Origin of the sequence: Micromonospora sp. WMMD708, assembly GCF_049315245.1 — a bacterium.
Classification (GTDB): Bacteria; Actinomycetota; Actinomycetes; order Mycobacteriales; family Micromonosporaceae; genus Micromonospora; species Micromonospora wenchangensis.
Map to the genome: position 1 here is coordinate 4,330,025 of NZ_CP186060.1, position 115,343 is coordinate 4,445,367.

General features: G+C 73.0%; 102 protein-coding genes, 2 pseudogenes and 1 riboswitch (2 of these 105 running past the window's edge). Of the genes and pseudogenes, 52 read left to right on the forward strand and 52 right to left on the reverse strand.

What is annotated here, in order from left to right:
• Nucleotides 1-410, forward strand: partial view of a phospholipase D family protein gene (locus tag ACN260_RS19240; protein ID WP_422752419.1) — the end only. Its footprint begins 1,180 nt before the window's first position; the window shows 410 of its 1,590 coding nt (coding positions 1,181-1,590); its start codon lies beyond the left edge, outside the window; it ends in the stop codon at nt 408-410.
• Here the strand turns inward: ACN260_RS19240 and ACN260_RS19245 are convergent.
• On the reverse strand, nt 339-1,103 hold the full coding sequence (locus tag ACN260_RS19245) for a hypothetical protein (protein WP_422752420.1): 765 nt from the start codon (nt 1,101-1,103) through the stop codon (nt 339-341). The two genes, ACN260_RS19240 and ACN260_RS19245, sit on opposite strands and share 72 nt — an antisense overlap.
• 317 nt (nt 1,104-1,420) lie before the next feature.
• On the opposite strand from ACN260_RS19245, the gene ACN260_RS19250 reads away from it, so the two are divergent.
• Nucleotides 1,421-2,242, forward strand: coding sequence for a SigB/SigF/SigG family RNA polymerase sigma factor (locus tag ACN260_RS19250; protein WP_088644086.1), 822 nt, complete (start codon nt 1,421-1,423; stop codon nt 2,240-2,242).
• 177 nt (nt 2,243-2,419) lie between these two features.
• Here ACN260_RS19250 and ACN260_RS19255 read toward each other — a convergent pair whose 3' ends face one another.
• From ACN260_RS19255 to ACN260_RS19265, 3 genes are read right to left on the reverse strand one after another with little or no spacing between them, the layout of a single operon-like run.
• Complete coding sequence (locus ACN260_RS19255) at nt 2,420-3,013, reverse strand: GNAT family N-acetyltransferase (RefSeq protein WP_422752421.1); 594 nt, start codon at nt 3,011-3,013, stop codon at nt 2,420-2,422.
• Nucleotides 3,010-4,530: an APC family permease gene (locus tag ACN260_RS19260; RefSeq protein ID WP_422752422.1), complete on the reverse strand. Its 1,521-nt coding sequence runs from the start codon at nt 4,528-4,530 to the stop codon at nt 3,010-3,012. The genes ACN260_RS19255 and ACN260_RS19260 overlap by 4 nt, the downstream gene beginning before the upstream one ends.
• A gap of 53 nt (nt 4,531-4,583) precedes the next feature.
• Nucleotides 4,584-5,210, reverse strand: a complete 627-nt coding sequence (locus ACN260_RS19265; RefSeq protein WP_422752423.1) for a GOLPH3/VPS74 family protein — start codon at nt 5,208-5,210, stop codon at nt 4,584-4,586.
• A gap of 142 nt (nt 5,211-5,352) precedes the next feature.
• Between ACN260_RS19265 and ACN260_RS19270 the strand changes: the two genes are divergently transcribed.
• Genes ACN260_RS19270 through hrpB form a run of 3 tightly spaced genes read left to right on the forward strand, consistent with a single transcriptional unit; the run spans nt 5,353 to nt 9,047 of the window.
• Complete coding sequence (locus tag ACN260_RS19270) at nt 5,353-6,198, forward strand: helix-turn-helix domain-containing protein (RefSeq protein WP_422752424.1); 846 nt, start codon at nt 5,353-5,355, stop codon at nt 6,196-6,198.
• A gap of 40 nt (nt 6,199-6,238) precedes the next feature.
• Complete coding sequence (locus ACN260_RS19275) at nt 6,239-6,439, forward strand: DUF397 domain-containing protein (protein ID WP_422752425.1); 201 nt, start codon at nt 6,239-6,241, stop codon at nt 6,437-6,439.
• Nucleotides 6,440-6,464: 25 nt separating this feature from the next.
• Nucleotides 6,465-9,047 carry an ATP-dependent helicase HrpB gene (gene hrpB, locus ACN260_RS19280; RefSeq protein WP_422752426.1) on the forward strand — a complete coding sequence of 861 codons (2,583 nt, stop codon included), beginning with the start codon at nt 6,465-6,467 and terminating at the stop codon, nt 9,045-9,047.
• A gap of 22 nt (nt 9,048-9,069) precedes the next feature.
• On the opposite strand, the gene ACN260_RS19285 is transcribed toward hrpB, so the two are convergent.
• Entirely contained in the window at nt 9,070-9,795 is a 726-nt protein-coding gene (locus ACN260_RS19285) for a PP2C family protein-serine/threonine phosphatase (protein WP_422752427.1), read from the reverse strand.
• A 251-nt stretch (nt 9,796-10,046) separates the two neighbouring features.
• Here ACN260_RS19285 and ACN260_RS19290 point away from each other — a divergent pair, with 251 nt between their 5' ends.
• Both ACN260_RS19290 and ACN260_RS19295 read left to right on the forward strand, forming a co-directional pair.
• Nucleotides 10,047-12,656: a glycoside hydrolase family 9 protein gene (locus ACN260_RS19290; RefSeq protein ID WP_422756759.1), complete on the forward strand. Its 2,610-nt coding sequence runs from the start codon at nt 10,047-10,049 to the stop codon at nt 12,654-12,656.
• A gap of 129 nt (nt 12,657-12,785) precedes the next feature.
• Nucleotides 12,786-13,196, forward strand: coding sequence for a hypothetical protein (locus ACN260_RS19295; protein WP_422752428.1), 411 nt, complete (start codon nt 12,786-12,788; stop codon nt 13,194-13,196).
• 36 nt (nt 13,197-13,232) lie between these two features.
• Here the strand turns inward: ACN260_RS19295 and ACN260_RS19300 are convergent, their stop codons facing one another.
• The 8 genes and pseudogenes from ACN260_RS19300 to ACN260_RS19335 all read right to left on the reverse strand — a co-directional run bounded on the left by ACN260_RS19300 (nt 13,233) and on the right by ACN260_RS19335 (nt 19,652).
• The gene (locus ACN260_RS19300) at nt 13,233-13,433 is read right to left on the reverse strand and encodes a DUF397 domain-containing protein (RefSeq protein ID WP_422752429.1); all 201 of its coding nucleotides are present in this window, start codon (nt 13,431-13,433) and stop codon (nt 13,233-13,235) included.
• Nucleotides 13,424-14,191 (reverse strand): Scr1 family TA system antitoxin-like transcriptional regulator, encoded by a 768-nt coding sequence (locus ACN260_RS19305; protein ID WP_422752430.1) that lies wholly within the window; start codon nt 14,189-14,191, stop codon nt 13,424-13,426. Before ACN260_RS19305 ends, ACN260_RS19300 begins: the two co-directional genes overlap by 10 nt.
• A gap of 199 nt (nt 14,192-14,390) precedes the next feature.
• A pseudogene (locus ACN260_RS19310) lies at nt 14,391-14,963 on the reverse strand (snapalysin family zinc-dependent metalloprotease); the annotation flags it as partial.
• 96 nt (nt 14,964-15,059) lie between these two features.
• On the reverse strand, nt 15,060-15,317 hold the full coding sequence (locus ACN260_RS19315; protein ID WP_422752431.1) for a UBP-type zinc finger domain-containing protein: 258 nt from the start codon (nt 15,315-15,317) through the stop codon (nt 15,060-15,062).
• Nucleotides 15,317-16,894, reverse strand: a complete 1,578-nt coding sequence (locus ACN260_RS19320) for a Na+/H+ antiporter (protein ID WP_422752432.1) — start codon at nt 16,892-16,894, stop codon at nt 15,317-15,319. The genes ACN260_RS19315 and ACN260_RS19320 overlap by 1 nt, the downstream gene beginning before the upstream one ends.
• A 37-nt stretch (nt 16,895-16,931) precedes the next feature.
• A complete protein-coding gene (locus tag ACN260_RS19325) occupies nt 16,932-17,897 on the reverse strand; it encodes a TIGR03885 family FMN-dependent LLM class oxidoreductase (RefSeq protein ID WP_088646237.1) in 966 nt (321 codons plus the stop codon).
• A 66-nt stretch (nt 17,898-17,963) separates the two neighbouring features.
• Nucleotides 17,964-19,376 carry an NADP-dependent succinic semialdehyde dehydrogenase gene (locus ACN260_RS19330; protein ID WP_422752433.1) on the reverse strand — a complete coding sequence of 471 codons (1,413 nt, stop codon included), beginning with the start codon at nt 19,374-19,376 and terminating at the stop codon, nt 17,964-17,966.
• Nucleotides 19,377-19,388: 12 nt separating this feature from the next.
• Entirely contained in the window at nt 19,389-19,652 is a 264-nt protein-coding gene (locus ACN260_RS19335; RefSeq protein WP_422752434.1) for a DUF6343 family protein, read from the reverse strand.
• Between the two features lie 253 nt (nt 19,653-19,905).
• On the opposite strand from ACN260_RS19335, the gene ACN260_RS19340 reads away from it, so the two are divergent.
• Nucleotides 19,906-20,760 carry a GDSL-type esterase/lipase family protein gene (locus ACN260_RS19340; protein ID WP_422752435.1) on the forward strand — a complete coding sequence of 285 codons (855 nt, stop codon included), beginning with the start codon at nt 19,906-19,908 and terminating at the stop codon, nt 20,758-20,760.
• A gap of 135 nt (nt 20,761-20,895) precedes the next feature.
• On the opposite strand, the gene ACN260_RS19345 is transcribed toward ACN260_RS19340, so the two are convergent.
• The 3 genes from ACN260_RS19345 to ACN260_RS19355 form a co-directional block, all read right to left on the reverse strand.
• Nucleotides 20,896-21,618: an EcsC family protein gene (locus tag ACN260_RS19345; protein ID WP_422756760.1), complete on the reverse strand. Its 723-nt coding sequence runs from the start codon at nt 21,616-21,618 to the stop codon at nt 20,896-20,898.
• A gap of 163 nt (nt 21,619-21,781) precedes the next feature.
• Entirely contained in the window at nt 21,782-21,931 is a 150-nt protein-coding gene (locus ACN260_RS19350; protein WP_168222413.1) for a hypothetical protein, read from the reverse strand.
• A 136-nt stretch (nt 21,932-22,067) separates the two neighbouring features.
• Nucleotides 22,068-22,946, reverse strand: coding sequence for a peptidase M23 (locus ACN260_RS19355; protein WP_422752436.1), 879 nt, complete (start codon nt 22,944-22,946; stop codon nt 22,068-22,070).
• A 418-nt stretch (nt 22,947-23,364) separates the two neighbouring features.
• Here ACN260_RS19355 and ACN260_RS19360 point away from each other — a divergent pair, with 418 nt between their 5' ends.
• Nucleotides 23,365-24,285 (forward strand): proteasome assembly chaperone family protein, encoded by a 921-nt coding sequence (locus tag ACN260_RS19360; RefSeq protein WP_088646244.1) that lies wholly within the window; start codon nt 23,365-23,367, stop codon nt 24,283-24,285.
• A 112-nt stretch (nt 24,286-24,397) separates the two neighbouring features.
• Nucleotides 24,398-25,210, forward strand: coding sequence for an exodeoxyribonuclease III (locus ACN260_RS19365; RefSeq protein ID WP_422752437.1), 813 nt, complete (start codon nt 24,398-24,400; stop codon nt 25,208-25,210).
• A gap of 19 nt (nt 25,211-25,229) precedes the next feature.
• Here ACN260_RS19365 and ACN260_RS19370 read toward each other — a convergent pair whose 3' ends face one another.
• Nucleotides 25,230-25,820, reverse strand: coding sequence for an XRE family transcriptional regulator (locus ACN260_RS19370; protein ID WP_422752438.1), 591 nt, complete (start codon nt 25,818-25,820; stop codon nt 25,230-25,232).
• Between the two features lie 463 nt (nt 25,821-26,283).
• Here ACN260_RS19370 and ACN260_RS19375 point away from each other — a divergent pair, with 463 nt between their 5' ends.
• From ACN260_RS19375 to ACN260_RS19385, 3 genes are all read left to right on the forward strand, one after another.
• On the forward strand, nt 26,284-26,571 hold the full coding sequence (locus tag ACN260_RS19375; protein WP_422752439.1) for a hypothetical protein: 288 nt from the start codon (nt 26,284-26,286) through the stop codon (nt 26,569-26,571).
• Nucleotides 26,568-26,822: a flavin reductase gene (locus ACN260_RS19380; RefSeq protein WP_422752440.1), complete on the forward strand. Its 255-nt coding sequence runs from the start codon at nt 26,568-26,570 to the stop codon at nt 26,820-26,822. The genes ACN260_RS19375 and ACN260_RS19380 overlap by 4 nt, the downstream gene beginning before the upstream one ends.
• Before the next feature lie 137 nt (nt 26,823-26,959).
• Complete coding sequence (locus tag ACN260_RS19385; RefSeq protein WP_088646246.1) at nt 26,960-27,280, forward strand: antibiotic biosynthesis monooxygenase family protein; 321 nt, start codon at nt 26,960-26,962, stop codon at nt 27,278-27,280.
• Between the two features lie 18 nt (nt 27,281-27,298).
• Here ACN260_RS19385 and ACN260_RS19390 read toward each other — a convergent pair whose 3' ends face one another.
• From ACN260_RS19390 to ACN260_RS19400, 3 genes are all read right to left on the reverse strand, one after another.
• Entirely contained in the window at nt 27,299-28,579 is a 1,281-nt protein-coding gene (locus ACN260_RS19390; RefSeq protein ID WP_422752441.1) for a lanthionine synthetase LanC family protein, read from the reverse strand.
• A gap of 124 nt (nt 28,580-28,703) precedes the next feature.
• Nucleotides 28,704-29,417, reverse strand: a complete 714-nt coding sequence (locus ACN260_RS19395) for a class F sortase (protein ID WP_422752442.1) — start codon at nt 29,415-29,417, stop codon at nt 28,704-28,706.
• A 254-nt stretch (nt 29,418-29,671) separates the two neighbouring features.
• Complete coding sequence (locus tag ACN260_RS19400) at nt 29,672-30,271, reverse strand: hypothetical protein (protein WP_422752443.1); 600 nt, start codon at nt 30,269-30,271, stop codon at nt 29,672-29,674.
• 223 nt (nt 30,272-30,494) lie between these two features.
• Between ACN260_RS19400 and trmB the strand changes: the two genes are divergently transcribed.
• From trmB to ACN260_RS19435, 7 genes are all read left to right on the forward strand, one after another.
• The gene (trmB, locus tag ACN260_RS19405; RefSeq protein WP_422756761.1) at nt 30,495-31,124 is read left to right on the forward strand and encodes a tRNA (guanosine(46)-N7)-methyltransferase TrmB; all 630 of its coding nucleotides are present in this window, start codon (nt 30,495-30,497) and stop codon (nt 31,122-31,124) included.
• 55 nt (nt 31,125-31,179) lie between these two features.
• Complete coding sequence (locus ACN260_RS19410; RefSeq protein WP_422752444.1) at nt 31,180-33,693, forward strand: DEAD/DEAH box helicase; 2,514 nt, start codon at nt 31,180-31,182, stop codon at nt 33,691-33,693.
• A gap of 120 nt (nt 33,694-33,813) precedes the next feature.
• Nucleotides 33,814-34,458 (forward strand): hypothetical protein, encoded by a 645-nt coding sequence (locus ACN260_RS19415; RefSeq protein ID WP_422752445.1) that lies wholly within the window; start codon nt 33,814-33,816, stop codon nt 34,456-34,458.
• Between the two features lie 227 nt (nt 34,459-34,685).
• Complete coding sequence (locus ACN260_RS19420; RefSeq protein ID WP_422752446.1) at nt 34,686-35,429, forward strand: GNAT family N-acetyltransferase; 744 nt, start codon at nt 34,686-34,688, stop codon at nt 35,427-35,429.
• Complete coding sequence (locus ACN260_RS19425) at nt 35,426-36,376, forward strand: hypothetical protein (protein WP_422752447.1); 951 nt, start codon at nt 35,426-35,428, stop codon at nt 36,374-36,376. The genes ACN260_RS19420 and ACN260_RS19425 overlap by 4 nt, the downstream gene beginning before the upstream one ends.
• A gap of 17 nt (nt 36,377-36,393) precedes the next feature.
• Nucleotides 36,394-37,128: an iron-containing redox enzyme family protein gene (locus ACN260_RS19430; protein ID WP_088646256.1), complete on the forward strand. Its 735-nt coding sequence runs from the start codon at nt 36,394-36,396 to the stop codon at nt 37,126-37,128.
• Nucleotides 37,129-37,273: 145 nt separating this feature from the next.
• Nucleotides 37,274-38,770: a peptide ligase PGM1-related protein gene (locus ACN260_RS19435; protein ID WP_422752448.1), complete on the forward strand. Its 1,497-nt coding sequence runs from the start codon at nt 37,274-37,276 to the stop codon at nt 38,768-38,770.
• A 44-nt stretch (nt 38,771-38,814) separates the two neighbouring features.
• On the opposite strand, the gene ACN260_RS19440 is transcribed toward ACN260_RS19435, so the two are convergent.
• Nucleotides 38,815-39,294: a cytidine deaminase family protein gene (locus tag ACN260_RS19440; protein ID WP_364311827.1), complete on the reverse strand. Its 480-nt coding sequence runs from the start codon at nt 39,292-39,294 to the stop codon at nt 38,815-38,817.
• Nucleotides 39,295-39,530: 236 nt separating this feature from the next.
• Here ACN260_RS19440 and hrpA point away from each other — a divergent pair, with 236 nt between their 5' ends.
• Nucleotides 39,531-43,586 (forward strand): ATP-dependent RNA helicase HrpA, encoded by a 4,056-nt coding sequence (gene hrpA / locus ACN260_RS19445; protein WP_422752449.1) that lies wholly within the window; start codon nt 39,531-39,533, stop codon nt 43,584-43,586.
• Here hrpA and ACN260_RS19450 read toward each other — a convergent pair whose 3' ends face one another.
• A complete protein-coding gene (locus ACN260_RS19450; RefSeq protein ID WP_422752450.1) occupies nt 43,587-44,525 on the reverse strand; it encodes a LysR family transcriptional regulator in 939 nt (312 codons plus the stop codon).
• Between the two features lie 29 nt (nt 44,526-44,554).
• Between ACN260_RS19450 and ACN260_RS19455 the strand changes: the two genes are divergently transcribed.
• From ACN260_RS19455 to ACN260_RS19485, 7 genes are all read left to right on the forward strand, one after another.
• Nucleotides 44,555-45,286: a succinate dehydrogenase cytochrome b subunit gene (locus tag ACN260_RS19455; RefSeq protein ID WP_204927929.1), complete on the forward strand. Its 732-nt coding sequence runs from the start codon at nt 44,555-44,557 to the stop codon at nt 45,284-45,286.
• 1 nt (nt 45,287) lies between these two features.
• Entirely contained in the window at nt 45,288-47,225 is a 1,938-nt protein-coding gene (locus ACN260_RS19460) for a fumarate reductase/succinate dehydrogenase flavoprotein subunit (protein ID WP_422752451.1), read from the forward strand.
• Complete coding sequence (locus ACN260_RS19465; protein WP_088646263.1) at nt 47,222-47,983, forward strand: succinate dehydrogenase/fumarate reductase iron-sulfur subunit; 762 nt, start codon at nt 47,222-47,224, stop codon at nt 47,981-47,983. Before ACN260_RS19460 ends, ACN260_RS19465 begins: the two co-directional genes overlap by 4 nt.
• A gap of 161 nt (nt 47,984-48,144) precedes the next feature.
• Nucleotides 48,145-49,329: a zinc-dependent alcohol dehydrogenase gene (locus ACN260_RS19470; protein WP_422752452.1), complete on the forward strand. Its 1,185-nt coding sequence runs from the start codon at nt 48,145-48,147 to the stop codon at nt 49,327-49,329.
• Entirely contained in the window at nt 49,326-50,345 is a 1,020-nt protein-coding gene (locus ACN260_RS19475) for an SDR family NAD(P)-dependent oxidoreductase (protein ID WP_422752453.1), read from the forward strand. Before ACN260_RS19470 ends, ACN260_RS19475 begins: the two co-directional genes overlap by 4 nt.
• Nucleotides 50,346-50,424: 79 nt before the next feature.
• Complete coding sequence (locus ACN260_RS19480; RefSeq protein ID WP_422752454.1) at nt 50,425-51,444, forward strand: serine hydrolase; 1,020 nt, start codon at nt 50,425-50,427, stop codon at nt 51,442-51,444.
• A 177-nt stretch (nt 51,445-51,621) separates the two neighbouring features.
• Nucleotides 51,622-52,767 carry an MBL fold metallo-hydrolase gene (locus ACN260_RS19485; protein ID WP_422752455.1) on the forward strand — a complete coding sequence of 382 codons (1,146 nt, stop codon included), beginning with the start codon at nt 51,622-51,624 and terminating at the stop codon, nt 52,765-52,767.
• Between the two features lie 45 nt (nt 52,768-52,812).
• Here ACN260_RS19485 and ACN260_RS19490 read toward each other — a convergent pair whose 3' ends face one another.
• Nucleotides 52,813-54,324, reverse strand: a complete 1,512-nt coding sequence (locus ACN260_RS19490) for a deoxyguanosinetriphosphate triphosphohydrolase family protein (RefSeq protein WP_422752456.1) — start codon at nt 54,322-54,324, stop codon at nt 52,813-52,815.
• 246 nt (nt 54,325-54,570) lie between these two features.
• On the opposite strand from ACN260_RS19490, the gene ACN260_RS19495 reads away from it, so the two are divergent.
• Together ACN260_RS19495 and ACN260_RS19500 are read left to right on the forward strand one after the other, a co-directional pair.
• Nucleotides 54,571-57,069 carry a Tex family protein gene (locus ACN260_RS19495; RefSeq protein ID WP_422752457.1) on the forward strand — a complete coding sequence of 833 codons (2,499 nt, stop codon included), beginning with the start codon at nt 54,571-54,573 and terminating at the stop codon, nt 57,067-57,069.
• Nucleotides 57,070-57,131: 62 nt separating this feature from the next.
• Nucleotides 57,132-57,566 (forward strand): hypothetical protein, encoded by a 435-nt coding sequence (locus ACN260_RS19500; RefSeq protein WP_422752458.1) that lies wholly within the window; start codon nt 57,132-57,134, stop codon nt 57,564-57,566.
• Here the strand turns inward: ACN260_RS19500 and ACN260_RS19505 are convergent.
• Genes ACN260_RS19505 through ACN260_RS19515 form a run of 3 tightly spaced genes read right to left on the reverse strand, consistent with a single transcriptional unit; the run spans nt 57,541 to nt 60,541 of the window.
• Complete coding sequence (locus ACN260_RS19505) at nt 57,541-58,800, reverse strand: glycosyltransferase family 4 protein (protein ID WP_422752459.1); 1,260 nt, start codon at nt 58,798-58,800, stop codon at nt 57,541-57,543. The two genes, ACN260_RS19500 and ACN260_RS19505, sit on opposite strands and share 26 nt — an antisense overlap.
• A gap of 5 nt (nt 58,801-58,805) precedes the next feature.
• Nucleotides 58,806-59,735 (reverse strand): NAD-dependent epimerase/dehydratase family protein, encoded by a 930-nt coding sequence (locus ACN260_RS19510; RefSeq protein WP_422752460.1) that lies wholly within the window; start codon nt 59,733-59,735, stop codon nt 58,806-58,808.
• Nucleotides 59,732-60,541, reverse strand: a complete 810-nt coding sequence (locus ACN260_RS19515) for a sugar transferase (RefSeq protein WP_422752461.1) — start codon at nt 60,539-60,541, stop codon at nt 59,732-59,734. The genes ACN260_RS19510 and ACN260_RS19515 overlap by 4 nt, the downstream gene beginning before the upstream one ends.
• Before the next feature lie 210 nt (nt 60,542-60,751).
• Here ACN260_RS19515 and ACN260_RS19520 point away from each other — a divergent pair, with 210 nt between their 5' ends.
• Genes ACN260_RS19520 through ACN260_RS19530 form a run of 3 tightly spaced genes read left to right on the forward strand, consistent with a single transcriptional unit; the run spans nt 60,752 to nt 64,315 of the window.
• A complete protein-coding gene (locus tag ACN260_RS19520) occupies nt 60,752-61,795 on the forward strand; it encodes a polysaccharide biosynthesis protein (RefSeq protein WP_422752462.1) in 1,044 nt (347 codons plus the stop codon).
• Entirely contained in the window at nt 61,792-62,790 is a 999-nt protein-coding gene (locus tag ACN260_RS19525; protein ID WP_422752463.1) for a dTDP-4-dehydrorhamnose reductase family protein, read from the forward strand. Before ACN260_RS19520 ends, ACN260_RS19525 begins: the two co-directional genes overlap by 4 nt.
• 55 nt (nt 62,791-62,845) lie before the next feature.
• Nucleotides 62,846-64,315, forward strand: coding sequence for an O-antigen ligase family protein (locus ACN260_RS19530; RefSeq protein ID WP_422752464.1), 1,470 nt, complete (start codon nt 62,846-62,848; stop codon nt 64,313-64,315).
• 57 nt (nt 64,316-64,372) lie between these two features.
• Here ACN260_RS19530 and ACN260_RS19535 read toward each other — a convergent pair whose 3' ends face one another.
• The 4 genes from ACN260_RS19535 to ACN260_RS19550 are packed head-to-tail and all read right to left on the reverse strand — an operon-like array spanning nt 64,373 to nt 69,256.
• Nucleotides 64,373-65,626 (reverse strand): glycosyltransferase, encoded by a 1,254-nt coding sequence (locus ACN260_RS19535; protein ID WP_422752465.1) that lies wholly within the window; start codon nt 65,624-65,626, stop codon nt 64,373-64,375.
• Between the two features lie 5 nt (nt 65,627-65,631).
• A complete protein-coding gene (locus tag ACN260_RS19540) occupies nt 65,632-66,834 on the reverse strand; it encodes a glycosyltransferase (protein WP_422752466.1) in 1,203 nt (400 codons plus the stop codon).
• Nucleotides 66,819-68,291, reverse strand: a complete 1,473-nt coding sequence (locus tag ACN260_RS19545; protein ID WP_422752467.1) for a lipopolysaccharide biosynthesis protein — start codon at nt 68,289-68,291, stop codon at nt 66,819-66,821. The genes ACN260_RS19540 and ACN260_RS19545 overlap by 16 nt, the downstream gene beginning before the upstream one ends.
• A gap of 8 nt (nt 68,292-68,299) precedes the next feature.
• The gene (locus ACN260_RS19550) at nt 68,300-69,256 is read right to left on the reverse strand and encodes an NAD-dependent epimerase/dehydratase family protein (RefSeq protein ID WP_422752468.1); all 957 of its coding nucleotides are present in this window, start codon (nt 69,254-69,256) and stop codon (nt 68,300-68,302) included.
• A gap of 235 nt (nt 69,257-69,491) precedes the next feature.
• On the opposite strand from ACN260_RS19550, the gene ACN260_RS19555 reads away from it, so the two are divergent.
• Nucleotides 69,492-71,522: a hypothetical protein gene (locus ACN260_RS19555; protein ID WP_422752469.1), complete on the forward strand. Its 2,031-nt coding sequence runs from the start codon at nt 69,492-69,494 to the stop codon at nt 71,520-71,522.
• 38 nt (nt 71,523-71,560) lie between these two features.
• Here ACN260_RS19555 and ACN260_RS19560 read toward each other — a convergent pair whose 3' ends face one another.
• Both ACN260_RS19560 and ACN260_RS19565 read right to left on the reverse strand, forming a co-directional pair.
• Nucleotides 71,561-72,079 carry an acyltransferase gene (locus ACN260_RS19560; RefSeq protein WP_204961222.1) on the reverse strand — a complete coding sequence of 173 codons (519 nt, stop codon included), beginning with the start codon at nt 72,077-72,079 and terminating at the stop codon, nt 71,561-71,563.
• A 133-nt stretch (nt 72,080-72,212) separates the two neighbouring features.
• Nucleotides 72,213-73,421 (reverse strand): glycosyltransferase family 4 protein, encoded by a 1,209-nt coding sequence (locus tag ACN260_RS19565; RefSeq protein WP_422752470.1) that lies wholly within the window; start codon nt 73,419-73,421, stop codon nt 72,213-72,215.
• Between the two features lie 235 nt (nt 73,422-73,656).
• Between ACN260_RS19565 and ACN260_RS19570 the strand changes: the two genes are divergently transcribed.
• Nucleotides 73,657-74,388 (forward strand): NeuD/PglB/VioB family sugar acetyltransferase, encoded by a 732-nt coding sequence (locus ACN260_RS19570; protein WP_422752471.1) that lies wholly within the window; start codon nt 73,657-73,659, stop codon nt 74,386-74,388.
• Here ACN260_RS19570 and wecB read toward each other — a convergent pair.
• A complete protein-coding gene (wecB, locus tag ACN260_RS19575) occupies nt 74,317-75,441 on the reverse strand; it encodes a non-hydrolyzing UDP-N-acetylglucosamine 2-epimerase (protein WP_422752472.1) in 1,125 nt (374 codons plus the stop codon). The two genes, ACN260_RS19570 and wecB, sit on opposite strands and share 72 nt — an antisense overlap.
• A gap of 64 nt (nt 75,442-75,505) precedes the next feature.
• Nucleotides 75,506-76,747 (reverse strand): glycosyltransferase family 4 protein, encoded by a 1,242-nt coding sequence (locus ACN260_RS19580; protein ID WP_422752473.1) that lies wholly within the window; start codon nt 76,745-76,747, stop codon nt 75,506-75,508.
• Between the two features lie 181 nt (nt 76,748-76,928).
• Between ACN260_RS19580 and gmd the strand changes: the two genes are divergently transcribed.
• Genes gmd through ACN260_RS19595 form a run of 3 tightly spaced genes read left to right on the forward strand, consistent with a single transcriptional unit; the run spans nt 76,929 to nt 80,262 of the window.
• Complete coding sequence (gene gmd, locus ACN260_RS19585; protein ID WP_422752474.1) at nt 76,929-77,942, forward strand: GDP-mannose 4,6-dehydratase; 1,014 nt, start codon at nt 76,929-76,931, stop codon at nt 77,940-77,942.
• Nucleotides 77,939-79,141 (forward strand): glycosyltransferase, encoded by a 1,203-nt coding sequence (locus tag ACN260_RS19590; protein ID WP_422752475.1) that lies wholly within the window; start codon nt 77,939-77,941, stop codon nt 79,139-79,141. Before gmd ends, ACN260_RS19590 begins: the two co-directional genes overlap by 4 nt.
• The gene (locus ACN260_RS19595; RefSeq protein WP_422752476.1) at nt 79,138-80,262 is read left to right on the forward strand and encodes a DegT/DnrJ/EryC1/StrS family aminotransferase; all 1,125 of its coding nucleotides are present in this window, start codon (nt 79,138-79,140) and stop codon (nt 80,260-80,262) included. Before ACN260_RS19590 ends, ACN260_RS19595 begins: the two co-directional genes overlap by 4 nt.
• A gap of 30 nt (nt 80,263-80,292) precedes the next feature.
• Here the strand turns inward: ACN260_RS19595 and ACN260_RS19600 are convergent, their stop codons facing one another.
• The 5 genes from ACN260_RS19600 to glgC form a co-directional block, all read right to left on the reverse strand.
• Nucleotides 80,293-81,597, reverse strand: coding sequence for a hypothetical protein (locus ACN260_RS19600; RefSeq protein ID WP_422752477.1), 1,305 nt, complete (start codon nt 81,595-81,597; stop codon nt 80,293-80,295).
• A complete protein-coding gene (locus tag ACN260_RS19605; protein ID WP_422752478.1) occupies nt 81,594-82,913 on the reverse strand; it encodes a hypothetical protein in 1,320 nt (439 codons plus the stop codon). Before ACN260_RS19605 ends, ACN260_RS19600 begins: the two co-directional genes overlap by 4 nt.
• Nucleotides 82,910-84,313 carry a hypothetical protein gene (locus ACN260_RS19610; RefSeq protein WP_422752479.1) on the reverse strand — a complete coding sequence of 468 codons (1,404 nt, stop codon included), beginning with the start codon at nt 84,311-84,313 and terminating at the stop codon, nt 82,910-82,912. The genes ACN260_RS19605 and ACN260_RS19610 overlap by 4 nt, the downstream gene beginning before the upstream one ends.
• 159 nt (nt 84,314-84,472) lie before the next feature.
• A complete protein-coding gene (gene pgm, locus ACN260_RS19615; protein WP_422752480.1) occupies nt 84,473-86,110 on the reverse strand; it encodes a phosphoglucomutase (alpha-D-glucose-1,6-bisphosphate-dependent) in 1,638 nt (545 codons plus the stop codon).
• A 73-nt stretch (nt 86,111-86,183) separates the two neighbouring features.
• Nucleotides 86,184-87,416: a glucose-1-phosphate adenylyltransferase gene (glgC, locus tag ACN260_RS19620; RefSeq protein ID WP_088645396.1), complete on the reverse strand. Its 1,233-nt coding sequence runs from the start codon at nt 87,414-87,416 to the stop codon at nt 86,184-86,186.
• Between the two features lie 95 nt (nt 87,417-87,511).
• Here glgC and glgA point away from each other — a divergent pair, with 95 nt between their 5' ends.
• The 3 genes from glgA to ACN260_RS19635 are packed head-to-tail and all read left to right on the forward strand — an operon-like array spanning nt 87,512 to nt 89,287.
• Nucleotides 87,512-88,714, forward strand: a complete 1,203-nt coding sequence (glgA, locus tag ACN260_RS19625) for a glycogen synthase (protein WP_422752481.1) — start codon at nt 87,512-87,514, stop codon at nt 88,712-88,714.
• A 43-nt stretch (nt 88,715-88,757) separates the two neighbouring features.
• The gene (locus ACN260_RS19630) at nt 88,758-89,033 is read left to right on the forward strand and encodes a type II toxin-antitoxin system Phd/YefM family antitoxin (RefSeq protein ID WP_067303547.1); all 276 of its coding nucleotides are present in this window, start codon (nt 88,758-88,760) and stop codon (nt 89,031-89,033) included.
• Nucleotides 89,030-89,287 (forward strand): Txe/YoeB family addiction module toxin, encoded by a 258-nt coding sequence (locus ACN260_RS19635; RefSeq protein WP_145918750.1) that lies wholly within the window; start codon nt 89,030-89,032, stop codon nt 89,285-89,287. Before ACN260_RS19630 ends, ACN260_RS19635 begins: the two co-directional genes overlap by 4 nt.
• A 49-nt stretch (nt 89,288-89,336) precedes the next feature.
• Here ACN260_RS19635 and ACN260_RS19640 read toward each other — a convergent pair whose 3' ends face one another.
• From ACN260_RS19640 to ACN260_RS19655, 4 genes and pseudogenes are all read right to left on the reverse strand, one after another.
• Nucleotides 89,337-89,756 (reverse strand): type II toxin-antitoxin system VapC family toxin, encoded by a 420-nt coding sequence (locus ACN260_RS19640; RefSeq protein WP_422752482.1) that lies wholly within the window; start codon nt 89,754-89,756, stop codon nt 89,337-89,339.
• Nucleotides 89,757-89,781: 25 nt separating this feature from the next.
• Nucleotides 89,782-90,021: an AbrB/MazE/SpoVT family DNA-binding domain-containing protein gene (locus ACN260_RS19645; RefSeq protein ID WP_422752483.1), complete on the reverse strand. Its 240-nt coding sequence runs from the start codon at nt 90,019-90,021 to the stop codon at nt 89,782-89,784.
• Nucleotides 90,022-90,080: 59 nt separating this feature from the next.
• Nucleotides 90,081-90,572, reverse strand: a complete 492-nt coding sequence (locus tag ACN260_RS19650; protein ID WP_422756886.1) for a hypothetical protein — start codon at nt 90,570-90,572, stop codon at nt 90,081-90,083.
• 527 nt (nt 90,573-91,099) lie between these two features.
• Nucleotides 91,100-91,531, reverse strand: a pseudogene (locus tag ACN260_RS19655) (helix-turn-helix domain-containing protein); the annotation flags it as partial.
• A 178-nt stretch (nt 91,532-91,709) separates the two neighbouring features.
• On the opposite strand from ACN260_RS19655, the gene ACN260_RS19660 reads away from it, so the two are divergent.
• Both ACN260_RS19660 and ACN260_RS19665 read left to right on the forward strand, forming a co-directional pair.
• Nucleotides 91,710-91,937 (forward strand): winged helix-turn-helix domain-containing protein, encoded by a 228-nt coding sequence (locus ACN260_RS19660; RefSeq protein ID WP_204927966.1) that lies wholly within the window; start codon nt 91,710-91,712, stop codon nt 91,935-91,937.
• 171 nt (nt 91,938-92,108) lie between these two features.
• Nucleotides 92,109-92,465, forward strand: coding sequence for a GntR family transcriptional regulator (locus ACN260_RS19665; RefSeq protein ID WP_422752484.1), 357 nt, complete (start codon nt 92,109-92,111; stop codon nt 92,463-92,465).
• 86 nt (nt 92,466-92,551) lie between these two features.
• On the opposite strand, the gene ACN260_RS19670 is transcribed toward ACN260_RS19665, so the two are convergent.
• The gene (locus ACN260_RS19670) at nt 92,552-92,863 is read right to left on the reverse strand and encodes a hypothetical protein (protein WP_422752485.1); all 312 of its coding nucleotides are present in this window, start codon (nt 92,861-92,863) and stop codon (nt 92,552-92,554) included.
• A 68-nt stretch (nt 92,864-92,931) separates the two neighbouring features.
• Entirely contained in the window at nt 92,932-93,240 is a 309-nt protein-coding gene (locus tag ACN260_RS19675; RefSeq protein ID WP_422752486.1) for a hypothetical protein, read from the reverse strand.
• Nucleotides 93,241-93,408: 168 nt separating this feature from the next.
• Here ACN260_RS19675 and ACN260_RS19680 point away from each other — a divergent pair, with 168 nt between their 5' ends.
• A complete protein-coding gene (locus tag ACN260_RS19680) occupies nt 93,409-95,628 on the forward strand; it encodes a maltotransferase domain-containing protein (protein ID WP_422752487.1) in 2,220 nt (739 codons plus the stop codon).
• Nucleotides 95,616-97,718, forward strand: coding sequence for a 1,4-alpha-glucan branching protein GlgB (glgB, locus tag ACN260_RS19685; RefSeq protein ID WP_422752488.1), 2,103 nt, complete (start codon nt 95,616-95,618; stop codon nt 97,716-97,718). Before ACN260_RS19680 ends, glgB begins: the two co-directional genes overlap by 13 nt.
• A 31-nt stretch (nt 97,719-97,749) precedes the next feature.
• Here the strand turns inward: glgB and ACN260_RS19690 are convergent, their stop codons facing one another.
• The gene (locus tag ACN260_RS19690) at nt 97,750-98,790 is read right to left on the reverse strand and encodes an App1 family protein (protein ID WP_422752489.1); all 1,041 of its coding nucleotides are present in this window, start codon (nt 98,788-98,790) and stop codon (nt 97,750-97,752) included.
• A gap of 150 nt (nt 98,791-98,940) precedes the next feature.
• Here ACN260_RS19690 and yaaA point away from each other — a divergent pair, with 150 nt between their 5' ends.
• The 3 genes from yaaA (at nt 98,941) to ACN260_RS19705 (ending at nt 101,569) form a co-directional block, all read left to right on the forward strand.
• Nucleotides 98,941-99,741, forward strand: a complete 801-nt coding sequence (gene yaaA, locus ACN260_RS19695; protein WP_422752490.1) for a peroxide stress protein YaaA — start codon at nt 98,941-98,943, stop codon at nt 99,739-99,741.
• A gap of 97 nt (nt 99,742-99,838) precedes the next feature.
• Nucleotides 99,839-100,504: a hypothetical protein gene (locus ACN260_RS19700; RefSeq protein ID WP_422752491.1), complete on the forward strand. Its 666-nt coding sequence runs from the start codon at nt 99,839-99,841 to the stop codon at nt 100,502-100,504.
• Nucleotides 100,505-100,606: 102 nt separating this feature from the next.
• Nucleotides 100,607-101,569, forward strand: coding sequence for a TAXI family TRAP transporter solute-binding subunit (locus ACN260_RS19705; RefSeq protein WP_422752492.1), 963 nt, complete (start codon nt 100,607-100,609; stop codon nt 101,567-101,569).
• Between the two features lie 4 nt (nt 101,570-101,573).
• Here ACN260_RS19705 and ACN260_RS19710 read toward each other — a convergent pair whose 3' ends face one another.
• The 5 genes from ACN260_RS19710 to ACN260_RS19730 all read right to left on the reverse strand — a co-directional run bounded on the left by ACN260_RS19710 (nt 101,574) and on the right by ACN260_RS19730 (nt 108,716).
• Nucleotides 101,574-102,995, reverse strand: a complete 1,422-nt coding sequence (locus tag ACN260_RS19710; RefSeq protein WP_422752493.1) for an ATP-binding protein — start codon at nt 102,993-102,995, stop codon at nt 101,574-101,576.
• Nucleotides 102,996-103,005: 10 nt separating this feature from the next.
• Complete coding sequence (locus ACN260_RS19715) at nt 103,006-103,662, reverse strand: response regulator transcription factor (RefSeq protein WP_363656582.1); 657 nt, start codon at nt 103,660-103,662, stop codon at nt 103,006-103,008.
• 169 nt (nt 103,663-103,831) lie between these two features.
• Nucleotides 103,832-105,586, reverse strand: a complete 1,755-nt coding sequence (locus ACN260_RS19720; protein ID WP_422752494.1) for a CDP-glycerol glycerophosphotransferase family protein — start codon at nt 105,584-105,586, stop codon at nt 103,832-103,834.
• 246 nt (nt 105,587-105,832) lie between these two features.
• Complete coding sequence (locus ACN260_RS19725) at nt 105,833-107,839, reverse strand: DUF6077 domain-containing protein (RefSeq protein WP_422752495.1); 2,007 nt, start codon at nt 107,837-107,839, stop codon at nt 105,833-105,835.
• Between the two features lie 241 nt (nt 107,840-108,080).
• Nucleotides 108,081-108,716, reverse strand: coding sequence for a TetR/AcrR family transcriptional regulator (locus ACN260_RS19730; RefSeq protein WP_357932920.1), 636 nt, complete (start codon nt 108,714-108,716; stop codon nt 108,081-108,083).
• Nucleotides 108,717-108,894: 178 nt separating this feature from the next.
• Here ACN260_RS19730 and ACN260_RS19735 point away from each other — a divergent pair, with 178 nt between their 5' ends.
• From ACN260_RS19735 to ACN260_RS19750, 4 genes are all read left to right on the forward strand, one after another.
• Entirely contained in the window at nt 108,895-109,788 is an 894-nt protein-coding gene (locus ACN260_RS19735) for an ABC transporter permease (RefSeq protein ID WP_422752496.1), read from the forward strand.
• A complete protein-coding gene (locus tag ACN260_RS19740) occupies nt 109,781-110,599 on the forward strand; it encodes an ABC transporter ATP-binding protein (protein ID WP_422752497.1) in 819 nt (272 codons plus the stop codon). The genes ACN260_RS19735 and ACN260_RS19740 overlap by 8 nt, the downstream gene beginning before the upstream one ends.
• Before the next feature lie 170 nt (nt 110,600-110,769).
• The gene (locus ACN260_RS19745) at nt 110,770-112,278 is read left to right on the forward strand and encodes a D-ribitol-5-phosphate cytidylyltransferase (RefSeq protein ID WP_422752498.1); all 1,509 of its coding nucleotides are present in this window, start codon (nt 110,770-110,772) and stop codon (nt 112,276-112,278) included.
• A 22-nt stretch (nt 112,279-112,300) separates the two neighbouring features.
• Complete coding sequence (locus ACN260_RS19750; RefSeq protein ID WP_422752499.1) at nt 112,301-113,992, forward strand: CDP-glycerol glycerophosphotransferase family protein; 1,692 nt, start codon at nt 112,301-112,303, stop codon at nt 113,990-113,992.
• A 119-nt stretch (nt 113,993-114,111) separates the two neighbouring features.
• Here the strand turns inward: ACN260_RS19750 and ACN260_RS19755 are convergent, their stop codons facing one another.
• On the reverse strand, nt 114,112-114,960 hold the full coding sequence (locus tag ACN260_RS19755; RefSeq protein WP_422756762.1) for a C39 family peptidase: 849 nt from the start codon (nt 114,958-114,960) through the stop codon (nt 114,112-114,114).
• A 273-nt stretch (nt 114,961-115,233) separates the two neighbouring features.
• A riboswitch (cyclic di-AMP (ydaO/yuaA leader) is annotated at nt 115,234-115,343 on the reverse strand (it continues 35 nt past the right edge of the window).

Here is a 115,343-nt window from a genome sequence, read left to right on the forward strand (position 1 = left end):
ACAGGCGGTCCTGGACGCACGACAGCGAGCTGTCCTGCGCGGTGCTCGACGAGACCCGCGACGAACGGTCCCCGGTCGATCCGGCGGGGCAGGGTGACGGGGCCCGGGTGTTCGCCCGGGACCTGCGGCTGCGCTTGTGGCGCGAGCACCTGGACCGCGACCCGGACGGTGCCGATGACGCCGACCTGCTGGACCCGGCCGACGCCGTCGCGGCGATCACCGCCACGGCGGACGCCCTGCAGCGGTGGCACGACTCGGGCCGGTCGGGCCCCCGGCCGCCCGGTCGGCTGCGCCCGCACCGGCCGGAGCGGCTGCCCTGGTACACCCGGCTGTGGGCGCTACCGGCGTACCGGCTGGTCTACGACCCCGACGGCAGGCCGCTGCGCGCCCGCCGCCAGGGCACCTGGTAGATCCCGCCGGTCCGGGGCCGGCGCGGGGTGGCGGGTCAGCCCGCCCGGGTGGGCGAACGAGGTACGCGGGGCGTAGCAGCCGCTGACGATGAGCAGGGGGTTCTCCGGGCGCAGCGCGTAGCTCGGGTGCCGGGGGTCGAGGAACTCCACCGACTCGATCTCGAACGGGCTGACCGGTTCGCAGACGTAGGGGTAGACCCCGCTGAACAGCTCGCCGTCGCGCCGGGTGAAGTACCGGTGGTGGCCGGTGCGCAGCAGGTGGCCGGTGTGCCCGATCCGGGCCCGGGTCCGGATCAGCGGGACGCCGCCGACCTCGGTCTCGGCGACCAGCACGTCGCCCCGTACCCGCAGGGTGGTGTGTCCCAGCACGGCCGGGGCGCCCCGGGCGGCGGCGTAGTCCCGGACCCGGGGGCTGGAGGTGACGTAGTGGGTCCACCAGCCGCCGGGGGTCGCCCCGTCGGGCGCGTCGACCCCGGCGAGGGCCACCCCGACGTAGGTCAGCGAGTACGCGCCGAGGCCGGAGGTCTGACCGGCGTCGTCGACGACGTACTGGTTCATGAAGACCTGCCGGTCGGGGCGCGGACACAGGCCGGGCGGGACCAGCGCGACGACCGCGTCCGGGTCGGCCGGCAACCAGCTGAAGTGCAGCGTACGGCTGTCGACGACGAGCTGCGGGTCCGCGGGGTCGAGCACGTGGTCCTCCGTACGGCGGTGGTCTCCCGCGACGCTACGGGCGGTCCTGTCGGCGGGACAAGGACGGATAGCCGACACCACCGTCGTGGTGTCGGGTTGCGGGTGGCCCGGCGGTTCAACCGGTGCCCGTGATCACAATCGCCGCGAATCATGTCCGATAGTGCCGCTTTGTGACACAGAATCACTTAAGTACATCAGCCTTTCGGCTAGATTTCCGTTCACCGATCAGGCTATGGTGGCTTCCGAACGGCCCATCTGAAGCTAAACCAATGCGTCACGTCTTTTTGACCGCGGACGAGGTGCAGGGAGGACCACCAATGACCGCGCCCACCATGAGCAAGCCGGCGGCGACACCGTCCACCACCGAGAAGCTGGACCCGCGCGCCCTCACCGACAGCGCCGCCGACCTGCTGAACGCGATGGCCGCGCTGCCCGCCGGCCACCCGTCCCGGGCCGCGCTGCGCGACCGGGCGATCGAGGCCTGGCTCCCGCTGGCCAACCACCTGGCCCACCGCTACAGCGGCCGGGGCGAGCCCACCGACGACCTGGCCCAGACCGCCGCCGTCGGCCTGATCAAGGCGATCGACAAGTTCGACCCGTCGCGCGGTGTCGACTTCGCCGGCTACGCCATCCCGACCATCATCGGCGAGCTCAAGCGGCACTTCCGCGACCGCACCTGGGACATCCGCGTCCCCCGGCGGCTCCAGGAGCTGCGGCTGGCCATCTCCGACGCCAACAGCTCGCTGTTGCAGACCCTCGGCCGCTCGCCGACGGTCGCCGACATCGCCGCCCACCTCAAGCTCACCGAGGAAGAGGTCCTGGAGGGCCTGGAGGGCGCCCGCGCGTACAACGCGGTGTCGCTGTCCACCCCGACCGGCGACGGCGACCGCGCCACCGAGCTGGGCGACATGCTCGGCGGCGAGGACAACGAGTTCGAGCTGGCCGAGCTGCGGGTCGCCCTCGGCCCGGCGCTGGCCACCCTCGACGAGCGCGAGCAGAAGATCCTCACCCTGCGCTTCTACGGCAACCTGACCCAGTCGCAGATCGCCGACCAGATCGGCGTCTCGCAGATGCACGTGTCCCGGCTGCTCGCCCGGGCCCTGACCAAGCTGCGCGGTCAGCTCGACGGCACCTACTGAGGGGGTGGAGGCGGTCGCCGGTCCCGGTGACGGCCACGACCACGGGGCCCGGCCGGCGGTTCGCCGGCCGGGCCTTCCCGACCTCGAACGACGCACCGGCCCCGACGCACCCGCGTCGGGGCCGGTGCCGCGTCGGGCGACGTTCGCACCGGGATGCGACGTCGCCCGGGGCGCCGGTCAGCCGGCCGCCGGCTCCCGCCACATCGGATAGAACGGCGTGCCGTCGGGCAGCCGGAAGACCTCGCGCAGCCGGTAGCCGTGCCGGGCGTAGAGGTCCCGTCCGGCCTCGCTGCTGGCCTCCAGGTAACCAGGCACGCCGTGGGCGTCCAGCCAGGCGTGGTGGTGCCGCAGCAGTGCGGTGCCCAACCCCTGCCCCTGCCGATCCGGCCGGACGGCGAGCAGCGCCAGGTGATGGTGGTCGGGGTGCGGATGGTTGGCGGCGAACAGCTCGTCGAGGTGCTGGAACCGGGGCGTCCACTCCCCGCAGGCGGCGGCCAGCCGGTCGTCGTAGTCCACCGGGGCCGGCGACCCGCCACCGACCTGGGGGAGCCAGACCGCCACCGCGTCCCGGTCGGCGGTGCCGAAGACCAGCCCGTGCCGCATCGCGTGGTCGACCAGGATCTCGAAGTTGTCGGCGAGGACGGCCTCCCGCTTGGCCTCGTCGGGCACCAGCCACCGGGTCGCCGGGAGCACCAGGAACGCCTCGGCGATCCGTTCGGCGACCCACCGGGTGTCGGCGGCGGCGAGCCGTCCGATGGTCGGCGCGGTCACCGCCGGGACTCCACCGGCACCGGCTGCTCCACCGTGGGACCGAACAGCGAGGTCGTCGTGCTCTCCGCGCCCCGCCCGATCCGGGCGTAGACGTCGGGACGGTTGGCGCGCAGCACCAGACCCCACAGCAGGCCGATCAGCGCGGCCACCGGGTAGACCCCGGGGATGATCCAGCGCAGCGGCGAATCCGGCGCGACACCGAGCAGGGTCGCGAAGTTCGCCACCGCCACCGCCACCACGGCGGCCAACGCGACGGTGGCCAGGGCCGGGGCGATCGCCCGCTTCCACAGCGACTCCGCGGTGTCGGAGCGGGCGAAGTAGACGATCACGGCGACGCTGGTGGTGGCGATCAGCAGCAGCACGCCGAAGCCGCCGCCGGTGCCGGCGTAGTAGAACAGCTGGACCACCGGGTCCCAGCCGTTGACCGCGTACAGCACGATCACCAGCAGGCCGAGCAGGCTCTGCGCCAGCGAGGCCATCCGGGGTGCGCCGGTGCGCGGCGAGGTCTGCCCGAAGGCGGCCGGCAGCACCCGCTCCCGGCCCAGCGCGAAGGCGTACCGGGCGGTGGTGTTGTGGAACGAGATCATCGCGGCCAGCACCGAGGTCATGAAGAGCGCCTGGCCGATGGTGACCGCGGTGTCGCCGAGGTGCGCGGCGGCCAGATTGAAGATCAGTTCGATGCTCTGCTCACCGGCGGCGGCGGAGATGTTCTCCGGGCCGACGGCCACGGTCATCGACCAGGAGGAGAGCGCGTAGAGCCCGGCGATGATCGCCACCGAGAGGTAGGTGGCCAGCGGGACCGTCCGCCGGGGGTCCTTGCTCTCCTCGCTGAACACCACCGAGGACTCGAACCCGACGAACCCGGTCATGGCGAGCACCAGCAGCGCGCCCGCCCCCGGCACCAGGAGGTTGGCCGGGGCGAGGGCGGCGAAGCTGGTCGAGCCGCCCGCCGGATGGCTGAGCTGGCCCAGGTCGAACACGACGATCACCACGATCTCGGCGATCAGCAGCACCGCCAGGACCAGGCCGTTGACGTCCACCCGCAGCAGGCCGAGGAACGCGACGAGCGCCCAGGCGACCAGCGCCACCACGGACCAGTGCGGCTCGACGCCGAACAGGGTGCCGAGCACCGGGGCGGCGGCGGCGCCGATCGCGCCGTACAGGCCGACCTGGAGCGCGTTGTAGGCGATGAGCGCGACCCAGGCCGCGCCGACGCCGGCCGGACGGCCGATGCCCCGGGAGACGTAGGCGTAAAACGCGCCGGCGTTCTCGACCCGGCGGGCCATCGCCACGTAGCCGACGGAGAAGAGCGCCAGGACGGCGCCCACGGCGAGGAAGGCCAGCGGCATGCCGGTGATGCCGGTGACCGCGTAGCCGGTGGTGACCACGCCGGCCACCACGGTCAGCGGTGCGGCGGCGGAGAGGACGAAGAAGATGACCGACGGCACGCCGAGGCGGCCACGGGCCAGGGCGTCGCTGACGTTGCTGGGGCGTTCGACTGTCGGATGCGGGGGCATGGGGCTGCTCCGGAAAGGGGGGAGATGAGGGGGAAGGGGGTGGCGCGGCGAGATCAGGGGATGCCGCGCAGCACCGCCGCGCCGACCGCGGCCTCGGTGTGCACGACGAGTTCCTTCAGGGGGGGCGGCAGCGAACCGACGAGGGTGGACAGCCGGTGGTGGGCGCGGGGGCCGGCGCTCCACAGCACCTCGCGGGTCAACCCGGCGGCGGCCACCAGGCCGAGCAGCGTCGTGTCCGACACCAGCGGCTGTTCGGGCCGCTCCACCAGGGCCCGCAGCCGGGTCGCCGGCCAGGCGGCGGCGTTGAGGTCGATCGGCAGGTAGCTGACGGTGGTCCGCAGCAGGCGGCGGGTTTCCTGCCGACGCAGCACCCCGGCCCGGGCCAGCCGCTCCCCCACCGAGGTGGTGGACGACTGGGCCAGGAAGGCGAGCCAGGTGCGCACCGCCTGGTGCTGCGACTCGCCGATCAGTTGGTCGAGCACGGTGTGGGCCAACGCGTCGGCCGGGGGACGCCGGTCGATCACGGTGACCAGTCCACCGGAGACGGTGATCTGTCCGAACAGGATCAGCTCGGCCAGCAACCCGGCGGCCAGGCCGAGCCCGGTGGCGCTCGGGTGCAGTTTGGCCTTGCCGCGACTGTCGTTGTGCGCGATCAGAAAGAACTCGTCGGCGACCAGCAAACGAGCCTCCCACGCATTGTCCACAGGTGATCCACGCCGGGTGACAGGATGCCCGCAGAGCTCCAGCTTTGCAACTCCCGGATTCGATGGTTGCACTCCGTGCTCGTGCGACCTGCGGATCTTGTCGTGACAGACTCGGAGGGTGACCGTCAGCCCCACTGTTCGCCGCCGCCGCATCGCCCGTGAACTCCGCCAACTGCGGGAACGCGCGGGCATGACACTGGACGTCGCCGCCCGCCAACTCGACATGTCCAAGAGCAACCTGTCCCGGATCGAGAACGCCCAGATCGGCATCAAACCCCGGGACGTGCGCGCCGCGTTGGCCCTCTACGAGGTGACCGGGGCCGACGCCGAGGCGCTCATCGAGATCGCCCGGGGTGCCCAGCAGCGCGGCTGGTGGCAGAACTACAGCGACGTGCTGCCCGAGTGGTTCGAGTTCTACGTCGGGCTGGAGGCCGAGGCGGAGAGCCTGCGCACGTACGAGGCGGAGTCCGTCCCCGGGCTGCTGCAGACCGAGGCGTACGCCCGGGAGATGTTCCGTCGTACGGCCGGCGAGGAGGGGCTGGAACGCAAGGTTGCCGCCCGGCTGCGCCGGCAGGAGGTGCTGCACCGGGAGTCTCCCCCGGTCGAGCTGTCGGTGGTGCTCAACGAGGCGGTGCTGCTGCGCCCGGTGGGCGGGCCGGCCGTCATGGCGGAGCAGTTGACCCACATGGCCACTGTCGCCCGATCACCGAACGTGACATGTCACGTACTTCCGTTCGCGTCCGGTGGGCACCCCGCGATGAGCACTCCGTACGTGATCATCACGTTTGCCGACGCGGCCGACAATTCCGTGGTTTACCTGGACAATCTCACGCTGGGTCTGGCGCTGGAGGAAGCGGGACACGTGCGCGGGTATACCCTTGTGCACGAGGAGCTGTGCCGGATGGCACTGGATCCGGCGGCGTCTCTTGCCCGCCTGGAGGAGGCTGCTCGTCACTTTGCGTGATCGCATTGCGGCACGCCCGGGGGGAACGGAAGGTACGGGAATGCAGGCGCTGCCTCTGTCCATGATGGACTGGCGGACCAGCAGTCGCAGCAGCGGCAACGGCAACTGCGTGGAGGTCGCCACCACCGACGACCGGATCGCGGTGCGCGACAGCAAGGACCGGTGCGGGCCCGCGCTGGTCTTCTCCGCCCACGCCTGGACAGCCTTCGTCACCGGCATGGAGGCGGTACGCCGGGGCTGACCCCGGGCGTGCCACAGTGGCAGCCGTGCTCTCCGACGTACCCCTCGACCTGCCGGTCCGGCCGGCGCTGGCACCCCTGCTGCGAGCGTTGACCGACGTCGGCGGCGCGGTCCTCGTCGCCCCGCCCGGCACCGGCAAGACCACGCTGGCCCCGCTCGCCGTGGCCGACGGGGTGGCCGGGCGGGTGCTGGTCGCACAGCCCCGCCGGGTGGCCGCCCGGGCGGCGGCCCGGCGGATGGCCGACCTGCTCGGCGAGCGGGTCGGCCACCGGGTCGGCTACGCCGTACGCGGCGACCGCCGGGTCGGACCGCACACCCGGGTCGAGGTGGTCACCACCGGCCTGCTGGTCCGCCGGCTGCTGCGCGACCCGGACCTGCCCGGCGTCGACGCGGTGCTGCTCGACGAGGTGCACGAGCGGCAGCTCGACGCCGATCTCGCGCTGGCCTTCACCGTGGAGGCCCGGGCGGCGCTGCGGCCCGAGCTGTGGCTGGTGGCGATGTCGGCGACCCCGGAGGCGGACCGGTTCGCCGCCCTGCTCGGCGGCGACACGCCGGCCCCGGTGGTCCGTGCCGAGGCGGCCCTGCACCCGGTCGCCCGGGTCTGGGCGCCACCGCCACGCCCGGTCGCGCCGCCGGGCGCGGGACGGGTCGATCCGCTGCTGCTCGACCATGTCGCCGCGACCGTCCGGCGGGCCCTGCACGAGCAGGACGGCGACCTGCTGGTCTTCCTGCCCGGGGCGGGCGAGATCGGGGCGGTGACCCGCCGGCTGGCCGACCTGACCGACCGGGTGGCCGTCCTGCCGCTGCACGGGCGGCTGCCCGCCGCCGCGCAGGACGCCGCGCTGCGCCCCGCCGACCGGCGTCGGGTGGTGCTCGCCACCTCGGTCGCGGAGAGCAGCCTGACCGTGCCCGGCGTCCGGGTGGTGGTCGACGCCGGCCTGGCCCGGGTGGCCCGCACCGACCTGGCCCGGGGGCTGGGCGCGCTGGTCACCGTGCCGGTGTCCCGGGCCGCCGCGACGCAGCGGGCCGGCCGGGCCGGCCGGCAGGGCCCCGGGGTGGTCTACCGCTGCTGGTCGGAGGCGACCCACGGCCGGCTCGCCGCGCAACCCGGGCCGGAGATCGTCACCGCCGACCTGACCGGCTTCGCGCTGGACCTGGCCGCCTGGGGCAGCCCGGACGGCGGCGGCCTGGCGCTGCCCGATCCCCCGCCGCCCGCCGCGCTGACCGTGGCCCGGGAGACGTTGACCGCCCTCGGCGCGGTCGACGCCGACGGTCGGGTGACCGCCCGGGGACGGGCCATCGCCGCCACCGGCACCCACCCCCGGCTGGGCCGGGCCCTGCTCGACGGTGCCGTCCGGATCGGTCGGGACCGGGCCGCCGAGCTGGTCGCCCTGCTCGCCGAGGACGGCCTGGCCGGGCGGCACGACGACCTCACCGCCGCGTGGCGGCGGCTGCGCGACGACACCGACCCCGGTGCCACCGCCCGCTGGCGCGCCGAGGTACGGCGGCTGCGCGCCGCGCTGCCCGCCGGTGACCCCGACCGCGCCGGCACCCCGGGCGGCCCCACCCGCACCGGTCCCGCCGACCGGGCCAGGACCGGCCACGGGCGGGCCGACGGGCCGTGGCTGCCCGACGATCTGGCGGCGGGGCTGCTGGTGGGGCTGGCCCACCCGGAGCGGCTGGCCCGGCTGCGCCGGGCCGGTGGGACGTCGTACCTGATGGCGGGTGGGACGGGGGCGGAGCTGGCGGCCGGGTCGGCGCTGACCGGGACGGGCTGGCTGGCCGTCGCGGTGGCCGACCGTTCGCCGGGCGCACCGACCGCCCGGGTCCGGCTGGCCGCCCCGCTCGACGAGGCGACCGCCCGGGAGGTCGGCGGCGCGTTGGTGACCGAGGTCAGCGAGGTCGGTTGGGTCGACGGCGACGTGCTGGCCCGCCAGGTGACCCGGCTCGGCGTGATCGAGCTGGTCAGCCGCCCGCTGGCCCGGCCGGCTCCGGAACTGCTGGCCGCCGCCCTGGCCGACGGGCTCCGCCAGGCGGGCCTGGACCTGTTGACCTGGACCCCGGCGGCCCGGTCGCTGCGCCAGCGACTGGCGTTCTGCCGGCAGGCGCTGGGCGGGGAGTGGCCCGAGGTGTCCGACGAGGCGCTGCTCGCCGCCGCCGACCGGTGGCTCGGGCCGGAGCTGGCCGCCGCCCGCCGCCGGGCCGACCTGGCCCGGATCGACGTGGTCGGGGCGCTGCGCCGGCTGCTGCCCTGGCCGCAGGCGGGCCGGCTGGACGAGCTGGCCCCGGAACGCGTCGAGGTGCCCAGCGGCTCCCGGGTCCGGGTCGACTACGCCGACCCGGGCGCGCCGGTGCTGGCGGTGAAGCTCCAGGAGACGTTCGGCTGGCAGCGGACGCCCCGGCTGGCCGACGGCCGGGTGCCGCTGCTGCTGCACCTGCTCTCCCCCGCCGGCCGACCCGTCGCGGTCACCGCCGACCTGGCGTCGTTCTGGCGTACCGGCTACCGGCAGGTGCGCGGGGAACTGCGTGGGCGTTACCCACGCCACCCCTGGCCGGAGGACCCGGTCACGGCCGCGCCGACCCGGCACACCACGCACCGCCGCCGCTGAGCCGGCGTGCCGCCGGTGGCGGTCACTCGTCGACGACGTCGGCGATCAGCACGGTGATGTTGTCCGGGCCGCCGGCCCGCAGGGCGAGGTCGATCAGGCGGCGGGCGCAGTCCTGGCGGTCCGGGGTCTCCCGCAACACCTCGGCGAGGGTGTCCGGGCGGACGACGTTGGAGAGGCCGTCGCTGCACAGCAGCCAGCGGTCGCCGGCCCGGGGCACCATCGTGGCGTACGACGGGGAGACCTGCTCGCCCTGCAACGCCTGGGTGACCACGGCCCGCCGGGGGTGGCTGGACGCCTCCTCGGGGCTGATCACCCCCTGGTCGACGAGCATCTGGACGAAGGTGTCGTCCCGGGTGACCTGTTTGAGGGTGCCCTCGCGGAACAGGTAGGCCCGGGAGTCGCCGACGTGGGCCAGCGCCAGGCAGCTGCCGGTACGGGAGAACAGCAGGGCGGTCAGTGTGGTGCCCATGCCCTGCCGCTCGGGGTCCTCCCGGACGGCCTGGTGGATCCGCGCGGTGGCCAGCTCGATGCCGGTCTGCAACGCCGCCACCAGCGCGTCCTCGGGGGTCTCCACGTCCAGTGGGGCGACCGCGTCGATGGCGATCCGGCTGGCCAGGTCGCCGGCCGCCATCCCGCCCATGCCGTCGGCGACGGCGACGAGCCAGGCGCCGCAGTGCAGGGCGTCCTGGTTTCCGCTGCGGATCAGCCCACGGTCGCTCGTCCCGATGGAACGAAGCTTCAGGGTCATGGGTGGCAGCCTGCCAGGCGGAGGGCGTTGTTGTCTCTAGGAGATCAGGACGACTGCGCGTGGCGCGGCGAATCTCACTGTCGGGGACGTCGCTCCGGGTGGCTGCGACCAGCCGAAGGTCATCCAGTCGAATCGATTGACAGGGGCGAGACGCGCTGGAAACATCTGGCTGATAGCTGGGAGCGCTCCCAGCGACAGGCATCGACGGCACACCCCACCACACCTTCCGCCCGGAAAGGAATCCCGTGATCCTGACCCGACGACGTCGGCGGCATCTCGCGGTACTGGCAGCGACGACCCTGATCCTCACCGGCGCCGGCACCGGCGTGGCCCACGCCGAGGTCCCGCCGGACGCTCCCGAGCAGATCAGCAACGGCGACTTCAGCGAGGGCGTCTCGCCCTGGTTCTCCTACGGCACCGGCCCGCTCGACGTCGTCGACGGCCGGCTCTGCGTCACCGTCCCCGCCGGGCTGGCCAACCCGTGGGACGCCGGCATCGGCCACGACGGGGTCCGGCTCAACGCCGGCGCGGAGTACAAGCTCAGCTTCGACATCTCGGCCACCCCCGGGCTGAGCGTCAACGCCGTGCTCCAGCTCGGCAGCGCCCCCTACACCTCGTACGCCAGCGTGCCGGCGGTGGCCGCCCCGACGAGCAAGCGGGTCGAGCAGACGTTCACCGTCCCGGACGACAACCCCAACGCCCAGCTCATCTTCCAGGTCGGTGGGGCCGCCGCCGAGCAGCGGATCTGCCTGGACAACGTCTCGTTGCGCGGTGGCGAGGCCGCCCCGCCGTACGTGCCGGACACCGGCCCCCGTGTGCGGGTCAACCAGGTCGGCTACCTGCCCGGCGGCCCGAAGAACGCCACCGTGGTGACCGAGTCGACCGAGGCGCTGCCCTGGCAGCTCAAGTCGGCCGCCGGCACGGTCGTCGCCAGCGGCCGGAGCACCCCGCGCGGGGTCGACGCCGCCTCCGGGCAGAACGTGCAGACCGTCGACTTCTCGTCGTTCCGCACCCCCGGCACCGGCTACACGCTGGTCGCCGACGGCGAGACCAGCCACCCGTTCGACATCTCCGGCGACCTCTACGACCGGCTGCGGGCCGACGCGATGCAGTTCTTCTACGCCCAGCGCAGCGGCATCGAGATCGACGGTGACCTGATCGGCGAGGAGTACGCCCGCCCGGCCGGCCACCTCGGCGTGGCCCCCAACCAGGGCGACACCGAGGTGCCCTGCCAGCCCGGCGTCTGCGACTACACGCTGGACGTGCGCGGTGGCTGGTACGACGCGGGCGACCACGGCAAGTACGTGGTCAACGGCGGGATCGCCGCCTACCAGCTGCTGAGCGCCTTCGAGCGGACCAAGACGGCGGAGACCGCCGCCGGTGGCGCCGCGCTGGGTGACTCGACGCTGCGGCTGCCCGAGCGCGGCAACGCGGTGCCGGACATCCTCGACGAGGCCCGCTGGGAGATCGAGTTCCTGCTCCGGATGCAGGTGCCGGCCGGCAAGCCGCTGGCCGGGATGGCCCACCACAAGATCCACGACAAGGCGTGGACCGGCCTGCCGCTCGCGCCGCAGGACGACGCCCAGCCGCGTGAGCTGCACCCGCCGACGACCGCCGCCACCCTGAACCTGGCCGCCGTCGCCGCGCAGTGCCAGCGCCTGTTCGCCCCGTACGACGCGGCGTTCGCCGCCCGCTGCGGCACCGCCGCGACGACCGCGTACGCCGCGGCCAAGGCGCACCCGGCGGTCTACGCCGACCCGAACGACGGCATCGGCGGCGGCGCGTACGACGACACCAACGTCACCGACGAGTTCTACTGGGCGGCCGTGGAGCTGTACCTGACCACCGGCAAGAAGGCGTACCTGGACGACCTGACCGCCTCGCCCCAGCACACCGGCGACGTGTTCGCCGCGGGCGGCGCGTTCAGCTGGCAGAGCGTGGGCGCGGTCGGCCGGCTCGAACTGGCCACCGTGCCGAACGGCCTGCCGGCCGCCGACCGGGCCCGGGTCCGCGCCTCGGTGACCGCCGCCGCCGACAACTACCTGACCACCCTGCACGCCCAGGCGTACGGCCTGCCGGTGCCGGGCGAGGCGGCAAGCTACGTCTGGGGCAGCAACAGCAACATCATCAACAACATGGTCGTGCTGGCCACCGCGTTCGACCTGACCCGGGACGCGAAGTACCGGGACGGTGCCGTGCAGGCGACCGACTACCTGCTCGGCCGCAACGCGCTGAACATGTCGTACGTGACCGGCTGGGGCGAGCAGAACGCGCGCAACCAGCACAGCCGGATCTTCGGCAACCAGCTCAACCCGGCCATGCCGAACCCGCCGGTCGGCTCGCTCGCCGGTGGCCCGAACGCCGCCCTGCAGGACCCGTTCGTCGCCCAGTTGCTCAAGGGCTGCGCGCCGATGTTCTGCTACGTCGACGACATCAACTCGTACTCGACCAACGAGGTGGCGATCAACTGGAACTCGGCGCTGGCCTGGCTCGCGTCGTTCCTCGCCGACCAGGGGGAGGCCGGGGCCGTGGCCCCGCGCACCTGCGCGGTCAGCTACCAGGTGCACGGCACCTGGCCGGACGGCTCCAACACCCAGGTCGTCCTGCGCAACACCGGGGACACCGCGATCGACGGCTGGACCCTGCGCTACGCCTACAACGGCGACCAGAAGGTCTCCCAGGCGTGGTCGGCGAAGGTGACCCAGTCCGGTGCCTTCGTGACGGCGAAGAACGAGTCGTACAACGCGAAGATCGCGCCGGGCGGCAGCATCACCTTCGGTCTGCTCGCCAGGACCGGCACGCTGGCCAACCCGGAACCGGATCTGATCACCGTCAACGGCGGCGCCTGCACGGTGTCCTGACCGGCACTCCCACCCTCGGACCCCGGGCTGCCACCCGGGGTCCGAGCGCGCCGGGCGGTCGTCCCCCGACCGCCCGGCGCCCCCGCCCGACCGCCCGGCACGCCCGGCCCAGCAGTGGAGACGAGTCCGATGCCCGAGCCGACCACGATCTCCGACGCCGAGCGTCGGCGCATCGTCCACGAGTTCGTCGACGGGACCGTCGGCGACGCCCACCCCGAGGTGGTGGCGATGGTCCGTGACCTCACCCACCGGGTCCGCGACACCGTCGAACTGGCCCGCGCCGCCGGCATCGCGCCCGAGTCGCCCCGCGCCGGCCACGTGGTGGCCGCGCTGGTCTGCGCGTACGGCGAGGTCTTCGACCGGGTCGACGACGCCGGTTACCGCAGCGCGCTGCTGGCCCGGCTGGAGGTCGCCAACGACCCGCGCACCGAGCGGTACTTCCAGCTCCTCGCGACGGTCAACGGCTGGACCGCGCCGCCCACCCTGACCCCGGTGCTGGACTGGTTCATCGCCGCGCTGCGCCACCACCCGACGCCCTGACGCGCACGGGTCGACGCGGTGACGGCGGCGCGGCGGTCAGCCGGCCCGTCGCGTCGACCGGGCCAGGCGCAGGAAGCCGCGCCAGGCACCCGGGGTGAAGGCCAGGGTGCCGCCCGCGCGGTCCTTTGTGTCCCGGACGAGGACGACGCCGGGCAGGTTGTCCGCCACCTCGACGCAGTTGCCACCGTTGTTGCCGCTCCTGGTGCTCGTGTGCCACCGGGCGTCGCTCAGCTCCATGATGCCGCCGCTTTCCTGACGAGTTCCAGGGATCGTGCCCGGGGTAGGGCCTCCCCCACTATGCGCGCCCACCGGCGTTCCAGGACAGCGATGTCCTGGCGCTGGTCGATGATCTGTGCGCGTACCTGCCCGTCGACGTGCGCCACCCGCGTGCCGTCGTCCAACTCGGCGACGACGAACGGCCCGCCGAGGCCGGCGTACATGCCCGTCTCGGCCGGGACCACGTGCACCTGCACGGTCGGCAGTTCGGCGCAGGCGGCGAGGTGGACGCACTGCTCGCGCATCAGTTCGGACCGGCCCGGCACCGGGCGGTGCAGCACCGACTCGTCGATGACGGCGACCAGCAGCGGCGGGCGGTCGCGGTGCAGGATCGCCTGGCGGGTGAGGCGGGCCGTGATGAGCTGGTCGACCTCCTCCTCGGTCAGGGTCTCCCCGGCCAGGGTCGCCCGCGCGTACGCCTCGGTCTGGAGCAGGCCGGGCACCCAGGCCAGCTCGAAGCCGCGCAGCACGACGGCCTCGCGTTCGATGTCGGCCCACGGCCGGAACCACGCGGGCTCGTGTCGCTTGTGCAGGTCCGGCCAGAGGTCGAGGACGTCCCGCTTGAGCAGCGCGGCGACCTCGGCACGATGCCGGGTCTGGGGGATTCGCCCCTGGCTGGCCCAGCGCGCGGCGGTCTTCGGGTCGACCCCGATGCGGGCGGCGAGGCTCTCAGCCGTCTCACCCGCCTCGGCCATCGCCTCCTTGACTGCCAGATTCATCCTGACCCTCCCCGGACATCCTGGATATCCGGAGTCATCTTGCTACGCGGCGTGATCATGTCGCAACCCTTCGGTACGACGAGACCCCGGCGGCGTCACCGACGGGCCGGACTCCCGTCGGTGGCACCCACGGGGCCGCCCTCCCCACCCGGGGCGGGAGGCGGCCCCTCCACCGTGGACCGACGGGGGCTCAGGAACCGGCGGGGACGCCGGCGGCGACCGGCGCGGGAGCACCGTCGCCACGCCAGACGTAGCTGACCCCGGCCGGCGCGGCGAACGAGCCGGCGAACAACGCGTTGACCCGGGACACCTCGGCGCTGCTCGGCCTGGCGTTACGGCACGACACCGGGGCGCTGCTGCCCGACATCAGGTCGGTGCACAGGCCGGTCCGGTTGTCCGGCAGGCCGAGGATGTGACCGATCTCGTGGGTGGCGATCCGGGTCCGGTCGTACCCCTGGTCGACGGCCTGGGTGCCCATCCAGACCCGGCCGTTGCCCAGGCTGGTGGTCTGCGCCCGGGGCCAGCCGGTGTCGACGTAGATGGTGATGTTGCCGGGCGTGCGGGCGACCAGCCGGACGTTGGTCACCGAGCTGTTCCAGATCGTCGCGGCCTGGTCGAAGTTGGTGCGGAACTCCCCGGCCCGACTCGCGTCGTAGTAGACCGTCCGTGCGGCGGCGGACGCCGCGCCGCCACCCGCGGCGACCACGCCGGTCGCCGTGAGCACCAGCGCCAGCAGGGCCCCGGCGGTACGCGAGAACTGTCGTCGGCGCATCGTCCGACCTCCCATCGATAGAAGTTCACCGATGTTAAGCGGTCGGTCGGAACCCGGTCGAATAGCGGTTACGTCATACCGCCGCCACCGGACGGCTCAGCCGATCTCCTCGTCGACGAAGCACCAGCGCCAGGACTCCCCCGGCTGGATGGACCGCATCACCGGGTGCCCGCTGGACTCGAAGTGCTTCGTCGCGTGCTGGTACGGCGACGAGTCGCAGCACCCCACCTGCCCACACTCCACACACGACCGCAGGTGCACCCAGTCGTCGTTGCCGACGGCCACGCACTCCGGGCAGGCGTCGGTCACGCTCGGCTCGGCGTTCCCCGCCCCGGTCAGGTGCGCACAGCTCATCAGTCACTCTCCCGTCGCAACAACGACTCCTCCAGGTCCAGGTCGCGGTACGCCCGCACCAGCACCTCCTCGGGAATCCGTCCCTCGTCACGGGCGGCCCGGAAGACCTCCCGCTCGGCGTCGATCATCTCCTGCCGCAGCCGACCGTACGCCTGCGACGGCGTCTCCCGGTCGCTGCCACCGAGCCGCTCCCACGCCAGGTTGGTGCGGCTCTGCACCAGCCCGCGCAACCGCTCCACCACCGCCGGCGGCGCACCCTCGGCCAACTCGTCCAGTTTCTCCCGGGCCGCCCGCCCGGCCTGCTGCTGCACCGTCGCGGCGGAGAGCGCGTCGGCCACCGGGTCGTCCGGGGGCAGCTTCAACCGGCGGGCCAGCCACGGCAGGGTCGCCCCCTGCCCGACCAGCGTCGCCACGATCACCGCGAAGGCCAGCCAGATGAACAGCGCCCGCTGGTAGGGCTGCTCCCCGGACAGGGTCAACGGCAGGCCCAGCGCGGCAGCCAGCGTCACCACCCCACGCATCCCGGCCCAGCCGATGACGATCGGGAACTGCACCGGCGGCCCCGGGTCCCGCTGCCGAACCCGGGGCACCAGCCGGGCCAGGTAGGTGGCCGGGAAGACCCAGACGAAACGGGCCAGGAAGACCGCCGCCAGCACCGCCGCCGTGATCCCCACCAGCCGGCCGGTCGGCTCGTCGAGATCCTGCAGCACCTCGGGCAGTTGCAGGCCGACCAGCAGGAAGACCAGCCCCTCCAGCAGGAACCGGACCAGCCGCCAGAACGCGCCGGTCTGCAACCGGGAGGCCGCCGACAGCAGCAGCGGCATCTTGTGGCCGATGCCCAGCCCGGTGACCACCACCGCCACCACCCCGGAGGCGTGGATCTCCTCGGCGGCGAAGACCACCGCGAACGGCACGATCAACGACAGCGCGTTGTCCAGCAGCGGGTCGGTGGTCCGCTTGTGCAGGTACCCGAAGACCACCACGCCCAGCAGCCCGACCAGCACCCCGCCGCCGGTGGCGACCACCACCTCCTGCGCCACGTACCCGAAGCTCACCGAGCCGGCGCTGGCGGTGGCCGCGACGATCGCCACCCGCAGCAGCACCAGCGCGGTGGCGTCGTTGACCAGGCTCTCCCCCTCCAGGATGGTCACCACCCGCCGGGGCAGGCCCACCCGCCGGGCCACCGCGGTGGCGGCGATCGCGTCCGGCGGGGCCACCACCGCGCCCAGCGCCACACAGATCGCGTACGGCAGCCCGGGCAGGAACAGGTGCACCACCGTGCCCACCACGAACGCGGTGAAGATCACCAGCCCGACCGCGAGCAGCAGGATCGGCCGCAGGTTGAGCCGGAACGCCGGCACCGAGGTCTCCAACGCCGCCACGTAGAGCAGCGGCGGCAGGATGCCCACCAGCACCAGGTCGGGGTCGAGCCGCACGTGCGGGAAGCCCGGCAGGAAGGACAGCCCGAGGCCGAGCACCACCAGCAGGATCGGCGCGAGAAGACCCAGCTTGCGGGCCAGCGCGGCACCGAAGGTCGCGATCGCCAGGAAGACCACGACCTCGAACAGAGCTTCCATGGAGTAGCAGCCTAGGCGTACGGACGCCCCGGGGTGATCACCCGGCGGCGCGCAGCTTCGGCAGCACCTCCGCGCCGAACGTGTCGATGAAGGCGCGCTGCTCCTGCCCGACGTGGTGCAGGGCGATCTGGTCGAAGCCCAGCGACAGGTACTCCTCCAGCCAGCCCACGTGCCGGCCGAGGTCCGCCGACACGTTCACCACCTCGGCGACCTGCTCCATCGGCACCCGCTCGCTGACCGCGTCGAAGTGCTCGGCGGTGTCCAGGTCCCAGCAGACCGGCGGCGCGAAGACGTTGCTGCGCCACTGCTCGTACGCGATCGCCTCCGCCTCGGCCTGCTCCGGCGCCCAGCTCACGTGCACCTGGAGGTGCAGCGGCCCCCGTCCGCCCGCGTCCCGGTAGGCGTCGATCATCTCGCGCAGGTGCGCCGTCGGCGCGTTCACCGTGATCAGGCCGTCCGCCCACTCGGCGCACCAGCGGGCGGTGGCCACGCTGACCGCCGCCCCGATCAGCGCCGGCGGTTCCTCCGGTCGGGTCCACAGCCTCGCCCGGTCCACCCGGACCAGCCCGTCGTGGCTGACCTCCTCGCCGGCCAGCAGCGCCCGGATCACCTCCACGCACTCCCGCAGCCGGGCGGTCCGCACGTCCTTGCGCGGCCAGCCGTCGCCGGTGATGTGCTCGTTGCTCGCCTCGCCGGTGCCCAGCGCCGCCCAGAACCGGCCCGGGTACATCGCGCCCAGGGTGCCGATCGCCTGCGCGATGATCGCCGGGTGGTAGCGCTGGCCGGGGGCGTTGACCACCCCGAACGGCAGCCCGGTGGCCTGGAGCGCGGCCCCCAGCCAGGACCAGGCGAAGCCGGACTGGCCCTGCCGGGTGCTCCACGGCGAGAAGTGGTCCGACGACATCGCGGCGTCGAAGCCGGCGCGTTCGGCGTGCACCACCGCCTCCAGCAGGCGGCTCGGATGGATCTGCTCGTGGGAGGCGTGGAAGCCGAACACCGTCATGGCGTCCTTCCGTACCCATGACGGTGTCCGGTTAAAGCTCGCCCGCGCCGGTCACCCGGCGCGGGGTCACTCGGCGTGCGCGCCGGCCCCGGCGGTGGCCGCGCCCTCCCCCACCCAGACGGTCTTGGTGTTGCAGAACTCCCGCATCCCCAGCGCCGACAGCTCCCGGCCGTAGCCGGAGTTCTTCACCCCACCGAACGGCAGTTCCGGGTACGAGGTGGTCATGCCGTTGATGAACACGTTGCCGGCGTCCAGGTCGGTGGCGAACCGCTCCTGCTCGGCCGGGTCGGTGGTCCAGGCGTTCGCGCCCAACCCGAACGGCGTGCCGTTGGCCACCGCGACCGCCTCGTCGTACGACGACACCCGGTACAGCCCGGCGACCGGCCCGAAGACCTCCTCGGCCCACATCCGCATCTGCGGGTTCAGGTCGGTGACCACCGTCGGCGGGTAGAACCAACCGTCGCCGGTCGGCTTCTCGCCCCCGCAGAGCACCGTCGCGCCGTGCGCCACCGCGTCCTGCACCTGGGCGTGGATCTCGTCCCGGCCGCTCTCGCTGGCCAGCGGGCCGACGTCGGTGTCGGCGTCCATCGGGTCGCCGACCCGCAGCGCGGCCATGTTCGCGGCGAACTTCCCGGCGAACGCGTCGAAGACGTCGGTGTGCACGATGAACCGCTTGGCGGCGATGCAGGACTGGCCGTTGTTCTGGCAGCGGGCGGTGGTGGCCACCTCGGCGGCCCGGTCGAGGTCGGCCGAGGGCATCACCACGAACGGGTCGCTGCCGCCCAGCTCCAGCACCGTCTTCTTCAGCTCCCGGCCGGCGATCTGGGCGATCGAGCGGCCCGCGCCCTCGCTGCCGGTCAGCGTCGCCGCCCGGACCCGGGGGTCGCCGAGGATCCGGTCGACGGCGTCCGAGCCGACCAGCAGGGTGGTGAACGCGCCCTCGGGGAAGCCGGCCCGGCGGAACACGTCCTCCAGGTAGAGCGCGGTCTGCGGCACGTTGGAGGCGTGCTTGAGCAGGCCGGTGTTCCCGGCCATCAGGGCCGGCGCGGCGAACCGCATCACCTGCCAGAGCGGGAAGTTCCACGGCATCACCGCGAGCACCGCCCCGATCGGCTGGTAGCGGACGAAGGCCCGCTTCGCCTTCACCGCGGCGGCGTCGGCGGGCTCGTCGGCGAGCATCCGCTCCGCGTTCGCGGCGTAGAACCGGCAGGCGGTGGCGCACTTGGTGACCTCGGCTCGCGCCGCGGCGTAGGTCTTGCCCATCTCGGTGGTCATCAGCCGGGCGGTGTCGTCACGTTCGGCGTCGAGCAGGTCCGCGGCGGCGTTCATCCACTGCGCCCGTTGGGCGAGCGTGGTGCGGCGCAGGTCCCGGAACGCCAGGTCGGCCCGTTCGATGGCGGCGTCGATCTGCTCGGTCGACATCGGCTCGTACGACTTGAGCACCTGACCGGTGGCGGGGTTGGTGGTGGCGATGGGCATCTCGTACTCCTGTCACTCGAAGAGTGAATGCCGCGCGCCCGGCTGCTCACGGCGACGGGCGGCACGGCGGCGCTGGATGACGACCAGGTCGACCGCCGCCACGACGGCGAACAGCGCGCACGGCACGCCCAGCCAGGCCAGCCCGGCCCCGAACGCCACGACCGCGAGGACGGTCATGGTGACCAGGCCGAACAGGGCCAACGCCAGGCGCAGGTTCAACGCACTGTACGCGTGGCCGACCGTGCCACGGGCACGCCGGGGCTGCGATCTCGTCATGATCTCGGCCTACCCGTGCACGGACGCCGCTAACCGGTCCCGACGCCCGGATCACCCCACGTCGGCGCTGCTCACTGCGCCGGTGCCGGGCGGGCGACCTGCCCGGAGAGCCCTGCTCCGACCCGTTCTTACCAGATTCATGTTTCGAGCTGTTGAAACTGCCCGGAAGTCGACACGAACGGGTCGCCGCACCCGGTCCGGCCCGTAGAGTGACCGGGCTGTCGCTCTGCGCCGTCTGACCGGGGGAAGACGCATGCCTCGACGCTGGGTCGCCGCCGTGGCCTGCCTGCTGGCGCTCACCGCGCTCGCCTGCGAGGAGGGCGGCGGGGCCTCCCCGCGCCCGACGAAGAGCGGATCGACACCGACCGGCCTGCCCGCCACGATGGCCGCCCTCGGCGACTCGATCACCACCGGGTTCGGTTCCTGCCTGGTGCTCACCTCGTGCCAGCGCAACTCCTGGTCCACCGGGGACGGCATCCGGGTGGAGAGCCACTACCGGCGGCTGCTGGACGCCGACGCGCCGATCCGCAACCGGGCGCGCAACCACGCGGTGCCGGGGGCCCGCGCCGAGGCCCTCGCCGGTCAGGCCGGTGCCGCCGTCAAGGACAAGGCCGACTACGTCACCGTGCTGATCGGCGCGAACGACGCCTGCCGCAACGACATCGACGCGATGACCCCGCCCGCCACCTTCCGCAGCCAGGTCGACAAGGCGCTGCGGGTGCTGCGCGAGGGCCGCCCGAAGGCCCGGGTCCTGGTGGCCAGCATCCCCGATCTGAACCGGCTCTGGGAGGTCGGGCACACCGAGTCCCGCGCGGTGCGGATCTGGAAGACCGGGATCTGTCCGGCGCTGCTGGCGAACCCCACCTCGGACGCCAAGGCCGACCGGGACCGCCGGGCCCGCTTCGCCGAGCGGATCGACGCGTACAACAGCCAACTCAAGGCGGCCTGCCGGGCGTACGGCTCGCGGTGCCGCTACGACGGCGGCGCGGTGCACCGGGTGCGGTTCAGCCTCGACGAGGTCAACGCGCTGGACTGGTTCCACCCCAACGTCGCCGGGCAGAACCGGCTCGCCGACGCGACGTTCCCGGCGGCCGGCTGGCGGCTCTGATCCACCCCGACGCCCGCCCGCCCGCTCGCGGCCGGGCGTCGCCCCGTGGTCGTTCCCTACGCGGGCGTCACCCGGTGGTCGGCCCTGCCCGGACGGTGCCCGGTGGTGGGCCGGACGCGGCGCGACCGGCTCTGCTCAGGGGCGGCGCGGGTGGGGCACCCCGCCCCGGTGCTCCCGGTAGAGCGCCTGGGCACGCTCGGCGAGATCCTTGGTCGCCGACGAGTTGGCCCAGGTGCCGAGGATGATCGCGGCACCGGGGACGACCTTGGCGAAGACCCGCTTGGCCGCCCGCACCCCGGCCATCCGGGCCAGCCGGACACCGAGTTGCAGCATCACCCGCCCGAGCGGGTTCTGGGCGGCGTGACCGAACAGCGCGCCGGCCCGCTCCCGACCCGCCGCGACGCCCAGCGCCAACCGGGCCGTCTCGGCCGCCTTGTGCACCTTCTGCAGGACGAGCAGGTCGGTGGCCCGGTCCGGGTGCACCGGGTCCGCGCCGTACGCGGCGGCGACGTGCAGCACCAGCCGGGCCTGGGTCCAGGCCAGCACGCCGACGTCGATCACCGCGCCGGGTAGCCCCGCCGCACCCGAGACCGCTCCGGAGAGGCGGGCCCGGTTGACGAAGCGCCGGATGGCCTGCTCGGCCAACTGGTCGGCGGTGGCGTCGGGCCGTTCCGCCCGGGCCCGGGCGACCCACTGCGCCGCCTCCGGGCCGAGCCGGCGGACCGCCTCCAGGGCCAGGTGTTCGGGGGCGTACTGCGGGTCTTCGCGCATCCGGTCCCAGAGCCGGGCCGGCGGCGCCTCCGGCGCATCACCCGGATCACCGGCCGGCACCGCCGGGACCGGAGCCGACGCCCCCACCGTCGCCGGGACCGTGGCGGTCGGCGACCCGCCGGCCGGTGTCGCGGGGACGGCCGGGACGGCGGTGTCCGCCGGTACCGGCGGCGTGGGGACGGTCGGTTCGTCGTCGGCGGGGACGGCGTCGGTCACGGATGCTCCCGGGGTGGAATCGGTTCGCGGACGGTCAGCGGCGGCGGCCCGACAGCTTGCCGGCCGCCTGCTTGAGCCGTGCCTGGTTCTCCGGCTTGGCCAGCTCGCGCCGGCCCCGGTCGACCAACTGCTGCCCCTTGGGGGAGCGCAGGAAGGCGCTGATCCGCTGCATCAGTGCTGACATGTCGTCCTCCGATCGGGTGTCCTGCGTCATGTGTACCCGATCCGGGCAACCGCCAACCGTCCACTGTGTCCGGTCGAGGGTAGCCATCCGCCCACGCCGACGCGAACCGACCCGCCTTGCGGGCCGGGTCGGCGGCTCAGACCAGGATGGCGGCGACCACCTCGGTGGCCCGCCACTCGTGCTGGGCGTAGAGGTCCGGGTAGGCGGAGATCTGCACGGCCTGCGCGGCGACGGTGAGCGGGAGGTCCGCCCAGCCGGGGATCTCCAGCAGCGCGGTGAGGAACGCCCGGGTGGCGAACGCCGGGTCCATCAACTGACCGACCTCTCCCCAGCCGCTGCTCGGTCGCTGTTGGAACAGCCCGACCGAGTCGTGGTCCCAGCCGATCGCCTGGTGCGGGTAGTTCTGCGACTCGGGCAGCACCCCGCTGGCGTAGTTGTAGAGGTTGCTCTCCTGCATCGCGGTGGCCACCGCGATGACCAGGGCCCGGCGCGGCACGCCCATCGCCCGGCCGGCCTTGACGATCTTGATGGCGTTGTCCATCTGGGCCTGGTCGAGGCCGGCCACCGGGACGATCCGTTTCGGTCGGGGCTTCGGCTTCGGCCGGGGCTTCGGCTTGGTGGTCCTGGTCGCGCTCGGGGTCGGGCTCGGGGTGGCGGCGGTCGGGCTGGCGGCGGCCGGGGTGCTCGGCACGATGGTGACCGGGGTACGGACCTCGGCGCGGGAGGCGGCCTGTTGGCCGCGCTCGGCGAGGGCGGCCTCGGTGCCGACCCGGTCTTCGGCCCGCTCGTCCGGCAGGGCCTGGACGCCCGCGACGGCGGTGACGCCGAGGCAGCAGAGCACCCCGGCGGCAAGCAGTACCGGCCGGCGGCGGGGGTTAACGAGCCCGCCGAGGCGGGTACGGAGGGAACGGGGTTCACGGAGAACGCCGACCTGAACGGACGAGGGGGTGTCGTCCGAACGGCCAGTCATGCCCTGAGGGGCGCCCTGGTCGTCGATGGTGTCGTCGTCACGCATCCGCCGAGGCTAGGCATGCCCTTTCCCGGTCACCCACCAGCAGGAAGTGGCCCTCGCCACATTTTCCGACGGGCCGGCGGGACACCCACCCCGGACGCGGGACCGGGGCGACAGACCACTCGCAACGGGCATTGCGGTCATCGACCGCGCCGGCCGTCGTCGGAGCGGGTCCACCACCCAGACCGCCCCGCCCGGCTACAAGATCCAGCATGTCCCCCTTTCGGGTGACACGCCGGAACCGTCCGGCCCAGCCCTTCCGGCCCGTCGGACGAATTGGTCGCTTCCTCCGGGTTTGATAGCCGGATCGGTCACGATGCGCCCAGTGATGGAATGGATGACGCCGACGGGTACGTTCCCCGAACCGGGTGCCGTCCGTGCGCGGCCACCCGTAGGCGCATTTCCTCAGGAGGTCCGACCGGTGCTCGACCCACACGAGCTGTACCAGCTCACCGACGATCTGCCCGACCTCGGTCAGCCGGTGCTGATCCAGGCGCTCACCGGCTTCGTCGACGCCGGCAACGCCACCCGGCTGGCCCGCGAGCAGCTCCTCACCTCACTGGACGCCCGGACGATCGCCACCTTCGACGTCGACCAGCTCTTCGACTACCGGTCCCGCCGTCCGGTGATGACCTTCGTCGAGGACCACTGGGAGGACTACGACGCCCCCGAGCTGGCCCTGCACCTGCTCCGCGACGACGACGAGACGCCCTTCCTGCTGCTCACCGGCCCCGAGCCGGACCTGCAGTGGGAACGGTTCGTGGCGGCGGTCGGCGCGGTGGCCGCCCGGCTCGACGTCCGGCTCACCGTCGGGCTCAACTCGATCCCGATGGCCGTCCCGCACACCCGACCCACCGGGGTCACCGCGCACGCCACCCGCCGCGAGCTGATCGCCGGCTACGAACCGTGGTTGCAGCGGGTGCAGGTCCCGGGCAGCGTCGGTCACCTGCTGGAATACCGGCTCGGCGAGGCTGGCCGGGACGCCCTCGGGTTCTCCGCGCACGTGCCGCACTACGTCGCCCAGACCGAGTACCCGGCCGCCGCCGAGGTGCTGCTCGCCTCGGTGTCCCGCAGCACCGGGCTGCTGCTGCCCAACGAGAGCCTGCGCTCCGCCGCCGAGGTGGTCCGGGTGGAGATCGACCGGCAGGTCGCCCAGACCGACGAGGCCGCCGCGCTGGTCACGGCCCTGGAGGAGCAGTACGACGCGTTCGCCCGGGGCCGGGGGGAGAAGAACCTGCTCGCCGCCGAGACCGGCCCGCTGCCCACCGCCGACGAGCTGGGCGCCGAGCTGGAGCGTTTCCTCGCCGAGCAGACCCGACCCGGCGAGACCCCGGGCGCCTGACCCCGCTGGCCGGGTGGCGGCGACCCGACCGGGAGGCCGCCACCCGCAGCCACGGCCGGTCCGACGGCGGGCCGGCCCGGCGGGGTGGGCCGCGATGCGGCAGGCTGGGCACATGCGCCTGGCGACCTGGAACGTGAACTCGGTGAAGGCCCGCCTGCCCCGCCTGCTCGACTGGCTGGCCGGCACCGCCCCCGACGTGGTCTGCCTCCAGGAGACCAAGTGCCCCGACGGGGCCTTCCCCGTCGCCGAGGTCGGCGAGCTGGGCTACGAGGTGGCCAGTCACAGCGACGGCCGGTGGAACGGGGTGGCCATCCTGTCCCGCGTCGGCCTGACCGACGTCGCCGTCGGGCTCCCCGCCGAGCCGGGCTTCCCCCGGCCCGAGGCCCGCGCCATCGCCGCCACCTGCGCCGGGGTCCGGATCCGGTCGGTGTACGTGCCGAACGGCCGCGCCACCGACGACCCGCACTACGCGTACAAGCTGGCCTGGCTGGCGGCGCTGCGGGACGCGGTGACGCCGGAGGTGGCCGCCGGTGGCCCCGTCGCCGTCTGCGGGGACTTCAACGTCGCCCCGACCGACGCCGACGTCTGGGACCCGGCGCTCTTCGTCACCTCGACCCACGTCACCCCCGCCGAGCGGGCCGCCCTGGCCGCCCTGCGCGACCTCGGCCTCAGCGACGTGGTGCCCACCCCGATGAAGGGCCCGCACCCGTACACCTACTGGGACTACCGGGCGGGCATGTTCCACCAGAACAAGGGCATGCGGATCGACCTGGTGTACGCCTCCGCGCCGCTGGCCCGCGCGGTCCGCTCCGCGTACGTCGACCGGGAGGCCCGCAAGGGCAAGGGCCCCTCCGACCACGCCCCGGTCGTGGTCGACGCCGACCTGCCCGGCCCGGAACCGACCCACCCGACCGAGGAGCGGTAGGGCACCTCGCCCCGGCCGGTCAGCGCCCGCCCGGCTGCTCTGCTGCCGCGTCGGCGGGCTGCTGCGCCGCATCGGCCCAGAGCGCCTCGAAGTGCTCGACGTACCTGCTGAACGGACCGCCGCTCTCCCGCTGTCGCAGGTGGAACGTGACGGAGTCCTGGCCCAGCGCGCCGCCGATGTGGGTGGCCACGATCGCGTCGTCGTCGAACACCCAGACCGACATCGCGATGTGCCGGTCGGACAACCGGACGGCCAGCGGGGTGGGCGACTTGCCGATCTCGGTGCGCGTCATGGCGATCCGCGTCCCGAGGTCGAGGGGGGTCGCCTCGATCCGGTCCCGGCCAGCGGTGACCGGGCTCGCCGGGTCACCCAGCAGGAAACGTACGTCCGCCCCGGCCTGCGCCTTCGCCCCCAGGGTCCCGGCGGCGTTCGGCACGTCCAGCCAGACGAAGTAGCTCGTGTAGCCGCCGAACCAGAGGCGGGACCGCGCTCCCTCGATCAACTCCCGGAACAGCGACCGGGGCAGGTCGGAACGGCGGGCATAGACGCCCACCAACTCCCGGTCCGCACCCAACTTGACCGCGCGACGCACAGCATCAGGCCACAGCACGTCTACATCCTTACCCAGAAGACCTGCCACCCGCACCCGCGAACGTGGATGCGGCAGGCGGCCGCGGCTGACCCACCGCTGCACGGTCTTGGCATCGACGTCGCACTTCTCCGCGAGTTGGCTGATCGTGAACCCGGCAGCGGTTAGCGCGTCCCGTAGTGATTCATTCCTCGGCACCGGAAGGGACCTTTCCTAGACGTCCCTCGATGATGGCATACGGGCGGTTAACTCGTCCGTCACTGACTGCGATGGTTCTTGCCGCAGCGACATCACTGGCGCTCCCTCCGCCAGATGCCCGGAAGGGATGGCCACCGTGATCGAGAAGCGCCCGATGCCACCGTCCGCCCCAGATGGCGAGCGTCGTCACGGCCCGTCGCCGGGCGGGAGGCCGGGGCCCGGGTCACCGCAGCCGGCGGCAACGGTACGAGCCGGTGAACTGCTGCGCCTCACCAGAGATGCGAGCGTGCAGTTCATCCGGCCGATCACCATCCGGGTCATCCGGGTACTGACCGGCTGGCACACCTACGACGGGTGGGTGTGGGTCGACGCGTACCAGCTGAATGCCGACGGTGACGCGGTCCGGCGGCGGACCCTGTTCCTCAGGCCGGGCGGTGCCCGACGGCCCGCCCCGGCACCGGAACAGGCGAGCGGCCGGCGACCGGGGGAAGCCACCCGGTCGGCACCGGCAGCCCGGCGGCGCAACACCCGGCCGGACCCGGCAGCGGTACGCACCACGGCGGCGATCCGGTGACCGGAGCACTGCCGGGTCGGCACACGCCGCTGCGGCCGATCTGGTTGTGCCGGGTCGATGCCCGGCCCTGGCCCTGCGGAGAAGCGAAACTCGCGCTCCTGGCCAGGTACGACGGTGACCGGGCCGGCCTGGTGGTCCTGCTGGCCAGGTTGTCGGCAGAGGCGACCGAACACCTGACGCAGCTCGACTGTGGTCGTCAGGTCGACCTGACCGACCGTTTCCTGGCCTGGCTCCATCCACCCACCGGCTGATCGTCCCGGCCGGCCGGCGGCAGGTGGATCGTGGAGAGTTGTTGCGGGCGGGGCGACGACAACTCTCCACGATCCGTGTGCCGGACGCGTGCCACCGGCCGGGGACCCGCCCGGCGGCGCGGGGCTAGGGTGGGGAGATGGCAGTCGTGAAGATCAACGCGATCGACGTCCCGCCCGGTGCCGGCGAGGAGTTGGAGAAGCGGTTCGCCGCCCGGGCCGGCGCGGTGGAGAACTCCCCCGGCTTCCTCGGCTTCGAGCTGCTGCGCCCGGTCGCCGGCGAGAGCCGCTACTTCGTGTACACCCGGTGGGAGACCGAGGAGGCGTACCAGGCGTGGGCGGCCGGGCCGTCGCGGGCCGCGCACGCCGGCGGTGGGGGCGGCGAGCAGCAGCGGCCGGTCGCCTCCGGTGCGACGCTGCTGGAGTTCGAGGTGGTCCAGCAGGTGACCGGCAAGGGCTGACCCACCCGCCCCGGGCGGTCAGAGCCAGGGCAGGACGGGCGCGGTGGTGGGGGCGGCGAGCCGGGCGAGCCAGCCGGCGATCCCGGCGGCACCCTGCATGAAACCGGGTTCCGGCGGCAGCTCCGCCGGGGTCCGGGTGTGCTCGGTGTTGGACCAGGCGACCCCCGTCGGGGTGGTCACCGTCCGGGCGAGCACGTCCTCGGCGAGCCGGTGCGCCCAGGCGAGCAGGGCCGGGTCGGCGGTGGCCCGGTAGCGGTCGAGCAGCAACTGTCCGACGCCGGCCGTGCCACAGCACCGGGCCAGGTTATCCCAGAAGCCCGGGTACCGCCGCTGCGGCAGGCCGCTGTCGCGCAGCGCCCGCAGGCACCCGTCGACGGCCCACTGCCAGCGGGGCTGCGGGTCGACGGTGTCGAGCAGGGTGAACAGCCGCACCGTGCCGGTGGGGCCGTGGCACCAGCCGAAGTTGACCGCCGGGCGGTCCGGGCGGGGCGGGACCAGCAGCGGCAGCGCCCAGCCGTCCGGATGGTCACCCATCGCCAGCAGGCCGTCGGCGGCGCGGACGGCGGTGTCGAGCAGGTCGTCGCGGCGCAGGGTGACACCGGCGACGGCGAGGGCGTAGGCGACCCCGGCGGTACCGTGGGAGAAGCCGGGCATCAGGCGCTCGTCGCCGGCCCGCATCCGCCAGTGCGGCCCGTCCTCGTGGTCCTCGGCGAGCCCGACCAGCCCGTCGGCGAGGACGTGCGCCGCCTGCGCCACCACCGGACCGGTGTCGTCGTCGGCGTCGAGGAGGGCCAGCAGGATGCCCGCGTCGCCGGAGATGACGTCGGAGCACCGGTCCGGGTCCACCGGACGGTCCCGCAGCCGTTGCGCGATGCGTGCCGTCACCGACGCCGCGGCGTCGAGGGCGACCGGGTCGGCGGCGACCCGACCCCAGGCGCGCAGTGCGACGGCGGCCCCGGCCCAACCGCCGAACACCCCGTCGTCGGGCAGCGTCGCGGCGTCCGGCTCGTGCCGGGCCAGGTGCACCAACCGGTCCCGGGCACCGGCCGCGACCCGGTCGAGCGCCGACCCGGCCCCGCTGCCCGAGCCGGTGACGGGGGGCGCGGCCCCGGCGGGCACCCCGCCCGCCGGGGAGGCACCGGCGGCGACCGCCTCGGCGCAGCCGAGCAGCACCCCGGCGGTGCCGGCGTACAGGTCGTCGAAGGGTTCGCCCGCCTCCCGCCAGCACGGGCCTCCGTCGGCGGGCACCGCCACCGAACCGATCCAGGTGAAAGCCTGCCGCACCACGTCCGCCGTCACCGCGCGATCCTGCCATCCGCCGCCGTGCGGCGTCGCCGCAATATCCTCCCGGCGGTCACGGTGACATCGTCCCGGCGGTCACGGTGACATCGTCGCGGCGGTCACGGTGACATCGTCGCGGCGGTCAGGGTGACCGGGTCGCCGCCAGCGAGGCGAACGCGATGACGTTGTCGGCGTATCCGGTGCGTCCGCCGACCCACTGGCCGCCGCAGGTGATCAGCCGCAGGGCCGGAGCGCCGTCGCGGCCGTAGACCCGGTCGGCGGGCAGGGCCGACTTGTCGAAGAACTCCACCGAGTCGACCCGGAACACCACCACCCGCCGGTCGTCCCGGGTCACCTCGATCGTGTCGCCCGGGTTGAGTTTGCGCAGGTCGTAGAAGACCGAGGGGCCGTCCTTCGAGTCGACGTGGCCGACGATGATCGCCCGGCCGGGCTCGCCGGGGGTCGGGCCCCGGTCGTACCAGCCGGTCTCGTCGTGCCGGTCGAGCGGCGGTACGTCGATCGAGCCGTCGCGGGCCTGGCCGACCGGGGCCACCGGGGCGGCCACCTTGATCGCGGGCACGGTGAGCCGTACCGGTCGGCTGGCCGGCAGGCTGCCCGGTACGGGGCTGCGCCGGGCGTCGGCGGCCGGGCGTTGCGACGGGGTGCCGGTCCAGTCCAGCGGCCCGACCGAACGTCCCAGCCCGGCACCGGTAGCGAAGACCCCGAGCAGCACCAGCACCACGGCCAGCGGCACCGACCAGGGGCCGCGCGCCGGGGACCGGGCGCCGTCCGGGGCCGGGCCGGTAGCCGTCGGGCCGCCGCTGGACGGGACCGGGGCGCGGAACGGCGGTGACATCGGATCGTCGGGCGACCGGGGCGGAGCGCCGCGCCGCGCGGCGGCGGACGGCGGCGGTCCGGGCACCGGGCCGGCCGGCGGTGGGATCAGACCACCCCAGCGGGGGCGGGTACCGCCGGGCACCGGACGGGGGGAACGGCCGTGGTGGGACGGCGGACCGCCGGACGCAGGGCCGGGCCGGGAGCCGGCGGGCGGCGGGCTGCCGGGGGGCGGGAGCGGGCCGTGGCGCGGACCCGGGGAGGCGGGCGGCACGGTCACCGCCCGGCGACGCCACGCGGCCGGCGGGCCGCGACGATACCGACCACGGCTCCGGCGATGGTCAACGCCAGCCCGCCGGGCACGAGCAGCCCGCCGGGTATCCCGTCGCCGCCGGCCGCGCCGCCGAAGCCGGTGTGGGGCCCGGGGCTGGGCTTGACCTTCTTGACCACCTGAAGCGCCGTCGAGGCGGTCGCCCCGTCGGGGCACTCCAGCTTGACCCGGTAGTTGCCCGGCCGGACCCGCTCCCTGACCATCGGCGCGGCGGTTAGCAGGCCGCGCTGCGGCCGCACCTGGACCCGGCCGAAGGCGTCGGACACGACGGTCGCCGGGATCGAGTTGTCGTGGCAGCTCGCCCGGATGCCGACCAGGTAACCCGGCTCGACGGTCCCCGGGGTCACCTCGACGAAGAGCACGCCGGGCGGCGGCTGCGGGTCACCGCCTGCGTCCGGCGGGGGCTGCCCCGGCCCGGGGGCCGCAGCGACGGCCGGCGGAGCGGCCGGGATCGGGGCGGCAGCGGCCGGGGCGGTGTGCCACAGGGCGGGGACGAGGGCACCGACGGCGACCGCCAGCGCGGTGCGGTGCAGCGCGATCGACACCTCTCCCCCTTCCGGCCCCCCGGGGCGGCACCCGGACCCGACCCGGACGCCGACCTGCCGTACGGGATGAATCGTCTCACCCCCCGGGCGACGGCACATCCGATACGGCGGAACCGTCGCGTACGCTCGGGTCGCTGTGACCTCCATCGACCAGAACCCCGCCGTCCCGGTGGCCCGCCCGGGCACCGGGACGATCCGCACCTTCCACCCCCGTCGGGGCCGGATGACCAGCCGGCAGACCGACGCGCTGGCCCGGCTGCGGCCGGCGTACGGGATCGAGATCGCCGACCTCGACGGGCCGGTCGATCCGGCCGGGTTCTTCGGTCGGGGCGCACCGGTGGTGCTGGAGATCGGCTCCGGGATGGGTGACGCCACCGCGGCGATGGCCGCCGCCGACCCGGACCGGGACTACCTGGCGGTCGAGGTGCACACCCCGGGCATCGCCAACCTGCTCGACCTGGTGCAGCGGCACGGCCTGGGCAACGTCCGGATCGCCCAGGGTGACGCGCTGGACCTGGTCCGGGCCATGCCGGAGCGCTGCCTGGACGCGGTGCACGTGTTCTTCCCCGACCCGTGGCCCAAGTCGCGGCACCACAAGCGGCGGATCATCCAGCCGGAGCACGTGGCGTTGCTGCGGTCCCGGCTGGCCCCCGGCGGCACCCTGCACTGCGCCACCGACTGGGCCGAGTACGCCGAGTCGATGCGCTCGACGCTGACCGCCGACCCGGGGCTGGTCGACGTGCACGGCGGGTACGCACCCCGGCCCGCCCACCGCCCGGTGACCAAGTTCGAGCGGCGGGCCCTGACCGCCGGCCGTGACGTCTTCGACCTGGTCCACCGCCGCCGCGCCTGATCCCGCCGGCCCGGTTGGCGGGCGGGGTGGTGGTGCGGGCACGATGGGGGGCGCTATGACGCTGACTGCCGCGCTGCCTCGAAGCGCCGACCCCGACACCCTCTTCGACGCGTTCGCCGGCTGGGCGTCCGCGCGCGGCCTGGACCTCTATCCGCACCAGGAGGAGGCGATCATCGAGATCGTCTCCGGCGCGAACGTGATCATGAATACGCCCACCGGTTCGGGCAAGAGCCTGGTCGCCATCGCGGCGCACTTCACCGCCCTGGCCGACGACCGGACGAGCTTCTACACCGCGCCGATCAAGGCCCTGGTGTCGGAGAAGTTCTTCGCGCTCTGCGAGGTGTTCGGCGCGGAGAACGTCGGCATGCTGACCGGCGACGCCAGCGTCAACGCCGACGCCCCGATCATCTGCTGCACCGCCGAGATCCTGGCCAACCTGGCGCTGCGCGAGGGCGCGCGGGCCGACGTCGGCCAGGTGGTGATGGACGAGTTCCACTTCTACGCCGAACCGGACCGGGGCTGGGCCTGGCAGGTGCCGATCATCGAGCTGCCGCAGGCGCAGTTCGTGCTGATGTCGGCCACCCTGGGCGACACCACCCGGTTCGTCGACGACCTGACCCGGCGCACCGGCCGGTCGACCGCCGTCGTCCGGTCGGCCGAGCGGCCGGTCCCGCTGATCTTCTCGTACGCGATGACGCCGCTGCACGAGACGCTGGAAGAGCTGCTGGAGACCAAGCAGGCCCCGGTGTACGTGGTGCACTTCACCCAGGCCGCCGCGCTGGAACGCGCCCAGGCGCTGATGAGCGTGAACGTCTGCACCCGGGCCGAGAAGGACATGATCGCCGCCGCGATCGGCAACTTCCGGTTCACCTCCGGCTTCGGCAAAACCCTGTCGCGGCTCGTGCGGCACGGCATCGGCGTGCACCACGCCGGCATGCTGCCCAAGTACCGCCGCCTGGTGGAGACCCTGGCCCAGGCCGGGCTACTGAAGGTCATCTGCGGCACCGACACCCTGGGCGTGGGCATCAACGTGCCGATCCGCACGGTGCTGTTCACCGGCCTGAGCAAGTACGACGGGGTACGCACCCGGCTGCTCAAGGCCCGCGAGTTCCACCAGATCGCCGGCCGGGCCGGTCGGGCCGGGTTCGACACCCTCGGCCGGGTCGTCGTGCAGGCCCCCGAGCACGTGATCGACAACGAGAAGGCCCTGGCCAAGGCCGGTGACGACCCGAAGAAGCGGCGCAAGGTGGTGAAGAAGAAGCCACCGGAGGGCTCGGTCGGCTGGGGCGAGCCGACGTTCCAGCGCCTGGTCGAGGCCGAGCCGGAGCCGCTCACCTCCAGCTTCCAGGTCAGCCACTCGATGCTGCTCAACGTGATCGGCCGCCCGGGCGACGCGTTCGCCTCGATGCGGCACCTGCTCACCGACAACCACGAGGACGCCGCCGCCCAGCGCCGGCACATCCGCCGGGCGATCGCCATCTACCGGGCGCTGCGGGCCGGCGGGGTGGTCGAGCAGCTCGACGAGCCCGACGAGACGGGCCGCCGGGTCCGGCTCACCGTCGACCTCCAGCTCGACTTCGCGCTCAACCAGCCGCTGTCGCCGCTGGCGCTGGCCGCCATCGAACTGCTCGACGTCGAGTCCCCGTCGTACGCCCTGGACGTGTTGAGCGTGATCGAGTCGATTCTCGACGACCCGCGCCAGGTGCTCTCCGCGCAGCAGTTCAAGGCGCGCGGCGAGGCGGTCGCCGCGATGAAGGCCGAGGGCATCGAGTACGAGGCCCGCATCGAGCTGCTCGACGAGGTGACCTGGCCCAAGCCGCTGGCGGAGCTGCTGCACGCCGCGTACGAGATGTACCGGCAGGGGCATCCGTGGGTCGCCGACCACCAGCTCTCCCCCAAGTCCGTCGTGCGGGACATGTACGAACGCGCGATGACCTTCGGCGAGTACGTGCAGTTCTACGGCCTGACCCGCTCCGAGGGCCTGGTGCTGCGCTACCTCGCCGACGCGTACAAGACGCTGCGGCAGACCGTGCCCGAGGACGCCAAGACCGAGGAACTGGTCGACCTCATCGAGTGGCTGGGTGAGCTGGTGCGGCAGGTCGACTCCAGCCTGATCGACGAGTGGGAGCGGCTGCGCAACCCCGCCGACGTCGCGGACGCCGCCCAGGCGCACGCGTCGCTTGAGGAGCGGGTGCCGGCGGTGACCCGCAACGCCCGCGCCTTCCGGGTGCTGGTCCGCAACGCGTTGTTCCGCCGGGTCGAGCTGGCCGCCCTGCGCCGCTGGTGGGACCTGGGCGAGCTGGACGGGGCGTCCGGGTGGGACGCCGACGCCTGGGCGCAGGCGCTGGAGCCGTACTTCGCGGCGTACGACGGGATCGGGGTGGGGCCGGACGCGCGTGGCCCGGCGCTGCTCATGATCGAGCAGGGCCGGGAGAAGTGGACCGTCCGGCAGATCCTGGACGATCCGGAGGGCGACCACGACTGGGGGATCAGCGCCGAGGTCGACCTGGCCGCCTCGGACGAGGTGGGAGCCGCCGTGGTCCGGGTGACGGACGTCGGGCAGCTCTGAATTTTCTCTTCGCGGGGGCCGTCCGGTGCGTCCGGACGGCCCCTTTTCTGCCCTGGGCGATGTCACACCCGTCGATTAGAATGTATGTACTAATCGAGTTCCTGACCTGGGAGGACGCTCGTGACCGCGCCCGTCAACGCCCCCCTCACGCCGTACGCCACCCTCCTCGGCTTCACCCGGTACGTCGACCGCACCGGGCCCACCAAGGCAAGCTTCGTCGGCGGGCTGCGCAAGCAGCGGGCCAGCCGGCACGGCTTCAACCCGCACGGCCAGTTCGTCAAGGCGCTCAAGGCCGACATCGCCTTCCACACCGGCGGCACCCACCTGGCCGGGGTGGCCGATCTGGTCAAGCCGCGCTGGCGTCCGCTCTACCAGGCACTGACGCCCGGCGCGACGGCGTGGCTGGAGTCGCTCGGCGAGCCGACCGGCATCGACCTGGCGCAGACCCGCGACGCCCTCGCGATGCTCGGCGACCTGCCCGTCAAGATCAACCCCCACTTCGGCATCCGGTACGCCGACGGCCACGCCGAGGCGGTGCGGCTGCACTTCGACGAGACCCCGCCGAGTGAGGAGGCGGCCCTGGCCACCCTGCACCTGATGGCCCGGCACATGGACGCGGTGCTGCCGCACGCCGAGCCGGTTCTGGTCGACGTGCGGCGCGGGGTGGCCCACCGGACGCCCGAGCACGTCAAGCCCGCACAGGTCGAGCAGTGGCTGGCCGGCGAGGCGGCCGCCTTCCGGGCCATCTGGTCCACCGCCGCCTGACCGCACCCCCGGCACACCCACCCATGCATTGACCTGCTTAATTGTTAAAGACAGATCGGACGGCAGCGTCGTCGTCCGATCTGTCTGTCGTTGCAGACTTCCCCAAAGACCGTTCCGATCACCACGGGGGCCGATACCGACCGTAGAGTGTTGCGGAATCATGTTCATCTGCCTCGATGTGTAATGGCGCAGGAAAAGCACCAGTCCGATCGGAGGTGGAATTCCCGGTGAGTCATGTCCGGTTCCGCTACTTCGCCGGCGCAGAATCGATCCCCCCTGATTTCGTCCACCGAATACGCACCGACCTGGCCCGGTCGATGCCCCGGCACCGGGTGGCCGACTACCTGACCACCAAACAGCACATCCTGCGGGAGAGCCACCACCTCGTCGCCGCCGAGACGGCCGAGGGTTGCGTCGGGCTCGTCGCCGCCACCCAACGCGACCCCGACGACCGCCCCTTCACCTACGTCGAGACCCTGCTGGTCGCCGAGGAACACCACGGGGGAACCGTCGCCTTCGGCCTCGTCTCCCGGCTCTTCCGCGAAATCACCCGCCGGCTCGGCGACTTTCCGGAACTGGTGGCGATGAAGACCTACACGCCGAAGGCGTACACGGTCATGCGCCGGTTCACCGTGCACGACGACATCCGCTGCTATCCGTCCCTCGACGGCTCCGATCCCGACGAGGTGCGCCGGCTGGCCGGCCGGCTGGCCGCCCGACTGTCACCGCAGTGCCGGTTCGATCCCCGTACCGGGGTGATCGTGCACGGCGGCGGCACGGTCGGCAGCGATTTCTGGCAGTACCGACCACGCTCCGGAAACCGGCGCGTCGACGAATTCTTCGCCGCCGAGGTCGGGGAATTCGACCGGGTGCTGTGCCTGGTGCACGCCCCGACCCCGGCCGCCCGCGCGGCACTGGCCGCGGCGTTACGTATCACCCCGGATCCGGCACCCCGACAGGAGATCGCGTGAACGACGTAACCATGTCCGGCGGCACGGCACGGGACTGGCTGGCCGGGAAGGGCTACCCGTTCACCGACAACGTCGCATTCCACCGCTCGGCCGGCGAGTTCGACGGGGGCGGCCAGTTCGGCGTCGAGATCCCGGCGGTGAACTCGATGCGCGACCTCGAAATCATGGTCAAACTGCTCAACGAGCACGGTGTCCGGGTCACCCGGTTCAACGAGACGTTGGGGTCCTTCCTGCTCTCGGACGCCGAACTGACCGACATGTTCGCGCTGTGCCGGGAGAACGACCACGGCATCGTGGTCAGCCTGGGCCCCCGCCCCGAGTACGACACGAAGAGCGCCTTCTACCGCACCGGCTTCGGCCTGGAGATGGGCCGGCAGATCAACAACAGCGACGGCATCCGCGCCTGCGTGGCCGAGGCGCTGCGGCTCGCGGCGCTCGGCTGCCGGGGCATCACCGTCTACGACATCGGCGTGCTGCGGGTGCTCGCGGAGCTGCGGTCGGACGGGCTGCTCCCGGCCGACCTGGTCTTCAAGACCTCCAGCCACTGCATGCCGACGAACCCCTTCCTGGCGCGGATCTTCGCCGAGAACGGCGCCGACAGCATCACCCTGGCGCACGACCTGGGCCTGCCGATGATCCAGGAGATCCGGCGACTCAACCCCGAACTGCCGATGGACGTGCCCACCGACGTCTACCGCACCAAGGGCGGCTTCATCCGGTTCTACGAGCTGGCCGAGATCGTCCAGATCGCCGCGCCGGTGATGCTCAAGATGGGCGCGAGCGTGCAGGAACACCCGTACGACCCGCCGAGTGAGGCACGGACCGTCGAACGGGTCCGGCGCGTCGCCCGCGGCCTGGAAATGCTCGACCGCCACCTTCCCGACAAGACCGCCATCTCCCGCCGCAGCCGGCAGTACGCGATTCCGGCCGCGGCGTCCGACCAATGACAGGGGCCGGCAAGCGCATGACCACGAACGAGCACGCCGCATTCAAGCAGGAGGTCGACGAACTGCTGCGGCAGATGGTGCAGCAGTTCTACCGCGAGGTCGAGGGCGCGGACCACCTCTTCCGGGCCAGGGACATCAACATGGCCTACTACCAGCGGCACGTCATCGAGATCATTCTCCGGCTGCGGATGAAGCGCTGGATCGACGCGCTGACCATCCACTACTTCACCAAGCACAACCCGGTGCTGGCCAAGAAGTGGTGTGCGTACACCGAGGACGAGATGCTGCACGACTCGATGTTCGCCAAGGACCTGGAACGGGTCGGGGTGAGCCGGGAGGAGATCTACTCGACCGAGCCGATGTTCTCCACCAAACTGCTCCAGGGCTACTTCTACTACGGCCTCGAACACGAGGGCCGGCCGTTGGCCTCGCTGTCCAGTTCGTACTTCATCGAGAACGTCTCGCTGATGACCCAGCCTGACTGGATCGAGAACGTCGAGCAGGTGCTCGGTGCGGGCATGGCCAAGGGGCAGCAGGCGCACGTCAACCACGACCTGGAGGACGACCACACCGATTTCGTGTGGGACGTGCTCATGACGTTCGTGCACACCGACGACGACCGGCGTCGGGTGGTGGAACACATCACCAACGTGTACCGGCTGTTCTGCGCCTTCTACACCGAGCTGTACCACCGCACCGTGCTCAAACAGGACGGCGCATTCGCGGTGGTGAAAGCGCTGACCACCCCCTGAGGAGACGAATCGCGGGTGGGTGCGGGTCACCTCGGGGCACCGGTGGCGGTGTTAGGGTCGGGCCCACCTTCCGTCGGACGGCGGTCGCGTCACCACCGGTGGCGTGACCGCCCGCCGACCTCCGCCGCCGAGGAGAATGATCGCGATGGCCGTCACCGGAAACCGTCGTGCCGTCGTTTCCGTCCAGAGCCGGGAATGCAGCCCCGACCTGTTGGAACGGTTGAGCGGGTCGACCCTGTTTCCCGAACGGCCGGTCGGGGCGGCGATCGTCGCGGTGGTGTGCCGGGGCGGCGGCTCGCTGCTCTACCTCACCGCGCCCCGGATGATCGACGCCGACCGCCAGGTGGACTACTTCCTCGGGCTGCTGCCGCAGGAGCCGGTCGACGGGCGGGACCCGCGTCGGGACCGGGTGGCCATCGGCAGCCTCGACGACTCCTCTCCCCGCTGGCTGAGCGACAAACTGCTCGACCCGACGAACCCGGCGGCCACCCGCCTGCGCGAGCGGGTGGCCGACTTCGTCGCCGCCGCCCGGCAGGCGGGCGACGAGGTCACGCTGAGCTACTTCGAACCGTCCCGAAACCTCCAGGACTACGCCGCCACCCTCGGCGTCCCCGGGGACCAGGCCGACGCCGGGTACATCCCGCTCGGCACCAAGAGCGCCGGTCGGGACATGTTCCGGGCGCTCGGCATCGAGGTGCCGGCGGGCACCCCCGGGTGCCACGACGTCGACACGCTCGCCGAGGCGGTAGCCGACCTCGTGCTGGCCGGGCGACGCCGGCTGGTGCTCAAGCTGAGCAGCACCGCGTACGGCGCCGGGATGGGCAACGCCACCGTCGACCTCACCGACGTCACCGGCACCGACCGCGCCGAGGTGGTCGCCGCCGTGGCCAAACGGCTGCCCGGCAGCCGGCTCGTCGACGGCAGGCTGAGCTGGGCGGAGTTCGCCGGGCTGATCCCTGACGCCGGCATCGTCGCCGAGGAGTTCGTCGAGGCCGACGAGCTGCGCAGCCCCAGCTTCCAGGGGCGGGTGACCCCCGCCGGTGCCGTCGAGTGCGTCTCCACCCACGACCAGGTGCTCGGCGGGGCGGGACTGACCTACGTCGGCAGCTCGTTCCCGGCCGACGCCGCCTACCGCGCCACCGTGGTCGAGTACGGCCTGCGCGTCGGCAGGTACCTGGTGGCACAGGGCGTCACCACCGGCGACTACGGCGTCGACTTCATCGCCGCCCGCCGGGGTGACACGTACCGGGTGCTCGGCTGCGAGCTGAACCTGCGCGCGACGGGGACCAAGCACGGTTTCGTGATGGCCAGCCACCTGCTCGACACCGTGCCGGACGCCGACGGCCGGCTGTTCACCGACACCCCCGACGGCCGCGCGGAGCGCGTCTACCAGGCGTCCGACTCGATCACCGACCCGTCGTTGGTGGGGCTGGCCCCGGCCCGGCTGATCGACGCCGTCGAGCGGTCACCGCTGCGCTACGACCACACCCGGCGCACCGGCACGGTGCTGCACATGCTCAGCGCGCTACCCACCTACGGCAAGTTCGGCGCGGTCTGCATCGGCCGGGACGCGGCCGATGCGGCGGAGCTGATGCGGGCCACCCGCGCCCTCGCCCTGGACGTGGCGGCCGGTAGCGCCTGAGCGCCCTGGCCCGCCGGTCAGCGGCCGACCGCCGGGCCCCGGGCTCAGTCCTCGGATGCGGGGCGGCTGGCCGGGACCGTCGGCATCGGCCACTGCCCCGTCCGGACGATGGCGGAGGCGTCGAGCCGCTGCTCGGCCCAGATGTAGGTGTCCGGCAGCAGATCGGCCACCGGCACCTTGCGCAGCGCGTCGAGCGGCCCGACGATGACCTGAATCGTCGGGTGGTAGTCGAGCAGCACCTGCCGGCACCGCCCGCACGGCGGGATCACCCCGCGCCCCCGGTCGCCCACCGCGACGATGGTCTCCAGCTCCCCCACGCCCTGGGTGGCGGCGGCGCCGATGGCCACCAGCTCCGCGCAGGGGCCACCGGTGAAGTGGAACAGGTTCACCCCGGTGAAGACCCGGCCGTCGGTGGTCCGGGCCGCCGCCGCGACGGTGTGGTTCTCGCTGCGGCAGCGCAGCTTGGCGACCGCCGTGGCGGCCTGGACCAGTGCGCGGTCGGTGTCCAGCATCGTCGTCGTCATCCGGCAGGCCCCCGTGGTCGCGTCGTCGGCGCTCAGCGTAGCCCGGCGGCGGCCCGTTTCCCGGGCAGCGCACCGGGGGACGTGACCGACCGCCCACCGCACCGCGCGCCCGCCCCCACCCGGCCCGCGACCTGCACCGGGAAGGCCGGGGGCACCCGACCCACCGGCGGCCGTGGGGCTGGCGGGGCGTAACCCGGGGGCGGTCCGGCCCTCGGCTGCCTATCCTTGGCGACGACATGCAGAATCCAGCCGCCTCCGGTCCCGCCGCGCCCGCCGACGCCCCGACCGCCCGTGAGCTGCACCGCCGGCTCACCCCGTTGATGTTCCGTGACCAGCGTCGCCTCCAGCGGCGGCTGGACGGGGTGCGCCGGCTACGCGACCCGCAGCGGCGCGACGAGGCGCTGGCCGAGATCGCCGGTGAGGTGTCCCGGGCGGAGGGCCGGCTGGCCACCCGGCGAGCCGCCGTGCCGACGATCACGTACCCCGCGCAGTTGCCGGTCAGCGAGCGTCGCGACGACATCGCCGCCGCGATCCGCGACCACCAGGTGGTGATCGTGGCCGGCGAGACCGGCTCCGGCAAGACCACCCAACTGCCCAAGATCTGCCTGGAGCTGGGACGCGGGATCACCGGCCTGATCGGGCACACCCAGCCCCGCCGGCTGGCCGCCCGGACGGTCGCCGACCGGATCGCCGAGGAGCTCGGCACCGAACTGGGCGACGTGGTCGGCTACAAGGTGCGCTTCACCGACCAGGTGAGTGACCGCAGCCTGGTCAAGCTGATGACCGACGGCATCCTGCTGGCCGAGTTGCAGACCGACCGGATGCTGCGCCAGTACGACACGTTGATCATCGACGAGGCGCACGAACGCAGCCTCAACATCGACTTCATCCTCGGCTACCTGCGCCAGCTGCTGCCCCGGCGTCCCGACCTCAAGGTGGTCATCACCTCGGCGACCATCGAGACCGCCCGGTTCGCCGAGCACTTCGCCGACGCCGACGGGCGGCCCGCGCCGGTGGTGGAGGTCTCCGGGCGGACGTACCCGGTGGAGGTGCGCTACCGGCCGCTGGTGGAGGTCACCGAGGGCGACGACGACGGGGGCGACGACGAGGAGAACGTCCGCGACCAGATCCAGGCGATCGGCGACGCGGTGCAGGAGCTGGCCGCCGAGGGGCCTGGCGACATCCTGGTCTTCCTCAGCGGCGAACGGGAGATCCGGGACACCGCCGAGGCGCTGGGCAAGCTGACCCAGTCGAAGCGCGCGCTGCTCGGTACCGAGATCCTGCCGCTGTACGCCCGGCTGTCGGCAGCCGAGCAGCACCGGGTCTTCGCCCCGCACGCCGGACGCCGGGTGGTGCTCGCCACGAACGTCGCGGAGACCTCGCTGACCGTGCCCGGCATCAGGTACGTGGTGGACCCGGGTTCGGCCCGGATCTCCCGCTACTCCAGCCGGCTCAAGGTGCAGCGGCTGCCCATCGAGCCGGTCTCCCAGGCGTCGGCCAACCAACGCAAGGGCCGCTGCGGCCGGACCTCGGACGGCATCTGCATCCGGCTCTACGACGAGCAGGACTTCGCCTCCCGGCCGGAGTTCACCGACCCGGAGATCCTGCGTACCAACCTCGCCTCGGTCATCCTCCAGATGACCGCGATCGGCCTCGGTGACCTCGCCGCGTTCCCGTTCATCGACCCGCCGGACCGGCGCAACGTCACCGACGGGGTCAACCTGCTGCACGAACTGGGCGCGCTGGACCCGACCGAGACCGACCCGGCCAGGCGGCTCACCCCGCTGGGCCGGCGGCTGGCCCAGCTCCCGGTCGACCCCCGGCTGGCCCGGATGGTCATCGAGGGGGAACGCAACGGCTGCGCCACCGAGGTGCTGGTGATCGCCGCCGCGCTGTCGATCCAGGACCCCCGGGAACGGCCGGCGGACAAGCAGGCCCAGGCCGACCAGGCGCACGCCCGGTTCACCGACAAAGAGTCCGACTTCGTGTCGCTGCTCAACCTGTGGCGGTACCTGCGCGAGCAGCAGCGGGAGCTGTCCTCCAGCGCGTTCCGCCGGATGTGCCGGGCCGAATACCTCAACTACCTGCGGGTCCGCGAGTGGCAGGACATCGTCGCCCAGTTGCGCCAGGTGCTGCGTACCCCGGAGCAGGGTGACGGGCGACGGGGCCGGCGGGGCGCGGCGCAGCCCCCGGCCGACGGTGGCCGGCGCGGGGTCGCCGCCGACCTGCCGGAGGAGATCGACACCCCGAAGGTGCACCAGTCGCTGCTGCCCGGCCTGCTGTCGCACATCGGGCTCAAGGACGCCCAGAAGCACGAGTACCTGGGTGCGCGGGGGGCGAAGTTCGCCATCTTCCCCGGTTCGGCGCTGTTCAAGAAGCCGCCGCGCTGGGTGATGGCCGCCGAGCTGGTGGAGACCTCCCGGCTGTGGGGGCGGGTCGCCGGGCGGGTGGAGCCGGAGTGGGTCGAGCCGCTGGCCCAGCACCTGGTCAGACGCAGCTACAGCGAGCCGCACTGGGAGAAGAAGCAGGCCGCCGTGATGGCCTACGAGAAGGTCACCCTGTACGGCGTCCCGCTGGTCACCTCCCGCAAGGTCAACTTCGGTCGGATCGACCCGGTGCTCAGCCGGGAGCTGTTCATCAGGCACGCCCTGGTGGAGGGCGACTGGCAGACCCACCACCAGTTCTGGCGGGACAACGAGAAGCTCCGCACCGAGATCGAGGAACTGGAGAACCGGGCCCGCCGCCGGGACATCCTGGTCGACGACGAGAGCATCTTCGCCTTCTACGACCAGCGCATCCCCGCCGACGTGGTCTCCGGGCGGCACTTCGACGCCTGGTGGAAGACCGCCCGTCGGGAGCAGCCCGACCTGCTCACCTTCACCCGGGAGCTGCTGGTCAACGCCGGGCGGGGTGGGGTCGACGAGGCCGACTTCCCGGACGAGTGGCGGGCCGACGGGGTGACCCTGCCGCTGACGTACACCTTCGACCCGACCGCGCCCACCGACGGCGTCACCGTCGACATCCCGTTGCCGCTGCTCAACCAGGTGCCGGCGGAGAGCTTCGACTGGCAGGTGCCGGGGCTGCGGGAGGAGCTGGTGATCGCGCTGATCCGGACGCTGCCCAAGGCGGTGCGGCGCAACTTCGTCCCGGTGCCCGACCACGCCCGTGCGGCGCTCGCCGCGATCACCCCCGGTGAGGAGCCGCTGCTGGACGCGTTGACCCGGCAACTGCGCCGGATGACCGGGGTGACCGTGCCCCGGGAAGCGTGGGAGCCGGCGAAGCTGCCGCCGCACCTGCGGGTGACGTTCCGGGTGATCGGTGACGCGGACCAGCCGGTCGCCGAGGGCAAGGACCTGTCGGCCCTGCAACGCCAGCTCCGCCAGGAGGTACGCCAGGTGGTGGCCGCCGCCGCGCCGGAGCTGGCCCGGACCGGGCTGACCGGGTGGACCATCGGCACCCTGCCGCGCACCATCGAGCAGGTCCGGGCCGGATACGCGGTGACCGCCTACCCGGCGCTGGTGGACGAGGGCACGACGGTCGGGGTGAAGGTCTTCGACTCCGAGGCCGAGCAGGCCGCCGCGCACTGGGCGGGCACCCGGCGGCTGCTGCGGCTGACGGTGCCGTCACCGGCGCAGTTCCTGCAGGGGCGGCTGAGCAACGAGGCGAAGCTGGCGTTGAGCCGTAATCCGCACGGCGGGGTGCAGCAGCTCATCGCCGACGCCGCCGGGGCCGCCATCGACAAGCTGATCGCCGACGCGGGTGGGCCGGCCTGGGACGCCGACGGTTTCGCCGCGCTGCGCGACCGGGTCCGCGCCGACCTGGTCGACACGGTCGTGGAGGTGATGGGCCGGGTCCGTCAGGTGCTCGCCGCCGCGTACGCGGTGGAACAGCGGCTCGGCGCGACCCGCAACCTGGCGGTGGTGGCCGCCCTGGCCGACCTGCGCCAGCAGCTCACCGGCCTGGTGCACGACGGTTTCATCACCGAGACCGGGTACGCCCGGCTGCCCGACCTGCTGCGCTACCTGACCGCGATGGAACGCCGGCTGGACCGGCTGACCGCCAACCCGCAGCGGGACAAACAGCAGCAGGACCGGATCGCCGCCGTGCAGCAGGAGTACCGGGACCTGGTGGCCGCGCTGCCCCCGGCGCGCCGTGCCTCGGCGCCGGTGCGGCAGATCCGCTGGATGATCGAGGAACTGCGGGTGAACGTCTTCGCGCAGGCCCTCGGTACCCCCTATCCGGTCTCCGAGCAGCGCATCTATCGCGCGATGGACGACGCCGAGGGGCGCTGATCAGGGCAACGGCTCCACGCCCGGCGGCAGGTCGCTGGTACTGGTGGCCGCGTGCACGTAGTCGAGCAGGATGCGCCGCAGTTCCCGTCCGGCGTGGGTGGGTACGATGTCGCGGCGGCGGGCCACCGCGATGGTCCGACGCACCCCGGGCGGGGCGAGCCGGGTGACCCGGATGCCGGGGCGGCGGCTGACCACGATGCCCGGCACCAGGGCGATGCCCAGTCCCGCCTCGACGAAGCTGAGCACGGCGTCCATCTCGCCGCCGTCGACCGAGAAGGTGGGCTCGAAGCCGGCCTCCCGGCACGCCTGGATGGTGGCGTCGCGCAGGTCGTAGCCCTCGCGGAACATCACCAGGGGTTGGTCGCGCAGGTCGGTGATCCGCAGCTCACCGCTGACCAGCGCGGCGGGCAGCGGCTCCACCGAGGCGATCACCAGGCTCTCCCGCAGGATCGGGTCGACCCGCAGTCCGGGGTCGGCCCCCTGCGCGGGCATGATGATCAGGGCGAGGTCGAGGTCGCCGCGCAGCAGGTCGCGGACGAGGTCCTGCGAGCCGCCCTCCTCGACCCGCAGGTCGACGGCGGGGTGGGCGTCGCGGAACCGGCGCAGCACCGGTGGGGCGAGCGAGGTGGCCAGGCTGGGTGTGGCCCCGAGCCGGACCCGGCCCCGGCGCAGGCCGACCAGTTCCTGCACCTCCCGGGTGGCGGTGTCGACGTCGGCGAGGATGCGTTTGGCCAGCGGCAGCAGCACCTCCCCGGCGGCGGTGAGGGCGATGTTGCCGCGTACCCGCTCGAACAGGGGGGCGCCGAGGGTGGTCTCCAGAGCGTGAACTTGCTTACTCAACGACGGCTGGGTTATGCCGACGATGTCGGCGGCTTGGGTGAAATGTCGTACTTCAGCCACTGCGACGAAGTACCTCAGCTGATGGAGCTGCATCTTCATAGCTTACGGCTATCGAGACTGCGACTTCGATGCATTGGACGACTGATTGCCGGGCTCCTAGCGTCGGTCAGGTGGTAATCACGAAAACTCGGTCGCCCATCCGCTCCAACGTCGGCCTCAAGGCCGTCATGGCGGTGACGGGCATCATGCTCGTGCTGTTCCTCGTCGCCCACATGCTCGGCAACCTCAAGGTGTTCACCGGCGAGACCTCGTTCGACCACTACGCGCACTGGCTGCGCGACATCGGCAAGCCGCTGCTGCCCGGGGTCTGGTTCCTGTGGATCCTGCGCACCGCGCTGGTGGTGGCCGTGATCGGGCACATCTGGGCGGCGACCGTGCTGGCCGTCCGGGCCCGCGCCGCCCGCCCGGTGCGCTACGCCCACCGCAAGAAGGTCCAGGGCAGCTACGCCGCGCGCACCATGCGCTGGGGCGGAGTGATCATCCTGCTGTTCGTGATCTACCACATCCTGGACCTGACCACCGGCACGCTCAACCCGGTCGGCGACGCCAGCAACCCGTACGGCAACGTGGTCGCCGACTTCGCCCCGGACCGCTGGTACGTGACGCTGTTCTACACGCTGGCGATCGTCACCGTCGGCTTCCACCTGCGGCACGGGGTGTTCTCCGCGTTGCGCAGCCTCGGCCAGCAGACCCCCCGGGGCGAGCGCCGGGCCCGCACCGCCGCGCTGGTCTTCGCCGTGGTGCTCTGCGCCGGCTACCTGGTGGTCCCGTTCGCCGTACTCACCGGATTGGTGTCCTGACATGGAACTCTTCACCGAGGGCGAGCCGATCGCCGACACGAAGGCTCCCGACGGCCCGGTCGAGAAGCGCTGGGAGACCCGCCGCTTCGAGGCCAAACTGGTCAACCCGGCGAACCGGCGCAAGCTGACGGTGATCGTGGTGGGCACCGGCCTGGCCGGTGGCTCCGCCGCCGCCACCCTCGCCGAGCAGGGCTACCGGGTGCGCAGCTACTGCTACCAGGACAGCCCGCGCCGGGCCCACTCGATCGCCGCGCAGGGCGGCATCAACGCCGCCAAGAACTATCGCAACGACGGCGACTCGGTGCACCGGCTCTTCTACGACACGGTCAAGGGCGGCGACTTCCGCTCCCGCGAGTCGAACGTGCACCGGCTCGCCGAGGTGTCGGTCAACATCATCGACCAGTGCGTCGCCCAGGGCGTCCCGTTCGCCCGCGAGTACGGCGGGCTGCTGGACACCCGTTCCTTCGGCGGCGCGCAGGTGCAGCGCACCTTCTACGCCCGGGGCCAGACGGGCCAGCAGCTGCTGCTCGGCGCGTACCAGGCGCTGGAGCGGCAGATCGGCCTGGGCAACGTGGAGATGCACACCCGGCACGAAATGCTGGAACTGGTCGTCGTGGACGGCCGGGCCCGGGGCATCGTGGTCCGGGACATGGTCACCGGTGAGATCAGCACCGAGATGGCCGACGCGGTGGTGCTCGCCTCCGGCGGCTACGGCAACGTCTTCTACCTCTCCACCAACGCCAAGGGCTGCAACGTCACCGCCTCCTGGCGGGCGCACCGCAAGGGCGCGTACTTCGCCAACCCCTGCTACACCCAGATCCACCCGACCTGCATCCCGGTCTCCGGCGACCACCAGTCGAAGCTGACCCTGATGAGCGAGTCGCTGCGCAACGACGGCCGGGTCTGGGTGCCGAAGGCCAAGGGCGACGACCGCGACCCCCGGCAGATCCCGGAGGACGAGCGGGACTACTACCTGGAGCGGATCTACCCGTCGTTCGGCAACCTGGTCCCCCGCGACATCGCCTCCCGGGCCGCCAAGAACGTCTGCGACGAGGGCCGGGGCGTCGGGCCGACAAAGCTCGGGGTCTACCTCGACTTCGCCGACGCGATCGAACGGCTCGGCCGCAGGGCCATCGAGGCCAAGTACGGCAACCTGTTCGAGATGTACGAGCGGATCACCGGCGAGGACCCGTACCAGGTGCCGATGCGGATCTACCCGGCCGTGCACTACACGATGGGCGGGCTGTGGGTCGACTACGACCTCCAGTCGACCATCCCCGGCCTGTTCGTCATCGGTGAGGCCAACTTCTCCGACCACGGCGCGAACCGGCTCGGCGCGTCGGCGCTGATGCAGGGCCTGGCCGACGGGTACTTCGTGCTGCCCACCACCATCGCCCACTACCTGGCCTCCGGGCCGCTGGACAAGGTCGACGCCAGCCACCCGGCGGCGGTGCAGGCCCGGCGCGACGTGGAGGACCGGATCGCCCGGCTGCTGGCCGTGAACGGCGACCGGACGGTGGACTCGTTCCACCGGGAGCTGGGCCAGATCATGTGGGAACACTGCGGCATGGAGCGCTCCGAGGCCGGGCTGCGCAAGGCCATCGACGAGATCCGGGCGCTGCGGGAGCAGTTCTGGAAGCGGGTCCGGGTGCCGGGCGACGGCGAGGGGCTCAACCAGTCGCTGGAGAAGGCCGGCCGGGTGGCCGACTTCTTCGAGCTGGCCGAGCTGATGTGCATCGACGCCCTGCACCGCGAGGAGTCCTGCGGCGGCCACTTCCGGGCCGAGCACCAGACCCCCGACGGTGAGGCGCAGCGCGACGACGACCGGTTCGCCTACGTGGCGGCCTGGGAGTTCACCGGCACCGGTGAGCCGGCCGTGCTGCACAAGGAAGACCTGAAGTTCGAGTACGTCCACCCCACGCAGCGGAGCTACAAGTGAACCTGACCCTGCGCATCTGGCGTCAGTCCGGCCCCCAGGACAAGGGGCGGATGGTGACCTACCCGGTCGACGACGTCTCCCCCGACATGTCGTTCCTGGAGATGCTCGACGTGCTCAACGAGCGGCTGATCCTCGCCGGGGAGGAGCCGGTCGCGTTCGACCACGACTGCCGCGAGGGCATCTGCGGCATGTGCGGCCTCATGATCAACGGGGACGCGCACGGGCCGCAGCGCGGCACCACCGCCTGCCAACTCCACATGCGGCAGTTCAAAGACGGCGAGACGATCGACATCGAGCCGTGGCGGGCCCGCGCCTTCCCGGTGATCAAGGATCTGGTGGTCAACCGGAGTGCCTTCGACAAGATCATCGCGGCCGGTGGGTACATCACCGCGCCGACCGGCAGCGCCCCCGAGGCGCACGCCGCGCCGGTGGCCAAGGCCAACGCCGACGCCGCCTTCGAGTCGGCCGCCTGCATCGGCTGCGGCGCCTGCGTGGCGGCCTGCCCCAACGGCTCCGGCATGCTCTTCACCGCCGCCAAGGTCACCCAGCTCTCGCTGCTGCCGCAGGGCCAGCCGGAGCGCTACACCCGGGTGATCGGCATGGTCGACGCGCACGACGAGGCCGGCTTCGGCGGCTGCACCAACGCCGGCGAGTGCACCGCGGTCTGCCCCAAGGGCATCCCGCTGAACACCATCGGCCGGCTCAACCGGGACTACCTCACCGCCACCGCCAAGCGCGGCGACACCCCCGGTTCCTGAACACCTGAGCCCCACCGCGACCGCCGTACCCCGCCCGGGTGCGGCGGTCGCGCCGTTCCCGGGCCGTGGTCGCCCCGGGGCAGGTGGGACCGGGGTCGCTGGTTCAAGCGCCTCCCTCGGGGTAGCAGTCCCGTCGACGGCACCGAGAGGGGATTTCAGGCATGAAGGCACTGACCTGGCACGGCCGGCACGACGTCCGGGTGGACGACGTACCGGACCCCCGGATCGAGGAACCGACCGACGCGGTCGTCCGGATCACCTCGACCGCGATCTGCGGCTCCGACCTGCACCTGTACGAGGTGCTCGGGCCGTACCTGAAGCCCGGTGACATCCTCGGGCACGAGCCGATGGGCATCGTCGAGGAGGTCGGCTCCGGGGTGACCCGGCTCAAGCCCGGCGACCGGGTGGTCGTCCCGTTCAACATCGCCTGCGGGCACTGCTGGATGTGCGAGCGGCAGCTCTACGCCCAGTGCGAGACGACCCAGGTGACCGCCGAGGGCAAGGGCGCGTCGCTGTTCGGCTACACCTCCCTCTACGGCTCCGTCCCCGGCGGGCAGGCCGAGTACCTGCGGGTCCCGCAGGCCCAGTTCGGCCCGATCACCATCCCGCAGACCGGGGCCGACGAGCGCTACCTCTACCTCAGCGACATCCTGCCCACCGCCTGGCAGGCGGTGAGGTACGCCGACACCCCGCCCGGCGGCACCCTGGCCGTGTTCGGGCTCGGCCCGGTCGGACAGTTCTGCGCCCGGATCGGCCGGCACCTCGGCGCGGGCCGGGTGATCGGGCTGGACCTGGTGCCGGAGCGGCTGGAGATGGCCCGCCGGCACGGCATCGAGACGCTCGACGTCAGCCAGCTCGACGACGTCCCCGGCGCGCTGATCGACCTGGTCGACGGGCGCGGCCCGGACGCGGTGATCGACGCGGTCGGCATGGAGGCGCACGGCTCCACCAGCGGCAAGCTGGCCCAGAGCGCCGCCGGTCTGCTGCCGGACAAGCTGGCCCAGACGATGATCGACAAGGTCGCCGTGGACCGGCTGACCGTGCTCAAGGCCGCCCTCAAGGCCGTCCGGCGCGGCGGCACCGTCTCGATCTCCGGGGTGTACGGCGGCGAGGTGGACCCGATGCCGCTGATGGAGATGTTCGACCGGGGCATCCAGCTGCGGATGGGCCAGTGCCACGTACGCCGGTGGACCGACGAGATCCTGCCGCTGCTGTCCGGCGACGACGACCCGCTGGGCGTGGAGGACCTGCATACCCACCGGCTGCCGCTGGTGGACGCGCCGAAGGCGTACGAGATGTTCCAGAAGAAGTCCGACGGCTGCGTCAAGGTCGTGCTGGCCCCGTGAGCCGGGTGGTGGTGGTAACCGGGGCCACCAGCGGCATCGGCCGCGCGGCGGCCCTGGAGTTCGCCGGGCGCGGGGACCGGCTGGTCCTCGCCGCCCGCTCCCCCGAGAGCCTGGCCGAGGTACGCCGGGAGTGCCACGACGCCGGCGCCGGGCGGGTACGCACGGTGCCCACCGACGTCACCGACCCCGACGCGCTCGACGCCCTGGCCGACACGGCGGAACACGAGTTCGGCCGGATCGACGTGTGGGTGCACACCGCGGCGGTGATGGCGTACGGCCGGTTCGAGGAACTCCCGGCGGAGGTCTTCGACCGGGTGGTCCGCACCGACCTGCTCGGCGCGGCCGGTGTCCTCCGGGTGGCGCTGCGCCGGTTCCGGGCGGCCGGCGGGGGCACCCTGATCCTCACCGGCTCGGTCCTCGGGCACGTCACCGCCCCCTACATGAGCGGCTACGTGACCAGCAAGTGGGGCCTTCAGGGGCTGGTCCGCACCGTGCAGCAGGAGGCCCGGGAACTTCCCGGGGTGCACGTCTGCCTGATCACCCCGGGCAGTGTGGACACCCCGGTCTACCAGCGGGCGGCGAACTACCTGGGGCGGGCCGGCCGGCCGCCGCTGCCGGTCACCACCCCGCAGCGGGTGGCGCGGGCCGTCGCCCGCTGCGCCGACCGGCCCCGCCGGGAGGTGTCGGTGGGCCGGGTCAACCTGCTCATGCGGGGTGGCTTCACTCTCCTGCCGGGCGTGTACGACGCGCTCGTCGGGCCGCTGATGCGGCGCGGCGGGCTGACCGGGCGGGCCGTCGCCCCGCACGACGGCGTCGTGTTCGCCCCGGACCCGGCCGGCGCGGCGGTACGCGGCGGCTGGCTGCCGGAGCTGTCCGCCCTGCTGCGCCGGTCCGGCGTACCGGCCGGCAGGACTGCCGCCGCGGTCGGTACGGGGGTGGCGGTCGCGGCCGGGACGGCGCTGGCGGTCGGGACGGCACTCGCGGCGGGTGGGGCGGCCCGACGGCGACGGCGTTGAGCGGCCCCCCACGGACCCGGCCACTCACCTAGAGTGGTGGCCCGGAGACAGCTCCGGGCCACCACGCGACGGGAGAGGCATGACCAGCAGGGTGAACCGCAGGACCGCGCTGGGCCTCGGCACGGCCGCCACGGCCGGGGCGGTGCTCGTCGGCAGTGCGGCGTCGGCCGCCGGCCGCCCCGGCAAGTCCGCCACCGCCCAGGCGAGCCCGGAACTCGTCGCCCCGCGGATCGCTGCGGCCTTCCAACGGGAGAAGTCGCTGACCGGCGGCAACTGGCAGGTCCACCTCAGCCTGGAGAACGGCGTCACCCCGCTGGTCGCGGTCTCCGAGTCCGCCGACCGGCGGGTCGAGGCGTACAGCGTCAACAAGATCGCGGTGGCCGTCGCGGTGCTCGACCGGATCGACCGGGGGCTGCTCACCCTCGACCAGCGGGTCGAGGTGGCCGCCTCGACCGTGGTGCCCGGCGGGGACGGCATCTTCGTCCTGGACACCGCCTACCCCAGTTCGGTGACCGTCGGGCACGTGCTGGCCAACCTGCTCACCGTCTCCGACGACACCGCGTCGCGGCTGTGCGGCCTGGTCTGCCCGGCCGCCGAGATCAACCGCACCCTGGCCGCCAAGGGTTTCCCCAACACCCAGGTGCAGCCGCTGTCCGACCCCCACCGGTTCTATCTCGGCACCAGCACCGCCCGGGAGACGCACACGCTGCTGCGCGCCCTGGTCGCCGGCACGTTGCTGTCGCCGTCGTCGACCGCCCTCGTGCTCAAGCTGTTGCGCTCCCCGGTCGCCTTCACCGACGGCATCCGGCGCACCATGTCCTCGGCGGAGCGGGCCCGGGTGGCCACCAAGGCGGGTTGGTTCGTCGACGCCCGGCACGAGGCCGGTGTGGTCTTCGACACCACCGGGGCGGCCGTGCTGACCTACGTGCTCTTCGCCGACGGCCAGGCCGACCGGGACAATTTCGGCGCCACCCACCCGGTGGTGCAGGCCCGGGCCCGCCTCGGGCGGTTCTTCCTGGACGCTACCGCGCAGCTCAGGGGCACCGCCGACGCGCCCCGGCACCGGGTGGCCCGGCAGCGACCCAGCAACGGCGGCTGACCGGCCCTGCCGTCCGCTCCGCCACCCGGGCCTCCCACCGCCCGGCGTCCGGGCCGCTCACCGGCCCGGTCTCCCGCCGCCCGGCCTCCGAAGCGGGGCGGACCGTGGCTCGACGTGGGCGGGAGCGGCCGGCGGTGACTACCGTGTACTGCGGGACACCGGCGAGGGGGACGACACATGGGGAAAGCGGCGGAGCGCACGGCCGGGCGGACGCGCGGCGGGCAACTGTGGCAGGTGGCGGGACTGGCCGCGATCGCCGGCCTGGCGTGGACGGCCCGGGACGTGCCGGCGGCGCTGGGCGGCCGGCTGACCGGGGCCCGCGCCGAACGGGCCGCCCGGTCGGCGCAGTTCCGCGACGGCACCTTCCACAACCGGGTCGCCACCCGCACCATGCCCGGCGGCGATCCCGGCCGTAACCTGCTGCGGGAGCTGCTCTTCGGCCAGCAGCGTCGCCGCCCGACCGCCCCGGTCCCGCTGGTGCGGCCGGCCCCCGCCCGGACCACCGACGTCGAGCGGGAGCTGAACGTCGTCTGGTACGGCCACGCCTCGACGCTCGTCGAGATCGAGGGGCACCGGGTGCTGATCGACCCGGTGTGGAGCGACAGGTGCTCGCCGTCGGCCGCGGTGGGGCCGAAGCGGCTGCACGAACCCCCGGTACGCCTCGACGAGCTGCCCACCGTCGACGCCGTCCTCATCTCCCACGACCACTACGACCACCTCGACATGGCCACCGTCCGGGAGCTGGTCCGCCGGCAGTCGGCGCCGTTCCTGGTGCCGCTGGGCGTCGGCGCGCACCTCGACCGGTGGGGGGTGCCCGAGCACCGGATCGTCGAGCTGGACTGGTCGGAAGGGCACCGGGTCGGCGGCCTGGAGATCACCGCCACCGCCGCCCAGCACTTCTCCGGCCGGGGGCTGCGCCGCGACGGCACGCTGTGGAGTTCGTGGGTGGTCGCCGGGGAACACCGGAAGGTCTTCTACACCGGCGACTCCGGCTACTTCGACGGTTACGCCGAGATCGGCGCGGAGCACGGGCCGTTCGACGTGACGCTGATGCAGATCGGCGCGTACGACCGGGCCTGGCCGGGCATCCACATGTTCCCCGAGGAGGCCGTCGCCGCCCACCTCGACCTGCGCGGCGACCTGCTCGTCCCGGTGCACTGGGCAACCTTCAACCTGGCCCTGCACGACTGGTCCGAGCCGGTGGACCGGCTCTGGGCCGAGGCCAAGGCGCGCGGCGTACGGCTGGCGGTGCCCCGTCCCGGCGAGCGGGTGGTGGTCGACGACCCGTCGGCGGTCGACGGCTGGTGGCAGACGGTCGCCTGACCGCAGGCCTACCGCGCCGGTCGCCGGAGAGCGCAGGCCCGCCGCTCAGAGCACGAAGGCGTCGGTCCACAGCGCGCCGGAGCGGCCCGACAGCACGTCCAGCATCGCCGCCGCCTGCCCGTCGGTGAGCTGGGCGACGAAGTCGACGATGGCCCGCCCCCGGGCCCGGGAGATCCGGTCCGGGGTACGCGGGTGCAGCTCCGCCTCGGCCAGCTCGACCAGGTCGGGCAGGCGGCGGGGCAGCCGGGACTCCTCCTCGGGGTCGAGCAGCCACTCCCACAGCGACTCGACCAGGGTGCCCAGCAGCCGGGCCTGGCCCCGCTGGTGCAGGGCCAGGTCGGGGCGGGCCAGCACGAAGCGGTGGTGCACGAACTTGAGCACCTGCACCTCGTGCCACTGGGCGCGGGCCAGCAGCACGTGGCCGGAGCGCACGTCCGGGGCGGCGGTCACCGTGATCGCGTCGACCAGCCGGGTGGTCCACCGGGCCGAGAACCGGGCCACGTACTGCTCCGCCTCGATCGAGCCGTCGAAGGGCAGCGCCAGCAGCCCGTCCACCAGTTCCTCGCGGACGTGCTCGACGGCGGCGGCGAACGCGTCGTCGTCGGCGATCCAGGCGTCCTTGCGGTGCAGTTGCCGGCGCAGCGCCTCGATCGCCGAACCGGGCCGGCGGGCCGCGCCGGTCAACGCGGCGTCGGTGACCGCCCGCAGGTGTCCGCCCTCGCGCTGCCAGGCCATCAGCTCGGCGGCGACGGTGCCCTGCTGGAGCACCCCCACCCGGTAGAAGTCCTCCACGTCGTGGATGGCGTACGCGATGTCGTCGGCGGTGTCCATCACCGACGCCTCGACGGTCTGCTGCCACGGCGCGACCCGCCCGGCGAACGGCGCGCGGGCCTGCCGCAGGTCGGCGAGTTCCGTGCCGTACGCGCCGAACTTCACCGAGCCGCTGTCCGGGTCGTCCGGCGGGGCGGCGGCGCCCCGGGGCGCGGGTCGCAGGTGCCGGGGGTGCGGGTCGGGGTGGTCCAGCCTGGTCCACGGGTACTTCAGCATCGCCGCCCGGACGGCGGCGGTCAGGTCGAGGCCCGTGGTGGCCGCGCCGCGGATCTCGGTGCTGGTGACGATCCGGTACGACTGGGCGTTGCCCTCGAAGCCGTCGGCCAGCCCGAGCCGCTGCCGGGCCAGCCGGTCGAGCACCCGTTCCCCCAGGTGCCCGAACGGCGGGTGGCCGAGGTCGTGGGCGAGGGCGGCGGCCTCCACCACGTCCGGGTCGCAGCCGCCCAGCTTGTCCAGCAGGTCCCGGTACATCGGGTCGGCGGTCAGCCGTTCGGCGATCGCGCGGGCCACCTGGGCGACCTTGAGACTGTGGGTGAGCCGGTTGTGCACCAGCAGCCCGGAGCCGACCGGGCTGATCACCTGGGTCACCCCGCCGAGCCGGGCGAAGAACGGTGAGGCGACGATCCGGTCCCGGTCGGCCCGGAACGGGCTCGCGGCCAGGTCGCCGAGGGCTCGGGCGCTGCCACCGAAGAGCCGACGGGCACGCGGGTCCGCAGGTTGGTCCATGATCGCCACGCTAGCGCAGCCGACCGCCCGGCCGCGCCGGCTCGCACCGGGCCGGCGGGCGGGCCGGGGCCGGCGGGCGGGCCGGGGCCGGCGGGCGGGCCGGGGCCGGCGGGCGGGCCGGCCGGGGGCCGGGCCCGGGGCGGCCGGTGGGCGGCGGGCGGCACGGTCCCGGCGGGGGTGGCGCGGGGCGTCGGGGGTGGGCGGCACAATGCAGCAGGGAACCCGAAACGAAGGCGGATCAACATCGTGACCCAGTCAGTCCATCAGCGGATCGCCGACGAGCTCGGCGTCGCCGAGCGCCAGGTGCGGGCGGCCGTGGAGCTGCTCGACGGCGGTGCGACCGTGCCGTTCATCGCCCGTTACCGCAAGGAGGCCACCGGCCTGCTCGACGACGCCCAGCTGCGCACCCTGGAGGAGCGGCTGCGCTACCTGCGGGAGCTGGACGAGCGGCGGGCCGCGGTGCTGGAGTCGATCCGCAGCCAGGGCAAGCTGGACGAGGCGCTGGAAGCGCAGATCATGGCGGCCGACTCGAAGTCCCGGCTGGAGGACATCTACCTGCCGTACAAGCCCAAGCGGCGGACCCGGGCGCAGATCGCCCGGGAGGCCGGGCTGGAGCCGTTGGCCGAGACGCTGCTCGGCGACCCGACCCGGGACCCGAAGGAGACGGCCGCCGGGTTCGTCGACGCCGACCGCGGGGTGGCCGACGCCGCCGCCGCGCTGGAGGGCGCGCGGGCCATCCTGATCGAGCGGTTCGCCGAGGACGCCGACCTGATCGGCGCCCTGCGCGAGCAGATGTGGTCGCGGGGCCGACTGGTCGCCCGGGTACGCGAGGGGCAGCAGGACGCCGGAGCGAAGTTCGCCGACTACTTCGACTTCGCCGAGCCGTACCCGAAGCTGCCCTCGCACCGCATCCTGGCGATGTTCCGGGGCGAGAAGGAGGGCGTGCTCGACCTCACCATGGCCCCCGACGCCGAGGAGGACCCGGACGCCCCGCCCACCGGCCCGACCCGCTACGAGGCGGCCATCGCCGGCCGGTTCGGCATCAGCGACGCGGGCCGGCCCGCCGACCGGTGGCTGGCCGACACGGTGCGCTGGGCGTGGCGGACCCGGATCCTGATCCATCTCGGTGCCGACCTGCGGATGCGGTTGTGGCAGGCCGCCGAGGAGGAGGCGGTGCGGGTCTTCGCCACCAACCTGCGCGACCTGCTACTCGCCGCCCCGGCCGGCAGCCGCGCCACGATGGGTCTCGACCCGGGCCTGCGGACCGGGGTGAAGGTGGCGGTGGTCGACGCCACCGGCAAGGTGGTCGCCACCGACACGATCTACCCGCACGAGCCGCGCCGGCAGTGGGACGCCTCGGTCGAGACGCTGGCGAAGCTGGCCGGGGCGCACCGGGTGGAGCTGGTCGCGATCGGCAACGGCACCGCCAGCCGGGAGACCGACAAGCTCGCCGCCGACCTGATCAAGCGGTATCCGCAGCTCGGTCTGACCAAGGTGATGGTCTCCGAGGCAGGCGCGTCGGTCTACTCGGCCTCCGCGTACGCCTCGCAGGAACTACCCACGTTGGACGTGTCGCTGCGCGGCGCGGTCTCCATCGCCCGCCGGCTCCAGGACCCCCTCGCGGAGCTGGTCAAGATCGACCCGCGCTCGATCGGCGTCGGCCAGTACCAGCACGACCTGTCCGAGGTGAAGCTGTCCCGCTCGCTGGACGCGGTGGTGGAGGACTGCGTCAACGGCGTCGGGGTGGACGTCAACACCGCCTCCGCCCCGCTGCTGACCCGGGTCTCCGGCATCGGTGCCGGGCTCGCCGAGAACATCGTGCTGCACCGGGACGCCAACGGCCCGTTCCGCACCCGCGCCGAGCTGAAGAAGGTGGCCCGGCTCGGCCCGAAGGCGTTCGAGCAGTGCGCCGGCTTCCTGCGCATCCCCGGCGGCGACGACCCGCTCGACTCGTCCAGCGTGCACCCGGAGGCGTACCCGGTGGTCCGGCGCATCCTGGCCAGCACCGGTCAGGACCTGCGCTCGCTGATCGGAAAGTCGGCGATCCTGCGCGGGCTGCGGGCCACCGACTTCGTCGACGACACCTTCGGCCTGCCCACCGTCACCGACATCCTCGCCGAGCTGGAGAAGCCCGGCCGGGACCCGCGACCGGAGTTCCGCACCGCCACCTTCGTCGAGGGGGTGGAGAAGATCGGCGACCTCACCCCCGGGATGCTGCTGGAGGGCGTGGTCACCAACGTGGCCGCGTTCGGCGCGTTCGTCGACGTGGGCGTGCACCAGGACGGCCTGGTGCACGTCTCGGCGATGTCGCACACCTTCGTCAAGGACCCGCGCGACGTGGTGAAGTCCGGTGACGTGGTCCGGGTCAAGGTGCTCGACGTCGACGTGCCGCGCAAGCGGATCTCGTTGACCCTGCGGCTGGACGACGAGGTGCCGGCAGGTGGTGGCCGGCCGGCCGCCGACGGGCAGCGGCGCGAGCGCGGCACCCCCCAGGGCGGGCGCGGCGACACCCCGGGCGGCCGGCGCGGCGGCGCAGGCGGGTCCGGCAGCGCGGGGAGGTCCGGCGGCGCGGGCGGGTCCGGCGGCGCGGGCGGGTCCGGCGGCGCGGGCGGGTCCGGCGGCCAGCGGGAGCAGCGGGGCGGTACCCGGGGCGGGCCGCAGCAACGGCAGGGCCGGGGCGGCTCCGCGCCGGCACCCGCCAACGACGCGATGGCCGAGGCGTTGCGCCGGGCCGGCCTGGCCTGACCACCACCGCCGCCCCGCCCGGCACCCACCGGGCGGGGCGGCGGTGGGCGTACCGTCGCGGCATGGATGGTGACGGCGATCCGCAGTGGCGGGAGCGGCAGCAGCGGGCGGTCCGGGCACACGCGGCGGCCGACGCCCGCCGGCGTGACGGCGAGCACGCGCAGGCCGAGGAGCTGGTGGCCCGGTTCACGGCCGAGGCGACCCGGCGCGGGCTGCGCACCACCCGGCTGGTGGCCCAGGGCTACGACGGGCGGGGCCGCTACCGGACCGGGCTGACCGGCTGGTACGTCGACCGGGCCGGCCTGCGCGCGGTCGCCGTCGACGGCCGGTTCTACCTGCTCACCGTGCCGTCGGGCGTGCGCGCCCGGCTGTTCGGCGTCGACGTGCCGCCGGCCCGGCCGCCCCTGGTCGTCGGGCGCGGCGGACGCGACGGCGAGTCCATCCCGCTGGCCGACCTGCTCGCCCGACGGCTCACCGCCGGCGACGACTGGCCCTGAACCCCGGGTCCGCCACCATCTCGCGCAGGATCCGCTCGACCCGGTCGGCACCCACGGCGACGGAGAACATCCGGTCGTAGTACGCCCGGCCGGCCTGCCCGAGCAGTTCCAGCTTCTCCCGGCCCAGGTCACAGACCTCCCGCAGGGCGTCGGCGATCGAGTCGGGGTCACCGGGCCGGGCGGTGATCCCCGCGCCGCTGTCCCGGGCCACCGCGGCGGCGTCGCCCTCCGCGGCGACCAGCAGCGCCCGCCCGGCGGCGAGGGTCGCCTGCACCTTGCTCGGCATCGTGTACGCGGACATGCCGCCGGGGCGCAGGCTCACGTAGTGCACGTCCCCGGTGGCCATCAGCGCGGGCATCCGTTCCCGGGGCAGCTGCCCGAGGAACCGGACGTTGGACGCGCCCACCGCCGTGACCCGGCGACGCAGCCGGTCCTGTGTGGTGCCGGAGCCGGCGATCAGGCACACCAGCCGGGGGTCGTCGGTACGGGCGCAGGCGTCGACCAGCGAGTCGAGCCCCTGCGCCTCGCCGAGCGCGCCCGCGTACACCAGTACCACCTGGTCGGGTCGGAGCCCTAGTTCGGCACGCAGGTCGGCGGCGCGGACGCCCAACGTCTCGTCCGCCCACACCGGGACGTGCACCAGCTTGTCCCGGGGCACACCCCGGTCGGCGAGCAGGTCGGCGGCACCGGGTGAGACGTGGGCGACCCGGGAGGCGCTGCGGTACATCGCCGCGCACCAGGCGGCCATCCCCCGCTCGACGGTCCGCGACACCGGGCCGGTGCCGAGGAACCCGCTCGCGACCACGCTGTCCGGCCACAGGTCCAGCACGTGCAGCAGCACCGGCACCCGGTGCACGTACCGGGTGAACCACATCGGCAGGGCGACGCTGATCGGCGAGTTGCCGACCCAGAGGGCGTCCAGGCCGCGCAGCGCCGGGGTGCCGGAGACCAGCGCGGAAACCGCGAACGACCCGTAGTTCACCACCCGGCGCAGCGCGGAACGGTCGTGGCTGGGATAGAGGGCCACCCGGCGTACCCGGGTCGCATCGACGACCTCGTCGCGGCGGCGGGCCAGCCGGTAGCCGGGGGCCAGCCGGCCGGTCGGGTAGTTCGGGAACCCGGTCAGCACCCGGACCTCGTGCCCCCGTTCGGCGAGGGCGCGGGCGAGCATCCCGGGCAGGGCCGCCGGGCCGGGCTCCGGGTCGTACCACTGGGTGAGCAGACCGATCCGCATCCGCCTCACCCCGCCGCCACGCCGGCCACCGGCCGGTCCGATCGTTCGCCGTCGGCCCGCCACAGGGCGCGCAGCGACGCGGTCAGGTCGTACGCGGGGGCCCAGCCGAGCACCCGGCGGGCGCGGTCGACGTCGGCGCACATCCAGGGCACGGCGGCCGAGCGGGTGGCGTCGGGCGGGAAGCCGCCGGGGCGGATCCGACCGGTGAACCCGGCCACGTCGGCCAGCAGCCGGACGACGTCGCGGGTGGCCGTCGCCCGCCCGCTGCCCACGTTGACGACCCGGTGCCCGCCGACGGGGGCGCACCGCGTCGCGGCCAGCACCGCCGCCGCCACGTCCCGCACGTCGACCAGGTCCCGGTACGTGTCGTGCAGGCCCAGGGCGATGTCGTCCGCGCCGTCGGCCAACGCCGTACGGACCATCGCGGTGGCCCGGGCCAGCATGTTGCCCGCCGGCATCCCCGGCCCGACCGGGTTGAAGACCCGCAGCACGATCGTGTCGACCCGGCCGGCGTCGCCCGCCAGCTCGGCCAGCCGGGTGGCCGCCAGGTGGCTGAGCCCGTACTCGCTCACCGGTGCGGCCGGGTGGTCCTCCCCGACGGCGAGACCGTGCGGCACGACGCCGTACTCCGCCGCCGAGCCGATCCGGACCAGCCGTGCCCCGGGCGCGGCGACGGCCACCGCCTCGATGAGCTTCGCGGTCGCCACGACGTGTGCCTGGACGAAGTCGTACCCGGAGCCGACGATGCGGCCCGCCGCGCTCACCACCACGTCGGGTCGTTCCCGGGCGACCAGCGCGGTCAGCTCGGGCAGTTCCATCCGGGCCGGGTCGCACCGGGTGCGGGAGGGGGCCCGGACGGTGGTGTGGCCGGCCAGCGTGGCGTGGATGTGCCGGCCGAGGAAGCCACCCGCGCCCAGCAGCAGCACCCGGTTCATCGGGGCCGCACGACGTCCCGGTCGGCGGCCGACGACCCGGGCCGGTGGCCGGCGGCCGACGCCGTGGGTGCCGGCCCGTCGGCGGTCGGCGTGGCGGGAAGGTCGGCGGTGGCCGACGGGGCGTTGCCGGTGAACTCGTGCCAGGTGGCCGCGCCGGGGGCGGAGATGCCCTCCCGGGTGAGCACCACCCGGACGGTGGTCAGCAGGATCCTCAGGTCCAGCAGGAAGGACCGCCTGTCGACGTACTCGACGTCGGAGGCGAACTTCGCCTCCCAGCTCAGGGCGTTGCGTCCGCGTACCTGGGCGAGCCCGGTGATGCCCGGCCGTACGTCGTGCCGGCGGGCCTGCTCAGGGGTGTAGAGGGTCAGGTACCGCACCAGGTGCGGGCGGGGGCCGACCACGCTCATCTCGCCGCGCAGCACGTTCCAGAACTCGGGCAGTTCGTCGAGGCTGCTCGCCCGCAGCCACCGGCCGACCCGGGTGAGGCGTTGCGCGTCGGTGACCAGCCCGCGCTCCGGGTCGGGGTGGCGCATGGTGCGGAACTTCACCACCTCGAACAGTTCGCCGTGCAGGCCGGGCCGGGTGTGCCGGAACAGCACCGGCCGCCCGTGGGTGACCAGCACCAGCAGGGCGACCAGGGCCAGCAGGGGCGCGCCGAGGGTCAGCACGACCAGCGCGCCGAGCACGTCGAGCAGCCGCTTCCACCTGTCGTACGGTCGGCGGGTCGACGGGTCGGTCCCCCGGCCGGTCACCGGGCCGGCCTCACCGGCGCGCGGCCGTGCCGCGGGGGCAGCAACTTTGGACATGGAACAGACCTACCACTTCCCCGGCGACCGTTCCGCGGTTTCACATCTGCCACACCGCAGACTCGACGACGACCGCCGCGCAAAACGTGAAACGTGATTGCTCCTCCCTTTACCGGAAGCGCGCACGGTCTCGTTATCGCAACAGTATGGTCACCATTGACGAGATCGTGATCCCCGAGGATGGTCCGACGGGAAAAGGCAGGAGGAGATATGCTTTCCTCGCTTGCGGACAGGCGTTTCCTGGTCACCGGGGGCACTGGTTCGTTCGGCCAGACAATGGTTTCCCGACTACTCGACGCCGGTGCCGCCGAGGTGCGGGTCCTCAGCCGGGACGAGTCGAAGCAGGACGCGATGCGGCACCGCCTCGGCAACGACCGGGTCCGCTACTACATCGGTGACGTGCGCGACTACGACAGCGTGCTCAAGGCCGCCCGGGGCATGGAGTTCGTGTTCCACGCCGCGGCACTGAAGCAGGTGCCCTCCTGCGAGTTCTTCCCGCTGGAGGCGGTCCGCACGAACGTGCTCGGCAGCGCCAACGTGGTGGACGCCTGCGAACGTGTCGGGGTGGAGACCCTGGTTCTGCTGAGCACCGACAAGGCGGTCTATCCGGTCAACGCGATGGGCATGACCAAGGCGTTGATGGAAAAGGTGGCGCAGGCGCACTCCCGTAACAACGCGACAGCCCGGACGAGGGTCTGCTGCGTGCGTTACGGCAATGTCATGTACTCGCGCGGATCGGTGATTCCGTTGTTCATCGACCAGATCCTGCGCGGCGGTCTGCCGACGGTCACCGACCCGTCGATGACCCGTTTCCTGATGTCGTTGCCCGAATCGGTGGAACTGGTGGAGCACGCGTTCACCCACGGCCAGCCGGGGGACGTGTTCATCCGCAAGGCCGACGCCTGCACCATCGGCGACCTGGCCACGGCGCTGTGCAACCTGTTCGGGGTGCCGGCGAAGTACACCGTCCTCGGCATCCGGCACGGGGAGAAGCTCTACGAGACCCTGGCCAGCCGGGAGGAACTCGCGTTCGCCGAGGACCTCGGCGACTTCCTGCGGGTGCCGGTGGACAGCCGCGACCTCAACTACTCCCTCTACTTCGAGGAGGGCGACGTCGAGCACGGCGGGCTGGCCGACTTCCACTCGCACAACGCCCGCCGGCTGTCCGTACCCGAGATCGAGTCGTTGCTGATGACGCTGCCCGAGGTGCGCGCGCAGGTCGCCGCCGCCACGGCGGCCGTGGTGACGAGTTGAGCGCGGGCACCGACCCCGCCCGCCCGGACCGGGTGCCCCGCCGCCGCACCGACCAGCGGGCGGGCCGGCGGGCCGCCGACCCGGCGCGGCGGGTCCTCGTCGTCGGGGTCACCGGCATGCTCGGGCACGCCGTGCTGCGCGAACTCGCCGACGATCCGACGCTCGACGTGCACGGCCTCGCCCGCCGCATCGACGACCGGGCGGGCTGGTTTCCGCCGCACCTGCTGGCCCGCATCGTCCCGGCCGTCGACGTGACCCGGTTCGACGACGTCCGGCGGCTCGTCGACGAGCTGCGGCCCGACGTCGTCGTCAACTGCGTCGGCGTCATCAAGCAGCGGCCGGACGTGCAGGACGCGGTGCCGACGGTCACCCTCAACGCGCTCTTCCCGCACCTGCTGGCCGACGCCTGCGCGCGGGTCGGCGGCCGGCTCGTCCACGTCAGCACCGACTGCGTGTTCTCCGGCCGGCGGGGCGGCTACCTCGAGGACGACCTGCCCGACCCGCCCGACCTCTACGGCCGCTCCAAGCTGCTGGGTGAGGCGACGGGTGCGTCGGCGCTCACCCTGCGCACGTCGATCGTCGGGCACGAGCTGACCACCCGCCGTTCCCTGGTCGACTGGTTCCTCTCCCAACAGGGTCAGGTGCGCGGCTTCACCCGGGCGGTCTACAGCGGGGTGACGACCGTGGAGTTCGCCCGGCTGCTGCGCACGGTGGTCCTGCCCCGGCCGGAGCTGACCGGCCTCTACCACGTCGCCGCCGAACCGATCACGAAGTACGACCTGCTCCGGCTGGTCGCCGAGGTGTACGCATGGCCCGGTGAGCTGGTGCCGGACGACGCGTTCGTCTGCGACCGGTCGATGCGCGCGGACGCCCTCGCCCGCGCCACCGGTTACCGTCCGCCGAGCTGGCCGGACATGATCACCGCGCTGCACGCCGCCCGGGAACGCTGGACGTCCGACCCGGCCCGGCCGGGCCTGGCGGGCGTGCCGCGCTGACGCAGTAAACGACCATCGCCGGCACTGCCGGCCCGTCGGAGTCGAAGGACATCACGTGGGGAACCGAGTGGGTCAACTGTGCCTGGTCGTCGGGGCGGTCCTGGCCGTGGTGGTCACCACCGTCGCCAGCGTCGCCGTCCCGCTGGTCGCGGTCGGCGCGGTGGCGCTGCTGCTGGTCGCACTGTTCGCGCTCGCGCAGCAGATGGACGGCTGGCGCTGGCTGCTGGGCCTGACCATGGGGCTGCTGGTCTGCGCCTCGTCCAAGCTGCCGGGACTGGTGGAGGCCAGCTTCTATCCCCGGTACGCGGCGGTGGCCGCCCTGATCGTCTGGGCGCTGGGCACGCCGGGCCGGACGGTGGCGCGGGTCGACCCGTGGACCCGGCTGCTCGTCGGCGCGCTCTGGGCGATGGCCGGCCTGGCCACGGTGAGCTTCACCTGGTCGGTGGTGCCGCTGGAGACCCTGCAACGGGGGGTGGCGCTGCTCCTGCTGGCCGCGCTGGTGCACGTCCTGGTCCGCCGACGGTGGCCCGACCGGACGGTCATGCTGGCCGACCTGCGCATGGTCTACCTGGTGCTCAGCGGGTCCGCCCTGATCAGCCTCGGCCTCGGGTTCACCGACGGCACGCTCGTCGCCGCGTTGTCGCGGACCGACCGCTTCGAGGGCCTCTACAACAACCCCAACATGCTCAGCATCGTCTGCGCCCTGACCACGCCGCTGGGCTGGGCGGTCTACCGGCAGTCCCGCCGCCGGACGGACCTGCTCGGCATGGTGCCGGCCGTCGCCTGCCTGCTGCTGTCGCAGTCCCGCACCGGTCTGATCGCCGTGCTCGCCGGGGCCTGCTGGGTCGTGTTGCGCAACGGGCTGGGCCGGGTGGTCCGGCTGGGTGCCGGACTGGCCGTGGGACTGCTGGTGGCGTACCTGTTCAACCTGCTGCCGGTCCTGTTCGCCGGCCCCTGGGTGCGGCAGCTCGTCCTGCGCTTCACCGACCCCACCGGCGGTGACCTGTCCAACGGCCGCACCGAGATGTGGCAGGCCACGGTGGACCTGTGGTGGCAGAACCGGCCCACCCTGGGCTTCGGGTACGCCTCCCGCAACCACCTGTTCGCCCTGGCCAGCCTCGACGAGTCCTTCGGGACCGGGGTGAGCGTGGTGCACAACAGTTACCTGCAACTGCTGCTGGAGCTGGGGCTCGCCGCCGTGGCACCGCTGGTGCTGCTGCTGCTGGCCGTCGGACGGGTCGCCCTGCGCTCCCCGGTGCGCCGGGCCGACTCCGGGCTGGTCTGGCTCGTCGTCACCGGGCTGCTGATCCAGATCACCGAGTCGGCCATCTTCGGCACCGGGCAGACGTACCCGTACGTGTTCTGGTGCGTGGTCGCCGGGGTGCTGCTGCACCTGCCCGGCGAACGCGCCGACGCCGACGTGGCGGAGGCGGACCCGACGGTGACTCCGACCGCGGCGACCCCTGCGTGGGTCGGCGCCCCGGCCGGCGACCTGACCCGCCTGCCGGTCCCGGTCCTGCGCTGAGGTCACCCGACGGTGGGCGCCCCGACCGGGACGCCCACCGCTTCGTCCACACCCGGTTCAGCGCCGGTCGTCGGCCACCAGGAAGGCGCTGACCTCGTCCCGCCAGGCGCGGTGGTCGAACGACGCACGGGCCCGGGACCGGGCCGCCCGGCTCATCGCCGTCCACTCCCCGTCACGCAGCCGCAGCGCACGCTCGATCCCCCGCCGTACGTCGTCCGGCCCGTTGCCGTCGAGCACCAGCCCCTCGACTCCGTCGTGCACGTGGGCGGCGAGGTCGCTGGTGTGGTTGAGCAGCACCGGGCAGCCGGCGGCGAGGCTCTCCGGCACCTTGGACGGAAAACCGTTGGCCGCGTACCCGCCGGTGGGGCGGACCAGCATCGAGAAGTGCGACTCCGCGAGCAGCGTCAGCACCGTGTCGCGGGGGACCCGACCGAGGAACCGCACCTCGGCCTCGATCCCGTCGAGGACCGCGACGTCCAGGTCGGAGTGGGTGGCCGCGTCCTCGCGGGTGACCCCGGCGATGGTGAGGCTGACCCGGCGCTGCTGCGCCGGGGTGAGCCGGCCGATCCCGCGCAGGATCACGTCCAGCATGTCCTTGCGGCCGGGGGTGCCGGCGTAGAGCAGCCGCAGGCCGGTGGCGAGCGCGGGGGGCCGGGACGCCGGGAAGTCGTCGCAGTCCACCTGCGGCGGCACCACCAGCACCGACATCCCGTGCCCGTTGAGGTAGCCGGCCAGCGTGGTGGAGACCGCGGTGGCGCGGTCGACCAGCCGGGTGGCCAGGAACGTCGACCAGCGGTGCCGGACGTAGTACGGGGTCAGCCAGCCATGGCGGAACTGTCGCCGGTCGTGGCGTTCGCTGGCGTCGACGACCACCGGGCAGCGCAGCGCGAGCCGCAGGACCGTCCAGTTGCCCAACGTCATCAGCGCCATCGGGAGCAGCACCACGCTCACGTCGCCCCGGCGTACCCCCTGCCGGCGGGCGGCCCGCAGCACGCGGACCGGCCGGGCCAACCGGGCCGGCAGCCGGGTGAGCCGGTGCCGGCCCCGCACGCGCAGGGTGACCAGGTCGACGCCGGCCGCCTCGGGTGGCCGGCCGGGGAAGGCCAGCTCGCAGGGCCAGTCGTTGACGACGAGCGTGCGGGTGCCCTCGGGCGCGGCGGACCGGGCCAGTTGCAGCAGGCGGTTGGAGGTGGCGTCACCGTGCGGGAAGGCGTAGGCCCCGACGAGCAGCGGACGCGGTGGGCCGGTCCGCCCGGTCGGTCCGCCGTCGGGCAGGGGTCGCGGGTCCACGACCACGGTCTGCTCGTTCATCTCTGTCACCGTCCCGAGCCGACCGGCGGCCGGCTGCTTTCTCGTGGCGTACGGTCCCGCCCGGGGCGGGTCACCGTCCAGCGGTGGTAGATCTCCAGGTGGGTGCTGGCCGCCGTGTCGATGGCGAAGGCGCTCTGGACGAACCGGTCGGCGGCCACCGCGGGCGCGGTCGACGCGGTGTACGCCACCGCCCGGACCACCGCCCGCGCCCACACCTGCGGCGGGGCGTCGACCCCGACGACGGTCACGCCGGGCAGCCGCTCATCGATGAAACGCACGCCCGGCAGGTCGGCGGCGACCGTGCCGACGCCCAACGCGACGGGCTCCAGCACTCCCCCGGGCAGCCCCTCCAGGCAGGACGGGTGGACGACGACGTCGGCCTGCCGCAGCAGCCCGCCCACGTCGTCGCGGGGGCCCAGCAGGTGCACCCGGTCGCCGAGTCCGGCGGCGTCCGCCGCCGCGCGGACCCGCTCGTCGTCGGCCGGGTCGCCCGGCCCGACGAGCACCGCGTGCGCGGACACCCCCCGGTCGCGCAGCGCGGCCAGGATCGGCGGCAGCAGCCAGCGGCGTTTCTCGGGTGAGGCCCGGCCCACGGTCACGCAGACCAGGTCGGCGGGTGCCGCGCCGATCAGGGCCCGCAGGTCGTCGGGGCTGGGGCGGCGGAGCCGGTCGAGGTCGAGCCCGTTGAGCACCACCCGGCACCGGGGGTCGTCACGCCAGCCCGGGTGGAACCCGAACGTGAGCGAGCTGGGCGAGACACCGAGGATGTCGGTGGCGCAGACCCGCAGCAGCCGCCCGCAGACCCACCGGTAGACGCGGCGGCGCAGGGTGCGTGTCGCGTTGTCGTCGCCCCGGAAGTGCGCGACCCGCCCGGGTACGCCGCGCAGCGCGGCCAGCGCGAGCGGCACCCCCGAGAAGTTGGCGCAGTCGGCGTGCACCACGTCCGGGCGCAGCCGCCCGAGCAGCCGCAGGAACCGCAGCGGGAAGCGCGGGTCGAGGGGGATCGCGGTGACGCTGCCGCCGTGCCGGGCGACCACGTCGGCCAGCGGCCCCGGGCCGACCCGGTCGCTGAGCGTCACCAGGTGCAGGTCGACACCGCCGGCCGCGAGCCGGGGCAGCAGCTCGGCGGTACGCATCTCGGTGCCGCCGAAGTTCAGCTCGCCGACGACCCGCAGCACCCGCAGCCGGCCGGTCACGACGGACCGCACCGGGCGAGAGCCCGCCGGTAGCCCACCAGCGCGGCCGGCACCATGGTCGACAGGTACGCGACGCAGGCCGCCGCCGGCAGCCCGGCCAGGCCGAACTGGCGCAGCCCCCAGACCTTGAGCACGGTGGCCAGCACCAGGAACGCCGCCCACCCGACGAACTGCGGCCGGAGCAGGCCGATGCTGTTCTGCACCATGATCAGCGGGGAGGTGACCGCGACCAGCAGCGACCAGCCGGCCAGTCCGACGAGGACGGGCAGCCGGATCGTCGACCGGTCGACGGACCCGAGCCAGAGGGCGATCAGCCGGTGGCCGGTGCCGACCAGCGCCAACCCGACCGAGCCCACGACCACCCCGTAGAGCAGCACCATCCGCCGGGTGTTGCGGCGTACCCAGGCCACCTCGCCCCGGGCCAGGGCGGCACCGTTGACCGGCCAGACCGTCATGCCCACCAGCCCGACGAAGACCCACAGCACGCCGAACAGCTTCCCCACCACCGCGTAGTGCGCCGCCGCGGCGAGCCCCAGCACGTTGGCGACCAGCGGGTTGTCCACGTTCAGCGCGATCGACGACATCGTGGTGAGCACGAAGAACCGCACGCCCAGCCGGAGCAGGCCGGCGATGGTGTCGCGGTGCACGAGTCGCAGCCCCGGCCGGTGCGCCGACGGGCAGGCCCAGAAGTAGGTGACGGTGTTGAGCAGGTTGGTCACCGGCACCGCCAGCACCGCACCGGCGACGACCGCAAGCGGTGGCCAGCCGGCGGCGATGGCGGCGAGCACCACGGCCAGGGCGGCCAGGGCTCCGGCCGACTGCCAGGCGTTGCTCCGCACCATCTGGCCACGGGCGTACTGCACCCGCTGGACCAGCGAGAGCGGGATGTTGACGACGAACACGCCGAAGCAGAGCAGGACCAGGGTGGGGGTCTGCGCGGCGACGACCGGGTCACCGACGGCGAACAGCTCCACCCAGGGCACCACCGGCGTCACCACCAGCAGGGCGGCCAGCAGCAGCACCGCGACCACGCCGAGGGTGGCGAACGCGCCGGAGATCTCCCGGGCCTGCCGGCGGGGGTCGTCGGCCAGTTGGCCGAGCCGGGTGAGCAGCCCGTTGCCCAGCCCCAGGTCGGCGAACCAGGCCATCCCGGTGAGCGCGGTGATCGCCATCCACAGGCCGTACCGCTGCTCGCCGAGGTACCGGAAGCAGGCGGGGGTCATGACCAGCGGCGCGGCCAGGCCGATTCCCTTGGCCACCATCGCGGTGGCGATGCCCACCGTGACGGTACGGTCCCGGCTCGGCCCCGACGCCGGAGAGCCGGCCGGGGGCGCGACGGTGGTGGTCGTCGTCCCGGCAGTGGCCGTCGTGGCGGTGTCGGCGGTCGTGGTGGTCGCGTCGACGGTCGCCGTGGCTTCGGCCGTGGCGGCGGTGGCGGTGGGGGCCGTGCCGGCGGCTGCCCGGCCCACGGCCCGGGTCACCGGAGGGGGGCGGGGGCGACGGCCAGCCGCTCGGCCAGCCACCCGGCCGTGGCCCGCAGCCCCTGCCGGCGCTCCACCGGGGTGACGTCCGGGAACAACTCCCGCAGGGTGGTGTTGTCGGCCAGCGAGTGCGGGACGTCCCCGGTACGCGGTGCCACGTGTTGTCGGGCGATCGGCCGGCCGAACACCTCCTCCAGCTCGTCGAGGACCTGGAGCAGGCTGGCCCGCGCGCCGAAGGCGAGGTTGACCGGATGCGGGTGGTGCACCCGGCGGCGCACCGCGTCGAGGATGACCTCGCAGACCGTGCCCACGTAGGTGAAGTCGCGGGACTGGGTGCCGTCGCCGTGCACCTCGACCGGCTCGCCGCGCAGGGCGGCGTGGGTGAACCGGGGGATGACGGCCGCGTACGCGTGGTCGTGACGCTGCCCGGGGCCGAACACGTTGAAGAACCGGAACGCCAGCGTGGGCAGCCCGAACGACGCCTGGTGCGCCAGCGCGTACGCCTCGGTGGCGAGCTTGCTGGCCGCGTACGGGCTCATCGGGCGGGTCCAGGTCAGCTCTTCCTTGGGCAGTGCCGGGTTCATCCCGTACACCGACGAGGAGGAGGCGACCACCACGTGCCCGACGTCGTGCCGGCGGGCCGCTTCCAGCACCATCAGCGTGCCGGTGGCGTTCGCGTGGTGGGAGGCGAGCGGGTCGCGCAGCGACCGGGGCACGCTGGGCAGCGCCGCCAGGTGGACCACCGCCTCCCGGCCCGCCATCGCCGCGTCCAGGGCCGCCGGGTCCAGGATCGACCCCTCGACGAGGTCGACGTCCAGCCCGGCGAGGTTGCCGCGCAGCCCCACCGAGAAGTCGTCGAGGACGCTGACCTCCTTGACGGCCGGCTCGCCGAGCGCGGCGCGGGCCAGGTTGGCGCCGATGAAACCGGCCCCACCAGTGATCAGAATGCGCATGCACGACCCCCGAGTACGCACGTCGCCTGGTCATCGAACAGGCAAAAAGAACATTACGGCAGGAATAGGAACCTAATCCCATAGATGGCGAATATCCCGGTCGCCGGTGGGGGGTGGTCCGACCGAGGTCCGCCGAACGGCCGACGATGCTGTCCGGGAACCGACCCAAAACCGCTGTGAACTGCGAAAACGCGCACAGTGGCAGCATCGTCGTGCGTCGCGGTGGAGGTGTGGGATGCCCGAGCTGATCGTCTACCGGTCCAACGCCCTGATGTCGGTCAGGTCGCGGTTCGACGCCACCCGGGACGTGGTGATGCCGGCCAACCTGGCGTACCCCGAGGGGATGGTCGGTCTGTGGCATTCCGGCCTGCCACAGGTGAGCCTCGTGCCCTCGACCGCGACCGACGCCCAGGTGTGGCCGGTCATGTCCGCCGTGGGCACCCGCGTCCACGACACCTCCGACGACAACTGTCCGATCAACACCGGCTGGTCGTACGTCGGCGGCAACCACGGCTACAACGTCGGCAACCAGATCGTCGTGACCAACCACGGCAAGACGACCGCCGACGTGGGGTCGCAGTGGAGCGACGGGACCCGCATCTTCACCCTGCTGGCCGTCACCAACGCCAACAGCCTGCTGTTCGGTAACCCGTACACGGTGGTGGACGGCATCGCGCAGGGTGCCCGGGTCAGACCGGCCGGGCCGCTCACCCATGTCTCGGGGGCGACCAACCGGACCACCGTGCCGATCACCGGTCTCACCCCGGACGTGCAGATCCGACCGGCCACCCACTCCCACACGGTCGCCGTCGAACTCGACGGCCGGCCGGTGCCCGACGGCCGGTCGACGGGCCTGGAACTGGTGATCCGGGAGTCCTACCTCATCCCGACCTACCAGGGGATGATCGACACGGCGCGGGCGAACGTAGGCACCCCGATCGCCACGATCATGCCGAGGATCCCGTCGCTGTGCCGGATCGCCAACGTCTACCGCTGGTCACCCGGCGGCGGCCTGCTCGTCACCCAGACGGTGACCGCCCTGACCCGGTTCACCCTCAACGCGGGCGTCACCCAGTGTGCGCCGCTGACGCCGGTTCCGGGCGGCTCCCGCCGGCAGTTCATGCCGAACGTGGGGGTGGCCGGCGGCCTGAACTGGTCGGTCTGGGCCAACATCGACACCCTCCCCGCCCTCACCGACTTCACCCCGGCGACGCTCACCGACCGGACGATGCCGGCGAGCAGCATGACCCAGTGGGTGGTCAGCGGCGGCGGGGTGCAGCAGTGGGGCATCGCCGTCGGGCTGTTGCCGGTCGCGGACGGGGTCCCCACGGTCCGGGCCCGTTACACCACCGCCAAGAGCTGGTTCATCAGCTCCAGCCTGAAGAAGAACTACCCGCAACTGGTGTGGGGGCGGACCCTGGCCGCCGGTGAGTCGGTGACCGGCACCGCCTACCGTCGCTATCTGGCCCCGCCGTCGACCGCCACCGAACTCGTCGTCTCCACCGGCGACGACGACTTCGTGGTGATCGAACGGGTCGGCGCGGTCGCCCAGGCCGAACTGGCCGCGCCGCAGCTGTTCCACCGGCTGCTGGTCCCGGTGGGCCCGACGAACCTGACCGTGCCCGACCGGGTCACCGTCGCCGGGGTGCCGTACTCCGTGCCGGTCTCCCCCGGGTACGGGATGTGGCGTGCCGACCCCGACGGGGCCCTGCCGGAGCCGCTGCCGGGGGCGTCCCGGGCCCGGGGCGGGTACTTCCTCGTCCGGTCCGGCCACACGGTGGAGAGCACCTGCACCGGCGCCTACCAGCGGCTGCTGCTGCACCCGTTCTTCCTGGCCGAGCCGACCCCGGTCGACCGGGCCTGCGTGGAGGTGACCCGGGTCGGCACCGGTGTGCTGCGCCACGGCGTGTACGCCCACGATCCGGCCACCGGCCGGCCCGCCCTGCTCGGCCCGGTCGCCGACTTCGGCACCGTGGCCGTCACCACCGTCGGGGTGAAGGAGTCGGTGCTGGGCGCACCCGTCCTGCTGCCGGCCGGCTGGCACTGGTACGGGCAGGTGTGGCAGGTCAGCGGCGGCACCGCGCCCACGGTGCGGGCAAGTGGTGTCGGCTGCGCCACGGTGCTGAACCTGGGTTCGACGGCGGCGGCGATGACCGGGGACCGGTTCGGCTACGAGGTGAGCGGGGTGACCGGCACGCTGGGGGCGATCACCGTCGCCGGGGTGCACCAGTTCCCCCCGCCGCAGGTCGCCTACCGGCGGGCCTGACCCGACTCCGACGGCCGGACGGTCGGCGCGTCCCGGCGTCAGCCGGTGGGGACGCCGTAGATCCGCTTCATCGCCTCGTGCTTGGCCGGCACCGGCAGGTGCCCGATGCCCAGCGACTTGGCCCGCAGCCGTTCCAGGTACTCGTCGGTGGTACGCAGCGGCCGGGCCGGGACACCGGCCGCCACGGTGTTGTCCGGCACGTCCCGGGTGACCACCGAACCGGCCCCGATGACGCACCGGTTGCCGATGGTGACGCCAGCCAGGATCATCGCGCGCATGCCGATGTAGACGTCGTCGCCGATCGTGATCGGCGCGGTCCAGTCGAGGTCGGGATACTCCTTGCGGAGGATCAGCGTGCCGCCGTCGTGGGTGATGAACTGCACCTCGGAGGTGACGTAGACGTTGTCGCCGATGGTGATCAGCCAGGGTTCCGAGCCGAACATCGCCCGGTTGACCCCGTAGAACCTGACCCGGCCGGTGAGGTTGACCCCCAGGGACCGGACGAACGCCTCGGGGTCGCGGGACGCGGCCAGATGGTCCCGTACGCGCCGGGCCATCGTACGAACACGACTGGGCACTGGCTGTCCTCGATCGCAGGTACGGTCACGGGCTGCCGGGCCACGCCGGGTCCGGTCACTGGCACAACGAGCCGGTTCCGGCCCCGGTGACGGGTGGCCGTCCCCTCGGCGGTCAGCGGCAGAACTGTCGGGCGTGTTCCAGCACGTTGGGTTCCCGGTGCCGCTGCCGCCAGTGCCGGTAGCGCCGCCCGGCGGCGACCTTGGCCTCGGCGCGTTCGGCGGGTGTCCGGTCGGCGAGCAGGTCCAGCGCCCGGCTGAGGCCGGCCGCCGTCGCCGGCCGGACCACCATCCCGCCGGTGTCGGCGATCAGGTCGCTGAACGGCGTGTTGTCCGAGCAGACGACCGGGCAGCCCGAGGCCAGGCTCTCCAGGATCACGTGGCCGAAGTTCTCGCCGAGGGTGGGGAAGAGGAAGGCGTCGTACCGGCTGAACGTCGGCATGACGTCCGCCGCCGCGAGTTCGCCGAGGTAGCGGACCCGGACGTGTCCCGGCATGGTCGCGATGAGCCGCCGGCAGCGCGACCAGTAGTGCGGGTCCTCGGGCGGGCCGAAGATGTCGAACTCCACCGGACGGGTGGCGCCGGCCACCGCCTCCAGGGCGGTGGACAGGTTCTTCATCGGCGAGATCCGGCCGACGAAGACCAGTCGCAGCGGACCGTCGTGCGCGACGACGGGTGGGGGCGGGTCCGCCGGGATCGGGCTCTCGTTGCCGTTCACCATCACCTGCGCCCACGGCAGGTGGGCCTGGATCTGCCGCTCCTCCAGCCCGCTGCACGCCTGCCAGCGCACCCGCAGCCGGCGCAGCAGCGGCGCCCACAGCGCCAGGAAGATCCGCTTCTTGGCCGACCTGATCGCCAGGGCGCCGGGCGACAGCTCGCCGCGCGGGGCGACCAGGATGGCCCCGACCCGGACCAGACGCAACGCCACCGCCAGGATCGCCAGCACCGAGAACAACGACCAGATGCTGTTGACGTAGAGCAGGTCGACCGGGCGGGCCCGGACGTGGCGCACCAGCCGGGCCCAGTGCCGGGGGGCCCACGGGTTGAGGTAGAAGACGGCGGACCGCCCGTCGCGTCGCAGCAGCGTTCCGGACAGACCGGGGTACGGTGCTGACGAGCCGAGGTCCCGGTCCCGGGTGATCAGGGTGACGTCGAGGTCCCCCGGCAGCGTGTCCAGGATGAACCGCAGCGAGCGGATCGGGCCGCCGCCCCGGAAGCCCGGCTCGAACACCCCCGCGGTCGCGACCACCCGGTAGGTGCCCACGGACCGTCGTGGCGCGTCGGCGACGTCCAGGGAGGGCAGCCTTGTCAACTTGTTCACCATCGGTCCACCTTCACCGTGCCGCCCGAGGAGCGGCGTCCCGTAGGAATGTCCACACCGCACGGGCAGTGGCCGCAGGGCCCGACCCGTTCGGGTGGTCGCAGTCGAGGGGAAGGGCGTGTCCGCGGGCCGTGGACTCGACCCGTACCGCCGCGCACGCCCGGCGGACACCTGCGGTGCCGTGCGGGGGTGACGGGCGGAGCGCGACCGGCGCTCCCCGTGGCCGAGGGGGCAACGGTTGACCACCGACGTGGTGATCGTAGGCGCGGGCGGGATGGGCAGGGAGATGTTCGGGGTAATTCGGCTGCTCAACGCCCGGGCGGTCGGTGCGCGGCCGTGGCGGGTCCTGGGCTTCGTCGACGACTACCCGACCGAGGAGAACGTGGCCCGGGTGCGGCGGCTCGGTGTCCCCTTCCTCGGTGGCACCCGCTGGCTCGCCGACGGTCCGGCGGGTCTGGCGGTGGCGCTGGGCGTCGGGCACCCCCGGCTGCGCCGCGAGACCGACGCGGCCCTCGCCCGGTACGGCCTGCCCGCCGCCACGGTGGTGCACCCGGCTGCGGAGATCGGGCCGGACTGCGTCTTCGGGGAGGGGCTGTTCGCGGCCGGTGGGGCCCGGGTGACCACGAACGTGGTGCTGGGCCGGCAGGTGCACCTCAACCAGAACTGCACCGTGGGGCACGACAGTGTGCTCGGCGACCACGTCTCGGTCAATCCGCTCGCCGCGGTCTCCGGCTACTGCCGGCTGGACGACGGCGTCATGGTGGGCACCACCGCCGCCGTCCTGCCGGGACTGCGGGTCGGCCGGGACGCCGTGGTGGGCGCGGGCGCGTGCGTCACCCGGGACGTCCCGGCGGACACGGTGGTCGCCGGGGTGCCCGCCCGGCCGGTGGTGCCGGGGTCAGCGGCGGATGCCCGCCCAGTCGTGGTGCCGGCGCACGGTCGACAGGATGAAGTCGACCACCCGGCGTGAGGTGTCGGGGACCCGGTAGTCCGGCGGGCAGTCGACCGGACCGGCCGCCACCTGTTCGACCACGACCCGTACCCCCTCCACCACGCCGGCCGGGTCGAGGCCGGTCATCACGATCGCCCCGGCGTCGAGCGCCTCGGGGCGCTCGATGGACTCCCGCAGGGTCACCGCCGGGAAGCCCAGGATCGCCGCCTCCTCGCTGACGGTGCCGCTGTCGGACAGCGTGCACCGGGCGTGCCGTTGCAGGGTCACGTAGTCGAAGAAGCCGAACGGCTCGTGGAAGGTGATGCCGTCCAGCAGCGTGCCGTCAACGGCGAGCACCTCCAGCCGCTTGCGGGTGCGCGGGTGGGTGGAGACCAGCAGCGGCAGCCGCCACTCGTCGCGTACCGCGCACAGGCAGTCGAGCAGCCGCCGGAGCCGGTCCGGGTGGTCGACGTTCTCCTCGCGGTGGGCGCTGACGACGAAGTAGCCGCCCGGTTCGAGGGCGAGCTGCGCCAGGATGGTGGACCGTTCGATCTGCGGCCGGTAGTGGTCGAGCACCTCCCGCATGGGTGAGCCGGTGTGCAGGATGCGGCGGGGGTGCAGCCCCTCGGCGAGCAGGTTGCGCCGGGCGTGCTCGGAGTAGACCAGGTTGAAGTCGGCGACGTGGTCGACCAGCCGGCGGTTGGTCTCCTCCGGCACGTTGAGGTCGAAGCAGCGGTTTCCCGCCTCCATGTGGTAGACGGGCACCTTCATCCGCCGGGCCATCAGCGCCGCGATGGCGCTGTTGGTGTCGCCGAGCACCAGCAGCGCGTCCGGCCGCAGCTCGCCGATCGCCTTCTCGGTACCGACCAGCACCGCGCCGAGCAGGCTGCCGAGCGACCGGGTGTCGGCCCGTAGGAAGCGGTCGGGCGGGCGTACGCCCAACTCGGTGAAGAAGATGTCGGACAGCGCCGGGTCCCAGTTCTGTCCCGTGTGCACCAACGTGTGCTCCACGGTGCGGTCCAGCGTGTCGATCACCCGGGCCAGGCGGATGATCTCCGGTCTGGTCCCGACGACGGTCATCACCCGGGTCACGGACGTCTCCTCGTGGTTGGTCTCGGTGGTTGCGGGCGTCGCCGGCCGGACGGGGCGACGGTGGTCATGACGTCCGGCCCTGCGGGGGCACCCGGTGCGGCGGTTCGTCGACCGCCTGCCACGCCTGGTCGAGCACGCTGACCCGGGGCCGGCTGAGCCGCCACCGGCGGTAGGCCTCCCCCGCGCTGAGCCGCGCCGCGCGCCGCTGGGCGGGCGGCGCGGTGGCGATCCGGGTGAGCAGCGCGCCCAGCGCCGCCGGGGTCAGCTCGGTGAGCACCTGCCCGCCGCCGTCGCGCAGCACGGACGTCCACGGCGTCCGGTCCGAACAGATCACCGGACAGTAGGCGGCGAGGCTCTCCGCGATGGCGTTGCCGAAGTTCTCGCCCCGGGTCGGCAGGACGGACGCGTCGTACCTGGCGAACGTCGGGCCGACCTGCCCGGGGGGCAGCTCACCCCGGTAGCTGACCACCGTCGGGTCCGGCAGGGCCGCCCACAGTTCCCGGCACCGTTGCCAGTACCTCGGGTCCTCGACCGGGCCGTAGACGTCCAGCCGGACCGGGGCCCGGACGTGGGCGAGCGCGGCGAGCACCAGGTCGAGGTTCTTCATCGGGGAGATCCGGCTGATGAAGACCAGCCGGGTGTGGTCGGCGGGCGGCAGTTCGGCCGGGGCGGGGTGCGGCTCGGGGCCGGCGGCGAGCGCCACCACCCCGATGCGGGCCCGGGGCAGCACCCGGCGGATGTCGGCGACCTCCTGCGGGCCGGTGGCGTGCCAGAGCACCCGGGGGCCCCGCAGCATCCACCGCCAGCCGGCCAGGAACACCCGCTTGCGCAGCCGGTGCAGGCCCAGGGCGGCCGCGCCGAACTCACCCCGGGGGGCCACCAGGATGCGTTCGGCCCGCAGCAGGCCGAGCCGGGCCGCGAGGATGGGAAGGATCGAGAAGACCGACCAGACGCTGTTGACGTAGAGCAGGTCGAACCGGTCCGAACGCAGCGAGCGCCAGAGCGTCCGCCAGTGCGCCGGGTGCCGTGGGCCGAGATAGAAGATGTCGGTGCGGCCCCGGCGTACCCAGGTGCCGGACAGGCCGGGATAGGCGGCGGGGCAACCGAGGTCGCGGTCGCGGGTCAGCAGGACGGTGGAGACACCGGCGCTGGCCGTGTCGAGCACGTCGGACAGGGAGCGGACGGGTCCTCCGGCGCGCCAGCCGGGGCTGAAGTAGCCGGCCGTGACGAGGACCCGGAAACTCTTCCCGTCGGCTTCGGCCAACCGTTCGTCGACTTCCGTCGCGGGGCTGGTGTCGCCGGCCATCCTCGCTCCTCGCTGAAGACACGAAACTGAATGGCCCAACGAGCGGGGAGGCTTTTCGTGACTAGGTTCCGCAATTATCGCGAAGCTGTCGAACATCAGCCGGAAACCCGCATCCAGCAGGGCTGAAGCCGGTATAAGGAAGTCGGCGGAAACACATCTGACCCGGCCCGAGAGGACCCCCATGTCGCGAGTGGCGCTCATATCCGGAACCACCGGTCAGGACGGTAGTTATCTGTCCGAGTTCCTCCTCGACAAGGGCTACACGGTGCACGGGATAAAGCGAAGGTCGTCCTCGTTCAACACCGAACGCATCGACCGGGTCGACGTCCATCCCCGCGACGGCGAGGCCCGGCTGTTCCTCCACTACAGCGACCTGTCCGACCCGGCGTCGTTGACCGCGCTGATCCGCGACATCCGGCCGGACGAGATCTACAACCTCGGCGCGCAGAGCCACGTCCGCGTCTCGTTCGACATCCCCGGCTACACCGCCGACGTCACCGGGCTCGGCGCCCTGCGGATGCTGGAGGCGGCCCGGGCGGCCGACGTCGACTGCCGCTTCTACCAGGCTTCCTCGTCGGAGATGTTCGGTTCCGCCCCGCCCCCGCAACGCGAGCAGACCCCGTTCCACCCGCGCAGCCCGTACGCGTGCGCCAAGGTCTACGCCTACTGGACGGCGGTCAACTACCGCGAGTCGTGGGACATGTTCTGCGTCAACGGCATCCTGTTCAACCACGAGAGCCCCCGGCGGGGCGAGAACTTCGTCACCCGCAAGATCACCCGCGCGGTCGCCCGGATCGAGGCCGGCATCCAGGACAAGCTCTACCTGGGCAACCTCGACGCCGTCCGGGACTGGGGCTACGCACCGGAGTACGTCGAGGCGATGTGGCTGTCCCTGCAACAGGACACCCCCGACGACTACGTAGTGGCCACCGGCGAGGGGCACACGGTGCGCGAGTTCGTCCAGGCCGCCTTCGACCGGGTCGGGCTCGACTGGCAACGGTACGTCGAGATCGACCCCCGCTACTTCCGGCCGGCCGAGGTCGACGCGCTCATCGGCGACTACACCAAGGCCCGGCGGCGGCTGGGCTGGGCACCCAAGACCCTCTTCGGCGACCTGGTACGGATCATGGTGGACGCCGACCGGCAACTGCTGGAGGACGAGCGGATGGGCCGCCTCGTGCGGGTGGACCGATGAGGATCACCGTCGAGGCCACCCCCATCCGGCCGGGCCACGCCGCCGGGGTCGAGGCGTTCACCTACGGCCTGCTCACCGGTATGGCTGCCGACACCACCTGCGAGCTGCGGGTGAACGTCCTGCGGGGCACCCTCGACCAGTGGCGCGACCAGGTGCCCGCCGAGCGGATCGGCTGGGCCGAGGTCACCCAGCCACTCCGCTCGGACACCGCCCCCGGGCAGTTGCTGCGCCGGTGGACACCGACCCGGGTCCGCGACTCGGTCGCCGTACGCCGGGCGGTCAACGCGGTCCGGCACCGTTCGGTGCCCCGGCAGCGCGGCGCGGACGTCACGCTCCACCCGTTCCACAGCGCCCCGATCGGCTCCGGCCCGTCCGTCGTCGTCGTACACGACCTGCGGCACCTGCGGGCCGCCTTCCACTCCCCCGGCTTCGCCGCGGTGGTGCGGGAGAACGTGGCCCGCGCCGACGCCGTGGTGGTCACCTGGCCGCACCCGTACCGGGAGACGCTGCGGCTGTTTCCCGAGGCGGCGGAGCGGACCGCGCTCATCCCCACCCCGACGTTCCAACCCGCGCCCGACCGCGCCGCCGCGCACCCCGAACCGGGCCTGCTGCTCTACCCGTCCTCGACGGCGACCCACAAGAACCACGCGACGCTGCTGGAGGCGATGGCGCTGCTGCCGCAGTGCCGGCTGGTCTGCCCCGGTCCGCTGGTCGAGCCGGACGCCAGCCGGCTGCTCGCCCGCGCCGCGCAGCCCGACCTGCGCGGCCGGGTGTCCTTCCCCGGGTTCGTCACCCTCGACGAGCTGAACGCCCTCTACGCCCGCGCCGACGCGGTGGTGATCCCGTCGCTGTGGGAGGCGGCGAGCGGCGCCATGCTGGAGGCGTTCAGCTGGGGCCTGCCCGTCGCCTGCGCGGACGCCGAACCGCTGCTGGCACAGTTGGAGTTCACCGGGGCCGAGGCGGCCGTCTTCCGGGCCACCGACCCCGCCGCACTGGCCGCGGCGGTCTACCGGCTGCTGGCCGACCGGTCCCGCTACGCCGCCGCCGCCCGGCACGCCGACAGCCGGCTGGCCGCCCGCACCTGGACGGCGACCGGCGGCGACTACCTCGACGTGCTGCGCTGGGTGGCCGACGGCCGGCCGGGACCGATGCCGCGGTCGGCGTTCGCCGCCGAACTGACCGGGGAGGAAACCGCGTGAGCCTGACCGACGACCGTTATCCGGTGGCCCGCCCGAGCCTCACCGACCTGGAGGAGCGGTACGTCGTCGAGGCCCTGCGCAGCGGCTGGGTCTCCTCCCAGGGCCCCTTCCTCACCGACTTCGAGGACCGCTTCGCCCGCCGGTGCGCCGCCGGCACGGCGGTGGCCACCGCCAACGGCACGGTCGCCCTGCACCTGGTCCTCGCCGCCGCCGGGATCGGTCCGGGCGACGAGGTCATCGTGCCCGCGCTGACCTACGTGGCGACCGCGAACGCCGTCGCGTACTGCGGGGCGCGGGCGGTCTGCGTGGACGTCCTGCCGCAGAGCTGGTGCGTCGACCCGGCCGCGGTCGCCGCGGCGATCGGGCCACGGACCCGGGCGGTCGTCGCCGTCGACCTGTACGGCCACCCCGCCGACTATCCGGCCCTGCGCGCGCTGTGCCGGCGGCACGGCCTGCTCCTGGTCGCCGACGCCGCGGAGTCCTTCGGGGCCACCCTCGACGGGGAGCCGACCGGTTCCCTGGCCGACGCCACGACCTTCTCGTTCTTCGGCAACAAGGTGATCACCGCCGGCGAGGGCGGCTGCGTGACCACCTCCGACGCCGCGCTGGCCGAGCGGATGCGGCTGCTGCGCAACCAGGGCATGGACCCGCAGCGGCGGTACTACTTCCCGGTGCTGGGCTACAACTACCGGATGACGAACCTGGCCGCCGCACTGCTCTGCGCCCAGCTCGACCGGGCCGACGAGATCATCGCCCGGCGGGACGCGGTGATCGGCGGCTACGAGGCGCAGCTCGCCGACGAGCCGGCACTGTCGGCCCAGCCGGTGCTCGCCGGTGTCCGCCGCGCGCCGTGGATGGCCTGCTTCCTGGTCGGGCCCGCCGGGGACACCGGCTCCCGGGACGCGCTGGCGCTGGCGCTGGACCGGCTCGGCGTGGAGACCCGGCCCTTCTTCGTGCCGATCCCCGAACTGCCCGCCCACCACGATCCGGCGGCGCACTGCCCGGTGACCGTCGACCTGAGCCGGCGTGGCATCAACCTGCCCACGTATCCGGAGCTGACCGAGCCGGGGGTCAAGACGGTGGTGGAACGCGTCCGCGCCGCCCTGGCGGCCGTCGGCTGAGTCCTCGTCCCACCCGGTCCCGCCCCCGGCTCAGCCCATGGGCGGGACCGGGTGGTGTCGACGGTGAGCCGGGGGGTGGGACCGGGCATCCCACCGGTGGGCCGGCGTGTGGCCGGCCACCCGCCGCAGCAGCAGCAGGTAGCTGCCCGCCCAGGCGACCGCGCTGACCAGGGCCAACGCCGCGAGGGCACCCGCCGCGCCGGTCGCCCCACCCAGGACCGCCGCGGCGACGACCACCGGCACCCGCAGCCCGCCCAGCAGGACCCCGAGCAGGATCGCCCGGCGGCTCGCCTGCTCCACCCGCAGCCCGGCGAAGCCGACGGCGGCCGGCACCGCGAACAGGCTCTCCAGCGCAAGCAGCACCAGCAGGCTGCGGGCCAGTTCCCAGTTGCCACCCAGCAGCATCCGGCCCAGCGGGTCGGGCAACAGGGCGACCGCCGCCGTCACCGGCAGGACACCGGCCGCCACCAGCAGCGAAACCCGCACGGCCGCCCGGGACCGGACCGACCGGGACGCGCCACGGGTACGGGCCAGGTAGGGCAGGGTCAGCGTGGCGGCGGTGGACAGCAGCAGGTTCACCGGCCCCAGCAGGGTCCGCCCGGCACTCAACGCGCCGACCACCGGGGTGCCCGCGAAGGCGGCCACCGCGCTCAGCGACACCTGCGCCGACCCGGTGGTGAGCAGGAACTGCGTACCGAATCCCAGCGCGACCCGGCGCTGCGCCCGGTCGTCGTACCAGCCGGGCCGCAGGCTGTAACCGCGCCGGACCGCGACGACCACGCCCACCACGCCGCCGCCGACCGCCCAGCCGGCCACCACCCACGGCGCGTCGACCAGTCCGAGCAGTCCGGCCAGCGCGGCGCAGCAGGTGACCGCCGCCCAGGTCGCCTCCTGCCACAGTGCGCCCGACGGTACGCCGAGCCCGACGGCGACCGCCTTCGCGTGGTCGTAGAGCACCAGGCCCGGTAGGGCGAGTCCCACCCCGACCAGGTAGGCCGACCCGTAGGCCACCCCGGCGGCACCGACCGGACCACCGCAGAGCAGGCCGAGCAGGACGACCCTCCGGGTGGCCGAGGCGACGCCCGTCCCCGCTGCCAGCGTCGCCTCGGTCACCATGCTGCGCACCAGCCCGGAGCCGAGCACGTAACACGAGAACGCCAGCGCGAACTCGCCGACCCCGCCGATCGACTCCAGCCGGGTGACGGTGACCGCCACCAACAGGTTGCCCCCGCTGGACAACCCCCCGACGACCAGCGCCAGCAGTGCCCGGTGACCGCGTCGAGGGGCATCCGGGAGACCGGCGCGGCCGGCCCGGGAGCGGACCGGGACGGTCACCGGACGGCACCCACCGGTACGGTCACCTCGTCGTCGCGGCCGGCGGGGCCGCTGCGGGTCAGCCACAACAGCAGGAAGACCGGCGTGGCCGACACCACGTGTTGCAGGAACCCGATGGTGCAGTCGGGATAGGTCCCCGACCAGAGCAGCACGTCGGAGAAGACCAGGCAGAACAACGTCAGGCGGGCGGGGCCGGGCCGGCTCCGCCAGCGCAGCAGCAGCGCCACGAAGCCCGACCAGAAGGCGTGCACGGCCACCATGCCGGCGGGTCCGTCGAAGAACCAGATGTTGCCCAACAGCAGGAAGGTGTACGACGACGTCGGTCCCCCACCGAGGAACTGGTTGATCTGCTGCCCGGTGGACAACGCCGGCCGGTCCGGATCGAGCACCCGGGGCACCAGCCCGTACCTGAAGTAGTCGGTGACACCGGGCTGGCCGATCTCGACCGGCACCGCGAACGCCGCCACGGCGGTGAGCTGGCTGTCCAGCCGGAGCCGGTCGACGGCGGTGACCTGGGTGTCCACCACCACCCCGCGCTCCTCCCGGATGGCGTTCCGCTGGGCGAACATGGCCGGCCAGGCGAGCAGGAGCACCACCGACCAGAGCAGGAGGTGACGCAACCGGAAGACCCCGCAGACCGCCCCGGCGGCGGCGACGAAGAACACCAGGGCCACCAGCGGCGCGGACCGGGCCGTCAGCACCGCGACGTACGCCTCCACGCCGACGAGTACGGCCACCCAGCAGTACAACCGCCGCAACGACAGCCGGCCGCTGAGGTGGCTGCCCACCAACAGGGCGAAGCCCAGGGTGCCCCAACCGGAGAAGAGGGCGCACACCATCGCGACAGGGCTGTCGGACAGGTCGCCGGACACCTGGGCGACGATGGTCCCCCGCCCGAGGTGGGCCCCGATGACGCTCGCCGCCATCCCGGTCAGGGTCACCAGCCGGGCCACCGGGTAGATCCGGGGATAGCCGGCGGTCGCCTCCCGCATCCCCTGCCGCCACTGCGGATCGGGACGCCCGAGGAACAGGCCCAGCGTCTCCACGCTGACGCTGCCCAGCAGGGCCAGCCCCACCAGGAGCACGATGAAGCCGGTCTGCGGGTTGTCGTTGAGCACCGCCATCGGGAGGATGAACACCGCGTACGGGGCGAGCACCAGGAAGCTGACCGGATAGCACCGCAACAACCCGCCGACCAACTCCCGCTGCCGACGGGACCACGGGCCGGTTCCCGGGCGGGGCCCCGCACCGCCCCGGTAGGTCCCGGCCGCAGGCTCGACGGCCACCGGGTGGACAGCCGTCCTGGGCCCGATCACCAGGCGTCCCCTTTCCGGTGCACGACGAGCCGGCCGCCGACCCGCAAGGCGACGGGGCGGCCACCGGCCCGGTGCACCCCAGGGGGAAGGTGGGTGCCCGCAGGCGGCACGCCACGCCCCGGCCGGCGCGGCGACCACGGGGCGATGCTGCGGGTCAGCCACAACAGGAAGAAGACCGTCATGGCCGACACCACGTGTTGCAGGAAGGCGATCGTCGAGTCGGGGTAGGTGCCGGACCACAACAGCACGTCGGAGAAGACCAGACAGAACAGGCTCAACCGGGCCGGGCCGGGCCGGGCCCGCCAGCGCAGCAGCAACGCCACGAAGCCCGCCCAGAAGGCGTGCACGAGCACCACCCCGACCGGCCCGTCGAAGAACCAGATGTTGCCCAGCAGCAGGAAGTTGGAGGCGGACGTCGGTCCGCCACCGAGGAACTGGTTGATCTGCTTCCCGGTGGACAACGCCGGCCGGTCGGGATCGACGATCCGGGGCACCAGCCCGTACCTGAGGTGGTCTACGAGGTCCGGCTCATCGAGGTCGACCGGGACGTCGATGCCCGCGACCAGGGTCAACTGCCGGTCCAGGCGGATCCGGTCCGCCGCCGTCACGGCATCACTGACCTCGATACCCTGGTCCTGCCGGATCTCGTTGCGGTACTCGAAGATGGCGGGCCAGAGCAGAACCAACGCTACCGTGCCCAACAGCAGGTAGCGCAGCCGGAACACACCGCAGACCACTCCTGCGGCCACCGCGAAGAAGACGAAACCGATAAGCGGTGCCGTGAGGGCGGTCAGCATGGTGACGACCGCCTGGGTGGTGACGAGCGCGGTGAGCCAGCCGTACAGCTTGCCCCGGGACAGTCGGCCGCCCAGGTGACTGGCGACCAGCAACGCGAAGCCGAGCGCCCCCCAGCCGGAGAAGAGCTTGGTCAGCGCCACCATCGGCGCGTCGGACAACTCCCCGGAGATCTGCGCGACGATGCTCCCCCGCCCGAGGTAGGCGCCCAGCAGGTCGGCCGCCATGCTGGTCAGCGTCACGAGCCTGGCCACCGGGTAGATCCGGGGATAGCGGGCCGTCGCCTGCCGCATCCCCTGCCGCCACTGCGGATCGGGACGCCCGAAGAGCAGACCCAGCGTCTCCACCGAGACGCTCCCCAGCAGGGCCAGCCCCACCAGGAGCGCGATGAAACCCGTCTGCGGGTTGTCGTGGAACACCGCCATCGGAAAGATCAGCAACGCGTACGGGGCGAGCACCAGGAAGCTGACCGGATAGCAGCGCAACAGCCGACCGACCAGCTCCCGCTGTCGTCTCGACCGGGCGCCTCGGGTCAGGCGGACCGCCCGGGTGTCGATGACGTCGATCCGCGGTCCAGGGTCGGTGACCACCCTGGACCAGACCATCAGATGTTCCCCTCACTGTTTTCGGTCGCCCCCTGCGCAACGAGGCAGCGGGGGCGGCGACACGCTCATCGGGAGAAAACCCCGGAAACGGGCGCAGACGACTACGCCCCGCCGGTCACCGTGCGGTGACCGGCGGGGCGCGACGACGTCGTCCGGCTGTTAGCCCAGCACCTCGTCGACCAGGGACTTCGCCTCGTCCTGGATGCGGGCCAGGTGCTCGGGACCCTGGAACGACTCGGCGTAGATCTTGTAGACGTCCTCGGTGCCGGACGGCCGGGCGGCGAACCAGCCCGACCCGGTGGTCACCTTCAGCCCGCCGATGGCAGCCCCGTTGCCCGGGGCGCTGGTCAGGGTGGCGGTGATCGGCTCGCCGGCCAGCTCGGTGGCGGTGACCTGCTCCGGGGAGAGCCGGCCGAGCACCGCCTTCTGCTCCCGGCTGGCCGGTGCGTCGATCCGGGCGTACGCGGGCGCGCCGAAACGGTCGGTCAGCGCGGCGTAGTGCTCGCTCGGGGTCCGGCCGGTGGTGGCGATGATCTCGGCGGCGAGCAGGCAGAGCAGGATGCCGTCCTTGTCGGTGGTCCAGGTGCTGCCGTCGCGGCGCAGGAAGGACGCCCCGGCGCTCTCCTCGCCGCCGAAGCCGACGGTGCCGTCGAGCAGCCCGGGGACGAACCACTTGAAGCCGACAGGCACCTCCAGCAGCGGCCGGCCCAGGTCGGCGGCGATCCGGTCGATCATCGAGGAGGAGACCAGGGTCTTACCGACGGCCGCCGCCGGCCCCCACTGCGACCGGGTACGGAACAGGTGACCGATCGCCACCGCCAGGTAGTGGTTGGGGTTCATCAGGCCACCGTCGGGGGTGACGATGCCGTGCCGGTCGGCGTCGGCGTCGTTGCCGGTGGAGACCTGGAACCGGTCCCGGGCGGCGATCAGGGACGCCATCGCGTTGGGCGACGAGCAGTCCATCCGGATCTTGCCATCGCCGTCGAGGGTCATGAACCGCCAGGTCGGATCGACCAGCGGGTTGATCACGGTCAGGTCGAGGCGGTGCCGCTCGGCGATCTCACCCCAGTAGGCGACGCTGGCCCCGCCGAGCGGGTCGGCGCCGATCCGCACCCCGGCGTCGCGGATCGCGTCGATGTCCAGCACCGACGGCAGGTCGTCGACGTAGCCGGCGAGGAAGTCGTACGTGCCGGTGGTGTCGGCGGCGCGCGCCCGCGCGTACGGGATGCGTCTGACCTCCTTGAGCCCGGCGGCCAGGATCGCGTTCGCCCGGTCCTGGATCCACTTCGTGACGTCGGTCTCGGCGGGCCCGCCGTTGGTCGGGTTGTACTTGAAGCCGCCGTCGTCGGGCGGGTTGTGCGAGGGGGTGATCACGATGCCGTCGGCGAGCCCGTCGGTGCGCCCGCGGTTGTGGGTGAGCACGGCGTGCGACAGCGCCGGGGTGGGGGTGTAGCCGTCGCGGCTGTCCCGCAGCACGGTCACCCCGTTGCCGGCGAGCACCTCCAGCGCGTCGGCCTCGGCGGGGGCGGACAGCGCGTGGGTGTCCCGGGCCAGGAACAGCGGCCCGGTCAGGCCCTGCTGGCGGCGGTAGTCGCAGAGCGCCTGGGTGACGGCGAGGATGTGGTCGGAGTTGAACGCGTTGCGCAGGCTGGACCCCCGGTGGCCGGAGGTGCCGAAGGAGACCTGCTGCGCCGGGTCGTCCGGGTCCGGGTGCTCGGCGTAGTAGGCGGTCACCAGCCGGGGCACGTCGACCAGGTCGGCGGGCTCGGCGGGCTGTCCGGCACGGGGGTGGGCCACTGCGGAAACCTCCTCGGGTGGTACGGGGTGGGTGCGGTGTCTTCCCGGCGGCGGCCGGGTCACACACCCGGGCTCAGGGCTCGACGCGCTGCCCCTTGCCGATGACGACGACGCCGTTGTCGGAGACGGTGTAGCGCTGCCGGTCCTTCTCCAGGTCGACCCCGATCTCGGCGCCCTCGGGCACGAAGACGTTCTTGTCGAGGATGGCCCGGCGGACCACCGCGTGCCGGCCCACCTCGACGCCCTCCATCAGCACCGCGCCGTCGACCTGCGCCCAGGAGTGCACCTTGACCTTGGGCGAGACCACCGAGTTCTCCACCAGCGAGCCGGAGATCACCGCGCCTGGCGAGATCATCGAGCCGACCGCCCGGCCGACCCGCTCGCCCCACTGGTGGACGAACTTCGCCGGCGGGTACGGCGGCTGGTCGGTGTAGATCGGCCAGTCGAAGTTGTAGAGGTTGAACACCGGGTGCACGTTGATCAGGTCCATGTGCGCGTCGTAGAACGAGTCGAGCGTCCCCACGTCCCGCCAGTAGCCCCGGTCCCGGTCGGTGCTGCCGGGCACCTCGTTGTCCTTGAAGTCGTAGACGTTGGCCTCGCCCCGCTCGACGAGCATCGGGATGATGCTGCCGCCCATGTCGTGCTTGCTGGTCTTGTCGGCCGCGTCCCGCTCGACGACCTCGCAGAGCGCCCGGGTGGAGAAGACGTAGTTGCCCATCGAGGCGTAGATCTGGTCGGGGGCGTCGGGCAGGCCGACGGCGTCGGTGGGCTTCTCCCGGAACGACGTGATCCGCTTCCCGTCCGGGCCGACCTCGATCACGCCGAACTGGTCGGCCATCGACAGCGGCTGCCGGATGCCGGCCACGGTCACCGCGGCGCCGGAGGCGATGTGGTCGTCGACCATCTGCCGGGGGTCCATCCGGTAGATGTGGTCGGCGCCGAAGACGATCACGTAGTCCGGCTGTTCGTCGTTGATCAGGTTGAAGCTCTGGTAGATCGCGTCGGCGGACCCGGCGAACCACCACGGGCCCCGGCGTTGCTGGGCCGGCACCGGCGTGACGTAGTTGCCGAGCAACGTCGACATCCGCCAGGTCTTGGTGATGTGCCGGTCCAGGGAGTGGGACTTGTACTGGGTCAGCACGACGATCTTGAGAAAGCCGGCGTTCGCCAGGTTGGACAGGACGAAATCGACCATGCGGTACATCCCGCCGAACGGGACGGCCGGCTTGGCCCGGTCCGCGGTGAGCGGCATGAGGCGCTTGCCCTCTCCGCCGGCCAGGACGATCGCGAGCACCTTGGCAGCCATGACCAGACGCTATCCATACCGCTGCGACTTCACCACTCGTACGGGCACAGTTCCGCGACCGGTGCGCGGCCGGAATCTGCACTAGGGTGCCGGGCATGAGCGACTCCGCCCCGCTGCGCGTGGACCTGCTGACCCGCGAGTACCCGCCGGAGGTGTACGGCGGGGCCGGGGTGCACGTCGAGTACCTGGCCCGGGAGTTGCGCCGGCTCGCCGACGTCCGGGTGCACTGTTTCGGCGCGGCGCGCGACGAGCCGGGCGTCACCGCGTACCCCGAGCCGGCCGACCTGGGCGGCGCGAACGCCGCGCTGCGCACCATGGGCGTCGACCTGGCGATGGCCGCCGGGTGCGCCGGCACCGACGTGGTGCACAGCCACACCTGGTACGCCAACCTGGCCGGGCACACCGCCAAGCTGCTGTACGGGGTGCCGCACGTGGTGACCGCGCACAGCCTGGAGCCGCTGCGCCCGTGGAAGGCCGAACAGCTCGGCGGCGGCTACGCGCTCTCCTCCTGGTGCGAGCGGACGGCGATGGAGTCCGCCGACGCGATCGTCGCGGTCAGCGCGGGGATGCGGCGGGACGTGCTGACCGCCTACCCGGCGGTGGACCCGGACCGGGTCCGGGTGGTCTACAACGGCATCGACACCACGCAGTACTCCCCCGACCACGGCACCGACGTGCTGGACCGGCTCGGCATCGACCCGTCCCGCCCCAGCGTGGTCTACGTCGGGCGGATCACCAGGCAGAAGGGTCTGCCGTACCTGCTGCGGGCGGCCCGGGAACTGCCCGCCGACACCCAGCTCGTGCTGCTCGCCGGCGCCCCGGACACCCCGGAGATCGCCGCCGAGGTCCAGGGGCTGGTCACCGAACTGCGGGCCAACCGGTCCGGGGTGGTCTGGGTGGCCGAGATGCTGCCCAAGCCCGAGGTGATCCAGGTGCTCACCCACGCCACCGTCTTCGTCTGCCCCTCGGTCTACGAGCCGATGGGCATCGTCAACCTGGAGGCGATGGCCTGCGAGACGGCGGTGGTGGCGACCGCCACCGGCGGCATCCCCGAGGTGGTCGCCGACGGCGAGACCGGGCTGCTGGTGCCGATCGAGCAGGCCGGCGACGGCAGTGGCAACCCGCTGGACCCGGACCGGTTCGTCGCCGACCTCGGCAAGACGATCAACGAGCTGCTGGCCGACCCGCAGCGCACCGAGGAGTTGGGTCTCGCCGGCCGGCGGCGGGCCGTCGAGCACTTCTCCTGGGACGCGATCGCCGTCCAGACCCTGGAGCTGTACCGCTCGCTCCTGGAATGACCAGGGTCAGGTACAGTTTTCTGTACCTACCTCGGAGGTGGTCATGCGGACCGTGAACTTCACCCAGCTACGGCAGAACCTGGCCGCCGAACTCGACAGCGTCATCAACGACGCGGAGGAGGTGGTGGTGACCCGGTCGGGTCACGAGCCGGTGGTCATCGTGCCGCTGGCGGAGTACGAGTCGATGAAGGAGACCGAGTACCTGCTGCGCAGTCCGGGCAACGCGGCAGCCCTGCGCCGATCGATCGCGGAACTCGACGAGGGTGACGCCACCGAGCGGGAACTGGTCGACCCGACGACCGTACGGGACGTCGCGTGAGGCTGGTCTTCACCGCGACGGCGTGGAACCAGTACCTCAGCCACACGGACCGCAAGCTGGTCAAGCGCATCAACGATCTCATCGCCGACGTCATGCGCAACGAGTACGAGGGCATCGGCAAGCCGGAGCCCCTGCGGGGTGAGCTCTCCGGCTTCTGGTCCCGCCGGATCGACCGCGAACACCGGCTGGTGTACCGGGTCACCAAGGACGACGTCGAGATCATCGCCTGCCGGTACCACTACGGCGACAGGTAGCCCAGCCTGCCCTACGCTAGCGCCGCACAGACCAGGCGACAGACGGCCGTCACTCGCTGGGCGCGATCAACTTCAGCGTCGGGAAGTACGAGCGGTAGCGGCTGCTGTCGCGGGTGAGCAGGCGGTAGCGGCAGACCGCCGCGTGCGCGCCGATGTAGAAGTCGGCGATCGGCGAACGCTTGTTGCCGCCCTGCCGGCGGTATCGCGCATGCGCCTTGCCGGCCAGGAAGCCCGCCGGGTAGGGCAGTTCCTCACGGAGGACATCCGTGGCGGGCAGCGCGGCGTCGAGCTCCTCGACACCGTCGAACCGCACGGACACCTCGGCGTACACGATCGGATTGATCACCAGAACGCCCTCGTCGCGGGCGCTGGCCAGGGCCTCAGCCGACCAGTCGGCCCATTGCGGGTCCTCGGTGAAGACGTCCAACAGGACGTTGGTGTCGACCAGCGTGGCAACTGTCTCCGGCACCCGAGCCCCGACAGCCCGGATCCGTTCACTCCCCACGGAGCAGGTCCATCAGGTCCTCGGTCGACATTCCCTGCACCTCCGGGGCGCTGCCCCTGCCGCGCATGTGCCGGACCAGACGCTGACCACGGGTCTCAGCGTCACTGACGCGCACGATGAGCAGTGCGCCGCCTTCCTCGATCACGTCGACCTCATCACCCTCGTGCAGGTTGTACCGAACCCGCAGTTCCGCCGGGATCGTCACCTGACCCTTGCTGTTCAACTTCACGGCAGCCCCCTAGATACGTAATACAGATGATACGTGTCACAGGTCTCTGTCCGGGGCCGTCAGGTGACGTGGAGGGTGGCGGCGAGGCGGGTCAGGGCGGGCGGGGCGGCGGAACGGGCCACCACGGCGACCAGGGGGCGTACCGCCGGGCGGTCGTGGACCTCGTTGCGGACGGTTCGCTCCGCTTCGAGCACCGCCCGGCCGGCGCGGAGCAGGTTACCGTCGAGCACGTAGGCACGGGCGGCGTCGAGCAGGTACGCGGCCCGGTGCTCAGGGGGCAGCCACCGCCACTCGTCGCCCGCCACCAGCCGCTCGTGGCGTACCGTCGCCGCCGTGATCTCGCCGAGGGCGGCCTCGGCGACCACCCGCGCGGCCTCGACCGCCGCGCCGCCGCCCTCGGCCCCGGCATCCCGGGCGGCCCGGCCGGCCCGGCCGAGCAGGTCCCGGGCGGCCCGGCCGTCACCCCGCCCGGCGGCGGCCAGGCCGGCCTGGAGCAGCAGCGTGGCGAGCAGCGCCGGGTCGGTTGACGGGTCGTCACCGGTAGTCGACACGGTAGCCCGTGGCGTGCCCGGGGAACGCCCCGGCAGGAGGCGGTGGGCGGCGACGGCGGCGGCCTCCATCGCGCCCGCCGCCGGCCGCCGTGGCGCAGGGCCTGGGCCAACGGCACCGTGGCGGTGGCGGCCACCCACGCGTCCTTCGTGACCTGCGCGGCGGCCAGCGCCCGGTCGGCGGCCAGCCAGGCCACCTCCGGCCGGTCGACCTTGAGCAGCACCAGCGCGACCAGGCCGTACGCCCGGGCCAGCAGGCCGTCGGTCGCCCGGCCGGGCCGGAGGGCCCGCGCCGCGCGGACGGCGTCGACCAGGCCAGGCAGCAGGACGAGCAGTTCCGGGTACCGGGCGTGCCGGTAGCTCTGCTCCGCGTGGGCCAGGCGGGTGCGTAGCTCCGCGATGTCGGGCGGCCGGGCTGGCGGCTCGACGTGGTAGCGGGCCAGCGCGGCCAGCACCGCGTCGACCCCGGTGGTGGCGGTCTCCGGTCGCGCCGGCTCCCCCGCCGACCCGGCGAGCAGCACCTCCAGGTCGATCCGGAGCGTCTCGGCGACCATCCGGAGGTTGGACACCTGCTCCAGCCGGCGTACCCCGCGCTCGACCTTGTCCACCCAGCTCTTCGACTTGCCGAGATGGTCGGCGAACTGCTGTTGCGTCATGTTGCGCCGCACCCGCCACTGGGCGACCCGGCGGCCCACCGGCAGCTCGTTCACCGCCGGCCCGTCCCGCTCACCGCGAAACCCCCACCACGAGCAGCACGAGTACGCACACCGCGACCGCCACACCGTAGGCGAACCGCCGCCGACGCAGCAGCGTGCGGCGCGACCGGACCGGCACGGGCACCCGGTCGCCATCCGGCAGCGGAGCAGGACCACCCGGCACCGGGTACGCCCCTCGCAGCGGCCCCTGATGTGGACGCCCATCCATCCATACCTCCTCATGAGTGTGCCAGAGATGCAGGTCATGGCCGACGGCCGGATGGTTGTGCATGTTTGCCGATTCCGACCGGGAGGCGATCCGATGCTGACGAGAAAGCCCTCCTGACAGGGACCAACTTAGGACCCTCAGGCACCTGAGTCAACACAGAGTCCACACCGCGTCGCGCCTGGTGAGATTCTGGACCGGCTGACGAGAGGTGGTCCCATGCCCCGCAAGCCCGTCTATGAACAGGTCGTTGACGACGTCATCGCGTCGATTCGCAGCGGCACGCTCAAACCCGGCGACAGACTGCCGACGATCGCCCAGCTCGCCCAGCAGTACAGCTCTTCCGACAACCCGATCAAGCGAGCCCTCTGGATTCTGGATGAGCGGGGCTGGATCGAGGTACACCAGGGCAAGGGCTCATTTGTGGCACCGAAGCCGCCCGCATAGCGCGGGAACCGCTACTGGACACCCGACAGCCCGGAATAGCTTGCCCGCCCGCACAATGCGTAACCCCGACGGGGGTACCACTCTCCAGAAGGTCGTATGACTGTCAGGCATATTTATGCCTGACAGGAATACAGGTTCTCCGACGATAGTGTTGCCGAACGGAGCCGGTCCATGACCATCCCGATGGGCTATCGGAAGGTCGCCGCCGACCTGCATGCCCGCATCCAGCAGGGCGAGTACCCACCGGAGAGCCGGCTGCCCACCTACGCCGAGTTGGCCCAGCTCTACTCGGCAAGCGTCTCGACCGTGCAGCGAGCGGTGATGCTGCTACAGGCCCACGGGATCATCATCGGCATCTCCGCTCGGGCGCAGCGGATGCGGCGGGCCACCCGGCAGTGGGAGACAGCATCCTCCGCCAGCCACTCGCCAATACGGCGTGCCCGGCTGGCAGGGACATGCCAGCCGGGCACACGTGTCTCCGGACAGGTGACGCGGGGAGGGGATTTCCGACGCGGGGCAGGGGCCTGAAGGGGGAGGGACCTACCGCACGGCCGGCCACGCGGCAGCCGCCGGAGAGCTACGGGCAGGTCGGACGCCTGCGCGAACCCGGGGAACTACGAGCAGGGCCGGACCCAGGCGGTGCTGACCCAGCCGTTGGTGTCACCCGAGGCGTCCCAGAGCGAGACGTGGTAGCGGCCGTTGGCCTCCTGCGCGGCGAACATCCGGGTGTTGTAGCCGACCGAGTGCGGCCACTTCGTGGTCGACGAGGTGCTGTCCACGAACACGGACAGGCTGACGGCGGTGGAGCACTTGCTGTACTGGTAGTAGGCGGCCTGCGCGGCACCACCGGTCACCACGGCCGCGCCGAGGCTGGTCAGGGCGGTCACCGTCAACAGGGCTGCCGCGCGCTTGCCGATCGTGCTCATGGGGTACCTCCGGATCTTCGGGTGGGTGGGTCGGGGCCGCGTCGTCGTCAGAGTCGGCGGCGGGCCGCTCAGCAGGCGCGGACCCAGGCGGTGCTGACCCAGCCGTTGGTGTCACCCGAGGTGTCCCAGAGCGAGACGTGGTAGCGGCCGTTGGCCTCCTGCGCCGCGTACATGACGTTGTTCCAGCCGATCGAGTGCGGCCACCGCGTGGTCGACGAGGTGCTGTCGACGAAGAAGGAGAGCGAGACCGCATCGGAGCACTTGCGGTACTGGTAGTAACCGGCCTGGGCGGCGGTGCCGGGCACCACACCCACGGCGAGGCCAGCGATCGAGGCACCCGCCACGAGGGCCGCCGCGCGAGATTTGAGCCGATTCATCCTACCTCCAGATCATGATCCGTCGATTGACCCGGCCGACCATACACACGTGGTGATCAGCCCGCAACGCCACGTGTCCGGAGCTGGGCGAACGTCCGACGGGGCGGCCGGCGGGAGAAGGGGTCGCTTGGTTGAGCGCGAGGGGATCTCGCACAGTAGGTTGAGCGGGTGAGCGGACGGTTCCCGATCGAAGACGTCTCCCCCGTCGTCGCCTGCGGTCGCTACCCGGCCAAGGCGGTGGTCGACGAGTTGGTGCCGGTGTCGGCCCGCGCCTACCGGGAAGGCCACGACGCGCTCGGCTGCAACGTGGTCTGGCACGGCCCGGACGGCGTGACCCGCCCGTTCACCCGGATGCGCCCCGGCGAACCGGGGCAGGACCGCTGGCACGCCACCATCCGACCGGACGCGGTCGGCGAGTGGACCTTCACCGTCGAGGCGTTCCAGGACCCCTACCTGACCTGGCAGAACGCGGTGACCAAGAAGGTCGCCGCCGGGCAGGGGGCGGCCGAGCTGGCCAACGACCTGGCCGAGGGCGTGCGGGTGCTGACCGCCGCGCTGGAGCTCGTACCGGCCGGCGACGTCGGGCGGGTCGAGGCGGCGGTGGCCGCGCTGGGCGACAAGGAGGCCGAGCTGGCCCACCGGGTCGCCCCGGCCCTCGACCTGGCCGACCTGCTCTGGGCCCATCCGGTGCGGGAACTGGTCACCACCGGCACCCCGCACCTGCTCTGGGTGGACCGCCCCCGGGCGCTCTTCTCCGCCTGGTACGAGTTCTTCCCCCGCTCCGAGGGCGCCATCCCGGCCACCGTCGACGCCCCGGCCCGCTCGGGCACCTTCGTCACCGCGATGGACCGGCTGCCCGGGGTCGCGGCGATGGGCTTCGACGTGCTCTACCTGCCACCGATCCACCCGATCGGCCGGGTCAACCGTAAGGGCCGCAACAACGCGCTGACCGCCGGCCCCGACGACGTCGGCTCGCCGTGGGCGATCGGCGCGGCCGAGGGCGGCCACGACGCCATCCACCCCGACCTGGGTACGCCTGAGGACTTCCGTGACTTCGTCGCCGCCGCCGCCGAGCAGGGCCTGGAGGTGGCGATGGACCTGGCGTTGCAGTGCGCCCCTGACCACCCCTGGGTGACCGAGCACCCGGAATGGTTCACCACCCGCGCCGACGGCAGCATCGCGTACGCGGAGAACCCGCCGAAGAAGTACCAGGACATCTACCCGGTCAACTTCGACAACGATCCCGAGGGCATCCGGGCCGAGGTGCTGCGGGTGGTGCGGCACTGGATCGGCGAGGGCATCCGGATCTTCCGGGTGGACAACCCGCACACCAAGCCGTTCGACTTCTGGCACTGGCTGATCGCCGAGGTCAAACGCACCGACCCGGACGTGCTCTTCCTGGCCGAGGCGTTCACCCGGCCGGCGATCATGCACGGGCTCGGCAAGATCGGCTTCACCCAGTCGTACACCTATTTCACCTGGCGCACGACGGCCGCGCAGATGCGGGAGTACTGCGAGGAACTGGTCGCCTCGGTCGACTGGATGCGGCCCAACTTCTGGCCCAACACCCCGGACATCCTGCACGAGTCGTTGCAGCACGGCGGACCGCCGATGTTCAAGATCCGGGCGGTGCTGGCCGCGCTGCTCAGCCCGTCCTGGGGCATCTACGCCGGGTTCGAGCTGTTCGAGCACGTCGCCCGGCCCGGGGCCGAGGAGTACCTCGACAACGAGAAGTACGAATTGCGCCCCCGCGACTGGGCCGGCGCGCAGGCACACGGTCGCTCGCTCGCCCCGTTCGTCGCCACCCTCAACCGGGTCCGCCGCGAGCACCCGGCCCTGCACCGGCTGCGCAACCTGGTCTTCCACGACATCGACAACCCGGCGCTGCTCTGCTGGTCCAAGCACGACCCGGACACCGGCGACACGGTCATCGTGGTCTGCTCGTTCGACTCGCAGACCGTGCAGTGGGGCAACACCACACTGGACATGCCGGCGCTCGGCTTCGACTGGCACGAACGGTTCACCGTGCATGACGAGCTGACCGGGGCCAGCTACGAATGGGGGCAGCGCAACGCGGTCCGGCTCGACCCGTACCTGCAACCCGCGCACGTGCTGACGGTCCGGCGTCCGCCGACACCGCCGGCCGTGCCGCCGGCCGGTGCGGAACCGGCCGAGTTGACCGTGACGGAGGTGCCCGCCGAGCTCTCCGGCGGCACCGCCCCGACCACCCCCGCCGCCGGGGCCGGGGCCGACCAGCCGCCCGGCCCCGCCGCACCCCGCCCCGCCAGGGGCCGCCGTGGCAGGACCGGTAACACCAGGACCGGCCGTGCCCCGCACGGCAGCACCCCGACCGACCCCGCCCCGAAGGACGACCGATGGACCAGCTGATCGCCGGCGCGACGCACGACCCGCACGCCCTGCTCGGCGCGCACCCCGCCGACGGGTGGACCACGATCCGCACCATGCGGCGCGGCGCGGGTGACGTGGCGCTGCTCGTCGGCGACGACCGGCACCCGATGAAGCGGGTGCACGACGTCGGCATCTTCGAGGCCCGCGTCGAGGGCAGCGTGCTCGACTACCGGGTCGACATCGACGGGTGGGTCACCGACGACCCGTACCGTCACCCGCCGACCCTCGGTGAGCTGGACCTGCACCTGATCGGCGAGGGCCGGCACGAACGGCTCTGGGAGGCGCTCGGCGCGCGGGTCCGCGACGACGGCGTCGCGTTCGCGGTGTGGGCCCCGAACGCCCGTGGGGTACGGGTGGTGGGCGACTTCACCGGCTGGGGGGCCGACGACGGCTGGCCGATGCGCAGCCTCGGGTCCAGCGGCGTGTGGGAGATCTTCGTGCCCGGCGCACCCGAGGGGGCCCGCTACAAGTACCGCGTCCTCGGTGCCGACGGCCGGTGGCGGGACAAGGCCGACCCGCTGGCCGCGTACGCGGAGGTGCCGCCGGCCACCGCGTCGGTGGTGCACCGGTCCCGCTACGAGTGGACCGACGCGCAGTGGCTGGAGCAGCGGGCCCGCCGGCAGCCGCACCGGGAACCGATGAGCGTGTACGAGGTGCACCTCGGCTCGTGGCGGCCCGGCCTCGGCTACCGCGAGCTGGCCGAACAGCTCACCGCGTACGTCACCGAGATGGGCTTCACGCACGTGGAGTTCCTGCCGGTGATGGAGCACCCGTTCGGCGGTTCCTGGGGCTACCAGGTCACCGGCTACTTCGCGCCGACCTCCCGGTTCGGCGACCCGGACGACTTCCGCTACCTGGTGGACCGGCTGCACTCCGCCGGCATCGGGGTGCTGCTGGACTGGGTGCCCGCGCACTTCCCCAAGGACGAGTGGGCCCTCGCACGCTTCGACGGCACCCCGCTCTACGAACACCCCGACCCGCGCCGCGGCGAGCACCCCGACTGGGGCACGTACGTCTTCGACTTCGGTCGCCGCGAGGTTCGCAACTTCCTCGTCGCCAATGCCCTCTACTGGTGCGACGAGTTCCACGTCGACGGCCTGCGGGTGGACGCGGTCGCCTCGATGCTCTACCTGGACTACTCCCGCCCCGAGGGGCAGTGGCTGCCCAACCAGCACGGCGGCCGGGAGAACCTGGAGGCGATCGCCTTCATGCAGGAGGTCAACGCGACCGTCTACAAGCACCACGCCGGGGTGGTGATGATCGCCGAGGAGTCCACCGCCTGGCCCGGGGTGACCCGGTCCACCGCCGACGGCGGGCTCGGCTTCGGTTTCAAGTGGAACATGGGCTGGATGCACGACACCCTGCTCTACACCGCGAAGGACCCGATCTACCGGCAGCACCACCACCATCAGCTCACCTTCTCCCTGGCGTACGCCTGGAGCGAGAACTACGTGCTGCCGATCAGCCACGACGAGGTGGTGCACGGCAAGGGGTCGCTGGCCGGCAAGATGCCCGGCGACACCTGGCAACGGCTGGCCAACGTACGGGCCCTGCTGGCGTACATGTGGGCGCACCCGGGCAAGCAACTGCTCTTCATGGGCTGCGAGCTGGGCGACGACCGGGAGTGGAGCGAGGAACGCGGCCTCGACTGGTACCTCCTGCACGATCCGGCGCGGGCCGGCGTGCAGCGGCTGGTCGCCGACCTCAACGCCGCCTACCGGGACACCCCGGCGCTGTGGGCGCAGGACACCGACCCGGCCGGGTTCCGCTGGATCGCCGGGGACGACGTCGCCAACAACACGGTCTCCTTCGTCCGGATCGCCCCGGACGGCGCGACCCTGGTCTGCGTGGCGAACTTCTCCGCCGGGCCGCTGGAGGACTACCGGGTCGGCCTGCCGGCCGCCGGCACCTGGACCGAGGTGATCAACACCGACGCCCACCACTACGGCGGGTCCGGGGTGGGCAACCTCGGCGCGGTGCACGCCCAGGACGTCCCCTGGCACGGCCTGCCCGCCTCGGTGTCGCTGCGGGTGCCCCCGCTCGGCGTGCTCTGGCTCCGCCGCGACTGAACCCCGCTGCACGGGACGCCGGTCGGGCCGTTCAGACCAGGCCGGCGTCGCGGAGCAGCTTCCACAGGCCCGCCCCGTCCGGGGCGGAGAGCCACTTCTGCCCCACCGGCCCCGCCGACGACGGCCGGTCGTTCGGCACGGGCAGGCTACCGGCGAGCACCGACTGGGTCGGGGAGAGCCGGCGGATCGCCACCCCGGCGACGTTCTCCGGATGGGCGGCGGCGAACTCCCGGTAGATCTCCTGGTCGTGCTGGCCGTCGTCGCCGATCAGCAGCCACCGCACGTCGGGGAACTCGGCGGCCAGCCGGGCCAGGGTGGCCCGCTTGTGTTCCCGGCCGCTGCGGAACCAGCGGTCGGCCGTCGGCCCCCAGTCGGTGAGCAGCAACGGGCCGGCCGGGTAGAGGTGCCGGGACAGGAACCGGGTCAACGTCGGCGCGACGTTCCACGCGCCTGTCGACAGGTAGAACACCGGGCTGCCCGGGTGGGCGGTGACCAGGCGTTCGTAGAGCACCGCCATGCCGGGCACCGCCGTACGGGCGTGCTCGTCGAGGACGAAGGTGTTCCAGGCGGCCAGCATGGGCCGGGGCAGCGCGGTCACCATCACCGTGTCGTCGATGTCGGAGAGGATGCCCAGGCGCACCTCCGGGTCGATCACCCGGACCAGCGCCTCGACCGGTTCGGCGTCGGCGACCCGCAGCCGCACCGACGCCCAGCCGGGGGTGAAGTCGGCCTTGACCACGGTGTCGACGAAGCCGCTGCGGTCGGCCCGGGCGGTGTGCACGCCATCGCCGGCCTCGATGGTGACGTCGACGTGCTTGGCGGGCAGGGTGGCGAAGCTGCGCCAGCCGCGGACCTTCTCCAGCCGGCCCTGCCGCCGGTCGGGGCGGCTGAGCAGCACCCGGCACAGCACCCGGGCCCAGCCGGGGGCACCGTAACCGGCGTACGCGACGATGTTGGGCTGCCACCCGGTGCGCCGCAGCCGGCGCTCCACCAGTTGGTGCAGGGCGTCCTCGATCCGCGCGGCCCGGTGCAGGGTGGGTACGGCCAGCTGACCTGCGGTGGTGGAGGGCACGGTGCAACCCTGCCACAGGTGTCCGGCAGCGGCCAGGCGAGCGCCCCGGTAGTAGGCCGGCCCACGCCGGGCCGGGATGTGCTGGTGGGCACGGGAGCGGCCCGAGCGGCGTCCGGTCGTGACGCCGGCCCCGGCCCGTACGCTGTGCCGGTGCTCATCCTGCTGCCGCCCTCCGAGGGCAAGGCCGACGCCGGCACCGGCCGTCGGCTCGACCTGACCCGGCTCAGCCTGCCCGAGCTGACCCCGGCCCGCGAGGAGGTGCTGGGCGCGCTGATGACGCTCTGTGCCACCGGCCGGTCCGACGCCGCCGCGGACGCCGCGCTGGCCGCCCTCGGGTTGAGCGCCGGTCAGCGGGGCGAAGTGGCCCGTAACGCCCGGCTGGACCGGGCCGCCACCGCACCCGCCGGGCAGGTCTACACCGGGGTGCTCTACGAGGCGCTCGGCCTGGCCACCCTGCCGCCCGGGGCGCTGCGGACGGCCCGCCGCACCGTGCTGGTCAGCTCGGGCCTGTGGGGCGCGGTCCGGCTCGCCGACCGGATTCCGCCGTACCGGTGCCCGATCGGGGCGCGGTTGCCGGGGGTGGGGGCGCTGTCGGCGTACTGGCGGCGGGTGCTGTCACCGGTGCTGACGGCGGCGGCCGGCGGCGGACCGGTGCTGGACCTGCGCTCCGCCGCCTACGCGGCGACCTGGACGCCGCCGGCGGAGCTGGCCGGTCGGACGGTCACCGTGCGGGTGTTGCACGAGCGCCGGCCGGGCGAACGCTCGGTGGTCAGTCACTTCAACAAGGCCACCAAGGGGCGGTTGGTGCGTGACCTGCTACTGGCCGGGGCCCGGCCCCGGACCGCGACCGCGTTGATCGGCGCGTTGCGTGACCTGAAGTACCCGGTGGAGGAGCAGCCGGTGACGGCGGGGCGGCCCCGGCAGATCGACGTGGTGGTGACCGAACTCTAGGAACGCAAGATTTCCTCAATTCCGGTGCCGATGGCTGGAGGCGGACCGACCGGCAGGCGACCGTTAGGGGAGTCCCCCGTCGAGAAGGAGCGGTCCGATGACCTCCGAACCCCGCCTGCTCGACCGGCCACGCCTCCCGTCGTCCCCGCCCCCGCTGGACTGGCTGACCCTGGCCGACGCGTTCGAGGTGGCCTGCCTGGTGCGCTGCACGCCGGCACCGACGGCCCGCCCGCACGCCCCCACGCCGCCGCAGCGGGGGGTCGTGGAGTTCAACCGGGAGGACGCGGCGCTGCGGATGCGGCAACTGCTCGCCCGGCTCGACGTCCCCGTCGAGCACGAGGTGGTCACCGGTGGCCTGCGCCGCCGGTACGAGCTGCACCGGTTGCACGTGTCGGCGGATCACCGCGCCGGATTCACGCAGCTGCGGGAGGCGGGCTGGCGGCAGGGACGACGGGAACTGCTCGGACCGGCCGTCGGGTCCTCCACCCCGAGGGCCGCCTGGCGGACCCGGCTCGCCTCGGCCGCCTGGCGTTCCGCCCTGCTGGCCGGCGGCCGGCACGTCCGGCGGCACATCCTCGGCATCCGGCTGGCCGACCGGGAACTCGCCGCCGTACTGATCCGGTCGGCGGCGCTGCTGGAGGTGCCGGCGCTGCTACGCCCGGGGGCCGGCTGCCTGGTGGTGAGCGTCGCGGACGGACCGGACCGGCTGCGGATCATGGAACGGGCCGCGTTGGCACCCGCCCGGACCCCCACCCTGGTCTGAGCACGGCCACCGGCCACCACACCGCCCGCTGACCCGGGGCTCAGACCGGTCACCGGCGGCCCGAGCTTGCGCCGGAGCCGGTGACGGCGCAGAGTGCACCGCGTGAGCCGTAGCCGGACCGGGCGCGGCCGGCGGTCCGCCTCCGCCGGCGGGACGCTGCTGATGCTGCTGGTCGTGGTGCTCGGTGGGCTGGCCGCCTGCCAGGAATCCCCCGACGAGCCGATCCGGATCCGGATCGCCACCGGCAGCCCGACCGCCGTCTACCATGCCTTCGGTCAGTCGCTGGCCACCGTCCTCAACCGCGAGCTGCCCGATGTCCGGGCCAGCGTGGTGGTCACCGCCGCCTCCGCCCAGAACGTCCGGCTGGTCGGCTCCGGCGCCGCCGAACTGGGTTTCACCCAGGCCGACGTCCTCGACACCAGCCCGACCACCCCGCCGCGGGTGCTCGCCGTGGCCCGCGTCTACGACGACCTGCTGCACCTGGTCACCACGGCCGGTGGACCGATCCGCGACCTCGCGGACCTGCGCGGGCGGCGGGTCTCGGTGGGGGCGGCCGGCTCCGGCACCGAGGTCACCGTGACCCGGCTGCTGGAGGTGGCCCGGCTCGGCGGGGACCAGGTCCGCCAGGAGCACCTCGGGTTGGACGACTCGGTGGCGGCGTTGCGCGCCGGGAAGATCGACGCCTTCTTCTTCTCCGGTGGCCTGCCGGTACGCGGGGTGGAGGCGCTGGCGGACGCCACCTCGATCCGGCTGGTGAACCTCGGCGAGTGGACCGAGCCGCTGCGCCGCGCCTACCGGGAGGTGTACGTCTCCCGGGACGTCCCCCGCTCGGTGTACGGGGTGGACCCGGTCACCACCGTCGCCAACCCCAACTACCTGATCGTCCGGGCGGACCTGCCCGAGCCCCTGGTGCGCGAGGTGACCCGGCTGCTCATGGAACGCCGGTCGGAGCTGGCCGCCGCCCACCCGGCAGCCGGCCGGATGAGTCCCCGCTCGGCGATCGCCACCACACCGTTACCGCTGCACCCGGGCGCGGCCGACTGGTACCGGTCGGCCAAACCCTGACCGCTCAGCCGGCGGGCGGGGCCGCGTCGACGGACCGGGCATCGGATCCGGGGTCGGTGTCGGGCGGGGCGGGGAACCACAACTCGGCGACCAGGCCACGCGGTTCGCCGGGATGCATGGTGAGCCGGCCGTCGGAGGCGTCCACCAGCACCGCCACGATGGTCAGGCCGAGACCGGCGCCCTCGATGTTCTGCGCGTCCGGGGCCCGCCAGAACCGCTCGGTGGCCTGGTCGAGCTGGCCCGAGGTCATCCCCGGGCCGGTGTCGCGCACCTCCAGCGCGGTGCCCCCGTCGGCGTGCCGGACCGCGACGGTCACCTCACCGCCGTCACCGCTGAACTTGATCGCGTTGTCGATCAGCGCGTCCAATGCCTGGTCGACCGCGGTCGGCACGGTCCGGGCGTGGGCCGGACCGGACGCCACCAGGCGTAACGTGACCGACCGGTGCCGGGCCAACGGTTCCCACGCGGCGACCCGGGACGCGGCCACCGCCGCCGCGTCCACGGTGACCCGTTCGTTCTGCTCCCGCTCGGCGCGGGCCAGGGTGAGCAGCCCGTCGAGGACCAGCGCCAGCCGGTCGGTCTCCTCCAGGGCGAGCCGGTGCTCGGCCCGGCCGTCCTGGTCGACCACGCTCGGCCCCAGTTCCTCCACCCGCAGGCGCAGCGCGGTCAGCGGATTGCGCAACTGGTGGCTGGCGTGCGCGACGAAGGCCCGCTGCCGGTCCATCACGTCGGCGACCACCGCCGCCATGTGGTTGAAGTTGGCCGCCAGCCGGCGCAGCTCCGGCGGCCCCCACCGGTCCTGCACCCGGGCGCCCCGGTCCCCCTCGGCGATCTCGTGGGTCACCGCGTCCAGCTCGGTCACCGGGCGCAACACCCAACCGGCCAGCCCGAACGCGGTGGAGACGCAGGCCAGCACGGCGAGCAGCCCGATCCCGGCCAGCAGCAGCCACCACGCGGTCACCGTGCGGCGCACCTTCGCCACCGGGGTGGCGGTGACCACCGCACCGAGCACCTCACCGCCGTCGTTGATCGGCACCGCCACCACCAGCGGACCGTCCACCCACGGCCAGACCGAGTCCGGCCCGTTGAACTGCTGCCCGGCCAGCGCGGTGTCCAGGGCCGCCCGGGTGTCCCGGCCGGTGTGCCAACTCGTCGACACCACCAGCGCCCGGCCGTCCCGGTCGACGACGGCCGCCCCGATGCCGTAGAGCTGGTCGTAGCTGACGAGTTCGCCGGTCAGCGGCCCCGCCCCGCCGCCGCGCAGCGCCGGCCCGGCCAGCGAGGCGAACCGGGTGGCGTCGGCGAGCCGGTCGGCGCGGACCCGGTCGGTCTCCCGGGACGCCAGGGTCGCCGCGAGGGGTGTCTCCAACGCCAGGAGCACCAGCACCATCAGCAGCAGGTAGCTGATCACCAGTCGACGCCGCACCGGCTGCCCCTCACTCGCCCCGGAGCCGGTAGCCGACCCCGCGTACGGTCTCCACCAGCCGGGGGTCGCCGAGCTTGCCGCGCAGCGAACCGACGTGCACCTCGACGGTGTGCCGGTCGGCCCAGGTGGTGCCCCAGACGTCGAGCAGGATGCGGTCCCGGGGCACCGCCGTACCGGGCTGACGGGCCAGCGAGAGCAGGATGTCGAACTCCTTACGGGTCAGCGCCACCGGCTGGCCGTCGACGGCGACCGTCCGGGCGGCCACGTCGATCCGGACCGACCCGACCTCGATCAGGTCCCGGGCCGGCGCGGCGTGCGCCGCCCGCCGCAGCACCGCCTCGATCCGGGCCTGCAACTCCACCATCGAGAACGGCTTCACCACGTAGTCGTCGGCGCCGAGCCGCAGGCCGAGCACCCGGTCGCGTTCCTCGCCCCGGGCGGTGACCGCGATGATGCCGAGCTGGCTGCTGCGCCGCCGCAACTCCCGGCACACCTCCGTGCCGTCCCCGTCGGGCAGGGTGAGGTCGAGCAGGACCAGGTCACAGGGGGCGGCGGAGAGCGCGGCGGCGACGGTGGCGGCGTGCTCGACCTCGTACCCGCGTCGGGTCAGCGCCGAGGCGAGGGCGGCGGCCACCCGTCGGTCGTCCTCGACCAGCAGGATGCGCACCGGTGACCCCCATTCGTCGTACGGATGTCGAGCGAATGGTGGCAGAAGCGTCGGCGAGGGGGAAACGGTGGGCGACCCCGCGCCGGTCACCGGGGGCCGTCACCAGCCGCCCGGGAAACGACGCGGGACCCGGGGCGGGCGTCCGCCCCGGGTCCCGCGGCCTGGTCGGTCAGCGGCAGAGCCGGCCGATCTCCTCCTGGAACCGGTCCATCGGGTTGGCCTCGGCCGGGCCGAGCAGGTAGGTCTTCAGCTCCCGCCGGGCCTCGGTCATCGGGTCGTCGCCGGCCCGGGTCACCGCGACGATCTTCTCCAGCTCGCCGCAGTCCCGGGACAGCAGGTACGCCCCCCGGGAGGTGGGGAACTCGCGCCGGAACTCGTCCTCCGGCAGCCCGCTCGGGTTGGCCACCACGTACGGCCGCTGGCTCTGCACGAAGTCGGAGACCACGCTGGAGATGTCGCTGATCAGCAGGTCGGTCTGGTTGAAGCAGTCGAACAGGGCGGGGACCCGGCCGGTGACCACCCGGTGCCCGGGGCCGTCCAACGAACCGGAGTCGGGGTCACCGCCGGCGGCCCGGATCAGCGACACCAGCCGCTCGTGCGCCGCCCGGGCCTCCTTGGAGCGGGAGCCGGTCAGCGGGTGCGGCTTGTAGACCAGGCGCACCTGCGGCGAGGCGAGCACCCCCCGTACGATCCGCTCCCCCATCAGCACCAGCGAGGTGTGGTACGGGTCGTCGTCGAGCCAGCCCTCCCAGGTGGGGGCGTACAGGACGGTGAACGGCCGGTCCGGGGCGGTCCCGCCGAAGGTGTGCACCCCGGCGAGCTGCGGCCGGCCGATCTCCACGATGTCCTCGTCGCGGACGCCGACCGCGGCCCGCGCGTACCGCTCCCGGCCGGCCAGGCCGGCGACCCACACCTCGTCGTACACCTTGCTGTACGGGTTGACGCTGGCCTGCTTGTCGCTGTCGCCGTGGCCGACGAACACGTGCTTCATGCCCGGCTCGCGCAGCATGTGGATGTTCGCGCCGACGTTGGCCGCGTAGAGGGCGGCCCGCACCGTGCCCAGTTCGAGGTTCATGAAGTCCGGGCCGGTCGGCACGCAGATCACCGGCAGCCGGGTGTCGGCCAGCTCGAAGAACGCCTCCCTGCTGCGCATCAGCACGACCGCCCGCTGGTGCAGCGCCTCGGTCGGGGCCAGCCACATGTTCGCCTGGTAGACGTCCTTGGCCGGGCCGGCGAAGTAGAGCGCGACCTCGGGACGGTAGCCGTCGATCCAGCGCTGGAGCACCGGCAGCACCGGGCTCTTGCCGGTGCCCCGCCCGCGCAGCCAGGTCACCGCGACGACCGCGCCGACCAGGGCGGCGAGCCCGGCGGCCAGCGCGGCGACCGCCAGCATGACGGTGACGTCGGTGCGGACGGCCGCGACCACGGCGGCCGGGATCAACAGCACGTTGAGCACCGCGAGCGGGACGCCGGCCAGGGCGGCGGCCCATCCGGGCGGGCGGGGGGCCGAGCGGATCGGACCCAGCTCGATGTTGCGGACCAGCGCGGAGACCGGGTTACGCCTGTCGATCATGGTGTTGAGTGCGCCCGAGAACACGGCGGTCACCCAGACCGCCGCCGGCAGCACCAGCAGCCAGGTCAGCTCGACCCCGGTGAGCGGGACCGTGGCGGCGACCAGCAGCACGCTGGCCAGGTCGCGGCTGAGCTGCCGGTAGCCCCGGTTGAGGCCGACCTTCTCCAGCAGCGTCTCCGAGGGGGGCGACCAGCGGGTGACGGCGAACTCGCCGACGACGGCGGCCAGCCCGGCCACGGCGAACAGGGCCACCCATCCGAAGCCGCCCGCGACGAGCATGACCAGGTAGGACAGCACCAGCAGCGCGCCTCGGGCGGCGGTGCCGGTGCGTTCCAGTAACGAGCCGAACAAGGGGGACGCTCCCTACGAGATCGATGACGGGCGGGGGCGGGGGCCGGGGCCTGGACGTCGAGGCGGACACGTCGCCCAGGGTGCTCGCACCGGGTCGGCGCAGACAGCCACCTTGACGGTCCCGCCACGCCGACGTGACTGCGACCTTAACGCGAAGGAACGAGTGGGTACCGCCCGGGTATCCCTTGGCATTCCGACCAAATCGCCCGTCGGCAACGCTCCGGCGTCCGTTCCTCGTGTCGGGGATCAGGGACCGCCGACCGGTGTGACCGGCTCCTTGCTGCGGTAGCAGTACATCCCGCCGGGGGATTTCCTGGAGGCGAACCGCTCGATGCCCAACGTCGGTGCCGCGTCGACGACCGCCCGGTTGTTCTTCCACACACACACCACGCTGACACCGACCCGGCCCATCGCCGCCTTCACATCGGACACCGGCACCGCCTCGGTGCCGTCGGCGAACCTGCCGAGCAGCAGCCGGTCCTGCGAGAACTGGCTCTCCATGTCGTAGTCGGTGAGGTAGAGGTCACGCGCCATCACCACCCGAACCCGCGTGGTGACCTGCGGCAGCGCACGCATGACCGGTGTGGGGGCGAGCACCAGACCCGGCGGTCGGTCGAGCCGGGTGATCCAGAAGGCCACGTCCTTGCGGGTCTCGGGCATCCGCCAACTCGGCTCGGCCTGGACGACGTTCGCCGTCCACATGGGTGACCCGTACACGGCGAAGGCGAGCACGAGGACGACGGGAAGAGTGACGGCGAGCACCCGGTTCAGTACGCCCCACCGGGGTGGGCGGAGCACCGCCAGCATGCCCACGAGCGCCGGAACCGGCACGATCCACGGGATCCGCCACAGCACCGCCGTCAGCCCGGTCAGGCCGCCTGCGGTGGCCGCCACCCCCGGGATTAGCAGGAGCGTCACGGTGAGGGCCGCCCCGGCGACCAGAACCCGTGGTACGCCACGACGGAGCAGAACCGGCCCGCACCACATGGCGATGCCGGCGATGACGCCGAGGATCCCCAACCACAGGGTGAGCTCGTAGATCGTGCGCAGCGGCCGCAGCTCGATGTAGGTCGCCACCGCCTCGTCGAGGCCGCCGCTGGCGAATCTCGCACCGACCCCCACCAGCAGGGGGTACGTCGACGCGGCGGCGAAGCACAGCGCCGCGTCACGCCACCGCCGCGTCAGGACGAGCATCGACACCGCGGCCACCGCCAACAGGGGCAACAGGATGACCGCGGTGGTCGTCAGCCCGACGGCGGCGACCGACAGCAGCCCCAGCAACACCAACGACCGCCGCGCGCGGGTTTCGAGGAAGTCGGTGAGGTACACCCAGGCGAGCGGAATGAGCGCGTGGACGAAGACGCTCTTGCCCTGCGTCAACCGGGGCAGATGGTAGGTGTTCAGCGCGTCCGGGTATCCGGCCACCAGCACGATGTAGGTCAACGCCACGCCGAACACCAGCAACGGCCGACGCGGGGCCCAGCGCTGCACCAGCCGCCACAGGGCCAGGACCGCGAAGATCGCCAGCAGCGGCAGCACGATGTACCAGGTGGTCGATGCGGCATGCACGTGCAGGACGCGGGCCAGCGCCCCGACGAACACCTCGAAGGACGGGACCGGGGGGTTCGCCGAGCCCGCCGGAAGGACCCCTTCGGTGAACAGGAAGTCCCGGTAGGGGATCTGATCGCGTTCGGCCACCCAGACCGACTTGCCGACGTAGAAGACGTCGTCGAGGGAGACCCGGGCGATGAACGTCGAGAACACGGCAGCAGCCAGGGCGGCGAGCATCACCACGTACGCCTGTGCCGGCGTCGTACCGGTCCGGGCAGGGCCGCCCGGGACGGGGTCACCCGGTTCGGTGGACCGCCGCGACGACGCCCAGCCGGAGACGACCGCCACCACCCCGAGGACCACGGCCAGCCACCAGCTCAGCGGCCCGGTGCCGAGCGCGGCGAACAGCGCCGCACCGATGCCGGCACCGATCGGCAGCGCGTAGCGACGGAGCGGTGCGGCCCGGTCGGCCGCCGTTGCCGGCACACCGGTCGCCTCCGCCTCGTGCGCGGGCCGCCCGGTGTTCCGGCGGCGACGACCGACCCGCCAGCCCACGTAGGCCGCCACCGGCAGGGTGAGCACCCAGGCGACGAACACGACGGAGGGACGGAGACCCAGCACGAGGTTGAGGTGGTAGAGCATCGTCCACAGGGCGAAGCCGACGACGGCGGCATCGGTGAGGACGACGGGCGCGGCCGACACCAAGGCGTTGAACCGACGTAGGAAACCCGTTCCGGACGTCGGCTCCCGTCCTCTATCGGCTGGCGCGGGTGGCCCAACAGCGACTTCGACTTCCGTCACGAGCCGTCCTTCTGGTTGTTCCGTGCTCGGACCGGGCGGCCACCCTGGTGTCGGCACGGGATGTTCCCGGATGGGCGGGGAGAGCCCGACCGGCGCTCCCTCAGGTCAGTTTCGACGGCACGCGGCCGCTGAACACGGTCACTCACCCTACCGAAGGCTCCCGCTGGCGGGGCACGGTGCCGTTCGCGGTCAACCCGGCCGCCACCGACTCCACCAGCAGATCCAGGTAGCTCGGGGTGAGCGGGGTACGCGCGATGGCCAGCCGCCAGTACAGCGGGCCGACGATCAGGTCGACGGCCGCGTCGGCGTCGGTGTCGGCGGGAAGTTCGCCGCGTTGCACCGCCAGGCCGATCAACCGGCCGCCGATCTCCTGCTGCTTGGCCCGCAGGAGCTGCTGGAGGGTGGCGTCGATGGTCGGGTTGCGGGCCGCCTCGGCGAGCAGGTCGGGGATGATCTGCGAGGCCAGCGGATGGCTGAGCGCGTGGGCGATCACCTGGAACAGCAGCGTCAGGTCGCCGCGCAGGCTGCCGGTGTCCAGCGCCGGCAGCTTGTTGCCGGCGGCGGCCACCACGGTCTCGATCACCAGGTCGAGCTTCGAGTTCCACCGCCGGTAGATCGCGGTCTTGCTCACCCCGGCCCGGCGGGCCACCGCCTCGATGGAGAGCCGCCCGTACCCGACCGCGGCGAGTTCCTGCATCAGGGCACGGCGGATGGCTCTGGTGATGTCGCCCCGCAGCACCGCGGCACCGGCCGGCGGACGCCTCTTGTCGCTGGTCATCGGGGACTCTTCGCACCTGTCACGGGGGCCAATGTAGCGCAACGACGGTACGGTTGCGTCCCGACGTGTTTTGGACTACCGTCCACGCAGCGACGAGGCTGCCCCGGCACCGCGCCGACCCACGGATCCCCATCGTCGCGCGCATCCCGTTGGTACGAAAGATCGGAGCGCCCTTCCCATGGCCACCACCGCGCTGGTCGACCCCGAAACGGGCCTGACCCAGGCGCAGCTGGCCGCTCGGCACGGACTGAGGGTCGCCGGTGAGCGCCCCTCCCTGACCGAGTACAGCCGCAGACTGTGGGCCTACCGGCACTTCACCGCCGCGTACGCCAACGCCAAACTGGTCGCTTCGTACAGCAACGCCAAGCTGGGCCAGATCTGGCAGGTGCTCACCCCGCTGACCAACGCCGCCGTCTACTACCTGATCTTCGGCGTGGTGCTCGGGCAGAACACCATCCCGAACTTCATCGCGTACCTGACCACCGGGTTGTTCATCTTCAACTTCACCCAGAGCGCGGTGCTGGCCGGCACCCAGTCGATCAGCGGCAACCTGGGGCTGATCCGGGCACTGCACTTCCCCCGGGCCTGCCTGCCGCTGGCCGCCACGCTCACCCAGTTCCAGCAGCTGCTGGCCTCGATGATCGTGCTGGTCGGCATCGTCCTGGTGACCGGCGAGCCGATCACCCTGGCCTGGCTGATGCTGCCCCCGGCACTGCTGCTGCAGGCGCTGTTCAACGCGGGGATCGTGATGGTGGTCGCCCGGATGGGCTCCAAGGCCAGCGACCTCAAGCAGGTCATGCCGTTCATCCTGCGCACCTGGATGTACGGCTCCGGCGTGCTCTACAGCGTCAAGCTGTTCGACCGGCTGCCGGAGTGGGCCTCGACGCTCATCCAGTTCAACCCGATCCTGGTCTACATCGAGTTGGCCCGGTACGCCCTGCTGGAGCAGGCGCCGCTGCTCAACGAGTCGGTGACCCAACTCTGGCTGGTGGCGTTCGGCTGGGCGGTGCTGGGTGGCATCGCCGGGTACGTCTACTTCTGGCGCGGCGAACAGGAGTACGGCCGTGGATGACCGGTACGAGACGTCCAACGACGTCACAGTGACCCTGCCCCGGGTCGTCGAGCGGATCCCCACCGTGGTGGTCGACGACGCACACGTGATCTACCGGGTGCACAAGGGCGCCGGGGGCGGGACCACCCCGGTGGCCGCGCTGCGCCGGCTGGTCAAGCGCTCCTCCGCGCCGAACATCCAGGAGGTGCACGCGGTCAAGGGGGTGTCGTTCACCGCCTACCGGGGTGAGGCGATCGGCCTGATCGGCAGCAACGGCTCCGGCAAGTCGACCCTGCTGCGCACCATCGCCGGGCTGCTCCCGGTCAACCGGGGCGCGGTCTACACCCAGGGCCAGCCGTCCCTGCTCGGGGTGAACGCCGCCCTGCTCAACGACCTGTCCGGTGAGCGGAACGTCACGCTGGGCTGCCTGGCGATGGGCATGCAGCCCGACGACGTGGCCCGGATGACCCCGGAGATCATCGAGTTCTCCGGCATCAACCAGCGCGGCGACTTCGCCAGCCTGCCGATGCGGACGTACTCCTCGGGCATGGCCGCCCGGCTGCGGTTCTCCATCGCCGCCGCCAAGAAGCACGACGTGCTGCTGATCGACGAGGCGCTCGCCACCGGCGACAAGGGCTTCCGCAAGCGCAGCGAGCAGCGGGTGCGGGAACTGCGCGAGGGGGCCGGCACGGTCTTCCTGGTCAGCCACCAGCTCTCCTCGGTGCGGGACACCTGCGAACGGACGATCTGGTTGGAGTCGGGGCTGATCCGGATGGACGGGCCCACCGACGAGGTGATCCGGGCGTACGAGGCATTCGCCAACGGCAAGTAGTATTCCGGGCGCGCGTACCGCATCGACTCGACGCCCGGCGGACCGCGTCGTCCCGTTGGGGCGGCGCGGTCCGCGCGTTAAGGTTCATCCCGTCGCCACGCTGGCGCAATCTTCCGTTCAGGGCGACCCCCGGGACGCGTGCAGACATCCCCCGAGAGTGAGGATCGGCAATGACGCAGGACCACACCACTGGCCCGGACGCCACACCGGAGACCCCGGCGCCGTGGCGGCCCTCGCGGACGGTGGCGGTGGTGCTGGCCGGAGGCACCGGGACCAGGCTGGGCCTGGGCATCCCGAAGCAGTTACTGAAGATCGCCGGCAAGCCGATCATCGAGCACACCCTGGCCGTCTTCGAGGCCGCCCCGGAGATCGACGAGATCATCGTGCTGATGGCCGCCGGGCACGTCGCCGAGGCGCAGCAGATCGTCGACAAGGCCGGCTTCCGCAAGGTCAGCAAGGTCATCTCCGGCGGCGACACCCGCAACGCCACCACCCGGATCGCGCTGGACGCGGTCGGTGACGGTGACGTCAACATCCTCTTCCACGACGCGGTCCGCCCGCTGGTCAGCGCCCGGATCGTCCGCGAGTGCGTGAACGCGCTGTGGAGCTACTCGGCCGTCGACGTGGCCATCCCCTCGGCCGACACGATCATCCAGGTCGACGAGGACGAGTGCATCACCGACATCCCGGTCCGGTCCCGGCTGCGCCGGGGGCAGACCCCGCAGGCGTTCCGCTCGGGCACCATCCGGGAGGCGTACCGGCGGGCCGAGGGCGACCCGGACTTCGCCGCCACCGACGACTGCGGCGTGGTGCTGCGCTACCTGCCCGGCACCCCGATCAAGGTGATCGACGGCTCGGACGAGAACATCAAGGTCACCCACCCGGTCGACGTGCACCTCGCCGACAAGCTCTTCCAGCTCGCCGCCGCCCAGGCCCCCCGGCTGTCGCACCGCAGCTACACCGAGGAGCTGGCCGGACGCACGATCGTCATCTTCGGCGGCAGCTACGGCATCGGGCACGACCTGGCCGAGCTGGCCCGCAGCTACGGCGCGCAGGTCTTCCCGTTCAGCCGCTCCAGCACCGGCACCCACGTCGAGCAGGCCGGCGACGTCGAGGCCGCGCTGAAGACCGCCTTCGAGGCCACCGGCCGGATCGACCACGTGGTGGTCACCGCCGGCATCCTGGAGAAGGGCGCGCTGGCCGAGATGGACGAGGAGACCATGGACCGGGTGCTCCAGGTCAACTTCGTCGGGCCGGTGATCGCCGCCCGGCAGTCGCTGCCGTACCTCCAGCAGACCAAGGGGCAGCTGCTGCTCTACACGTCCAGCTCGTACACCCGGGGCCGGGCCCAGTACGCGCTCTACTCGTCGACCAAGGCGGCGCTGGTCAACCTGACCCAGGCGCTGTCCGACGAGTGGGCCGAGTACGGCGTCCGGGTCAACTGCATCAACCCCGAGCGCACCGCCACCCCGATGCGCACCAAGGCGTTCGGCGAGGAGCCGGAGCACACCCTGCTGGCCGCCGAGACGGTCGCCCAGTCCTCGCTCGACGTGCTGATCTCCGACCTCACCGGTCAGGTGATCGACGTCCGGCGGGCCCCCGGCGAGGCGGCCCCGGTGCCCGCCCAGCCGACCGCGGCCGAGCAGGACCGGCTGCCCAGCGGCGTCGACGCCGGCTGACCCGACCCCGGAGACGTACGACATGCGTGGTGACCTGGTCAGGAAACTGATCGCGCGGTGCCTGACCACCGGCCTGGCCGTGCTCGCCTTCCTGGTGGTGGCGCTCACCGGCGCGACCGGCTGGGGGCTGGCCCTGGCGGTGGCCGCGCTGGTCGCCGCCGGCTACGAACGCCGGGTCCGCCCCGACGCCGACATCGTCGCCGAGACGGTGCTGCTGGCCGCCGGCATCCTGGTCGGCCACGCCCGCCGGCTCGACGACGGGTTCGACCCGGTGCTGGCGCTCACCGCCCTGGTGCTGCTGGGGCTGGTGCTGCTGGTGGGGCCGCTGCGCGACGCCGGCAACCTGGAGATCCGGGCGGCGAACCTGCCGGTGCGGGCGTGGACCCCGCTGGTCGCCGCCCGCCTCGACGGCATCCTGCTGGGGCTGCTCGCGGTGGTGGCGGTGGCCGCCGCGTTCGCCCTGCCCGCCGTGGTCGCGCTGGCCGTCGTGCTGGTGGTCGCGGCCGGCTGCGGCGCGGTCGGCCTGGACCTGGCCCGGCGGCGGTTCCGGCCGTCGGGCGGGGGCGGCCCGGTGACCCGGGCGCTGCGCGCGCACCAGCCGGAGTTCCTGCTCTACTTCTCCGCCCCGCCCGGCTCGGAGTACCAGGTCACCATGTGGCTGCCCTACCTGGAGCGGCTCGGCCGGCCGTTCCTGGTGCTGCTGCGGGAGCCGGAGTACCTGCCCACGATCGCCGCCGCGACGAGCGCCCCGGTGGTCTACTGCCCCACCCTCAAGGCGATGGACGAGGCGCTGGTGCCCAGCCTGCGGGTGGCCTTCTACGTCAACCACGGGGCGAAGAACAGCCACTGCATCCGGTTCACCCAGCTCACCCACGTGCAACTGCACCACGGCGACAGCGACAAGGCCCCCAGCGCCAACCCGGTCTCGGCCATCTTCGACAAGATCTTCGTGGCCGGTCCGGCAGCGATCGAGCGGTACGCGCGGGCCGGCGTGGAGATCCCCGCCGAGAAGTTCGTCGTGGTCGGCCGTCCGCAGGTCGAAGCCATCGAGGTACGCCGGGAGGCCCGCCCGCCGGCCGCCCCGACCGTGCTCTACACCCCCACCTGGACCGGCCACCACGCCGACGCCAACTACTGCTCGCTGCCGGTGGCGGAGCCGCTGCTGCGCGCGCTGCTCGACCGGGGGGCCACGGTGATCCTGCGGGCCCACCCATACACCGGGCAGAACCCGACCTCGGCCCGGCAGCTGGCCCGGCTCACCGAGCTGCTCGCCGCCGACCGGACCCGTACCGGCCGGCAGCACCTGTGGGGTGCGGCGGCCAGCCGTGAGCTGAGCCTGACCGACTGCGTCAACCGCTCCGACGCGCTGGTATCCGACGTCTCCGGGGTCATCTCCGACTACCTCTACTCGGGCAAGCCGTACGCGGTGACCGACCTGGGCGTCGACGGCGACGAGTTCCTCACCCGGTTCCCGCTGGCCCGCTCCGGTTACGTGCTGCGCCGGGACATGGCCAACCTCGACGAGGTGCTGACCGGCCTGCTGGACACCGACCCGCTGGCGGCGGCCCGCTGGGACACCCGCCGCCGCTACCTGGGCGACTTCCCCGCCGACGCGTACGCCGACGGTTTCCTCGACGCCGCCCGCCGCGAGCTGGAGCCGGGCTGGACCCCGCCGGCCCCGCGGGGCGCCACGGTCCTCTCGCCCCGGGCCTGACCCGGCGGTGGCCTCTTGGGCCGATGTTGCGGTATCCGGATCCGCTGACACCGCTACATCGGCCCCATGACGAGCACCGCCCCGGCCGCGGGCGGCCGGGGCGGGTGGGGGTGGCTCGGTCAGGCGGAGTAGCCCCGGGTGGCGATCCAGTTGGCCAGGGTGGTCACGCTGACCCAGTAGGCCGGCAGCGACGGGTCGGCCGAGTCGGCGATCCGCACGGTGCGGCCGTTGTCCCGGTAGCCCACGGCGGCGACGTAGTGGCCACCGGGGAAGGAGTGCCAGCCGCCGTCGAGGTCGGTGGCGTCCCCGGCCACGTTCGCGACCACGGCCCGCTTGTCGGTGACCGCCGCGACCACGTCGGCCCGCAGCCGCTCGATCTGGGCGTCGCTGGGGGTGCCGGCGAACATCCGGGTCCGGTACGGGTCACCCTTGACCACGGCGTTGAGCACCCGGGTGGTGTCCTCGGCCGAGTTGGTGCCCATCTCGGTGGTGCCCAACTGGGCGGCGAGGGCGTCCTGGCCGCGCTCGATGCCGGCCGCGCTGAGCGCGTTGCGTACCGCCGCCGGGCCGCAGTAGTAGTAGGTGATCTGGGCCTGGTAGTCGTAGCGCAGGACCTTCGACGAGGGGGGCTTCGGGGTCGCCTTGCGGATCAGGTCCGGGTCGGCGGTGGCGCGGGCCTTGGCCCGGGTGACGTGCGGCGACGGGGTGGGACTCGCCGAGGGGCTGGTGGAAGGGGTGGCCGACGGGCTGGCCGGGGCGGGTACGGTGACCCGGGCCTGGGCACGGCTGGCGACGTCGTCGAGGCGGGGGGCGGCCTCGGCCACGGCGGTGGCGCGCTGGTCGGTCGGGGCGTCGTCGACCCCGGCGGCCAGGGCGGTGCCACCGGCGGCCAGGACGAGGACCGCCGCCGAGCCGGCGACCATCCGGTACGGGCGCTGGGCGCCCAGCCGGCGGAGCTGACGCTTCATGTGGTGCTTCACGGGGTGTTCCTCCACGGGGCGAGGCGGCCGGGCACGCCGGATCGGCACGCGGCGGGTACGCCACGCGCGGATCGGGTGTTGCGCCGCTCGTTCGGCAGGGACCGCCCGGCGGGGAGCCGGACGGGTCGGCGGGTCGCCCGACCGGGGTCGGGCGGCGGGGTGGACGGCCGGGTCAGCGCGTCAGGCGCGACGGTCCGGCGGCACCCCGGCACCGAGGTGGAGGAACCACCGAGAGGGTGGGGTCATGCTGCACGAGGATGAAACTCCTTCCGCTGCCGCCGACCGGGTTAGCTGACGGATTCGGGCGGGAAGATCGCCCTACCCCGGGCCGTGGCCCGGAGATTCACCCCAGGTGGTGCGTGTGGGTCCCC

Coding starts and splice junctions, on each gene's coding strand:
- ACN260_RS19560 (WP_204961222.1), bottom strand. CDS start 72,079: ATGGCCCGGCGCGTACGGGACCATCTGGCCGCGTCCCGCGACCCCGAG.
- ACN260_RS19500 (WP_422752458.1), top strand. CDS start 57,132: ATGGATGGTGACGGCGATCCGCAGTGGCGGGAGCGGCAGCAGCGGGCG.
- ACN260_RS19340 (WP_422752435.1), top strand. CDS start 19,906: ATGCCTCGACGCTGGGTCGCCGCCGTGGCCTGCCTGCTGGCGCTCACC.
- ACN260_RS19260 (WP_422752422.1), bottom strand. CDS start 4,530: ATGCCCCCGCATCCGACAGTCGAACGCCCCAGCAACGTCAGCGACGCC.
- ACN260_RS19275 (WP_422752425.1), top strand. CDS start 6,239: ATGCAGGCGCTGCCTCTGTCCATGATGGACTGGCGGACCAGCAGTCGC.
- ACN260_RS19665 (WP_422752484.1), top strand. CDS start 92,109: ATGACCATCCCGATGGGCTATCGGAAGGTCGCCGCCGACCTGCATGCC.
- ACN260_RS19610 (WP_422752479.1), bottom strand. CDS start 84,313: ATGGTCTGGTCCAGGGTGGTCACCGACCCTGGACCGCGGATCGACGTC.
- ACN260_RS19285 (WP_422752427.1), bottom strand. CDS start 9,795: ATGACCCTGAAGCTTCGTTCCATCGGGACGAGCGACCGTGGGCTGATC.
- ACN260_RS19435 (WP_422752448.1), top strand. CDS start 37,274: ATGGCCGTCACCGGAAACCGTCGTGCCGTCGTTTCCGTCCAGAGCCGG.
- ACN260_RS19510 (WP_422752460.1), bottom strand. CDS start 59,735: ATGAACCGGGTGCTGCTGCTGGGCGCGGGTGGCTTCCTCGGCCGGCAC.
- ACN260_RS19515 (WP_422752461.1), bottom strand. CDS start 60,541: ATGTCCAAAGTTGCTGCCCCCGCGGCACGGCCGCGCGCCGGTGAGGCC.
- ACN260_RS19485 (WP_422752455.1), top strand. CDS start 51,622: ATGGGGAAAGCGGCGGAGCGCACGGCCGGGCGGACGCGCGGCGGGCAA.
- glgB (WP_422752488.1), top strand. CDS start 95,616: ATGGACCAGCTGATCGCCGGCGCGACGCACGACCCGCACGCCCTGCTC.
- gmd (WP_422752474.1), top strand. CDS start 76,929: ATGTCGCGAGTGGCGCTCATATCCGGAACCACCGGTCAGGACGGTAGT.
- ACN260_RS19660 (WP_204927966.1), top strand. CDS start 91,710: ATGCCCCGCAAGCCCGTCTATGAACAGGTCGTTGACGACGTCATCGCG.
- ACN260_RS19535 (WP_422752465.1), bottom strand. CDS start 65,626: ATGAACGAGCAGACCGTGGTCGTGGACCCGCGACCCCTGCCCGACGGC.
- ACN260_RS19565 (WP_422752470.1), bottom strand. CDS start 73,421: ATGGTGAACAAGTTGACAAGGCTGCCCTCCCTGGACGTCGCCGACGCG.
- ACN260_RS19580 (WP_422752473.1), bottom strand. CDS start 76,747: ATGGCCGGCGACACCAGCCCCGCGACGGAAGTCGACGAACGGTTGGCC.
- ACN260_RS19490 (WP_422752456.1), bottom strand. CDS start 54,324: ATGGACCAACCTGCGGACCCGCGTGCCCGTCGGCTCTTCGGTGGCAGC.
- ACN260_RS19385 (WP_088646246.1), top strand. CDS start 26,960: ATGGCAGTCGTGAAGATCAACGCGATCGACGTCCCGCCCGGTGCCGGC.
- ACN260_RS19350 (WP_168222413.1), bottom strand. CDS start 21,931: ATGTCAGCACTGATGCAGCGGATCAGCGCCTTCCTGCGCTCCCCCAAG.
- ACN260_RS19730 (WP_357932920.1), bottom strand. CDS start 108,716: ATGACCAGCGACAAGAGGCGTCCGCCGGCCGGTGCCGCGGTGCTGCGG.
- ACN260_RS19675 (WP_422752486.1), bottom strand. CDS start 93,240: ATGAATCGGCTCAAATCTCGCGCGGCGGCCCTCGTGGCGGGTGCCTCG.
- ACN260_RS19590 (WP_422752475.1), top strand. CDS start 77,939: ATGAGGATCACCGTCGAGGCCACCCCCATCCGGCCGGGCCACGCCGCC.
- ACN260_RS19630 (WP_067303547.1), top strand. CDS start 88,758: ATGCGGACCGTGAACTTCACCCAGCTACGGCAGAACCTGGCCGCCGAA.
- ACN260_RS19335 (WP_422752434.1), bottom strand. CDS start 19,652: ATGACGAGATCGCAGCCCCGGCGTGCCCGTGGCACGGTCGGCCACGCG.
- ACN260_RS19330 (WP_422752433.1), bottom strand. CDS start 19,376: ATGCCCATCGCCACCACCAACCCCGCCACCGGTCAGGTGCTCAAGTCG.
- ACN260_RS19410 (WP_422752444.1), top strand. CDS start 31,180: ATGACGCTGACTGCCGCGCTGCCTCGAAGCGCCGACCCCGACACCCTC.
- ACN260_RS19305 (WP_422752430.1), bottom strand. CDS start 14,191: ATGAATCTGGCAGTCAAGGAGGCGATGGCCGAGGCGGGTGAGACGGCT.
- ACN260_RS19555 (WP_422752469.1), top strand. CDS start 69,492: ATGCCCGAGCTGATCGTCTACCGGTCCAACGCCCTGATGTCGGTCAGG.
- ACN260_RS19455 (WP_204927929.1), top strand. CDS start 44,555: ATGCATTGGACGACTGATTGCCGGGCTCCTAGCGTCGGTCAGGTGGTA.
- ACN260_RS19300 (WP_422752429.1), bottom strand. CDS start 13,433: ATGGAGCTGAGCGACGCCCGGTGGCACACGAGCACCAGGAGCGGCAAC.
- ACN260_RS19480 (WP_422752454.1), top strand. CDS start 50,425: ATGACCAGCAGGGTGAACCGCAGGACCGCGCTGGGCCTCGGCACGGCC.
- ACN260_RS19395 (WP_422752442.1), bottom strand. CDS start 29,417: ATGTCACCGCCGTTCCGCGCCCCGGTCCCGTCCAGCGGCGGCCCGACG.
- ACN260_RS19295 (WP_422752428.1), top strand. CDS start 12,786: ATGCCCGAGCCGACCACGATCTCCGACGCCGAGCGTCGGCGCATCGTC.
- ACN260_RS19365 (WP_422752437.1), top strand. CDS start 24,398: ATGCGCCTGGCGACCTGGAACGTGAACTCGGTGAAGGCCCGCCTGCCC.
- ACN260_RS19745 (WP_422752498.1), top strand. CDS start 110,770: ATGACGCAGGACCACACCACTGGCCCGGACGCCACACCGGAGACCCCG.
- ACN260_RS19320 (WP_422752432.1), bottom strand. CDS start 16,894: ATGGAAGCTCTGTTCGAGGTCGTGGTCTTCCTGGCGATCGCGACCTTC.
- ACN260_RS19440 (WP_364311827.1), bottom strand. CDS start 39,294: ATGACGACGACGATGCTGGACACCGACCGCGCACTGGTCCAGGCCGCC.
- ACN260_RS19470 (WP_422752452.1), top strand. CDS start 48,145: ATGAAGGCACTGACCTGGCACGGCCGGCACGACGTCCGGGTGGACGAC.
- ACN260_RS19250 (WP_088644086.1), top strand. CDS start 1,421: ATGACCGCGCCCACCATGAGCAAGCCGGCGGCGACACCGTCCACCACC.
- ACN260_RS19460 (WP_422752451.1), top strand. CDS start 45,288: ATGGAACTCTTCACCGAGGGCGAGCCGATCGCCGACACGAAGGCTCCC.
- hrpA (WP_422752449.1), top strand. CDS start 39,531: ATGCAGAATCCAGCCGCCTCCGGTCCCGCCGCGCCCGCCGACGCCCCG.
- ACN260_RS19755 (WP_422756762.1), bottom strand. CDS start 114,960: ATGAAGCGTCAGCTCCGCCGGCTGGGCGCCCAGCGCCCGTACCGGATG.
- ACN260_RS19355 (WP_422752436.1), bottom strand. CDS start 22,946: ATGCGTGACGACGACACCATCGACGACCAGGGCGCCCCTCAGGGCATG.
- ACN260_RS19735 (WP_422752496.1), top strand. CDS start 108,895: ATGGCCACCACCGCGCTGGTCGACCCCGAAACGGGCCTGACCCAGGCG.
- ACN260_RS19700 (WP_422752491.1), top strand. CDS start 99,839: ATGACCTCCGAACCCCGCCTGCTCGACCGGCCACGCCTCCCGTCGTCC.
- glgC (WP_088645396.1), bottom strand. CDS start 87,416: ATGGCTGCCAAGGTGCTCGCGATCGTCCTGGCCGGCGGAGAGGGCAAG.
- ACN260_RS19505 (WP_422752459.1), bottom strand. CDS start 58,800: ATGCGGATCGGTCTGCTCACCCAGTGGTACGACCCGGAGCCCGGCCCG.
- ACN260_RS19750 (WP_422752499.1), top strand. CDS start 112,301: ATGCGTGGTGACCTGGTCAGGAAACTGATCGCGCGGTGCCTGACCACC.
- ACN260_RS19430 (WP_088646256.1), top strand. CDS start 36,394: ATGACCACGAACGAGCACGCCGCATTCAAGCAGGAGGTCGACGAACTG.
- glgA (WP_422752481.1), top strand. CDS start 87,512: ATGAGCGACTCCGCCCCGCTGCGCGTGGACCTGCTGACCCGCGAGTAC.
- ACN260_RS19325 (WP_088646237.1), bottom strand. CDS start 17,897: ATGACGGTGTTCGGCTTCCACGCCTCCCACGAGCAGATCCATCCGAGC.
- trmB (WP_422756761.1), top strand. CDS start 30,495: ATGACCAGCCGGCAGACCGACGCGCTGGCCCGGCTGCGGCCGGCGTAC.
- ACN260_RS19450 (WP_422752450.1), bottom strand. CDS start 44,525: ATGAAGATGCAGCTCCATCAGCTGAGGTACTTCGTCGCAGTGGCTGAA.
- ACN260_RS19670 (WP_422752485.1), bottom strand. CDS start 92,863: ATGAGCACGATCGGCAAGCGCGCGGCAGCCCTGTTGACGGTGACCGCC.
- ACN260_RS19550 (WP_422752468.1), bottom strand. CDS start 69,256: ATGCGCATTCTGATCACTGGTGGGGCCGGTTTCATCGGCGCCAACCTG.
- ACN260_RS19520 (WP_422752462.1), top strand. CDS start 60,752: ATGCTTTCCTCGCTTGCGGACAGGCGTTTCCTGGTCACCGGGGGCACT.
- ACN260_RS19315 (WP_422752431.1), bottom strand. CDS start 15,317: ATGAGCTGTGCGCACCTGACCGGGGCGGGGAACGCCGAGCCGAGCGTG.